The sequence below is a fragment of the Bordetella sp. FB-8 genome, assembly GCF_000382185.1.
Lineage (GTDB): Bacteria > Pseudomonadota > Gammaproteobacteria > Burkholderiales > Burkholderiaceae_B > Bordetella.
Genome location: NZ_KB907784.1, coordinates 2,017,026 through 2,130,756, shown reverse-complemented (window position 1 = coordinate 2,130,756; position 113,731 = coordinate 2,017,026). Strand labels below are relative to the sequence as shown.

At 65.7% G+C, this 113,731-nt stretch carries 108 protein-coding genes, 1 pseudogene and 1 riboswitch (2 of these 110 only partly in view); of the genes and pseudogenes, 56 read left to right on the top strand and 53 right to left on the bottom strand.

From position 1 onward, the window contains the following. From glyA to tyrS, 3 genes are all read right to left on the bottom strand, one after another. Positions 1-638: the 5' portion of a serine hydroxymethyltransferase gene (glyA, locus tag H143_RS0110200; protein WP_019938146.1), read on the bottom strand. The gene continues 610 nt to the left of window position 1, outside the view; 638 of the gene's 1,248 nt are visible here — the first part of the coding sequence; the start codon lies at positions 636-638; its stop codon lies beyond the left edge, outside the window. A gap of 67 nt (positions 639-705) precedes the next feature. Further along, positions 706-828, bottom strand: a riboswitch (ZMP/ZTP riboswitch). 75 nt (positions 829-903) lie between these two features. Continuing rightward, on the bottom strand, positions 904-1,560 hold the full coding sequence (locus H143_RS0110195; protein ID WP_019938145.1) for a YbhB/YbcL family Raf kinase inhibitor-like protein: 657 nt from the start codon (positions 1,558-1,560) through the stop codon (positions 904-906). Between the two features lie 115 nt (positions 1,561-1,675). Continuing rightward, a complete protein-coding gene (tyrS, locus tag H143_RS0110190; RefSeq protein WP_019938144.1) occupies positions 1,676-2,929 on the bottom strand; it encodes a tyrosine--tRNA ligase in 1,254 nt (417 codons plus the stop codon). Positions 2,930-3,164: 235 nt separating this feature from the next. Between tyrS and H143_RS0110185 the strand changes: the two genes are divergently transcribed. Further along, positions 3,165-4,547: a M23 family metallopeptidase gene (locus H143_RS0110185; protein WP_019938143.1), complete on the top strand. Its 1,383-nt coding sequence runs from the start codon at positions 3,165-3,167 to the stop codon at positions 4,545-4,547. Between the two features lie 223 nt (positions 4,548-4,770). Here H143_RS0110185 and H143_RS0110180 read toward each other — a convergent pair whose 3' ends face one another. After that, positions 4,771-5,109: a CzcE family metal-binding protein gene (locus H143_RS0110180; RefSeq protein ID WP_019938142.1), complete on the bottom strand. Its 339-nt coding sequence runs from the start codon at positions 5,107-5,109 to the stop codon at positions 4,771-4,773. Between the two features lie 139 nt (positions 5,110-5,248). On the opposite strand from H143_RS0110180, the gene H143_RS0110175 reads away from it, so the two are divergent. From H143_RS0110175 to H143_RS0110135, 9 genes are all read left to right on the top strand, one after another. Beyond that, positions 5,249-6,175, top strand: coding sequence for a LysR family transcriptional regulator (locus tag H143_RS0110175; protein WP_019938141.1), 927 nt, complete (start codon positions 5,249-5,251; stop codon positions 6,173-6,175). A 119-nt stretch (positions 6,176-6,294) separates the two neighbouring features. Then, positions 6,295-7,476, top strand: coding sequence for an anhydro-N-acetylmuramic acid kinase (locus tag H143_RS0110170; protein ID WP_019938140.1), 1,182 nt, complete (start codon positions 6,295-6,297; stop codon positions 7,474-7,476). A gap of 197 nt (positions 7,477-7,673) precedes the next feature. Further along, positions 7,674-8,615 carry a dihydrodipicolinate synthase family protein gene (locus H143_RS0110165; RefSeq protein ID WP_019938139.1) on the top strand — a complete coding sequence of 314 codons (942 nt, stop codon included), beginning with the start codon at positions 7,674-7,676 and terminating at the stop codon, positions 8,613-8,615. 64 nt (positions 8,616-8,679) lie between these two features. Then, positions 8,680-9,357: a GntR family transcriptional regulator gene (locus H143_RS0110160; protein ID WP_019938138.1), complete on the top strand. Its 678-nt coding sequence runs from the start codon at positions 8,680-8,682 to the stop codon at positions 9,355-9,357. 120 nt (positions 9,358-9,477) lie between these two features. Next, positions 9,478-10,431 carry a 4-hydroxyproline epimerase gene (locus H143_RS0110155; protein ID WP_019938137.1) on the top strand — a complete coding sequence of 318 codons (954 nt, stop codon included), beginning with the start codon at positions 9,478-9,480 and terminating at the stop codon, positions 10,429-10,431. After that, entirely contained in the window at positions 10,428-11,585 is a 1,158-nt protein-coding gene (locus H143_RS0110150; RefSeq protein ID WP_019938136.1) for an FAD-binding oxidoreductase, read from the top strand. Before H143_RS0110155 ends, H143_RS0110150 begins: the two co-directional genes overlap by 4 nt. Next, positions 11,578-11,862 (top strand): (2Fe-2S)-binding protein, encoded by a 285-nt coding sequence (locus H143_RS0110145; RefSeq protein WP_019938135.1) that lies wholly within the window; start codon positions 11,578-11,580, stop codon positions 11,860-11,862. The genes H143_RS0110150 and H143_RS0110145 overlap by 8 nt, the downstream gene beginning before the upstream one ends. Then, complete coding sequence (locus H143_RS0110140; RefSeq protein WP_019938134.1) at positions 11,862-13,151, top strand: FAD-dependent oxidoreductase; 1,290 nt, start codon at positions 11,862-11,864, stop codon at positions 13,149-13,151. Before H143_RS0110145 ends, H143_RS0110140 begins: the two co-directional genes overlap by 1 nt. A gap of 27 nt (positions 13,152-13,178) precedes the next feature. After that, complete coding sequence (locus tag H143_RS0110135; RefSeq protein ID WP_019938133.1) at positions 13,179-13,952, top strand: AraC family transcriptional regulator; 774 nt, start codon at positions 13,179-13,181, stop codon at positions 13,950-13,952. A 194-nt stretch (positions 13,953-14,146) separates the two neighbouring features. Here the strand turns inward: H143_RS0110135 and H143_RS0110130 are convergent, their stop codons facing one another. From H143_RS0110130 to pmbA, 11 genes are all read right to left on the bottom strand, one after another. Further along, on the bottom strand, positions 14,147-14,860 hold the full coding sequence (locus tag H143_RS0110130) for an ABC transporter ATP-binding protein (RefSeq protein ID WP_019938132.1): 714 nt from the start codon (positions 14,858-14,860) through the stop codon (positions 14,147-14,149). Further along, the gene (locus H143_RS0110125; protein ID WP_019938131.1) at positions 14,857-15,684 is read right to left on the bottom strand and encodes an ABC transporter ATP-binding protein; all 828 of its coding nucleotides are present in this window, start codon (positions 15,682-15,684) and stop codon (positions 14,857-14,859) included. Before H143_RS0110125 ends, H143_RS0110130 begins: the two co-directional genes overlap by 4 nt. A 5-nt stretch (positions 15,685-15,689) precedes the next feature. Continuing rightward, positions 15,690-16,670 carry a branched-chain amino acid ABC transporter permease gene (locus H143_RS0110120; RefSeq protein WP_019938130.1) on the bottom strand — a complete coding sequence of 327 codons (981 nt, stop codon included), beginning with the start codon at positions 16,668-16,670 and terminating at the stop codon, positions 15,690-15,692. 10 nt (positions 16,671-16,680) lie between these two features. After that, positions 16,681-17,583: a branched-chain amino acid ABC transporter permease gene (locus tag H143_RS0110115; protein ID WP_019938129.1), complete on the bottom strand. Its 903-nt coding sequence runs from the start codon at positions 17,581-17,583 to the stop codon at positions 16,681-16,683. 102 nt (positions 17,584-17,685) lie between these two features. Further along, positions 17,686-18,828 (bottom strand): branched-chain amino acid ABC transporter substrate-binding protein, encoded by a 1,143-nt coding sequence (locus H143_RS0110110; RefSeq protein WP_019938128.1) that lies wholly within the window; start codon positions 18,826-18,828, stop codon positions 17,686-17,688. 457 nt (positions 18,829-19,285) lie between these two features. Next, a complete protein-coding gene (erpA, locus tag H143_RS0110105; protein WP_026349908.1) occupies positions 19,286-19,657 on the bottom strand; it encodes an iron-sulfur cluster insertion protein ErpA in 372 nt (123 codons plus the stop codon). 122 nt (positions 19,658-19,779) lie between these two features. Further along, entirely contained in the window at positions 19,780-20,844 is a 1,065-nt protein-coding gene (gene argC, locus H143_RS0110100; RefSeq protein ID WP_019938126.1) for an N-acetyl-gamma-glutamyl-phosphate reductase, read from the bottom strand. A gap of 240 nt (positions 20,845-21,084) precedes the next feature. Then, positions 21,085-21,477 (bottom strand): 30S ribosomal protein S9, encoded by a 393-nt coding sequence (gene rpsI / locus H143_RS0110095; protein WP_019938125.1) that lies wholly within the window; start codon positions 21,475-21,477, stop codon positions 21,085-21,087. A 9-nt stretch (positions 21,478-21,486) separates the two neighbouring features. After that, the gene (rplM, locus tag H143_RS0110090; protein ID WP_019938124.1) at positions 21,487-21,915 is read right to left on the bottom strand and encodes a 50S ribosomal protein L13; all 429 of its coding nucleotides are present in this window, start codon (positions 21,913-21,915) and stop codon (positions 21,487-21,489) included. Between the two features lie 195 nt (positions 21,916-22,110). Then, positions 22,111-23,214, bottom strand: coding sequence for a TRAP transporter substrate-binding protein (locus H143_RS0110085; RefSeq protein ID WP_019938123.1), 1,104 nt, complete (start codon positions 23,212-23,214; stop codon positions 22,111-22,113). A 59-nt stretch (positions 23,215-23,273) separates the two neighbouring features. Continuing rightward, positions 23,274-24,638: a metalloprotease PmbA gene (gene pmbA / locus H143_RS0110080; protein ID WP_019938122.1), complete on the bottom strand. Its 1,365-nt coding sequence runs from the start codon at positions 24,636-24,638 to the stop codon at positions 23,274-23,276. Between the two features lie 55 nt (positions 24,639-24,693). Here pmbA and yjgA point away from each other — a divergent pair, with 55 nt between their 5' ends. Both yjgA and H143_RS0110070 read left to right on the top strand, forming a co-directional pair. After that, positions 24,694-25,251, top strand: coding sequence for a ribosome biogenesis factor YjgA (gene yjgA, locus H143_RS0110075; protein WP_019938121.1), 558 nt, complete (start codon positions 24,694-24,696; stop codon positions 25,249-25,251). 102 nt (positions 25,252-25,353) lie between these two features. Beyond that, positions 25,354-26,025: an alpha/beta hydrolase gene (locus H143_RS0110070; RefSeq protein WP_019938120.1), complete on the top strand. Its 672-nt coding sequence runs from the start codon at positions 25,354-25,356 to the stop codon at positions 26,023-26,025. Here H143_RS0110070 and H143_RS0110065 read toward each other — a convergent pair. Next, complete coding sequence (locus tag H143_RS0110065; RefSeq protein WP_019938119.1) at positions 26,015-28,468, bottom strand: GNAT family N-acetyltransferase; 2,454 nt, start codon at positions 28,466-28,468, stop codon at positions 26,015-26,017. The genes H143_RS0110070 and H143_RS0110065 overlap by 11 nt on opposite strands. A gap of 134 nt (positions 28,469-28,602) precedes the next feature. On the opposite strand from H143_RS0110065, the gene gltX reads away from it, so the two are divergent. Beyond that, positions 28,603-30,009 (top strand): glutamate--tRNA ligase, encoded by a 1,407-nt coding sequence (gltX, locus tag H143_RS0110060; RefSeq protein ID WP_026349906.1) that lies wholly within the window; start codon positions 28,603-28,605, stop codon positions 30,007-30,009. A 54-nt stretch (positions 30,010-30,063) separates the two neighbouring features. Here gltX and H143_RS0110055 read toward each other — a convergent pair whose 3' ends face one another. Beyond that, the gene (locus tag H143_RS0110055; RefSeq protein WP_026349905.1) at positions 30,064-30,567 is read right to left on the bottom strand and encodes a hypothetical protein; all 504 of its coding nucleotides are present in this window, start codon (positions 30,565-30,567) and stop codon (positions 30,064-30,066) included. Positions 30,568-30,740: 173 nt separating this feature from the next. Continuing rightward, on the bottom strand, positions 30,741-31,193 hold the full coding sequence (locus H143_RS0110050; protein WP_026349904.1) for an Lrp/AsnC family transcriptional regulator: 453 nt from the start codon (positions 31,191-31,193) through the stop codon (positions 30,741-30,743). 131 nt (positions 31,194-31,324) lie between these two features. Between H143_RS0110050 and H143_RS0110045 the strand changes: the two genes are divergently transcribed. From H143_RS0110045 to H143_RS0110025, 5 genes are all read left to right on the top strand, one after another. Then, complete coding sequence (locus tag H143_RS0110045) at positions 31,325-34,819, top strand: indolepyruvate ferredoxin oxidoreductase family protein (protein WP_026349903.1); 3,495 nt, start codon at positions 31,325-31,327, stop codon at positions 34,817-34,819. 277 nt (positions 34,820-35,096) lie between these two features. Then, on the top strand, positions 35,097-38,018 hold the full coding sequence (locus H143_RS0110040) for a ribonucleoside-diphosphate reductase subunit alpha (protein WP_019938114.1): 2,922 nt from the start codon (positions 35,097-35,099) through the stop codon (positions 38,016-38,018). An 18-nt stretch (positions 38,019-38,036) separates the two neighbouring features. Next, positions 38,037-39,206, top strand: a complete 1,170-nt coding sequence (locus H143_RS0110035) for a ribonucleotide-diphosphate reductase subunit beta (RefSeq protein ID WP_019938113.1) — start codon at positions 38,037-38,039, stop codon at positions 39,204-39,206. 317 nt (positions 39,207-39,523) lie between these two features. Then, complete coding sequence (locus H143_RS0110030) at positions 39,524-39,994, top strand: histone H1-like repetitive region-containing protein (RefSeq protein WP_019938112.1); 471 nt, start codon at positions 39,524-39,526, stop codon at positions 39,992-39,994. A 145-nt stretch (positions 39,995-40,139) separates the two neighbouring features. Beyond that, positions 40,140-40,703: a YggT family protein gene (locus H143_RS0110025; protein WP_019938111.1), complete on the top strand. Its 564-nt coding sequence runs from the start codon at positions 40,140-40,142 to the stop codon at positions 40,701-40,703. A gap of 96 nt (positions 40,704-40,799) precedes the next feature. Here H143_RS0110025 and H143_RS0110020 read toward each other — a convergent pair whose 3' ends face one another. The 8 genes from H143_RS0110020 to H143_RS0109985 form a co-directional block, all read right to left on the bottom strand. Further along, complete coding sequence (locus H143_RS0110020; RefSeq protein ID WP_019938110.1) at positions 40,800-41,300, bottom strand: glycine zipper 2TM domain-containing protein; 501 nt, start codon at positions 41,298-41,300, stop codon at positions 40,800-40,802. Between the two features lie 137 nt (positions 41,301-41,437). Then, positions 41,438-42,382 (bottom strand): carbohydrate kinase family protein, encoded by a 945-nt coding sequence (locus tag H143_RS0110015; RefSeq protein WP_026349902.1) that lies wholly within the window; start codon positions 42,380-42,382, stop codon positions 41,438-41,440. 20 nt (positions 42,383-42,402) lie between these two features. Then, a complete protein-coding gene (locus H143_RS0110010; protein ID WP_026349901.1) occupies positions 42,403-43,794 on the bottom strand; it encodes a DUF3426 domain-containing protein in 1,392 nt (463 codons plus the stop codon). A gap of 34 nt (positions 43,795-43,828) precedes the next feature. Next, complete coding sequence (locus H143_RS0110005; RefSeq protein WP_019938107.1) at positions 43,829-44,794, bottom strand: 50S ribosomal protein L11 methyltransferase; 966 nt, start codon at positions 44,792-44,794, stop codon at positions 43,829-43,831. Between the two features lie 199 nt (positions 44,795-44,993). Further along, a complete protein-coding gene (gene accC, locus H143_RS0110000; protein WP_019938106.1) occupies positions 44,994-46,343 on the bottom strand; it encodes an acetyl-CoA carboxylase biotin carboxylase subunit in 1,350 nt (449 codons plus the stop codon). 12 nt (positions 46,344-46,355) lie between these two features. Next, on the bottom strand, positions 46,356-46,793 hold the full coding sequence (accB, locus tag H143_RS0109995) for an acetyl-CoA carboxylase biotin carboxyl carrier protein (protein WP_019938105.1): 438 nt from the start codon (positions 46,791-46,793) through the stop codon (positions 46,356-46,358). A gap of 81 nt (positions 46,794-46,874) precedes the next feature. Continuing rightward, a complete protein-coding gene (gene aroQ, locus H143_RS0109990) occupies positions 46,875-47,309 on the bottom strand; it encodes a type II 3-dehydroquinate dehydratase (protein WP_019938104.1) in 435 nt (144 codons plus the stop codon). A gap of 85 nt (positions 47,310-47,394) precedes the next feature. Continuing rightward, a complete protein-coding gene (locus H143_RS0109985) occupies positions 47,395-47,925 on the bottom strand; it encodes a TlpA disulfide reductase family protein (RefSeq protein WP_019938103.1) in 531 nt (176 codons plus the stop codon). Between the two features lie 76 nt (positions 47,926-48,001). Between H143_RS0109985 and mpl the strand changes: the two genes are divergently transcribed. From mpl to mtgA, 6 genes are all read left to right on the top strand, one after another. Then, positions 48,002-49,372: a UDP-N-acetylmuramate:L-alanyl-gamma-D-glutamyl-meso-diaminopimelate ligase gene (gene mpl, locus H143_RS0109980; RefSeq protein ID WP_019938102.1), complete on the top strand. Its 1,371-nt coding sequence runs from the start codon at positions 48,002-48,004 to the stop codon at positions 49,370-49,372. Positions 49,373-49,577: 205 nt separating this feature from the next. Next, complete coding sequence (locus tag H143_RS0109975; protein WP_019938101.1) at positions 49,578-50,183, top strand: YqiA/YcfP family alpha/beta fold hydrolase; 606 nt, start codon at positions 49,578-49,580, stop codon at positions 50,181-50,183. An 11-nt stretch (positions 50,184-50,194) separates the two neighbouring features. After that, the gene (locus H143_RS0109970) at positions 50,195-52,078 is read left to right on the top strand and encodes a ribonuclease catalytic domain-containing protein (protein WP_019938100.1); all 1,884 of its coding nucleotides are present in this window, start codon (positions 50,195-50,197) and stop codon (positions 52,076-52,078) included. A 4-nt stretch (positions 52,079-52,082) separates the two neighbouring features. Next, complete coding sequence (locus tag H143_RS0109965) at positions 52,083-52,928, top strand: energy transducer TonB (RefSeq protein WP_019938099.1); 846 nt, start codon at positions 52,083-52,085, stop codon at positions 52,926-52,928. Beyond that, positions 52,925-53,779, top strand: coding sequence for a shikimate dehydrogenase (gene aroE / locus H143_RS0109960; protein ID WP_019938098.1), 855 nt, complete (start codon positions 52,925-52,927; stop codon positions 53,777-53,779). Before H143_RS0109965 ends, aroE begins: the two co-directional genes overlap by 4 nt. Before the next feature lie 6 nt (positions 53,780-53,785). Then, a complete protein-coding gene (gene mtgA, locus H143_RS0109955; RefSeq protein ID WP_019938097.1) occupies positions 53,786-54,505 on the top strand; it encodes a monofunctional biosynthetic peptidoglycan transglycosylase in 720 nt (239 codons plus the stop codon). A 22-nt stretch (positions 54,506-54,527) separates the two neighbouring features. Here mtgA and H143_RS0109950 read toward each other — a convergent pair whose 3' ends face one another. After that, positions 54,528-55,247, bottom strand: a complete 720-nt coding sequence (locus H143_RS0109950; RefSeq protein WP_026349900.1) for a GntR family transcriptional regulator — start codon at positions 55,245-55,247, stop codon at positions 54,528-54,530. Positions 55,248-55,392: 145 nt separating this feature from the next. On the opposite strand from H143_RS0109950, the gene H143_RS0109945 reads away from it, so the two are divergent. The 7 genes from H143_RS0109945 (at position 55,393) to H143_RS0109915 (ending at position 64,362) form a co-directional block, all read left to right on the top strand. Further along, entirely contained in the window at positions 55,393-56,910 is a 1,518-nt protein-coding gene (locus tag H143_RS0109945) for a mannitol dehydrogenase family protein (RefSeq protein WP_019938095.1), read from the top strand. Between the two features lie 27 nt (positions 56,911-56,937). After that, positions 56,938-57,954, top strand: a complete 1,017-nt coding sequence (locus tag H143_RS0109940) for a TRAP transporter substrate-binding protein (protein WP_019938094.1) — start codon at positions 56,938-56,940, stop codon at positions 57,952-57,954. 90 nt (positions 57,955-58,044) lie between these two features. Beyond that, the gene (locus H143_RS0109935) at positions 58,045-59,829 is read left to right on the top strand and encodes a TRAP transporter large permease subunit (protein ID WP_019938093.1); all 1,785 of its coding nucleotides are present in this window, start codon (positions 58,045-58,047) and stop codon (positions 59,827-59,829) included. A 32-nt stretch (positions 59,830-59,861) separates the two neighbouring features. Continuing rightward, positions 59,862-61,070: a D-mannonate dehydratase ManD gene (gene manD, locus H143_RS0109930; protein ID WP_019938092.1), complete on the top strand. Its 1,209-nt coding sequence runs from the start codon at positions 59,862-59,864 to the stop codon at positions 61,068-61,070. A 30-nt stretch (positions 61,071-61,100) separates the two neighbouring features. Then, positions 61,101-62,132, top strand: coding sequence for a Zn-dependent oxidoreductase (locus tag H143_RS0109925; protein ID WP_019938091.1), 1,032 nt, complete (start codon positions 61,101-61,103; stop codon positions 62,130-62,132). A gap of 171 nt (positions 62,133-62,303) precedes the next feature. Further along, positions 62,304-63,488, top strand: a complete 1,185-nt coding sequence (gene lptG, locus H143_RS0109920; RefSeq protein ID WP_019938090.1) for an LPS export ABC transporter permease LptG — start codon at positions 62,304-62,306, stop codon at positions 63,486-63,488. Positions 63,489-63,531: 43 nt separating this feature from the next. After that, entirely contained in the window at positions 63,532-64,362 is an 831-nt protein-coding gene (locus tag H143_RS0109915; RefSeq protein ID WP_019938089.1) for a symmetrical bis(5'-nucleosyl)-tetraphosphatase, read from the top strand. Between the two features lie 47 nt (positions 64,363-64,409). Here the strand turns inward: H143_RS0109915 and H143_RS0109910 are convergent, their stop codons facing one another. The 5 genes from H143_RS0109910 to H143_RS0109890 all read right to left on the bottom strand — a co-directional run bounded on the left by H143_RS0109910 (position 64,410) and on the right by H143_RS0109890 (position 67,549). Then, a complete protein-coding gene (locus H143_RS0109910) occupies positions 64,410-65,447 on the bottom strand; it encodes an IS630 family transposase (RefSeq protein WP_019937388.1) in 1,038 nt (345 codons plus the stop codon). A 49-nt stretch (positions 65,448-65,496) separates the two neighbouring features. Further along, on the bottom strand, positions 65,497-66,252 hold the full coding sequence (locus H143_RS0109905; protein ID WP_019938088.1) for a 1-acyl-sn-glycerol-3-phosphate acyltransferase: 756 nt from the start codon (positions 66,250-66,252) through the stop codon (positions 65,497-65,499). A 62-nt stretch (positions 66,253-66,314) separates the two neighbouring features. Beyond that, positions 66,315-66,710: a Holliday junction resolvase RuvX gene (gene ruvX, locus H143_RS0109900; RefSeq protein ID WP_019938087.1), complete on the bottom strand. Its 396-nt coding sequence runs from the start codon at positions 66,708-66,710 to the stop codon at positions 66,315-66,317. A gap of 8 nt (positions 66,711-66,718) precedes the next feature. Further along, complete coding sequence (locus H143_RS0109895; protein WP_019938086.1) at positions 66,719-67,330, bottom strand: YqgE/AlgH family protein; 612 nt, start codon at positions 67,328-67,330, stop codon at positions 66,719-66,721. Between the two features lie 54 nt (positions 67,331-67,384). After that, positions 67,385-67,549, bottom strand: a complete 165-nt coding sequence (locus H143_RS0109890) for a rubredoxin (protein WP_026349898.1) — start codon at positions 67,547-67,549, stop codon at positions 67,385-67,387. Between the two features lie 119 nt (positions 67,550-67,668). On the opposite strand from H143_RS0109890, the gene H143_RS0109885 reads away from it, so the two are divergent. The 6 genes from H143_RS0109885 (at position 67,669) to H143_RS20385 (ending at position 74,546) form a co-directional block, all read left to right on the top strand. After that, the gene (locus H143_RS0109885; protein ID WP_019938084.1) at positions 67,669-68,484 is read left to right on the top strand and encodes a bifunctional hydroxymethylpyrimidine kinase/phosphomethylpyrimidine kinase; all 816 of its coding nucleotides are present in this window, start codon (positions 67,669-67,671) and stop codon (positions 68,482-68,484) included. A gap of 28 nt (positions 68,485-68,512) precedes the next feature. Next, complete coding sequence (gene thiE / locus H143_RS0109880) at positions 68,513-69,205, top strand: thiamine phosphate synthase (RefSeq protein WP_019938083.1); 693 nt, start codon at positions 68,513-68,515, stop codon at positions 69,203-69,205. 2 nt (positions 69,206-69,207) lie between these two features. Next, positions 69,208-70,491 carry a glutamate-1-semialdehyde 2,1-aminomutase gene (gene hemL, locus H143_RS0109875; protein WP_019938082.1) on the top strand — a complete coding sequence of 428 codons (1,284 nt, stop codon included), beginning with the start codon at positions 69,208-69,210 and terminating at the stop codon, positions 70,489-70,491. A 7-nt stretch (positions 70,492-70,498) separates the two neighbouring features. After that, a complete protein-coding gene (locus H143_RS20395; RefSeq protein ID WP_019938081.1) occupies positions 70,499-71,101 on the top strand; it encodes an alpha/beta hydrolase in 603 nt (200 codons plus the stop codon). A 277-nt stretch (positions 71,102-71,378) separates the two neighbouring features. Further along, complete coding sequence (locus tag H143_RS20390; RefSeq protein ID WP_019938080.1) at positions 71,379-72,890, top strand: DUF342 domain-containing protein; 1,512 nt, start codon at positions 71,379-71,381, stop codon at positions 72,888-72,890. Positions 72,891-73,070: 180 nt separating this feature from the next. After that, on the top strand, positions 73,071-74,546 hold the full coding sequence (locus H143_RS20385; protein WP_019938079.1) for a DUF342 domain-containing protein: 1,476 nt from the start codon (positions 73,071-73,073) through the stop codon (positions 74,544-74,546). Between the two features lie 4 nt (positions 74,547-74,550). Here H143_RS20385 and H143_RS0109855 read toward each other — a convergent pair whose 3' ends face one another. From H143_RS0109855 to H143_RS0109825, 7 genes are all read right to left on the bottom strand, one after another. Next, entirely contained in the window at positions 74,551-74,961 is a 411-nt protein-coding gene (locus H143_RS0109855; RefSeq protein ID WP_019938078.1) for a RidA family protein, read from the bottom strand. 28 nt (positions 74,962-74,989) lie between these two features. Then, positions 74,990-75,439: a thioesterase family protein gene (locus tag H143_RS0109850; RefSeq protein ID WP_019938077.1), complete on the bottom strand. Its 450-nt coding sequence runs from the start codon at positions 75,437-75,439 to the stop codon at positions 74,990-74,992. Between the two features lie 13 nt (positions 75,440-75,452). Further along, a complete protein-coding gene (locus tag H143_RS0109845; RefSeq protein WP_019938076.1) occupies positions 75,453-77,099 on the bottom strand; it encodes an AMP-binding protein in 1,647 nt (548 codons plus the stop codon). 53 nt (positions 77,100-77,152) lie between these two features. Beyond that, positions 77,153-78,322 (bottom strand): acyl-CoA dehydrogenase family protein, encoded by a 1,170-nt coding sequence (locus H143_RS0109840; RefSeq protein WP_019938075.1) that lies wholly within the window; start codon positions 78,320-78,322, stop codon positions 77,153-77,155. A gap of 80 nt (positions 78,323-78,402) precedes the next feature. After that, positions 78,403-79,254 (bottom strand): enoyl-CoA hydratase family protein, encoded by an 852-nt coding sequence (locus H143_RS0109835; RefSeq protein ID WP_019938074.1) that lies wholly within the window; start codon positions 79,252-79,254, stop codon positions 78,403-78,405. 159 nt (positions 79,255-79,413) lie between these two features. Then, the gene (locus H143_RS0109830) at positions 79,414-80,223 is read right to left on the bottom strand and encodes an SDR family NAD(P)-dependent oxidoreductase (RefSeq protein WP_019938073.1); all 810 of its coding nucleotides are present in this window, start codon (positions 80,221-80,223) and stop codon (positions 79,414-79,416) included. After that, on the bottom strand, positions 80,220-82,568 hold the full coding sequence (locus H143_RS0109825; protein WP_026349897.1) for a bifunctional salicylyl-CoA 5-hydroxylase/oxidoreductase: 2,349 nt from the start codon (positions 82,566-82,568) through the stop codon (positions 80,220-80,222). Before H143_RS0109825 ends, H143_RS0109830 begins: the two co-directional genes overlap by 4 nt. A gap of 190 nt (positions 82,569-82,758) precedes the next feature. On the opposite strand from H143_RS0109825, the gene H143_RS0109820 reads away from it, so the two are divergent. From H143_RS0109820 to H143_RS20380, 6 genes are all read left to right on the top strand, one after another. Further along, on the top strand, positions 82,759-83,247 hold the full coding sequence (locus H143_RS0109820; protein WP_019938071.1) for a MarR family winged helix-turn-helix transcriptional regulator: 489 nt from the start codon (positions 82,759-82,761) through the stop codon (positions 83,245-83,247). Between the two features lie 57 nt (positions 83,248-83,304). Continuing rightward, positions 83,305-84,312 (top strand): hypothetical protein, encoded by a 1,008-nt coding sequence (locus H143_RS0109815; protein ID WP_019938070.1) that lies wholly within the window; start codon positions 83,305-83,307, stop codon positions 84,310-84,312. Positions 84,313-84,387: 75 nt separating this feature from the next. Next, positions 84,388-85,614, top strand: a complete 1,227-nt coding sequence (argJ, locus tag H143_RS0109810; protein ID WP_019938069.1) for a bifunctional glutamate N-acetyltransferase/amino-acid acetyltransferase ArgJ — start codon at positions 84,388-84,390, stop codon at positions 85,612-85,614. Positions 85,615-85,714: 100 nt separating this feature from the next. Further along, positions 85,715-86,581 (top strand): ATP-binding protein, encoded by an 867-nt coding sequence (locus H143_RS0109805; protein WP_019938068.1) that lies wholly within the window; start codon positions 85,715-85,717, stop codon positions 86,579-86,581. An 11-nt stretch (positions 86,582-86,592) separates the two neighbouring features. Further along, positions 86,593-87,600: a Nudix family hydrolase gene (locus tag H143_RS0109800; protein ID WP_019938067.1), complete on the top strand. Its 1,008-nt coding sequence runs from the start codon at positions 86,593-86,595 to the stop codon at positions 87,598-87,600. A gap of 3 nt (positions 87,601-87,603) precedes the next feature. Continuing rightward, positions 87,604-88,044: a hemerythrin domain-containing protein gene (locus H143_RS20380; RefSeq protein WP_019938066.1), complete on the top strand. Its 441-nt coding sequence runs from the start codon at positions 87,604-87,606 to the stop codon at positions 88,042-88,044. Between the two features lie 28 nt (positions 88,045-88,072). Here the strand turns inward: H143_RS20380 and zapD are convergent, their stop codons facing one another. The 3 genes from zapD to H143_RS20375 form a co-directional block, all read right to left on the bottom strand. Continuing rightward, positions 88,073-88,825 carry a cell division protein ZapD gene (zapD, locus tag H143_RS0109790; protein ID WP_019938065.1) on the bottom strand — a complete coding sequence of 251 codons (753 nt, stop codon included), beginning with the start codon at positions 88,823-88,825 and terminating at the stop codon, positions 88,073-88,075. Between the two features lie 62 nt (positions 88,826-88,887). Then, complete coding sequence (gene coaE, locus H143_RS0109785; protein WP_019938064.1) at positions 88,888-89,529, bottom strand: dephospho-CoA kinase; 642 nt, start codon at positions 89,527-89,529, stop codon at positions 88,888-88,890. A 22-nt stretch (positions 89,530-89,551) separates the two neighbouring features. Next, positions 89,552-90,310 carry an A24 family peptidase gene (locus tag H143_RS20375; RefSeq protein ID WP_019938063.1) on the bottom strand — a complete coding sequence of 253 codons (759 nt, stop codon included), beginning with the start codon at positions 90,308-90,310 and terminating at the stop codon, positions 89,552-89,554. A gap of 165 nt (positions 90,311-90,475) precedes the next feature. Here H143_RS20375 and H143_RS0109775 point away from each other — a divergent pair, with 165 nt between their 5' ends. Continuing rightward, on the top strand, positions 90,476-91,261 hold the full coding sequence (locus H143_RS0109775; protein WP_155803364.1) for a hypothetical protein: 786 nt from the start codon (positions 90,476-90,478) through the stop codon (positions 91,259-91,261). Positions 91,262-91,265: 4 nt separating this feature from the next. Here the strand turns inward: H143_RS0109775 and H143_RS0109770 are convergent, their stop codons facing one another. The 4 genes from H143_RS0109770 to H143_RS0109755 all read right to left on the bottom strand — a co-directional run bounded on the left by H143_RS0109770 (position 91,266) and on the right by H143_RS0109755 (position 93,682). Next, the gene (locus tag H143_RS0109770; RefSeq protein ID WP_019938061.1) at positions 91,266-91,517 is read right to left on the bottom strand and encodes a LuxR C-terminal-related transcriptional regulator; all 252 of its coding nucleotides are present in this window, start codon (positions 91,515-91,517) and stop codon (positions 91,266-91,268) included. Between the two features lie 159 nt (positions 91,518-91,676). Further along, positions 91,677-92,531, bottom strand: coding sequence for a pantoate--beta-alanine ligase (gene panC / locus H143_RS0109765; protein ID WP_019938060.1), 855 nt, complete (start codon positions 92,529-92,531; stop codon positions 91,677-91,679). A 42-nt stretch (positions 92,532-92,573) separates the two neighbouring features. After that, positions 92,574-93,473: a ScpA family protein gene (locus H143_RS0109760; protein ID WP_019938059.1), complete on the bottom strand. Its 900-nt coding sequence runs from the start codon at positions 93,471-93,473 to the stop codon at positions 92,574-92,576. Between the two features lie 20 nt (positions 93,474-93,493). Continuing rightward, positions 93,494-93,682, bottom strand: a complete 189-nt coding sequence (locus tag H143_RS0109755; RefSeq protein WP_019938058.1) for a DUF3460 family protein — start codon at positions 93,680-93,682, stop codon at positions 93,494-93,496. 149 nt (positions 93,683-93,831) lie between these two features. On the opposite strand from H143_RS0109755, the gene H143_RS0109750 reads away from it, so the two are divergent. Then, on the top strand, positions 93,832-95,286 hold the full coding sequence (locus H143_RS0109750) for a DHA2 family efflux MFS transporter permease subunit (protein WP_019938057.1): 1,455 nt from the start codon (positions 93,832-93,834) through the stop codon (positions 95,284-95,286). Between the two features lie 38 nt (positions 95,287-95,324). Beyond that, entirely contained in the window at positions 95,325-96,842 is a 1,518-nt protein-coding gene (gene glpK, locus H143_RS0109745; protein ID WP_019938056.1) for a glycerol kinase GlpK, read from the top strand. 7 nt (positions 96,843-96,849) lie between these two features. On the opposite strand, the gene H143_RS0109740 is transcribed toward glpK, so the two are convergent. Next, entirely contained in the window at positions 96,850-98,010 is a 1,161-nt protein-coding gene (locus tag H143_RS0109740; protein WP_019938055.1) for a metallophosphoesterase, read from the bottom strand. 235 nt (positions 98,011-98,245) lie between these two features. Here H143_RS0109740 and H143_RS0109735 point away from each other — a divergent pair, with 235 nt between their 5' ends. From H143_RS0109735 to mdoH, 4 genes are all read left to right on the top strand, one after another. Then, positions 98,246-99,313, top strand: coding sequence for a nitronate monooxygenase family protein (locus tag H143_RS0109735; RefSeq protein WP_019938054.1), 1,068 nt, complete (start codon positions 98,246-98,248; stop codon positions 99,311-99,313). A gap of 84 nt (positions 99,314-99,397) precedes the next feature. Further along, a complete protein-coding gene (locus H143_RS21600; protein ID WP_019938053.1) occupies positions 99,398-100,120 on the top strand; it encodes a hypothetical protein in 723 nt (240 codons plus the stop codon). Between the two features lie 140 nt (positions 100,121-100,260). Further along, positions 100,261-102,102, top strand: coding sequence for a glucan biosynthesis protein G (locus tag H143_RS0109725; protein ID WP_019938052.1), 1,842 nt, complete (start codon positions 100,261-100,263; stop codon positions 102,100-102,102). Next, complete coding sequence (gene mdoH, locus H143_RS0109720) at positions 102,083-104,539, top strand: glucans biosynthesis glucosyltransferase MdoH (RefSeq protein ID WP_019938051.1); 2,457 nt, start codon at positions 102,083-102,085, stop codon at positions 104,537-104,539. Before H143_RS0109725 ends, mdoH begins: the two co-directional genes overlap by 20 nt. A 72-nt stretch (positions 104,540-104,611) precedes the next feature. Here the strand turns inward: mdoH and H143_RS0109715 are convergent, their stop codons facing one another. After that, a complete protein-coding gene (locus H143_RS0109715) occupies positions 104,612-105,403 on the bottom strand; it encodes an alpha/beta fold hydrolase (protein WP_019938050.1) in 792 nt (263 codons plus the stop codon). Positions 105,404-105,447: 44 nt separating this feature from the next. Further along, a complete protein-coding gene (locus tag H143_RS0109710; protein WP_019938049.1) occupies positions 105,448-105,849 on the bottom strand; it encodes a hypothetical protein in 402 nt (133 codons plus the stop codon). Between the two features lie 50 nt (positions 105,850-105,899). Between H143_RS0109710 and H143_RS20365 the strand changes: the two genes are divergently transcribed. The 3 genes from H143_RS20365 to pyk all read left to right on the top strand — a co-directional run bounded on the left by H143_RS20365 (position 105,900) and on the right by pyk (position 109,105). After that, entirely contained in the window at positions 105,900-106,832 is a 933-nt protein-coding gene (locus tag H143_RS20365; RefSeq protein ID WP_019938048.1) for a phosphoribosyltransferase family protein, read from the top strand. A gap of 87 nt (positions 106,833-106,919) precedes the next feature. Then, positions 106,920-107,666 carry a YkgJ family cysteine cluster protein gene (locus H143_RS22960; protein ID WP_019938047.1) on the top strand — a complete coding sequence of 249 codons (747 nt, stop codon included), beginning with the start codon at positions 106,920-106,922 and terminating at the stop codon, positions 107,664-107,666. Continuing rightward, positions 107,663-109,105, top strand: a complete 1,443-nt coding sequence (pyk, locus tag H143_RS0109695; RefSeq protein ID WP_019938046.1) for a pyruvate kinase — start codon at positions 107,663-107,665, stop codon at positions 109,103-109,105. Before H143_RS22960 ends, pyk begins: the two co-directional genes overlap by 4 nt. A gap of 13 nt (positions 109,106-109,118) precedes the next feature. Here the strand turns inward: pyk and H143_RS0109690 are convergent, their stop codons facing one another. Together H143_RS0109690 and H143_RS0109685 are read right to left on the bottom strand one after the other, a co-directional pair. Continuing rightward, positions 109,119-109,751, bottom strand: a complete 633-nt coding sequence (locus H143_RS0109690; protein ID WP_019938045.1) for a trimeric intracellular cation channel family protein — start codon at positions 109,749-109,751, stop codon at positions 109,119-109,121. 32 nt (positions 109,752-109,783) lie between these two features. Next, entirely contained in the window at positions 109,784-110,335 is a 552-nt protein-coding gene (locus H143_RS0109685; RefSeq protein WP_019938044.1) for an isochorismatase family protein, read from the bottom strand. Positions 110,336-110,383: 48 nt separating this feature from the next. Here H143_RS0109685 and H143_RS21385 point away from each other — a divergent pair. From H143_RS21385 to H143_RS0109670, 3 genes and pseudogenes are all read left to right on the top strand, one after another. Next, positions 110,384-110,755 (top strand): annotated as a pseudogene (locus H143_RS21385) (isocitrate lyase/phosphoenolpyruvate mutase family protein); the annotation flags it as partial. Between the two features lie 89 nt (positions 110,756-110,844). Then, a complete protein-coding gene (locus tag H143_RS0109675) occupies positions 110,845-112,386 on the top strand; it encodes an AlkA N-terminal domain-containing protein (RefSeq protein WP_019938042.1) in 1,542 nt (513 codons plus the stop codon). Then, positions 112,352-112,864, top strand: a complete 513-nt coding sequence (locus tag H143_RS0109670) for a DUF1697 domain-containing protein (protein ID WP_019938041.1) — start codon at positions 112,352-112,354, stop codon at positions 112,862-112,864. Before H143_RS0109675 ends, H143_RS0109670 begins: the two co-directional genes overlap by 35 nt. 41 nt (positions 112,865-112,905) lie before the next feature. Here the strand turns inward: H143_RS0109670 and H143_RS0109665 are convergent, their stop codons facing one another. Together H143_RS0109665 and H143_RS0109660 are read right to left on the bottom strand one after the other, a co-directional pair. Next, positions 112,906-113,493, bottom strand: coding sequence for a TMEM175 family protein (locus tag H143_RS0109665; RefSeq protein WP_019938040.1), 588 nt, complete (start codon positions 113,491-113,493; stop codon positions 112,906-112,908). 181 nt (positions 113,494-113,674) lie between these two features. Next, positions 113,675-113,731: the 3' portion of an alpha/beta fold hydrolase gene (locus H143_RS0109660; protein ID WP_019938039.1), read on the bottom strand. The gene runs 1,101 nt beyond the window's last position; the window shows 57 of its 1,158 coding nt (coding positions 1,102-1,158); its start codon lies beyond the right edge, outside the window — the gene reads right to left on this strand; it ends in the stop codon at positions 113,675-113,677.

Here is a 113,731-nt window from a genome sequence, read left to right as displayed (position 1 = left end):
TACGCGCCGCCGGCCACCAGGCCGGCGTAATGGGCGATGTCGACCATGAAGAGCGCGCCGTTCTCGTGCGCGATGCGGGCCAGGCGCTCGAAGTCGATGTGCAGCGAGTAGGCCGAGGCGCCGCCCACGATCAGCTTGGGCTTGTGCTCGCGCGCCAGGGCTTCGACTTTGGCGTAGTCGAGCACTTCGTCGGTATCCAGCCCGTACTGGATGAAGTTGTACAGCTTGCCGGACTGATTGACCGAGGCCCCATGCGTAAGATGGCCGCCTTCGGCCAGGCTCATGCCCAGCACGGTGTCGCCCGGCTTGAGCACGGCGTTGTAGACGCCCTGGTTGGCTTGCGAGCCGGAGTTGGGCTGCACATTGGCGGCTTCGGCGCCGAACAGCTTCTTCAGGCGCTCGATGGCCAGAGTCTCGACGATGTCGACGTATTCGCAGCCGCCGTAGTAGCGCTTGCCCGGATAGCCCTCGGCATACTTGTTGGTGAGCTGGGTGCCCTGCGCCTGCATGACAGCGGGGCTGGCGTAGTTCTCGGAGGCGATCAGCTCGATGTGCTGTTCCTGCCGGGTGTTTTCCTGCTGGATGGCGGCCCATACTTCGGGGTCGACTTTGTCGACAGTGAGGTTGCGATCGAACATAGCGTGTGGTCCTTGTCGTTCAGGAAGGTTGATAGGGATCGTTGCTATCGCGACGAAATGCCCCAAAAATATCAGCCCAGGCGAACGGCAGGCGACGAGGCGCAGCACAAATACGTACGCCGCCCCCGGCGCTGAAGAACCCTGTGCTTCCTTGTGGTGACCCACGGATTCGCCAGTTACACAGGGGGAAGGCAATCGACAAGATTTTAACCCATGAAAAAGCCCGCCGGCATGACGGGCCTTGAACAACGGCAACGCCGCTGCGTCAGCTGCTGGCCGAAGCGCCGATGCGCGTGGGCGCCAACTCGGGATTGAGCGTGTAGATGCCCGTGACCGACGCCTGCGCCAGCACGTGCCCCTGCATGGCGCTCAGGACGTCGGCGCCTTTAAAATTGCCCTGCACCGGCAATTCCTCGATATCCAGCGCGTAGAGCGTAAAGACGTAATGGTGCATGAGGGCATCGTTCCAGGGCGGGCACGGACCGTCGTAGCCGAAATAATCGCCGCTCATGTCGCGGTCGGCCGCGAACCAGGCGGTGTAGTCGTTCACGCCCTGGCGCGCATTCATCGGCGCCAGCGGGCCGCCCTTGCCGCGCGGCGTGATGCCATTGGAAAACGCACCTTCGTCGATTTCGCGCAAGTCGTCCGGCAGATCCACCAGCAGCCAGTGGAAGAAGTCGACACGCGGCAGGTCAGCCGGGACGATACGACCCTCCTGGTTGACATCGTCGGGCTTGGAGGGCACGTCGGGGTCGTGGCAGATCAGCACGAACGAGCGCGTGCCGGCCGGAACGTCGTCCCAGGAGAACTGGGGGTTGAAGTTGTCGGCCAGCACGACATGCGACTGCAGATCGATCTTGCAGAAGGCATAGCGTTCCGGGATCCGCTCCTGGTCGGAAAAGGAAAGGCTCGATAGCTTCATGGTGACATCTCCTACTTGCGGGTAACGGGTCGGCGCGGCCCATTGCCGTCCGACCCAGGCCCGGCTCCCCGGATGGGGGAGCCCGCGCGGCACCCTGAGGCTCGCACTAGGCCTGTTAACTCAAAGTAACACGGGTGAATTTACGTTTGCCTACCTGCAATACATAAGAGCCCGCGGACAATTGCAACGATTTGTCTTCGACGCGCGCCCCGTCGATACGCACGCCGCCCTGTTCGATGTTGCGCTGCGCCTCGGCGCCCGAGGCCACCAGGCCGGCTTCGCGCAACAGCTTGAGGATACCGACAGGCGCGCCGGCCACCAAGACCTCGGGCATGTCGTCCGGCATGGCGCCGTCGCGAAAGCGCGCCTCGAAGGCCGCCAGCGCGCCGTCGGCCGCCGCTGCGCTATGAAAGCGCCCCACGATTTCCAGGCCCAGCAGCACCTTGGCATCGCGCGGATTGCGTCCGGCCTCGGTCTGGGCGCGCAGCGCGGCGATTTCGTCAAGCGATCGAAAAGATAGCAGCTCGTAATAGCGCCACATCAGCGTGTCGGAGATCGACATGATCTTGCCGAACATGGTTTCGGGCGCATCGGAAATGCCGATGTAGTTGTTCTTGGACTTGGACATCTTCTCGACGCCGTCCAGGCCCTCGAGCAGCGGCATGGTCAGAATGCACTGCGGCTCCTGGCCGTACTCCTTCTGCAGCTCGCGGCCCACCAGCAGGTTGAACTTCTGGTCGGTGCCGCCCAGCTCCAGGTCGGACTTGAGCGCCACCGAGTCATAGCCCTGCATCAGCGGATAGAGGAACTCATGCACCGAAATGGGCACACCGCCCTTGAAGCGCTTGGTGAAATCGTCGCGCTCCATCATGCGCGCCACGGTATAGCGCGAGGCCAGCTGGATCATGCCGCGCGCGCCCAGCGGGTCGGACCACTCGGAGTTGTAGCGGATCTCGGTGCGCTCGGGATCGAGCACCAGGCTGGCCTGGGCGTAGTAGGTTTTGGCGTTGGACTCGATTTGCTCGCGCGTGAGCGGCGGGCGCGTGGTGTTGCGGCCGCTGGGGTCGCCGATCATCGAGGTGAAGTCGCCGATCAGAAAGATGACGGTGTGGCCCAGATCCTGCAGCTGGCGCATCTTGTTGAGCACCACCGTGTGGCCCAGGTGAATGTCCGGCGCGGTGGGGTCCAGCCCCAGCTTGATGCGCAGCGGCACGCCCGTGGCGCGGCTGCGCGCCAGCTTGCGGGCGAATTCGGTTTCGACCAGCAGCTCGTCGCAGCCGCGCTTGGCCACGCGCATATCGGCTTGGACTTCGGAAGTGATGGCGTAGGCGGTTGCGCCGGTCGATTCAGGGACTTGGGATTGGGACATGAAATGCGAGCAGACCGAGAAATAGATGAAGGGAAGGCAATAAAAATTGTAACGACAACGCCCGCGATGACCCGGCCAGTGACGTCTGAATGTCCCGGCGGTCGAAATTTTCCGGCAATTCGTTTAGCATGCAGCGCTTGAAAAGCACAATAGAAATGATCCAGCACCCTCCAGATCGCGTTCACAATTGTAGCAATTTCACAACAAACCAAACATCCCAATACGCAGACCGCCCGTGATTCGACGCTTTTTTGCCGCCCCACAGACTAACAGCCGCGGCGCCACGCTGATCCGCCGAACCCTGATCGCCTGCGCCGTCGGCTTCTTCGCCGCCGCGGCAGCGCTGGGCATGGTTCCCCGCTCCGAGCCGGCCGCTCCGGTGCAGGATCTGATCACCCGCCCCCTGCCGCTCAAGCCCGCCGACATCCATGTCGGCAGCGCCGGTTCCGCCCCTTTCGTCAGCGAAACCCGCATACGCCGGGGCGATACGCTGGCCGCCGTGCTGCAGCGGCTGGATGCCTACGATCCCAAGCTGCTGGCCTTCCTCACGCAGGACGCCCGCGCGCGCAGCATCTACAAGCTCTATCCCGGCCGCACAGTGCGGGCCGCCACCGACGATTCGGGCGACCTGGCCTGGCTGCGCTATGTGCATACGCCCGACGCCAAGGACGCGGATCCGGCCCAGTCAGGCACCGCCCGCGTGCTGGTCGTCGAGTCGGACGGCCAGGGCGGCTATACCGCCCGCGAAAGCGACGAAAACACGACGACGCGAACCAATCTAGCGGTGGGCGTAATCCGATCGTCGCTCTTCGCGGCCACGGACCAGGCCGGCATTCCCGATGCCGTCACGCTGCAGATCGCGGACATCCTGGGCGCCAAGATCGACTTCCTGCACGACCTGCGGCAAGGCGACCGGTTCCGCGTGGTTTACGAAACGCGGCAGCACGAAGGCCGCTACGCCGGCGCAGGCCGCGTGCTGGCCGTGGAGTTCGTCAACGACGGCAAGTCCTACGATGCCGCATGGTTCAACCCCAACCCCGGCTCCGCGTCAGGCGCCTATTACGACTTCGACGGCACCAGCCTGCGCGGCGCCTTTCTTCGCACCGCGCTCAAGTTCACCCGCATCAGCTCGACCTTCGGCATGCGCATGCACCCGCTGCACAAGATCTGGACGAACCACACGGGGGTGGATTACGCCGCGCCCGCGGGCACTCCCATCCATGCCACCGCTGACGGCGTGGTCGAATTTGCGGGCTGGCAGAACGGATACGGCAACGTGGTCATCATCAAGCACTACGGCAAGTACTCCACCGTCTATGCCCATCAAAGCCGTATTGCCGACGGCCTGCGCAAGGGCGACACGGTGTCGCAGGACCAGGTCATCGGCTATGTCGGCGCCACCGGCTGGGCCACCGGCCCGCACCTGCATTATGAATTGCGCGTGGATAACCGGCCCGTGGACCCGCTGTCGGTCGATCTGCCGGTGGCTCGCGCCCTGGATCCCGGCGAGCGTACGGCCTTCATGCACGCGCTGGCCCCCTATCGCGAGCAGATTCGCATGTTGGCCCAGATGCCCGACCAGCGCGCCCCCGCAAACGATCACGTCGCCTCGCTCTAGGAACTGTTGACGCTGACAGGCGTCGCGCAAAGAATGGTTCGCTCGCGCTTGGGCGATGCGGCAGAAAAAATCCCCACTCGGCCGTAGCCTCGTGGGGATCGCCTGCCGCGCTCATCGACCCTGGGCGGGTCACCCGCCCTGCCGTTCGAGGGTGCAGATCGGGCAAGCCTGCCAGGTCGCTTGCCTCATCGCCTGCGGCCGGCGCAGAAAAGCCATGCCCGAATCACGCGCCAAGCTTGCTGAGACCGCCGCGCACATAGACATCGACAGGGCGGTTCAGAGCGGCGGCGGGAACCAGATCCTGCAGGTTGAAGGCGCTGCGCACACCGTCGAACTTGACGGTGAATTTCTGGCCGTTGGCGGCCAGGAAATTGACCGTTTCACCCCAATTGACGAGAACTTTGCTGGTGCCGCCGGTCAGAGAGACAGTGCGGTCGGCTTGGGCCGAAGGCGCGACAGCGCCCAACAGCTTGTCGGATTCGGCGGCCAAGGCGCCGGTCGAGACGCTCGCCAGACCCAGGGCGGCCGAAATAGTGAGGGCGGAAAGGAATTGGGTTTTCATGTTGAGGTTCCTAGTAAATATTAGAAAACAAGGGTTAACGATTAAGGGTTAACGCTTAAACCTTGCTTGGATGAATAGTGCGCCCGCCCAATCTATAATTCAAATCGATTTCATATATTCTTAATATAAGATTTAGATTATGGATAATCGCCTCGACCTCAATCTGCTCCTGACTCTGGAAACCCTGTTGTCTGAACGCAGCGTGACGCGCGCAGCCGCCAAGCTGCGCAGCAGCCAGCCGGCGGTTTCCGCACAACTGGCGCGACTGCGCCGCATGTTCGACGACCCTTTGCTGATACCGGGTGCGCGCGCCATGACACCCACTCCACGGGCGCTGGGGATCGCTCCCAGGCTGTCGGAACTGGTCGACGGCTTTCGCGCCATCGTGCAGCGCGAAGACTTCGATCTGTCCACGGCCCAGGCCGTCGTCATGATCAGCGCCAGCGATGCCGTCCAATGCCGCATAGGGAAATGGTTCGCGACCCTGGCCGATACCGCGCCGGGTCTGCAGCTGGGATTCGTGCCGGGCACCCGCGCCATGATCCCGGCCCTGGATAGCCATATGGCGTCCGGCCAGGTGGACCTTCTTGTCGGGTGCAGCGCGCTGATCCATCATGATCGCCTGCACATGCGCCAGCTCTATCAGGAACATCTGGTGTGCGTCATGCGGCGCGACCATCCGTACCGCGGCGACTCCCTCGCGCCGGAGGTGTTTTCATCGATGAAGCATTTGATCGTGTCGCCGCTGGGCGGGGATTTTTCCGGAGTCACCGACGGCGTGCTGCACAAACTGAATCTTTCGCGCCGCGGCACGATATCGGTGCCCAGCTTTTTGGCGGCCGAGCAAATTCTGTGCGATACCGATCTGGTTGCGGTTTTCCCAGCGACGCTGGCGCGCGAACGGGCTCCCGCGCTCAAATCCTACCCATTGCCGATCTCCGTCCCGACCATCGAAATCGCCATGGCTTGGCACGAGCGGACTCACCACAGCCCGCTGCATCGCTGGATGCGAGAACAGATCGCAGGCGTGCTGACCGGGTGGACAACGCAACCCCCTCGCGCTTAAAAGCAAAAAATCCACGAAGGCTCTGTATTTGCCCTGCGGCAAAAGCACGGCAGGTCTTTCTTGCTACGATGAATGATCTTTACACGCAATGGGCTGCTCGCAGCCAAGCGAGCCCTCGAATGCCGGAACCATCCCCTCTGCGTCAGGCGCCCCGGAACGCCGGCCGCCGGAGCGCCGGCCGCCGGAACGCCGGCCGCCGGGACGCCGGCCGCCTCTTCATCGGCCTGATGTCCGGGACCAGCATGGACGGGGTAGACGGCGTGCTGATGCGCCTGTCGTCCCAAGGCCGTCCGCAAACCCTGGCCGGCGTGGCGCTGCCCATGCCTGACGCACTGCGGGCGGAATTGCTCGCGCTCAACACCGCGGGGCACGACGAACTGGAACGCGCGGCACGCGCGGCCAACGCGCTGGCAAGACTCTACGCCCAAGCCGTGCAACGCCTGCTGGCCGATACCCGGTTATCCGCCTCGGACGTGAGCGCTGTCGGCGCGCATGGGCAAACCGTGCGGCACCGGCCCGAACAAGGCTACACCGTCCAACTCAACGCGCCCGCGCTCCTGGCCGAGCTGGCCGGTATCGACGTGGTGGCCGATTTCCGCAGCCGGGACGTGGCGGCGGGCGGACAGGGCGCCCCGCTGGTGCCGCCCTTTCATGCGGCCATGTTCGGCTGCGACACGCCCCGCGCTGTCCTCAACCTGGGGGGCATCGCCAATCTGACACTGCTGGCCCCAGGCCAGGCGCCACGCGGCCTGGACACCGGTCCGGCCAATGTACTGCTCGATGCCTGGTGCCAGCGCCATACCGGCCAGGCCTACGATGCCGACGGCCGATGGGCCGCCAGCGGCCGCGTCGACGCGGCGCTGCTGCAGACACTGATCGCCAGCGAGCCCTGGCTGAGGCTGCCACCGCCCAAGTCCACCGGACGCGACCTGTTCAATCCGGCCTGGCTCGACGCCCGCCTGGCCGGCTGGCGGCACAAACAGCCCGCCGACGTGCAAGCCACGCTGCAGCGCTTTACGGCGCAAACGGTAGCCGATGCCCTGGATGCCGCCCTGCCCCAGGCTGCCGAGGTGCTGGTCTGCGGCGGCGGCGCACGCAATGCCGGACTGATGCGCGACCTGGCCGATGTCCTGCGGCGGCCGGCAAGAGCCACGGATGAGGAAGGCGTATCGGCACAATGGATGGAGGCGCTGGCCTTTGCCTGGCTGGCGCAGATGCACGTGGATGGACAGAAAGCGGGCGTGCCCGAAGTGACCGGAGCCCGCGGCCCCAGGGTGCTGGGGGCCCTGTACCCCGCGTAAATACCCAAGGCGCCCGGCATAGGCGCGTTTTTCATCGATTGACCGATGTGAGGCGGGCCAGCCAGGAAGTGGTACGCCCTTCCTTTACATTTTGGATATTGTATAAAATATTCAAATAACAGTATTCTCTGCCCTGAACGTGCCGGCGCCGAGCTGGCTCACGCTCCAAATCCCCCAGCCCGTTTCGAGGAAAGACCATGAGCACTATTTTCAACGGCACCATTCCCGCCCTGATGACGCCGTGCACCGCCGACCGCAAGCCGGACTACGACGCCCTGGTGCGCAAGGGCGGCGAACTGATCGATATCGGCATGAGCGCGGTCGTTTATTGCGGCTCGATGGGCGACTGGCCGCTTCTGACCGAAGCCCAGCGCCAGGAGGGCGTGGCCAGGCTGGCCGGCGCCGGCATCCCGACCATCGTGGGCACCGGTGCCGTGAACACCCGGGAAGCGGTATCGCACGCCGCCCACGCCGCCAAGGTGGGCGCCCAGGGCCTGATGGTCATCCCGCGCGTCCTATCCCGCGGCTCGTCCGCCGCTGCCCAGAAGGCCCACTTCACGGCCATTCTCCAAGCGGCGCCCGAGCTGCCCGCCGTCATCTACAACAGCCCCTACTATGGCTTTGCGACGCGCGCCGATCTGTTCTTCGAACTGCGCGCCCAGCACCCGAACCTGGTCGGCTTCAAGGAATTCGGCGGTGCGGCGGATATGCGCTATGCCGCCGAGCACATCACATCCAAGGACGACAGCGTCACCTTGATGGCCGGCGTCGATACCCAGGTATTCCACGGCTTCGTGAACTGCGGCGCGACCGGCGCCATTACCGGTATCGGCAATGCCCTGCCGCGCCAAGTGCTGCACCTGGTTGATCTGTGCACCAAGGCCTGCAAGGGCGATGCCCTCGCCCGCCACCAGGCGCAGGAACTGGAAAGCGCTCTGGCCGTGCTGTCCTCCTTCGACGAAGGCACCGACCTGGTCCTGTACTATAAATATCTGATGGTGCTCAACGGCGACAAGGAATACACGCTGCATTTCAACGAAACGGACGCACTGAGCGACTCGCAGCGCCGCTACGCCGAAACGCAGTACGCCCTGTTCCGCAGCTGGTACGCCAACTGGTCGAAGAACATCCAGAAATAACATCCCCACTCGGATCTCGAGGCTCAAGACGCAGCGCAGTTTTTTCCTTTCGAGCGACAAAAAAATGAATACGACGCGCTCTGCACTGGGCCACGCGACACGGGCGCAAGCGGCTGCCGACGAACTGCGGCGCAGGATCATCGAAGGCGAGCTGGCCGAAGGCTTTCAACTGCGCCAGGATGCCCTGGCAGCCGAGTTCGGCATCAGCCGCATCCCCTTGCGGGAAGCCTTCGTACAGCTGGAAAGCGAGGGACTGATCCAGATCCTCCCGCACAAAGGCGCGATCGTCTCGGAGCTGTCGCTAGCCGAGATCGAGGAACTGTTCGAGCTGCGCGGCCTGCTCGAACCCATGCTGCTGCAAAAATCGGCGCCCCGACTGACCGAACCGGACTTCATCGAGCTGGACCGGATCCTGGCGGAATACAGCGAAGAACTGCACGCCAATTCCCCGGCGCGCTGGGGCGAACTGAACACGCGGCTGCATCAGCGCCTGATGTCGCGGGCCGACCAGCCCAAGACCGCGAGCATCGTCAACTCCCTGCTGCTGCAGACGGACCGCTACACGCGCCTGCAACTGTCGCTGTCGCGGCAAAGCGCCGCGCAGGCCGAAGAAGAACACGCGGAGCTGGTGGCCCTGTGCCGTAAAGGTAGCGCCCGGGAAGCGGCCGCGCTTTTGCAGCGCCACATCGGGCACGTCAGCGACCAATTGCGGGACTTTCTCACGTCCCGGCGCAAAGCCTGATCCGCCCACGCGGCGCAGGCGAACCGGCGCGAAGGCCCATGGCCATTGTGCAAAAATCGTCATGCATGCCGCGCCAGTTGCGCAAGACGCGATAGCCGTGGCCGACTTACGATTGTCCTCATGAAAACCGTACACATCATCGACTCCCACACCGGCGGCGAACCGACCCGCCTGGTGACCGAAGGCGGCCCGGATCTGGGAAAAGGCCCGCTGAGCGAGCGCCTGGCGCTGTTCAAGCGCGACCACGACGACCTGCGCGCCGGCATCGTCAACGAACCGCGCGGCTCCGACGTGCTGGTCGGCGCGCTGCTGTGCGAGCCGTCGGACCCGACCTGCTCGGCCGGCGTGATCTTCTTCAACAATGTCGGCTTTCTTGGCATGTGCGGCCACGGCACCATCGGCCTGGTTGCTTCGCTTGCCTATATGGGCCGCATCGAACCCGGCCGGCATCGGATCGAAACCCCGGTCGGCGTGGTTCAGGCCGAACTGCACGCCGACGCCAGCGTCACCGTGCGCAACGTCCCGGCCTACCGCTACCGGCATGCCGTACCGCTGGACGTTCCCGGCTACGGCCGCGTTCACGGCGACATAGGCTGGGGCGGCAACTGGTTCTTCCTGGTGGCCGACCACGGCCAGCAGCTCGATTTCTCGCACGTCGACGTGCTGACTGAATTCACCTGGGCCATGCGCCGCGCGCTCGACGAGCAAGGCATCACCGGCAAGGACGGCGCCCAGATCGACCATATCGAGCTGTTTGCCGATTCGCCCAAGCCCGGGATCGACAGCCGCAACTTCGTGCTGTGTCCCGGCAAGGCCTACGACCGCTCGCCCTGCGGCACCGGCACCAGCGCCAAGGTGGCCTGCCTGGCCGCCGCCGGGGAACTGGAACCGGGCAAGGTGTGGCGCCAGGAAAGCATCGTCGGCAGTGTGTTCGAGGCCCGCTACGAAAGCGACGACACCCTGCCGGCCGGCCAGGTGGTACCCACCCTGCGCGGCCGGGCCTATGTAAGTGGGCAAGGCACGCTACTGTTCGACGACAATGACCCGTTTGCCCGGGGACTGCGGGCGCTATGACGCAAGGCGCCCTGCCGGATGTCGTCGTGATCGGTGCGGGCATCGTCGGCGCGGCCTGCGCGCACGAGCTGGCCGCGCATGGCCTGTCGGTGCAGGTCGTCGACCGTGCCGGCATCGGCACCGGCACGACGGCGGCGGGCATGGGCCATCTGGTGGTCATGGACGACACGCCTGCCGAGTTCGCCCTGAGCGCCTGGTCGCGGCAACTGTGGCTGGCACTGGCCCCCAGGCTCCTAGCCAAACACGCCTTCGTGCGCTGCGGCACGGTATGGGCGGCGGCCGACGAAGAAGAAATGGCGGCGGCACGCGTGCGCCAGCACGCGTTGCAAGTCCAGGGCATCGCCTGCTCGATGCTGGACGCGGCGCAATTGCACGAGGCCGAGCCGGCTTTGCGCGAGGGCCTGGCAGGCGGCATGATCGTGCCTGACGACGCCGTGGTCTATGCCCCGAGCGCGGCGGCCTGGCTGCTTGCCCAGCCGGTGGCCGGACGCATCGAAATGCGCGCCGATGCCCAAGCGGTCGCGATCGAGCGCCACGGCGTACGGCTCGCCGACGGCACCACCGTGGCCGCCGGCGCTGTCCTGGTGGCCAACGGCCTGGATGCAACGGCCTTGCTGGCGGGCCTGCCGCTGGTTCCCAAGAAGGGCCACCTGCTGATCACCGATCGCTACCCGGGTCTCGTGCGGCACCAGATTCTCGAGCTGGGCTACATCAAGAGCGCGCACCAATCCAGCGGCACCTCGGTGGCCTTCAATGTGCAGCCTCGCCCGACTGGCCAACTGCTGATCGGCTCCTCGCGCCAGTTCGACACGACCGATCCGGCCGTCGAGCCGGCCGTGCTGGCGCGCATGCTGCGCCGTGCCAGCCAGTTCATGCCCGGTCTGCCCGCCTTGAACGCGCTGCGCGCATGGACCGGCTTTCGACCCGCGACCCAGGACGGCCTGCCGTTGATCGGCCCGGCACTGCCCGGCAGTTCGTCGCATCGGTCCACCTGGCTGGCCGTGGGACACGAAGGCCTGGGCGTCACCACGGCGCTGGGCACCGCCAGGCTGATCGCGGCACAGATGCTGGGTCAGGCCGCGCCCATTGATGCCGCGCCCTATCTGCCGGCACGCTTAGGGTCCCTTGATAATGAAAGCGCCCCCCATGGCTGAACATATCGAACTGGACATCGACGGGCGCCGCGTCGCCGTGCCGACCGGCGTCACCGTGGCTGCCGCAATCGCGCACGCCATGGTCGACACCCTGGGCAGCGGTGTGATCACGCGGCGCTCGGTATCCGGGGCCCTGCGCGGGCCGCTGTGCGGCATGGGCGTATGCCAGGAATGCCGCGTGACCATAAACGGACGCGCGCACCGTCTGGCCTGCCAAACGCCGATCGCGGCGGGCATGCGTATCGAAACGGCAACAGACTGCGGAGCACCGACCTGATGCGCGCGGCCCCTAAGCAATTTGACATCCTGATCATCGGCGCCGGGCCGGCCGGGCTGTCCGCGGCGCACGTGGCCGCGCAGTCCGGTGCGCGCGTGGGCATCGTCGACGACAACATCCACCCAGGAGGCCAGATCTGGCGGCAAGGACCGGCCCATCCTCCCTCGGGTCCGGCGCGCGCGCTGCTCGATGCCCTGGCACGACACCCGAACCTGACGCGCCTGTGCGGCACGCGCGTGGTTCAACCTCTGCCGGACAAGCGCCTGCAGGTTGAGGATGCACAGCGCGCACAGGTGCTCAATTACGGCCGACTGATCCTTGCCACCGGCGCGCGCGAACGTTTTCTGCCCTTTCCCGGCTGGACTCTGCCCGGCGTGACCGGAGCAGGCGGCCTGCAGGCGCTCGTCAAGGGCGGCACGCCGGTGACGGACCAGCGCATCGTGGTGGCTGGCAGCGGACCGCTGCTGTGGGCAGCCGCCAGGACGGCGCAAGCGCAGGGCGCACACATCGTGGCGATCGTCGAGCAAGCGGCCCCCCGGTCCGTGGCACGTTTCGCCCGCGCGCTGGCTTTCACGCCGGCCAAGCTCGCGCAGGCGATCCGACTGCGGCTGGACTTGTGGCGCACGCCCTACTGGCGTGGCGCACACGTCGTCGCGGCGCATGGCGACGACCGCCTGCGCGGCGTTAGCGTGCAACGCCCTGGCGGCAACATCGAGCTGTCGTGCGAGCGGCTCGCCTGCGCCTATGGCCTCTTGCCGAACCTCGAGCTATCCACGGCGCTGGGCTGCGCGTCGATCTCTTACGCCGACGCGATGGCGGTCCAGGTCGATGCCTGGCAGCGCACTTCGCAAACCGATATCTACGCCGCGGGCGAGTGCACGGGTGTGGGCGGCATGGAGCTGTCGACGCTGGAAGGCCGCATCGCCGCGCACGCCGCGCTGGGGCGGCAGGACGCCGCGCGCCGGCTCTTTGCGGCGCGCGAACGTTATCGGAATTTCTCCAGGCGCCTGCATGCGGCGTTCGCGTTGAATCCATGCCTGCGCGCACTGTCCAAGGACGACACGGTATTTTGCCGCTGCGAGGATGTCGCCTATGGCGAGATCGCCGAGCACGATTCGTGGCGCATGGCCAAGCTGCATACGCGCTGCGGCATGGGACCCTGCCAGGGCCGCATCTGCGGCGGCGCGGCGGCATTCTGCTTCGGCTGGCAGAGCGCGAATACCCGCCCCCCCCTGTCCCCCACGCGGATCGGCACGCTGGCCGGCCTTGCCGATACGGATGCTGCTTAAGACGCGGCCCGTCCGCAGGAGCGCGGCATGAATCCAACCGACCTCGCCTGGACGGCAAGCATTGCTTCGGGCGAGCTGGCCGGCATAGTCGCGCATTTTTCCCTGCTTGAACCGGTGTTCGACACCCTGCCCGACGTGGTGTTCTTCGTAAAAGACAACCAAGCGCGCTATGTGCTGGCCAACCGCACGCTGGCCGCGCGCTGCGGTTTGAAGGAACCGCGCGTGTTATTGGGCAAGACGGCAGAGCAGGTCTTTCCGACCCGCTTCGGCCGCATCTATACGGCACAGGACAAGGCCGTGCTGGCGAGCGGCAACAAGCTGATCGAGCAACTCGAGCTGCACCTTTATCCGGGGCGCCAGCCCGGCTGGTGCATGACCACCAAGCTGCCGCTGCGCGATGCGCAAGGCGAGGTCATCGGCGTGGCCGGCATCTCGCGCGATCTGCGGGCCCCCGAAGGCAGCCACCCGGCCTATCAGCGCCTGGCGGCGGTCGCCCGCCACATCCAGGAACACTACGCCAGACCGCTGCAATTGCCGCAGCTTGCCAAACAGGCGCATATGTCGGTGGCGCAGATCGAGCGCTATTTCCACAAGATCTTTCATCTGACGCCGCGGCAGATGCTGATCAAGGCGCGGCTGGATGCGGCATCGGGGCTGCTGGCGGGGGATGCCAGCATCACCGACATCGCCACCTTGTGCGGCTACAACGATCACAGCGCTTTCACGCGGCAGTTCAAGGCTACGGTGGGGATGACGCCCAGCCAATATCGGATGTTGCTGCTGTCTTCTTCGCGTTCTTGAGACGCTTTTCAAAACCGTATTTGAGTCCTTAATACGTCCTGCGGCGGGCTCATGCCCCGGAGCTCCGAAGTAGCGGGTTTGGGCGCCGCCTTAGGCACCCAAAGTCCGCTACGCGGACTGCCCCGCCACCTAAGTCGCCTCAGGGCATGAGCCCGCCGCAGGACTGCCGACTCTCGGATTGTGATATCGACGCGTTAACCGTGGCCCAGGTAAGCAGCCTGGATTTCCGGCGAAGCCAGCAGCTCGCGTGCAGGACCTTCGTGACTCATGCGGCCGACTTCCAGCACATAGCCGCGGTCGGCCAACTTGAGCGCCATGCGCGCATTCTGCTCGACGAGCAGGATGGTCACGCCGGTGTCGCGCACCTCCCCCAGCACCTGGAAGATGTTGCGAATGATGATGGGCGCCAGGCCCAGACTGGGCTCGTCCAGCAGCAACAGCTTGGGCTTGGTGACCAGCGCGCGGCCGATCGCCAGCATCTGCTGCTCGCCGCCAGACAGAGTCCCGGCCAATTGCGTGCGCCGCTCGTAGAGCCGCGGGAAAATCTTGTAGACGTATTCGCAGCTCTGGCCGATTTCGGCGGTCGGGCGCGTGAAACCGCCCAGCCTCAGATTCTCGGCGACCGAAAGAGTGCCGAAAACGCGCCGGCCTTCGGGCGACTGCCCGATGCCCAGGCGCACGATCCTGTCGGCGCCAAGCTTGGTGGTTTCCTGGCCGTTGAAACGGATGGCGCCGCTATGGGGCGCGATCAGGCCGCTCAAGGTGCGCATGAGCGTGGTCTTGCCGGCACCGTTGGCACCCAGGATGGCCACGACTTCGCCTTCCTTGACGTTGAGCGAAATGCCTTTGAGCGCCTGGATATGGCCGTAGTTGACGCGCAGGTCTTGGACTTCGAGCAGGGGATTCATGAGTTTGCCTGTCCTTCGCGCTCCAGCGCCTCGTCCTCGTCGTCCTGGCCCAGGTAAGCCTCGATCACGAGCGGGTTGCTCCGGATTGCCTGCGGATTGCCTTCGGCGATTTTCTTGCCGAAGTTGATCACGACAATGTTGTCGGCCACGTTCATCACCACGCTCATATCGTGCTCGACGAGAATGACGGTGACGCCGCTGTCGCGGATGGCGCGGATAGTATCGTTCAGTTCGGCCGATTCGTTTTCGTTCAGGCCGGCGGCCGGCTCGTCGAGGATGATCAGCTCCGGATCGGCCACCAGGCAGCGCGCCAGCTCCACGCGACGCTGCACGCCGTAGGCCAGCGAGGTAGCCTCTTCATGGGCGACATCGGCCAGGTCCAGGCGTTCGAGCACCGCCATCGCCTTGTCCACCAGTGCCTTCTCTTCACGGCGCTGCGCCGGCGTGTTCAGCAGCCCTTGCCACCAGCGCTGGCGAATCTGCAGATGCTGACCAGCGATCACGTTCTCGAGCACCGTCATGTCGGAAAACAGGCGAATGGTCTGGAACGTGCGCCGTATGCCCAGCTGGGCAATGCGATGCGGAGGCAGGCCCGTCACGTCGCGTCCGCGCCAGCTGACTTGACCGTCGGTCGGCCGGTACACGCCCGTGATCAGGTTGAACACCGTCGTCTTGCCGGCGCCGTTGGGACCGATCAAGGCCACGATCTGACCTCGCTCGATGCGAAAACCCAGCTGGTCGACCGCGCGCAAGCCGCCGAAGCTGATGCCCACGTTATTCAGTTCCAGCAGCGTCTGGGCAGCCGTTTGATTGTTATTTTCCATGCGAATCAGCCCCCCTTTCGTGCGGGCCAGATGCCTTGCGGCCGCAGGACCATGATCACGATCATGGCGATGCCGAAGACGAAGTAGCGATATTGCGCCAGGTCGGAGAAGACCTGGGGCACCACGAACATCAGGGCAGTGCCCAGCAGCACGCCGGGAACCGAGGCCTGTCCGCCGACCAGCACGATGGCGAACAGCGTGACCGAATCGGCGAACGTGAACGAGCCGGGACTCACCGCCGACAGCTGCATCGCGAACAGCGACCCGCCCAGTCCGGCAACCGCGGCGGCCAGCGCGAAGACGACCACTTTGTAGCGGCGCGAGTTCACGCCCAGCGTGGTGGCGGCCAGTTCGTCGTATTTGATATAGCGGAAGGTGCGGCCCAGGGCCGACCGGTTCAGGTTGCGCATGAGCCAGAGCACAAGGGCCAGCGCCACCCAGTTCAAGTAGAACAGGTCGTTTTGGCTGCCCAGGTCGTGGCCGAACACGGACGGCCCGGCCACGCCGAACAGGCCATCGGGGCCGCCGGTCAGGCCGAAGATGTCGTTCTTCATGGCCAGCAGAAAGATCGCGTTAAAGCCTATGGTGACCACCAACAGGTAGTCGCCGCGCAGCTTGACGATGGGCGCGGACAGGATGGCGCCGAGGAACGCGGCCGCCACGATGCCGACCGGAATGGTCCACAGCACGGGCCAGCCGAAGCTCAAGGACAGGATGGCCGTGACGTAGGCGCCGACACCGAAGTAGACGGCATGGCCCATGTCGTAGATGCCGGCGCGGCCCAGCACGATGTCCTGAGACAGGGCGACGATGGCGTAGATGGCGAAGACGCCGCCTATCGTCACCCAGGCCGGGGACAAGGCCACGGGCAGCAGCAGGCCAGCCAGCCACAGCACGATGCCGATCCAGGCCATGGACCGCGCACCGCCGCGTGCGGACTCGCCGGCACGCGGCGCGGATGCCGCGTCGATAACTTGCTTGTTCATGTTCGAGTCCTCACACCTTTTCCGCAACGCGCTCGCCGAGCAGGCCCGACGGCCGCACCAGCAGGATTGCGATCAAGAGTCCAAACGTGATCGCGTCCTGCCACGAGCTCGACACATAGCCCACGGCAAAGACGTTGAACAGGCCCAGCAGCAGGCCGCCCAGCATCGCGCCAGGGATGTTGCCGATGCCGCCGATGATGGCCGCGATGAAGGCGTTCAAGCCATAAGACCAGCCCATGGTGAAATAGGCCTGGCGGTAATAAAGCCCGATGAACAGGCCGCCCACCGCGCCGAGCGCGGGGCCGATCACGAACACCATGGCGATCACGCGGTTGACGTTGATGCCCATCAGCCGCGCGGCGTCCTGGTCGATCGCCGAGGCCCGGATGGCCGTGCCCACGCGAGTGTGATGCACGAAGAAATACAGCGCGACCATCAGCACCAGGGCGCCGATCATGATCAGCAGCTGCACGAAACTGAGATACGCGCCGCCGATATGCCAGGTCGTATTGGGCAGCAGGTTGCTGGGGAACACGCGCACGTTCGGCCCCCAGATCAGCATGATGCCGTTCTCGATCATCATGGAGGCGCCCAGTGCAGAGACCATCGGGGACAGGCGGTGCGCGCGGCGCAGCGGCTTATACGCGACGCGATCTAGCAGGGTGCCGGTCACGGCAACGGCGATGACGGCGATCACGAAAGCCAGGGCCATCAGCACCGGCGTCGGCAGGCCGGCGAACACGCCGGTCGTCAGGGTGGTCAAGCCGATGAAGGCGCCCAGGATGCACAGGTCGCCATGGGCGAAATTGATCAGCTTGAGCACGCCGTAGACCATCGTGTAGCCCAACGCGATCAGCGCGTAGATGCCTCCGATCGTCAAACCATTAATAAGTTGTTGCAGGATGGAGCTCATCTTGCCTATTCCGTGGATAAAAACAGCATCGCGTCCGGCCAAGCCGGGTCCGCGTCCGGACAATGCCGGACGCGGCTGCGACGCTTTATCGGGTTTCCGGCCTTAGTGGGTCGGGTACACGGTCTTGTAGGAACCGTCGGCTTGCACTTCGAAAGCCGTGAAGGGACTGCCTACGCGCTCACCTTTGGCATCCCACGTGAAGGGGCCGGTCAGGCCGTTGTAGCCCTTCATATTGTGCAGGTAGGCAATCAGCTTGGCCGGTTTGATGGACTTGGTGGCCTGGGCTGCCTGAAACACGGCGCGCAGGCCGTCTGCATTGGTGAAGGTGTAGATGCTCGGGGGCTGGGAGCCGTAGGCCTTCACGTAGTCGGCCAGAAACTGCTTGGCTTCAGGATAGGGAAGGTTGTCCGGCGAGGGGATGTTGACGATGATCGCGCCTTGGGCCGCGGGGCCGGCGATCTTGGCGAAGGCTTCGTTCTGGTTGGCGTCGCCACCCACGAAAGCCGCCTTGATGCCCAGTTGTTCCATCTGCGCGCGGATCAGGCCGCCGTCGGTGTAGTAGCCCGAGAAGTAGATCGCGTCGGGGTTTTCAGACTTGATCTTGGTCAGCACGGCGCTGTAGTCCTGGGTGCCAGCGGTGATGAAGTCCTTGGCCACCACATTGCCGCCGTCGGCCTTGATCGAGGCGACCACGCTGTCGGCCAGGCCGGTCGCGTAGCTGGAGTGGTCGGTCAGGACGACGATACGCTTGTATTGCTTGGCCTTGACCAGGTACTGGGCGGTGAACACGGCTTCGGCGCTGTTGGGCGGCGCATTGCGAAAGAAGGTCTTCCAACCCTTCTGGGTCAGCTCGTCGCTGGTACCGTCCGAGGTCTGGATCACGTTGGCGGCCGAGTAGATGGGTGCGGCGGCCAGGGCGGCGCCGCTGGTGTAGGTGCCGATCACGGCGATGACGCCGTCGTTGACCAGCTTGCGGGCGCAGATGGCGGCGGTCGAAGGCTTGCCTTCGTCGTCGCACGCCACCACTTCGACCTTATGGCCCAGCAGGCCGCCCTTGGCGTTCTGCTGCTCGACCAGCAGCTTGACGCCGTTCTGGATACCCTGTCCTTCGGCCGCATAATCCCCGGTGATGGGCGCTTGCACGCCGATCTTGACCGGTTTTTCAGCCGCTTGCGCGCCGGACGCAATCGCCCCCGCCGTGAGCGAGAAAGCGGAAATCACGGCAATTTTCGTAAATCGGTTCATTCTCTTATCTCCTGATTGGACATGCGTAGTGCACTACAAGCTCGAGTTCCCTTCGCACCGGGAAAGCGGTGCGCCCCATCGAAAGTTTACCCATGGTAGATCGATGGTTTACCCAAAACCGGTCGCCGGTTTCACCCGAGACAGGGCGAAAGTTTACCTACGATGGGGTTTTTTCTGCATAGGTAAAAACGATGAGTCCATCTTAATCCCGCGCCCCATCCGGGTGCTGGAATTTCACGCCCTTGCCGGGGTACGAACCCGTCTGGCGCGTGACGCGGGGCTTTCAAGTATAGGAATGCGGCGCCTGGGCGTCTTGTCGCTTTGAAACGACGCGAATGCGCATTTCTGCATAGTGCGAAGCCATTGAGGGCATCCCCTTCTGCGGGCCACGCCCCAAAAAAAACCCGCGCGGATGCGCGGGGCTTTCTTGCTTGCCTTGTAGGCGCTTTCGGGCGCCTTAGACCGAGAACGACGAGCCGCAGCCGCAGGTGGTGGTGGCATTCGGGTTGCGGATGACGAACTGGGAGCCTTCGATGTCTTCCTTGTAGTCGATCTCGGCGCCGACCAGGTACTGAAAGCTCATGGGATCGACCAGCAACTGCACGCCTTCCTTGTCCAGGACGGTATCGTCTTCGTTGACGGTTTCGTCGAAGGTGAAGCCGTACTGGAAGCCCGAGCAGCCCCCGCCCTGCACGAACACGCGCAGCTTCAATTCGGCGTTGCCTTCTTCGAGCAGCAGGTCCTTGACCTTGGCTGCGGCCGAATCGGTGAAAATGAGGGGGGCCGGCGGCGGGGCCTGCAAGTCGACGGTTTCGGTAACGGCGTTCATGATGCGCTCCTGGCCGGGCGTCATGCGTCTCGGCGCAATACTGTGCGGTAAAAACAGGCGGACGAATCGCCCGGGATGGTTTCACTATAACCCAGGCCCCCGGGCCCGGACGGTGATAACCCTTACGGCAAAATAGCGACCTGGTCCAGGCCGGTCGATTCGGGCAGGCCGAACATGAGGTTCATGTTCTGCACGGCCTGACCGGCGGCGCCCTTGACCAGGTTGTCCTGCACAACCAGGATGATGAGCTGGTCGCCGGGCCGGCCGCCCTGCTCAGGGCGCTGCACCGCGATGCGCAGCGTGTTGGACGCGCGCACCGAACGGGTTTCGGGCAGGCTGCCGGCCGGCATGACATCGATGAAATGCTCGTTGGCGTAGCGCTCTTCGAACAGCTTCTGGAAATCGGTGTCGCGCGCCTCGGGCAGAATGCGGGCGTAGAGGGTCGAGAACATGCCCCGGATCATGGGCACCAGGTGCGGCACGAAGGTCAGGGGCACCGGGCCGCCGGCCAGCTTTTCGAGTTGGGCGAGAATTTCGGGCGAATGCCGATGGCCGGCTACGCCGTAGGCCTTAAAGTTGTCGGAAGCCTCGGAAAAGAGCGAGCCCACTTCGGCCTTGCGGCCGGCGCCGGAGACGCCGGACTTGCAGTCGGCGATCAGGGTCCGGGTGTCGACCAGCTTCTTGCCGCCTTCGATAAGCGGGGCCAGGCCCAGGATGACCGTGGTGGGATAGCAGCCGGGGTTACCGATGACGCGGGCCCGGGCGACGGCATCGCGGTTGAGTTCGACCAGACCGTAGGCGGCTTCGGCCAGGATGTCCGGGCAGCTGTGCGGCATCTTGTACCAGCGCTCGAAGACTGCCGTGTCCTGCAGGCGAAAGTCGGCGGCCAGGTCGATGATCCGGGTGGCGGCAGCCAGCAGTTCCTTGGCCTGGGCCATGGCCACGCCATGCGGGGTAGCGAAGAAGACGACATCGCAATCGGCCAGCCTGGCCTTCTCGGGCGTGGAAAAGGCCAGCCCGACGCGGCCGCGCAGATTGGGATACATGTCGGCGACCGGCATGCCGTCTTCCTTGCGGGAGGTGATGGCGGTGAGTTCGACCTGCGCGTGCTGCGACAGCAGGCGCAGCAGCTCCACCCCGGTGTAGCCGGTGCCGCCGACGATGCCGACTTTGATCTTCGATGCCATGGTGTGTTCTATGAAAAAAAGGGGTTCAGCCAGCGATCCAGGGCCTGCCGACACTAAAAGGCCCCGTACCAGTACCGCGCAAAACGCTATTTTATCGCCCCAAGCCTTCGAACGGCGGCGTGACCGATTTGGGTTGCGCACACACGCCCCCAGCCTTGTTTGAGGCCGGCGTTCGCGGCAGACCCGAAAAAAAAGCCGCCCCTGCGCGAGCAGGGCGGCTTTTTTGGAGTACGCAGGCGATTAGCGCTTGCTGAACTGCTTGCGACGGCGGGCCTTGCGCAGACCGACCTTCTTGCGCTCGACTTCGCGGGCATCGCGGGTGACGAAGCCGGCTTGCGACAGCGAGGGCTTGAGCGCCGCGTCGTAGTCGATCAGGGCGCGGGTGATCCCGTGGCGAATGGCGCCGGCCTGGCCGGTTTCACCGCCGCCGCGCACATTGACCTTGATGTCGAACGATTCGACGTGGCCGGTCAGTTCGAGCGGCTGGCGCACGATCATACGGCCGGTTTCACGGGCGAAGAATTCGTCGACGGGCTTGCCGTTGACAATGATGTTGCCCGTGCCCTTCTTGATGAAAACGCGAGCCACCGAGGTCTTGCGACGGCCGGTTCCGTAGTTCCAGTTACCGATCATGGCGTGTCCTTAGATTTCCAGCGGCTTGGGCTGCTGCGCGGTATGCGGATGCTCGGCACCAGCGTACACCTTCAGCTTCTTGATCATCGCGTAGCCCAGGGGACCCTTGGGCAGCATGCCCTTGACGGCCTTCTGGATGGCGCGGCCAGGAAAACGCTCTTGCATCTTCCGGAAATTGGTTTCGCGGATACCGCCCGGATACGTGGTGTGACGGAAGTACTTCTTGTCTTCCGACTTGTTGCCGGTAACGACGATATCGGCAGCGTTGACGATGATGATGTAATCACCGGTGTCAACGTGCGGCGTGAATTCGGGTTTGTGCTTGCCACGCAGGCGGCGTGCGACTTCGCTGGCCACACGACCGAGGACTTTGCCCTTGGCGTCGATCACAAACCAGTCACGTTGGACTTCATGCGGCTTGGCCACAAAGGTCTTCATGATGGTTCCTAATTTTCATTGTTCCGACAGGCAGAACGGCCTGCTCGCCGGGTTCTCTCTCGATCCGCAGCCTAAGCGTTGTTACCCGCCCGTGCTTAAAAATGGGAAAGAGCCCAAAACTATAGCATCTGGGCAATTTTTGCGCAAGCCAGCCGTCCGAAAGGACCCGAGACCGACTCGATCGGGCTGCAAGCCTCAGCTTTGTTTGAACACCAGTGTCGAGGCCAGGTACTGCTCGTAGGCTCCCTCGGCCACCTTGAACCAGGACACCATGTCGCCCCGCGTGGCCATGCAACTGTCGTAAAGCACCTTGAACTTCGAATCCTTGCCCGACATATCGGCATACCAGGTCGATGACGCGTCCCAGGCGGCATCCAGCACCGAGCGCGGGAAGGCGCGCAACTGGGCGCCACCCGCCACCAGGCGGCGCAGGGCCACCGCATTGCGGGCATCGTAGCGCGCGGTCACGTCCAGGTGCACCGCGCAACTGGCCGCCTTGACCACCGCCTGATAGGGCCTGGGCAGACTGTCCCAGGCCTTGGCGCCGATATACAGCGAGGCCTGCGTGCCGCCCGCCCACCAGCCGGGGTAGTAGTAGAAACCGGCTGACTTGGGTGCGCCCTGCTTGTCGTCGTCGTACGGCGTGCCGGCGCCCGGCACGGCATCCAGCTTGCCGGCGTCGAGCGCGGCCGGCACATCGGCCGCCGCCAGGGACTGCGGCGATGCGCCCATGGCCGCCAGCAAGGTTCCAAGCAGGCCCGTTGCCTGGATCTTCAGGCCCTTGAACGCCTCGATGGACTTGATCTCGTTCCTGTACCAGCCGCCCATGTGCGCGCCGGTATTGCCCAGGGGGAAATTGACGATGCCATGGTCTTTGAACAAGTCGCGCGTGAGCGCAAGCCCGTCGCCCTCGAACATCCAGGCGTTCATCTGCCGGGTCGTCAGGCCGAAGGGGACGGCCGCATCGAAACAGAACGCCGGACTGATGCCCTGGTACAAGGAGGACACGGCATGGCCCATTTCAGCTTGGCCCTTCTGCACGGCCTCGAGCACGCCCGAGGCCGGCGCCTTCTCGCTGGCCGACGCGGGCCTGATGACGAAGCGGCCGTCCGTGGCATCGGAGACGTAGTCGGCAAACACGCCGGCGGCCTCGAACAGCACGTTCTGCCTGTCGGTGAAGGCCGAAGCCAGACGCCATTTGAAGGACGGCGCATCGGCGGCCAGCGCCGGGACGGCAAGGGCGGCACCGCCCGCCGCGGCACCCAGGCCAGCCCCCTTCAAGAAGGATCGACGTTGCATGCTTTTGATCTCCCGAAGCGCGTTGCTGGACGGCCCGAGGGCCGAATGACGGACAGAGGTCAGGTCCCCGCGATCGACATTTGCTCGATCAGGATGGAGCCGGTGGTCTTGGTGCCGCGGGTGATCGTGTCCGCACCCACCGCGACGATGCCGCGGAACATATCGGCCAGATTGCCGGCGATGGTGATTTCCTGCACGGCATGCTGGATGCGGCCATTCTCGACCCAATAGCCGAAGGCGCCGCGCGAATAGTCGCCCGTGACGTAGTTCACGCCCTGGCCGATCAGCTCGGTAACCAGCAGCCCCGTGCCCAGCTTGCGCAGCATGGCCTCGAAATCGTCGCCCTTGCGGGTGAGCCTGGAGGTAAGCGACAGATTATGCGAGCCGCCCGCGTTGCCGGTGGTGACCATGCCCAGCTTGCGCGCCGTGTAGGTGGAAAGGAAATAGCCTTCCAGCGTGCCGCCAGCGACTACCTGGCGGGCCTGCGTGCGCACGCCTTCGTCGTCGAAGGGCGAGCTGCCCAGGCCACCCGGCACGTGCGGATCCTCGGCCACGTCGATGTGGCTGGCAAACACCGGCTTGCCCAGCGCGTCGACCAGGAAGCTGGCCTTGCGATAAAGCGCGCCGCCGCTGGCGGCTTGGGTGAACGCGCCCAGCAGGCCCAGGGCCAGTGGGGCTTCGAACAGCACCGGCACCTTGCCGGTGGCGATGCGGCGGGCCGACAGGCGCGACAAGGTGCGCTCGGCGGCGTAGCGTCCGATGGCCTCGGGCGAGGCCAGCAGCGCCGCGTCGCGCTCGGACGTGTACCAGTAGTCGCGCTGCATGCCGTTGCCGCGCCCGGCGATGGGCGCAACCGATAGACTGTGACGCGAATACGGATAGCCGCCCAGGAAGCCGCGCGTATTGCCCATGACGAACTGGCCTTCGAAGGCGCCCACCGAAGCGCCGTCGGTATTGGTGATACGCGAATCGATCGCGCGCGAAGCGCGCTCGGCGCGCAGCGCCAGCTCGGCGGCCTCTTCGGTGCCGATGGGCCAGGCATAGTGCAGAGCCAGGTCGCGGTGATCGGTAGCCAGCATCTGGGCATCCGGCAAGCCGGCGGCCGGGTCGGCCGCGGTATGGCGGGCGATGTGCCAGGCCGCCTCGACCGTCTGGCGCAAGGCTTCGTCGGAAAAATCGGAGGTAGAAGCCGAGCCGCGGCTCTGCCCCGCGTAGACGGTGAGATCGAGCGAGCGGTCCCGCGTCTGCTCGACGGTCTCGATATCGTTGTTGCGCACCGAGACCGACAGCCCCAGGCTTTCGGAAACCTCGGCCACGGCGTCGCTGGCGCCCGCCTTGCGCGCGTAAGCCAGCACCTTCTCGACGAGTTCACTAAAGCGCGCCTGATTGGCGGCCACCGGCAGGGAAGAAGAGGAATTGACCATTGCTGTCCACTTTGCTGAGGCGGTTATCATAGCCCTTTCATCTTTCCGACTTGCCATGCACGCCGAGCGCCCCCACGAGTCCGACCTTCCCGCCGGAATTGAAGACGAAGACTACGACGACCGGCCGCCCAGCAAGTCTCAAGTCAAGCGGGACATGCACGCCCTGCTCGACCTGGGCAAGGAGCTGGTGGAACTCTCGCCCGAACGTCTCAAGCAGCTGCCGCTGGCCGAGCGACTGTACGAGGCCATACGCCAAGCGCAGCGCATCACCAGCCACGGCGGCCGCCGTCGCCAGGTGCATTTCGTCGGCAAGCTGATGCGCCACGCCCCCGCCGAAGAAATCCGCGCCCAGCTGGACGTATGGAAGAACGGCTCGCGCGAGGCCACCGCCGCCATGCACCGCCTGGAAACCCTGCGGGACCGCCTGCTCGTGGACGACGATGCGCTGACCGAACTGCTGCAGGACCACCCCGGCGCCGACATCCAGCACCTGCGCGCCCTCATCCGCGCCGCGCGAAAGGAAGCCCAGGCCAACGCCGCCCTGCAGCAGGGCCAGGATCCGCAACGCAAGCAATACCGCGCGCTCTTTCAGGCGCTGAAAGACCTGGCGTGACGCCGCTCATGAAAAAGGTTCGATGCAAGCCAAAAATGTGCATCACCGGGTGCCGGTGTCGACTAAAGAACCCTTGAAAATCCGAAACGCGAAACAGCCCACATGACCGCCTCCCTTCTAGACTGTCTGGAAATCGAAACCGCGCCGAACTCCACACACGCCGTCATCTGGCTGCACGGCCTGGGTGCCGACGCCAACGACTTCGCCCCCATCGCCCCTGAAGTCGCCCAAGGTTTGAAAAAGGCCACCCGCTTCGTCTTCCCCAACGCCCCCGTGCAGCCCGTGACCATCAATGGCGGCATGGCCATGCGATCCTGGTACGACATCCTGGTCATGGACCTGGTGCGCCGCGAAGATGCCCAGGGCATCCGCGCCAGCGAGCAGGCCATACGTGCCCTGATTTCCCGCGAAAACACGCGCGGCATCCCCACCTCGAACATCGTGCTCGCCGGCTTCTCGCAGGGCTGCGCCATGACCCTGCACACGGGCCTGCGTCTGCCGGAAAAACTGGCCGGCATGATGGGCCTGTCGGGCTACCTGCCGCTCATCGATCTGGCCCAGGCAGAACGCCATCCGGCCAACGCCAGCACGCCGATCTTCCTGGCCCATGGCATCTTCGATCCGGTCGTGGTCCTACCCCGCGCCGAAGCCTCGCGCGACACGCTGCAGGCGCTGGGATACGACGTGCGCTGGCATACCTACCCCATGCCGCACGCGGTCTGCCCGCAGGAAATCGACGATATCCGCGGCTTCCTGCAAGCGGTCATCGGCTGATAGCGTCCGGCGCGGCGGCCCGCTTCAAGTCCAGCCAAACCCGGCGCATCGTCGGGTCTTCCGGGTCGGCGTCGTTGACAAAGCCCAGACGCGTCATGAGCGTCAACATGGGCCGGTTCGCCGACAGGATCAGGCCTTCGATGTATTCCAGCCCCTGATCCCGGGCCTCGGCGATCAAGGCCTGCATCAATTGACCGCCCAGATGCCGCTTTTGCCAATCGTCGCCGATCACCAGCGCATACTCCGCACCGCGGCCGTCGGGATTGCGCAGGTAGTGCACGAACCCGATGATGACCTCGCGCGGGTGGCCGCGATGCTCCGGATTGGGCACCAGCGTGCACGCCACCAGCGCCAGTTCGCGGTGGTAGTCGATCTGCGTGTAGCGCGTCAGCATGCGCGGCGTCAGTTCGCGCATCATGGACACAAAGCGCATATAGCGCGAGCGCTCCGACAGCCCCCGGATAAAGGCCTGCAGCGATTCGCCATCCTCCGGGCGTATGGGCCGGATGACCCAGGGCATGCCGTCGTCCATGCGCCGCACCTGAACCAGGCGCGTGGGATACGGATGGATGGCCATGTGCAGATAGCCGCTCAGCTGCGGCGAGCCGGCCGCCTCGCGCGTAATCCGCATGCGCAAGCCGCCTGCGTGCAAATGCGTCGCGCCGATATAGAGCGGATCGATCTGCAGCATCTCAATGTCGGGCAGCTCGCAGATCAGCTCGGACACCTGCACCAGCGCATGCTGCAGCGCCTCGATGACGCCGACTTCCACTTCGGGGGCGATCACGCTGCGCCACAGGCGGCTGCGCTCGAGCATCTGGCGCGCCAGATAGCCGTTGAGCGGCGGCAATTCCATGCTGCCACCCCAGTCCGGCAAATCGGCCTCGGGGCCGCTCGCACCGAAGCGCACCACGGGTCCGAACCGGCTGTCGCGCGTCACGCGCACCGACACCGGACGAGACTCGGCCGCAGCACGCGCCACATCGCCGGACAGAACCGGCAGCGGCACCTGGAAGGCATCGAGCAGCCACTGCGCCTGAGCCGCGCTCAACTCCAGCCGGCCGTCCGCCCTGGCGTCCGCGATCACGGCGCGCGCGCCGGCGATGTCGGGCGGCAGCGCGGGCGACTCCAGGGGCTGGGTCTGTTGCAGCAGTTGCTGGTTGTAGTTGTAGGAGGCCAGCACGCCGAAGGCATCCATTGCCGTCTCGGGCGTGCGAAAGGCCGGCGTGCCGGCGTCGTCGAGCATGCGCCGTAGCGGCCGCATCGCCGCATCGCCCATCAGGCAGGTAATCACGGGCTTGCGCGCCTTGGGCGCAATTTGCGCCAGATGCTCGGCCACCGCGTGCATGTCGGTCAGCGGGTCCGGCGCCAGCAGGGCCAATACACCGTCCACGCCGGCATCGGCCAGCAGGCCGTCGAGCATGCCCTGGATGCGTTCGGGCGTCAGGGGCGCATAACTGATGACGGGATTGTCCAAGGCTGCGCCGGGTTCGAGCAGACCCTGCAAGGCACGGCGCGTGCCCGGCGCAAGTCCGGCGCAGCGGGTCGAGCCGTCCGCGCCGATCAGGTCCATGGCCAATTGCGGCGGGCCGTTGCCGTTGGACAGCAGGGCCACGCGCCCGCCTTTGGGGCGGCGCACATGGCCCAGCACCTTCATCGCAGAGAACAGCTGCATGAAATAGCGTACGCGCACCGCACCGGCGCGCCGCAGCGCGGTATCGAACACGGCGTCGCCGTGGCCGGCCTTGAGTACGATGACGGGCTTGACGCTGGCCGCGGCGCGCAGGGCGCTCATGAACTCGCGCGCAAGGCCTGGGTTTTCCAGGTAGAGCACGATGCTATCGCTGCGCGCATCGCCGGCCAGGAAATCCAGCGTCTGCGATAGATCGACACCGGCTTCGCCGCCCAGCGACACCACCGTGGAAAAGCCGATGTGCGCGTCCTCGGCCCAATCCATGACGGCAGCGGCGATTGAGCGCGACTGCGCCACCAACGCCACGCGCCCGGCCAGCGCCAGCGTTGGATACTGGCTGAGATTGAGCCAGCTGTGCGGGCGCTGCACACCGAAAGAATGCGGACCGAGCAGCGCGCAATCATGCTGCCTGGCCCAGGCCGCGCACAGGGCGCGCGTCTCGGCGGGCTGGGCATCGGGCAGTTCGTGAGGCAGGACGATGGCGCTGCGCGGGGCCAGCAAGGCCAGGCGCCGCAGGGTTTCAGGCAAGACCCGGGGCGCGACGCAGACCAGCGCAAGATCGGGCCGCTCGCCCGCCGCCAGGCCCTGGCAGGACTCGGGCAACGCCGGCACCTGGCCAAACGCGCATGCCGCGACCGTGACGCGCGTGCGCCGCTCGGCCAGCAGCACGGCCAGGACGGGCAGGTCACGGTCGGCCGCGATGACCAGGGATTGCGGTTCGAACAGAGGCGCTAGAGCGTGTCGCAGCATGGTGACGCGAAAGTGCGGACGGTACTCATTTAAAATAGCGTGGACCCGTTCATCGTAACGTAACAACAAGATTGCGGCCTGGCTATCCATGGCCGCACATCAGTTTCTTGCCGCGCATCTGCCGCCGCCTCGCCATGACCCGCCAAACGCCTTCCGTCGTCCGCACCCGCTTCGCGCCCTCGCCCACCGGTTTCCTGCACCTGGGCGGCGCGCGCACCGCGCTGTTCTCCTGGGCCTACGCCCGTCACCATCGAGGCGTGTTCGTGCTGCGCATCGAAGACACCGACGTGGAGCGCTCCAGCCAGCAGGCCGTGGACGCCATCATCGACAGCATGGCCTGGCTGGGCATGCAGCCCGACGAAGGTCCCTTCTACCAGATGCAGCGCATGGACCGCTATCGCGCGGTGCTGGCTGGCATGCTGCAGGCCGGCACGGCCTATCACTGCTACTGCTCGCCCGAGGAAGTCGAGGCCATGCGCGAAGCCGCCCGGGCGCGGGGCGACAAGCCGCGCTACGACGGCACCTGGCGCCCCGAGCCCGGCAAAGTGCTCCCGCCCATACCCGAGGGCCGCAAGCCGGTGATCCGCTTCAAGAACCCGCAGGGCGGCGCGACCGCGTGGAACGATCTCATCAAAGGCCCCATCAGCTTTGACAACACCGAGCTGGACGATCTCATCATCGCGCGGCCCGACGGCACGCCCACCTACAACTTCTGCGTGGTGGTCGACGACATGGACATGCGCATCACCCACGTGCTGCGCGGCGACGACCACGTCAACAACACGCCGCGCCAGATCAACATCCTGCGCGCGCTGGGGGCCACGCTGCCCGAATACGGCCATGTGCCCATGATCCTCGGCCCCGACGGGCAGAAACTGTCCAAGCGCCACGGCGCGGTCAACGTCATGGAATACGACAAGCAAGGCTATCTGCCCGAGGCCATGGTCAACTACCTGGCCCGCCTGGGCTGGAGTCACGGCGACGACGAACTCTTCACCCGCGAGCAGCTGGTGCAGTGGTTCGACGCCGACCACCTGTCCAAGTCCGCCTCGCAGTGGGACCCGAAGAAACTGAACTGGGTCAACGCGCACTACATCCGGCAGATGCCCGAGACCGAACTGGCCGAGCGCGTCGCCCCGCGCATCGCCGCCCGCGGCGGCAACCCGCAGGCCGTGGATCTGCCCGCCGCCTTGGCCCTGTTGAAGGATCGCGCCGAAACGCTGGAGCAATTGGCCGACGGCGCCATGCTGTTCTGCGCCCCCTATCAAAGCGCGTCCGCAGAGCTGGCCGAACAGCATCTGACGCCCGCCGCGCGCGAAGTGCTGGCCGCCTTTGCCGCCCAGGCCCAGAACACCGAATGGACCAAGGAAGGCATCGCCGCCCTCATCAAGACCGTACTGGCCGAGCGCGGCCTGAAGATGCCGCAGCTGGCCATCCCCCTGCGCGTGGCCGTCACCGGCCGCGCCCAGACGCCGGCGGTCGATGCCGTGCTTGCGCTGCTGGGCAAGCAGGCCGTCCTCGCGCGCCTGGAGGCCATCTGACCCGCTGCCTTGGCGCACATGCCGGTGGGTTGTACGCCCCCGCGCCAAGCCGCGTCAGTCCGGCAGATGGTATCCGGGCGGCATGCGCCGCTCGACCAGCCTGCGCCCGTCGCTCAGACTGCGCAAGATAAGCCGGCCGCGGTTCAGCCTTTCGACGCGATAGCGGTTGGCATAGATCGGATCGGTGGTATCGACGTCCTCTCCGTGAGAGGACGTGGTTTGCATGGTGAGCATGCCGTCGGCCACCTGCCAGCAGCCCTTCTCATCCAGAGCCGGACGCACTTGGCGGCCAAACCTGAGCTGGGATGCGTAGCTCATATGGCCGTCTGCGGAGAGAATCTTCAAGGACCGGTAGTTGCCCGCCACGCCCTTGGGACGGGAGGTCGAATACCAGGTGCCTACCATCGGATCGCCCGGCTGGGCCGGGACGCACACCACGCCGGGCGGCTTGGGCGGGACCTCGGGAGCCGGGGGGGGATTGTTCCTGGCGCAGCCGGCCAGAACCGCGAGCGCGGCGCACGCCGCGCCGGCCATCGACATTGAATACGAACGAAGCATGATTCCGTGGGTTTTCGGCCCGTCAATCTCAAACCCGCGCCTCGCGGCACGGCAGCTCGACACACAGTCGCCACTCTAAAGACCGCGGCCCGGCAAGGCAATCAACCGACGCGCGCGACGCCCGGCCAGGCCGCCGTCTGATGCCATTGCACAACACTACAGCCGGCGCGGCGCTACAAAGGCAGCCTGACCTCGTGCTTGATCTCGCGCAGCGCCACGATGGTGCGGGTCTGGCGTATGCCCGGCAAATTGAAGAGAAAGCGGTGCAGGAACTGGTCGTAGGCTTGCGGGCTTTCCACCAGGATCTTGAGCAGGAAATCCGAGTCGCCCGTGACGGCATAGCATTCGAGTATCTCGGGCGCATCGCGCACCGAGCGCTCAAAGTTCTCGACGGTGCTGGCAATGTGCCGCTCCAGGCTGATCTGCACGAACATGCAGCTTTGCAGCCCCACCTTGCCGCGGTCGACCTGGGCGTAATAGCCCTGAATGACGCCCTCGGCCTCCAGCGCCTTGACCCGACGCCATACCGGGGCGGTCGACAGTCCGACCTGGTCGGACAACTGCTGGGCCGACGCCCGGCCGTCCTGCTGCAGGGCGCGCAAGATGCCAATATCGGTCTTATCCATTTTCATTGCAAAAAAACCATGATGACGAAACGTTTATTTCGCATTTTAGGGAATATCCGTGCCAAGTACGCAATAAATGCATAGCCAGGTTTGCCTATCATGACCTCAATATCATGGAGAACAAGCCCATCATGGACGGCACACCCGCCTCGCCGGCCGCACCCGCCGCGCCTATCGCTCTGGACTACCGGCTCGACGACAACCTCACCCGCACCCAGGGCCGCGTGTTTCTCACCGGCACCCAGGCTTTGGTGCGCACACTGCTCACCCAGGGCCGGCTGGACCGCGAGCGCGGCCTGAACACGGCGGGTTTCGTCTCGGGCTACCGCGGCTCGCCGCTGGCCGGGGTGGACCTGACCCTTTGGAAGGCGCAGGCTCTGCTGCAGGCCAACAGCGTGCGCTTCCTGCCCGGCATCAACGAAGACCTGGCCGCGACCGCCGTCATGGGCACCCAGCAGGCCGGCATGCGTGCCGACCGCAAGGTCGATGGCGTCTATGCCATGTGGTACGGCAAGGGACCGGGACTGGACCGCGCCGGCGATGCCTTGCACCACGGCAATGCGGCAGGCGCTTCGCGCCACGGCGGCGTGCTGATGGTAGTAGGCGATGACCACGCCGCCGTGTCCTCGTCCATTCCGCACGCCAGCGAAGCCTCGCTGATGGGCTGGATGGTGCCCATCGTCAACCCGGCCTCGGTATCCGAGTACGAAACCTTCGCGCTATGGGGCTGGGCACTGTCGCGCCACGCAGGCACCTGGGTGGCCTTCAAGGCAATTTCGGAAACGGTGGAAAGCGGTCAGTCCTTCGAACTGGCGCCCACGCCGCACTACACCATGCCCGACGATCCGCTGCTGCCGCGCGAGTCGACCGAATATGACACGCGCGGCTTTCTCAGCCTGGCCATCGAAGAGCGCATGCTGCGGCGCCTGGACGCGGTCAAGGCCTTCGCGCGGCGCCATGGCATAGACCGGCTGGCCTGGCCCGCGCCGCGCGCCCGGGTCGGCATCGTCGCCGCGGGCAAAGCGTATCTGGACACACTGGAAGCGCTGCAGCGCCTGAACGTAACGCAGGATGCCGTGCGCCTCTACAAGCCCGGCCTGACCTGGCCTATGGATGCCGGGCGCCTGCTCGAATTCGCCGACGGCCTCTCCCACATTCTGGTAATCGAAGAAAAGGGCACGGTGGTCGAGAGCCAGGTCAAGGACTTGCTCTTTAATCTGCCGCAACACCCTTCGGTATGTGGTCGCCTCGACCTGGACGGCAAGGCGATGATTCCCCCGGCCGGCCAGCTGCGGCCATCGCTGCTGGCCGCGCCGCTGGCCGGTTGGCTGCAGCGCTCGGCCGGCATCGCGGCGACCGTCGAGGCGGGCCTGCAATGCCCGCCCCCCCTGTCGAACGAGGCCGACGGCATGCGCCGCCGGCCCTACTTCTGCTCGGGCTGCCCGCACAGCACCTCGACCAAGGTGCCTGAAGGCAGCCATGCGCTGGGCGGCGTGGGCTGCCATTACATGGCCACTTGGATGGACCGAGACACCAGCGGCCTGACGCAGATGGGCGGCGAAGGCGCGGACTGGGTCGGATTGGCGCCTTACGTCGATATGCCCCACGTGTTCCAGAACATGGGCGAGGGCACCTACTACCATTCGGGCTATCTGGCCATCCGCCAGGCCATTGCTGCGCGCGCCAACATCACCTATAAAATCCTCTTTAACGACGCCACGGCCATGACCGGCGGGCAGCCGGTGGACGGCCCGATCTCGGTGCCGCAGATCTGCCAGCAACTGCGCGGCGAGAACGTGGCGCGCATCGTGGTCACGACCGACGAACCCGAGAAATACCGCGGCGTGGACCTGGGCGGCGTGGCCGTGCATCACCGCCGCGAACTGGACGCGCTGCAGCGCGAACTGCGCGCCATAGCCGGTGTGACGGTGCTGATCCACGATCAGACCTGCGCCGCCGAGAAGCGCCGCCGCCGCAAGAAAAAGCAGTTCCCCGACCCGCCGCGCCGCCTGCTGATCAACAGCGCCGTGTGCGAAGGCTGCGGCGACTGCGGCGTGCAGTCCAACTGCCTTTCGATCGCACCGCTCGAGACGCCTTACGGCCGCAAGCGCGCCATCGACCAGTCCAGTTGCAACAAAGACTATTCCTGCGCCGAAGGTTTTTGCCCCAGCTTCGTCTCGGTACTGGGCGGCAAGCCGCGCCGCCAGGCAAGCAGCGCCGACCGCGCGACATGGCGCGCGCGCATCCCCAGCCTGCCCGAGCCCGCGATCGCCGCGCCCGTCCAGCCCTACCGGCTAATCGTGGCTGGCATCGGCGGCACCGGCGTCGTCACCATCGGCGCCCTGGTTTCCATGGCCGCGCATCTGCAGGGCCTGTCGGCCTGCACGCTCGACCTGACCGGTCTGGCGCAGAAAGGCGGCACGGTACTCAGCCACATCCGCATCGCGCCCGCGGACGCGCCGGCCGGTCCGGCGCGATTGGATTGGCAGCAGGCGGACGCGGCCATTCTCTGCGACGCGGTCGCGGCCATCGCACCCGACGCGCTGGGGGCTCTGCGTGCGGGCCACACGCGCGTCACGCTCAATACCCATGTCGCGGCGTCCTCGGACTTCACCCGCAGCCCGGATGCGCCACTGCATGCCCAGGCGCTGCAGGCCAAGATCGGCCATGCGGCCGGCCCCGCTCAGGTCGCGGCGCTAGACGCCCATGCCGCCGCGCTGACGTTATTCGGCGACAGCATCCTGTCGAACATCTTCCTGCTGGGCTATGCCTGGCAGCGCGGCGACATTCCGCTCTCGCTGCCGGCCCTGGCCCGCGCCATCGAATTGAACGGCGTGGCGGTGGACACCAATCGCGCCGCCTTCGATGCCGGCCGGCTGGCCGCGCACGAGCCGCAAGCCATCCAGGCCGCGCTCGCGCCGCGCACCCAGGTTGTGCAGTTGCAGATGCCCGAGTCCTTCGACCAGGCGGTGGCGCGGCGCGAACGCGACCTGACCGCCTACCAGAACGCCGCCTACGCGCAGCAGTACCGCGAACTGGTCGAGCGCGTGGCGGCCCGCGAGCGCGCGATCGCTCCGACCGCGCGCTCGCCGCGCCTGGCCCTGGCCGTGGCCCGCAGCCTCTTCAAGCTGATGGCCTACAAGGACGAGTACGAAGTCGCACGCCTATACAGCGACGGCACTTTCCGCGCCATGGTGCAGGACCAGTTCGAGGGCGAGGTGCGGCTGCGCTTTCACATGGCGCCGCCGCTGCTGGCGCGCAAGGATCCACGCACCGGCGTCCCGCGCAAGGTCGCGCTGGGTCCGTGGGCCGAGTACGGCATGCATGCGCTGCGCCGCCTCAAGGGCTTGCGCGGCACCTGGCTGGACCCATTCGGCCATACCGCCGAACGCCGTATGGAACGCGCACTGATCGCCGAATACCGCCGGCTGGTCGAGACGCTGCTGGCGCAGCTGAGTCCCGCGAAGCTGGATCAGGCTGTGCGGATCGCAGCCCTGGCCGAGACCATCCGCGGCTATGGTCACATCAAGATGGCCAGTGCGGCCGCCTATCGCACCGCGCTGGAGCGCGCCCTTCAGGGCTATGCGCAAGCCTGCGCAGACGCCCCCCTGCAGATGACCGCCTGACGCGCCGGCGAAGTAAGCACTTCGGAGCCTGGGCTTGTGCCGACAAGCCCAGGCAGATTCCCTGACAAACACTAACCATTTAATGGGAAAACCGTGCTTGTCCTGTCACGCCCGTCCTACTAGAATTAGTAGAGATGGATGGGGTGATACACTAGATATAGTAGAAACACCGCCGCACCACAAGCTGTTCCGCCCGCGGCACTCCCCCCCTCCGACATCCACATTTCAGGCAAGACCGGCCCGGTCTTGCCGCCTTGTTTTTTGCACAGGAGCTTCCATGCAGACTTCGATCGCCTCTGTGACCCGGCCCTCCGCCGTGCCGCCCGCGACAGCCCCAGCCGACGCCTCCGGCGGCCAATGGGCCGGATACCAGATCATCCGCCGCAACGGCTCGGTGGTCGGCTTCGAGCCCAGCAAGATCGCCATCGCCATGACCAAAGCCTTCCTGGCCGTCAACGGCGGCCAGGGCGCGGCCTCGGCCCGCGTGCGCGAGTTGGTCGAACAACTCACCGCCCAGGCAGTCAGCGCGCTGGTGCGCAACCGCCCCGGCGGCGGCACCTTCCATATCGAAGATGTGCAGGACCAGGTCGAGCTGGCCCTGATGCGCTCCGGCGAACACGACGTGGCCCGCGCCTACGTGCTCTACCGCGAGAAGCGCGCCCAGGAACGCGCAGCGGCCGCCCACGCTCCGGGAGCCGAGATCGCGGCGTCTTCCAGTGAAACGGAGCTGCATGTCACCGAGAACGGCGCGCGCCGCCCGCTCGACATGACCGCCCTGCGCACCACCATCGAAGCTGCGGGCGAAGGCTTGACGCAGTACATCGACACCGAGGCCATCCTCAAGGAAACCGTCAAGAACCTATATGACGGCGTGCCAGTTGACGAGGTCTACAAGTCGGCCATCCTGGCCGCGCGCGCTCTGGTCGAGAAGGACCCGGCCTACACCAAGGTCACCGCCCGCCTGCTGCTGCACACGGTGCGCAAAGAAGTGCTGGGCAAAGAAGTCTCACAGTCCGGCATGGCCACCCGCTACGCCGAGTATTTCCCCACCTTCATTGCCCGCGGCATCGAAGGCGGCCTGCTTTCGCCCGAGCTGGCCAAGTTCGACCTGCCTCGCGTGGCCGCAGCGCTGGACGCGAGCCGCGACCTGCAATTCGACTACCTCGGCCTGCAGACCCTGTACGACCGCTACTTCCTGCACATCCGCGGCACCCGCATCGAATTGCCGCAAGTGTTCTTCATGCGCGTGGCCATGGGCCTGGCGCTGCGCGAGGCCGACCGCGAAGCGCGTGCCATCGAGTTCTACGAGATACTGTCCTCGTTCGATTTCATGAGTTCGACGCCCACGCTGTTCAACGCCGGAACCCTGCATTCGCAGCTGTCCTCGTGCTACCTCACCACCGTCTCCGACGACCTGGAAGGCATCTACGACGCCATCAAGGAAAACGCGCTGCTGGCCAAGTATGCCGGCGGCCTGGGCAACGACTGGACGCCCGTGCGCGCGCTGCGCAGCCACATCAAGGGCACCAACGGCGAAAGCCAGGGCGTCGTGCCTTTCCTGAAGGTCGTCAACGACACCGCCGTGGCGGTGAACCAGGGTGGCAAGCGCAAGGGCGCGGTCTGCACCTACCTCGAAACCTGGCACCTGGACATCGAGGAATTCCTCGAACTGCGCAAGAACACCGGCGACGAACGCCGCCGCACGCACGACATGAACACGGCGAACTGGATTCCCGACCTGTTCATGAAGCGCGTCATGGAAAACGGCGAATGGACGCTGCTCTCGCCCTCGACCTGCCCCGACCTGCACGACAAGGTCGGCCGCGAATTCGAGACGGCCTACCTGGGCTACGAAGCCCGCGTTGCCAGCGGCGAAATCACGCTCTTCAAGAAAATGCCGGCCCTCTCGCTGTGGCGCAAGATGCTGTCCATGCTGTTTGAAACCGGCCACCCCTGGATCACCTTCAAGGATCCTTGCAACATCCGCTCGCCGCAGCAGCACGTGGGCGTGGTGCACAGCTCCAACCTTTGCACCGAGATCACGCTCAACACGAACGAATCGGAAATCGCGGTTTGCAACCTGGGCTCGGTGAACCTTCCCGCCCACATGAAGCGTGCTGCCGACGGCAGCTACGAACTCGACCACGACAAGCTCAGGCACACCGTCGGCATCGCCATGCGCATGCTCGACAACGTGATCGACATCAACTATTACGCCGTCGACAAGGCGCGCAACTCCAACGCCAAGCACCGCCCGGTGGGCATGGGCATCATGGGCTTCCAGGACTGCCTGCACATGATGCGCGTGCCGTACGCCTCGCAAGCCGCGGTGCAATTCGCCGACCGATCGATGGAAGCTGTGTGCTACCAGGCGTACTGGGCCTCGAGCGTGCTGGCCCAAGAGCGCGGCCGCTATCAATCTTACGAAGGCTCCTTGTGGTCGCGCGGCATCCTGCCGCAAGACACCCTTGCGATGCTGCGCGATGAACGCGGCGGTTTCGTCGATGTCGATACATCGAGCACGCTCGATTGGGATGCGTTGCGCGCGCGCATCAAATCGCATGGCATGCGCAACTCCAACTGCATCGCAATCGCGCCAACCGCGACGATTTCCAATATCATTGGCGTGTCTGCGTGCATCGAACCCACTTACCAAAACTTGTACGTCAAATCGAATCTTTCTGGCGAGTTCACGGTTGTCAACGATCACCTCGTTCGTGACTTGAAGAAACTCGGCCTGTGGGACGAAGTCATGGTCGCCGATCTCAAGTACTTCGACGGCAGCCTGTCCCGCATTGATCGCGTTCCCGCCGAACTGCGCCAACTCTACGCCACCGCGTTTGAAGTCGAACCGAGTTGGTTGGTCGAGTGCGCATCGCGCCGCCAGAAGTGGATCGACCAGGCCCAATCGCTGAACATCTACATGGCCGGCGCGTCGGGCAAAAAGCTGGACGACACCTACAAGCTCGCATGGCAGCGTGGCCTGAAGACTACCTACTACCTGCGCACGCTGGGCGCCACCAGCGCCGAGAAATCCACTGGCCGCGGCGGCGAACTGAATGCCGTCAGCCTCACACCCGCCCCCACCGCCACGGCTTCGGCCCTGGCTTCCAACCTGCCCGAACCCGAAATCGTCGGCGCAGTCTGCACCATGAGGCCGGGTGACCCCGGCTTCGAAGAGTGCGAAGCCTGCCAATAACGTTTCGGAGAATTCGACATGCTCAACTGGGAAGACAACGCCACCCGACAAGCGGCACCTGCCGCGGGTGGCACCGCCGCCGACACGGGCCTGCGCCCTGCTTCGGACGCGTTCGCCGACGCGGCCATCGCAACGCCTGCTGCCGTCACGGCCTTGCAGGGCGATGCGTCGGGCCGCGTGAAAGTGTCCGACAAGCGCATCATCAACGGCCATACCGACGTCAATCAGCTGGTGCCGTTCAAATACAAGTGGGCCTGGGAAAAATACCTCGCCACCTGCGCCAACCACTGGATGCCGCAGGAAATCAATATGTCGCGCGACATCGCGCTGTGGAAGAATCCCAACGGGCTGACCGACGACGAGCGCCGCCTCGTCAAGCGCAATCTGGGCTTCTTCGTCACGGCCGACTCGCTCGCCGCCAACAACATCACGCTGGGTACCTACCGCCACATCACGGCGCCCGAGTGCCGCCAGTTCCTGCTGCGTCAGGCATTCGAAGAAGCGATCCACACCCACGCCTACCAGTACATCGTGGAAAGCCTGGATCTGGACGAATCCGAGATCTTCAACGCCTACAACGAAGTGCCGTCCATCCGGGCAAAGGACCAGTTCCTCATCCCCTTCATCGACGCCATCTCCGATCCCAGCTTCAAGACGGGCACGCCCGAAGCCGACCAGACGCTGCTCAAGTCGCTGATCGTGTTCGCCTGCCTGATGGAAGGCCTGTTCTTTTACGTGGGCTTCACGCAGATCCTGGCGCTGGGCCGGCAGAACAAGATGACCGGCGCCGCCGAGCAGTACATGTACATCCTGCGCGATGAATCCATGCACTGCAATTTCGGCATCGATCTGATCAACACCATCAAGCTCGAGAACCCGCACCTCTGGACGCCCGAATTCCGCGAGGATATCCGCGGCCTGTTCAAAAAGGCGGTCGATCTCGAATACGCCTACGCCGAGGACACGATGCCGCGCGGCGTACTGGGCCTGAACGCGCCCATGTTCAAATCGTATCTGCGCTTCATCGCCAACCGGCGTTGTCAGCAGATCGGCATCGAACCGCTGTTCCCGCAGGAAGAAAACCCCTTCCCGTGGATGGCGGAAATGATCGACCTGAAGAAGGAACGCAATTTTTTCGAAACCCGCGTGATCGAATACCAAACCGGTGGCACGCTGAACTGGGAATAAGTCGAAACACACCGCGGGTCTTGACAACCCAGCGGTGTTTCCTCTTCCCACTCCTTGGCTCTCGGTGTAGCATTCGCCACGCAAGACTTACGGTAGACAGCGTGATCGTCTGCCGGCGCCATTTGAAATGGCTCGCGCGAAAAGCGCGGGGGCCATATCAAATGGCCGTGCTGAATTCATTAGCGCAAGCCGTTGCAACACGTCCGCTTGTACGGGGTCGTGGCATGCGCCGATGAATAGCCCGAGTGCGGTTCGCCATCCGGCGGAACGTGACACGGGTTTATGTTCTGGGACCCCTGAACCTAAGGAGCATGACCATGGCAACTGCCAAGAAAGCCGCCAAGAAAGCGGTAAAGAAGCCCGCGGCCACCAAGGCCGTCAAGAAGGTCGTCAAGAAAGCCGCCGTCAAGAAGGCCGTGGTGAAGAAGGCTGCCGTCAAGAAGGTCGCGGTCAAGAAAGTAGCGAAGAAGGCCGTCGTCAAGAAAGTCGCCGCCAAGAAAGTCGCCGCTAAGAAACCCGCGGTCAAGAAAGTCGCTGCCAAGAAAGTCGCCAAGAAGGCCGTCAAGAAAGTAGCGAAGAAGGCCGTCAAGAAGGTTGCCAAGAAGGCCGCCAAGAAAGCTGCCAAGAAACCTGCCGCCAAAAAGCCTGCTGCCAAAAAGCCTGCTGCGGCCAAGAAAGCTGCGCCCAAGAAGCCCGCCATGCCGCCCTCGACGGCTGCTGCCCCGGGTGCCAAGACGGCGCTCAATCCTGCCGCTTCCTGGCCTTTCCCGACCGGCGGCCGTCCCTAAGCAGACGACGCTGCGTTGAGCAGTCAAGCCGCCTGGCCCAGCCAGGCGGCTTTTCTTTTGCCCGCCCGAAGCGAACGCCGAAGGGAGGCGGTGTGCGACAATGAACCCGTCAACTTAATGCAAGGCTAAGGTCACAGCTCATATCATGTTCGGCGAAATCGCGCGCTTCCTGCTCGACATCATTTTCACCCTTTTCGGCGCGGCACTCATCCTGCGTATCTGGATGCACGCGGTGCGCCTGCACCCGCTCAATCCCGTGACGCGAGGCGTCCAGCAGGCCAGCAATTGGCTGGTTCTGCCGTTGCGCAAACTCATTCCCGCCACGGGCGCGGTCGACTGGACCAGCCTGGTGGCTCTATGGCTGGCCGCGCTGGTCTACCTGGTGCTGGCCTGGCTGCTGAGCGTGGGCGCCCTGATCCCGCCCGCGCTGCTGCCTTCCCTGTTGGCCGCGGCGCTGCTGATGGCCCTGAAATGGGCACTGAACCTGATCGTCTGGATGACCCTGGCCCAGGCCGTGCTGTCGTGGGTCAATCCTCTCTCGCCCCTGATGCCCATATTGCACACGCTGACACGCCCTCTGCTCGACCCCATCCGGCAAATCCTGCCGCGCACGGGTGGCATCGATTTCGCCCCTCTGCTGCTGCTGGTGATCGCGCAGGTGCTATTGATGGTGCTGACCCGCGCGGGCTATGGCATTTTGGGTATCTAGGGCCTGTTCACAGGCCCTGGCCGCACAGTATCGCTCTGCCCTAAAACGAAAAACCCCCGGCGTACTACCGGGGGTTTGCTTTCAGGCGCACGCGCTTTACATCGGCGCCACACGCGTGGGGCCCGCGCCGCTGATGACCTGAACGCGCTGACCGACGCTCAGGGGCTGGTCGGCCGACTGCGCGATGACGCGGGTCTCGCCGTTATCCAGGCGCACCGTGATTTCGTAGCCTGATGTTTTGCCCATATGGCCTTCGATTGCATTGCCCGCCAAGGCACCTATGACGGCACCGCCCACGGCCGCCAGCGCGTTGCCCATGCCGCGGCCCACACCCGCCCCCGCAACACCGCCCACCAAGCCGCCGGCAACCGCGCCGGCGCCGGACGTGCCGCTTTTTTCGATGGTGATCGGACGCATGCTGGTGATGGTGCCAGTGCGCACGATCTGTTCACGCTGGGCCTGACCGTAGGTATAGACGCTGCTGGAAGCGCTAGGCGTGGCACACCCGGCCAGCACCGACAGGGACAGCCCCAGAGCAGCGACGGCCGTCCAACGGCCGGCTCGCGAAAAAGTAGAAAGCGTCACTTGCGTCGTCATGTCAAAAGCTCCAGATCGGAACGTTTCCCGGCGCCGCTCACGGCCGCCGGGAAAGCAAAATCATTTTAGTCCTGCCGGCAACCGCCCCGGCGGCCCGATGAAACCGGGCGCAACCGCTGCAGCAGGTCCACCGCGTCTCAAGCAGGCAAACCGATGCCGTAGGAGGCGCGCAGCAGGCCGTCGATCTCGCCGCGGGTCGGCTGGTGGTTCTGCGCCCCGCGTGCGGCGATCTTAATGGAACCCATCACGTTGGCCAGGCGGCAGCTGTCCAGCCAGTTCCAGCCCTGGGTCAGCCCATAGACCAGGCCGGCGCGATGCGCATCGCCGCAGCCGGTGGGATCGACCACGGCCGCCGCCTGGACGGGCGGCACTTCGATGGTCTGCCCGTCCGCCATGAGCGTCGCGCCCTCGCCGCCGCGCGTCACGATGACGGCCTGCATGGTCTTGGCGATGTCGGCGATTTGGCGGCCGGTGCGCTGCTCGATGACACTGGCCTCGTAGTCGTTGGCGGTGAGCACCTGCGCCAGCCTGATCATGCGCTCGATATCCGCGCCCTCAAAGAGCGGCATGGCCTGTCCCAGGTCGAAGATAAAGGGAATGCCGAGTTTGTTCATGCGCTCGGCGTGGACAAACATGCCTTCTTTCGCGTCGGGCGAGACCACGCCCCACACAGCCCCGGTATGCGCGCCGAAATCATTCTGCGCGGACATGCCCATGGCGCCCGGGTGAAAGGCCGTGATCTGGTTGTCGTCCAGATCGGTCGTGATCCAGCATTGCGCGGTCAGCGTGCCAGGCACGACCTTGACGTGCGCCGTGCTGATACCCAGCTCCTTCAGGCGCTGCAGATAGCCTGTGGCATCCTCGCCCACGCTGGCTACGGGCAGGGGCGTGCCGCCCAGCAGCTTCAGGTTGTAGGCCACGTTGCCGGCACAGCCGCCGAACTCGCGGCGCAGCGTGGGCACCAGGAAGGACACGGATAGCGTGCGGATGCGCTCGGGCAGTATGTGATCGCCGAAATGTCCTTCGAACAGGGCGATGGCATCGAAAGCCATCGAACCGCAAACCAGTACTGGAGCCGTCATGAAATTACCTTAAAAGGGATTCAGGGAAAAAACACCTTGAGGCCGAAGCCGTTGATCTGCAGCCCATTGACGACGATAGGCACGGAGATCGTCACCTCCGCGCCCGCCGCCATGGGACCCGTAGTGCCCGGCGGCAGGTAGTTCTGGGGCAGAATGACCTTCTCGGCCACGACGGTATCGGACTTGTCGCGCAGCTTGAGATCCAGCGCGGGCCACTCCTGATCTGCCTCGTAGCGATTGCGCAGCACCGCGCCGAGGATCATGCGGGCAGTGCCGTCCGCCGCCGGCGAGCCGCTTTGCACGCTGGCGCCCGACGCAGCGGCGCCCGACGCAACGGCGCCCGACGCAACGGCGCCCGACACATCCCCCGCCGGCTGCGCGCTGTTGGGCGGCGTCATGCGCAGCGACGAAGACTCGATCCAGATGCGCTCGATGCGCCGGGCGTAGCTGACCTTGCACCCCAGGGCCTTGCATACGCCGACGAACGCTGGCCGCAGCCCCGGCATCGAGATAGTGATGGGTGTTCGATAGACGTAGAGCAGTTGCCCGCAGAGCGCCAGACAACCGAGCAGGCAGAGCCAGGCCCATGCGCGGCGCCGGGTGTGATGGCTCTTGATCAGGTCCTGGTCGAGGAACTGCGGCGGTGCGCGGCCCACGTCGGTAGTGCTGGAATAGCGGGTCCGGACCTCACCATAGACGCCCTCGCCCAGTGCGTCTTCGTCGGCAGCGTCCTGCCGGATGCCGCCAACCGTGAACTCGGGTTCGACCTGATCGGAGGGGAGGTCGTCGGGATCGTAGGCGCGCAGGGGAAAATGCGCGCCATCGTCTTCAGGCAGGCCGTGGGCCGCGTGCACATCGCGGACAGCGATCATGCCGCCCGGCGCCGCGGCGGGAATGAAGCCTTCCCGGCCGTCGAAGGGATCGTGCGCATGCATGCCGATCGATGCGCGCCCGTCGTCGCGTGCGCGGATTTCGTCGGGTTCGGGATCGGGATCGGGGACTTGCCCGACCGGCGGCACGTCACGATTGCGGCCACGCAGCACGGCAGGCGGATCGACGGAGGAAAACGGCGAGCGGGCCGGCACAGCCGACAGCTCGGGCGCGCGGTCGAGCAGAGAGTCCGCCTGCGAATGTGCCGGGTAAGAAGGAAGCGGCGGTGGATCGGCCGGCGGCATCGGAACGGCCGGGGCGATGGCCGTAACCGGAGCGAACGGCACAACCGGCGGCACGACAACCGGCGCCAGCGGCCGTGGCGCGAATGCCAAAGCGGCGTCAGCGCCTTCCAGGCAGGCACGCCCATCGAAAACCGTGCCGCAGGAACCGCAGCGCACCAGTCCGTTGCGCACGCGTAATTGATCCGCCACGACCTTGAAGGCCGTACGGCAATTCGGACAACGAGTAGTGAGCGCCATGCGCTATTTTAGTGTGAACCGTGTGAACCGCAGATTAATTCCGCCGGCCGTGCAGGCAGACCCAGCCCTCGCGCGCACGCCAGACCGACATGGCGATCCAGGGCGCATAGGCGGCGGCGACTTCCTGCGCCTGGCGCTCCAGCACGCCCGACAGAACCAGATGGCCGCCCGGCGCCACTCGACCGGCCAGCATAGGCGCGAGCACCTTGAGCGGGTTGGACAGGATGTTGGCCACCACCACCTGAAAGCCGCCCTCGGGCAGGCCGCCGGGCAGCATGGCCGACAGCTCAACCCGGTTGGCCGAGGCGTTGTCGACGGTGGATTGCACCGCCTGCGGGTCGATGTCGACGGCCAGCGTGGCCCCGGCGCCCAGCTTGCGCGCGGCAATGGCCAGGATGCCCGAGCCGCAGCCATAGTCCAGCAAAGTGGCGTCGGCCGGCATTTCGGCTTCGAGCCAGGCCAGGCATAAATGCGTGGTGGGATGGCTGCCAGTGCCGAAGGCCAACCCCGGATCGAGTTCGATGCGCACGACGCCCGGCGCCATATAGGCCGGCCCGGCCTCGGGTCCTGCCTCATCGGCAGGCGGCAGTCCGTCGGGCACGGCGCCCGGATCGGCGACCTTGTGCCAGCTCGGGATGATCCAGAGTTTCTCGGAAATTTCGATGGGACCGAATTGTGACTGCGTCAGCCGCACCCAATCGGCATCGGGCACTTCGCGCAGGGACCACGCCTGTCCCATCGGTGCATCCAGACCGCAATCGGCCAGCGCGGCTTCGATCAGTTGCGCCGGATCGGCGCCGTCCGGCAGCAAGGCCACCACCCGATTGCGGTCCCAGGCCTGCACATCAGGTTCGGAGCCCGGCTCGCCGAACAGCGGCCGCTCGCCCGCCGTACCTTCATCGGCGTCCTCAACGGACACCGACAGCGCGCCGACCTCGAGCAGCGCGTCGGAAAAGGCCTCAACCTGGGCTTCACGGCAGTGGATAACGAGTTCGCGCATCCTCAGTCTCCGCATGGCCGCCAGCAGGCGTTGATTCTCTTTCGGAGGACAACGCCCTTGGCGTGAATGGACGAAAATTCCGCCCCCTTGGGGGATGAGCCAGAACGCCGCACAGCCCCTGCGGACTGTGCGGTCCCAGGAGAATCCAGGCAGCATGCAGGCCCAAAGGGGGGCAGCGAACGATCGTGGGCGTCGTTCATTACTTGGGACGCTGTTCCAGCTTGTGCTCCAGGTAATGAATGCTGGTGCCGCCTTCCATGAAGCGGGCATCCTGCATCAGATCGCGGTGCAGCGGGATATTGGTCTGAATGCCCTCGACCACCATCTCGGACAGGGCGATGCGCATGCGCGCCATGGCCTGCTCGCGGGTTTCGCCGTAGGTGATGATCTTGGCGATCATCGAGTCGTAATTGGGCGGCACGAAATAGCCGTTGAAGACGTGGGAATCGATGCGCACGCCCGGTCCGCCCGGCACATGCCAATTGGTGATGCGTCCGGGGCTGGGCGTGAAGCGGAAGGGGTCTTCCGCGTTGATGCGGCATTCGATGGCATGGCCCTTGAGGATAACGTCGCGCTGGCGCAAGACGAATTTCTCGCCGGCGGCGATCAGGATCTGCTGCTGCACGATGTCCACGCCGGTGATGAGTTCAGTGACCGGGTGCTCGACCTGCACGCGCGTGTTCATCTCGATGAAGTAGAACTCGCCGTTCTCGTACAGGAACTCGAAGGTGCCGGCGCCGCGGTAGCCCATCTTGCGGCACGCATCGGCGCAGCGTTCGCCCACGCGCTCGATAACGCGGCGTGCGATGCCCGGGGCCGGCGCCTCTTCGATGACCTTCTGGTGGCGGCGCTGCATGGAGCAGTCGCGCTCGCCCAGCCACACGGCGTTGCGCCCGCCGTCGGCCAGCACCTGAATTTCCACGTGGCGCGGATTTTCCAGAAATTTTTCGAGGTAGACCTCGGGATTGTTGAAGGCCGCGCCGGCCTCCGTGCGCGTCATGTTGACGGCGTTGATCAGCGCCGCCTCGGTGTACACCACGCGCATGCCGCGCCCGCCACCACCGCCCGCGGCCTTGATGATCACCGGATAGCCCACTTCCCGGGCGGTACGCATGATTTCCTGCGGGTCTTCGGGCAGCGCGCCTTCGGAGCCGGGCACCACCGGCACGCCAGCTTCGATCATGGCGCGCTTGGCGCTCACCTTATCGCCCATCAAGCGGATGGTTTCGGGACGCGGGCCGATGAAGACGAAACCGCTCTTTTCAACGCGCTCGGCGAAGTCGGCGTTTTCGGACAGGAAGCCGTAGCCCGGGTGAATGGCCTCGGCGTCGGTTACCTCGGCGGCCGAAATAATGGCCGGCATATTGAGATAGCTCTCGCGCGAAGGCGCGGGTCCGATGCAGACCGACTCATCGGCCAGGCGCACATACTTGGCCTCGCGGTCGGCCTCGGAGTGTACGACCACGGTTTTGATGCCCAGCTCGCGACAGGCGCGCTGAATGCGCAGGGCGATCTCGCCGCGATTGGCGATCAGGATTTTTTCGAACATGGGATTGGACTATCAGCCAATGACAAACAGGGGTTGGCCGTACTCGACCGGCTCGCCGTTCTCGACCAGGATTTCTTTGACGACGCCGGACTTGTCGGCCTCGATCTCATTGAGCAGCTTCATGGCCTCGATGATGCACAGCGGATCGCCTTCCTTGACGGCCTGGCCCACCTGGACAAAGGGCGAAGCGCCCGGGTTGGGCGAGCGGTAGAAAGTGCCGACCATGGGCGCCTTGACCGCATGCCCCTGGACGGCTGCCGGCGCGGCGGCTTCGGCCGCGGGCGCGGCGGCCATCGCGCCCGGAGCGGCCGCCGGCTGGTAGGCCACGGGTTGGACGGTCTGCGAGAATTTGACGATGCGAACCTTGCCTTCGCCTTCGGTGATTTCGAGTTCGGCGATACCGGACTCGGCCACCAGGTCGATCAGGGTCTTGAGTTTACGGAGGTCCATAGAAGGCTGATTCCCGAGTGATTGTTTGTGATTGGACGGCCTTGCCGCCCTGCCTGAATGAAGAGCAAAAAGCGCAACCGATCAGTGGCCTGCCGCATAGCGCAGCGCGGCTTCGTAGCCGTCGGCGCCCAGGCCGCTCACCAGCCCCACGGCGGTGTCGGACAGGTAGGAATGGTGCCGAAACGGCTCGCGCTTATAGATATTGGACAAATGTACTTCAATGAAAGGGATGCCCACCCCGGCCAGCGCGTCGCGTATCGCTACGCTGGTGTGCGTATAGGCGGCTGCGTTGATGATGATGAAATCGGTGCCGTCGCCAGCGGCAGCCTGTATGCGTTCGACCAATTCGCCTTCGTGATTGCTTTGCCAGGCCGCCAGCTCCACGCCCAGCTCGCCCGCCAACTTGGCCAGCCCCGCATCGATCTGCGCCAGGGTGCGGCTACCGTAGATGCCGGGTTCGCGCGTACCGAGCAGATTCAGGTTGGGGCCATGCAGGACGAGTACGCTATGCGCCATGAACGTCGTCGAAAAATAAGCAACAAACCGCCTTTTTACGCCAGATTGGGCCAGATTGTCCAACTAACAAAACCATGTGGCGTAATCAGATCAGGCTCGCCAGGGTATTGCGAACATCTTCAGGCTGAATTTTGCCAAGTATGGATCTTTTCACGCTGCCATCTGTAGCCAAAATCAGGGTAAAGGGCAGGCCTGCCGCTGTGTCACCCAAATCGCGCAGCGTATCGATGCCGGAGGCCCCCAAGGCCAGCAAGGGATAGGAAACCGGCACCTTGAGAAGGAATTTGCGTATCTTGGCTACAGTATCAATACCGATGCCGATGAACTGGATTTGCGGGAATTGCTTTTGCAGCGCATCAAGCTGAGGCATCTCGCGGGCGCAGGGCGTACACCAGCTCGCCCAAAAATTGAGCAGCATAGGCCGGCCCTGCCATTCGGACAGACGGCGGGCGGTACCTTGCAGGTCGGCCATAGGGCGGGCACGCAGCGCCGCCAGGGCGGCAGCCGTGGTCGGCTGCACGGCGGGCACAGCGGCCCAACTTGCCGTGCCCGCCGCCCCGCCGGCCAGCGCGGCGGCCAGGGCAGCGCCGGTACGAAGCAAAAGACGACGATCCATGGCGCGATCATACCCTCCCGCGCGGCCATGGAACACCCGGCCTGCCTCTACAATGCGAACAGGAGACTGGACCTTCATGCACCTGCACATTCTTGGCGTCTGCGGCACTTTCATGGGCGGGCTGGCGCTGATCGCGCGCTCGGCCGGCCACAAGGTCACCGGCTGCGACGCCGGCGTATACCCCCCGATGAGCGCCCAGCTGGCCGAGCAGGGCATCGACCTGATCGAAGGCTGGGATCCGGCCCAGATGGCCCTCAAGCCCGACCTGTACGTCATCGGCAATGTGGTCACCCGGGGGAATCCGCTAATGGAGGCCATCCTGAACGCGGGCGTGCCCTATGTCTCCGGCCCCCAATGGCTGGGCGACCATGTCCTGCCGGGCCAGCATGTGCTGGCCGTGGCCGGTACCCACGGCAAGACCACCACCAGCTCCTTGCTGGCCTGGATACTGGAATGCGCCGGTCGCCGGCCCAATTTCCTGATCGGCGGCGTGGCGCCGGACCTGCAGGTATCGGCCCGGTATGCCCCCGATGCACGGCATTTCGTCATCGAAGCCGACGAATACGACACCGCATTTTTCGACAAACGCTCCAAATTCGTCCACTACCGCTCGCGCACGCTCATCCTGAACAACCTCGAATACGACCACGCCGACATCTTCCCCGACCTGGCCGCCATCGAGACCCAGTTCCATCATCTGGTGCGCACGATTCCTACCCAAGGTCGCATCGTGGCGCCCGCCCGTGACGAGGCGCTGGCACGCGTACTCGAGCGCGGCTGCTGGTCGGAGCTGGTCCGGTTCGGCCCGGAGGGGGCCTGGACGGCAGGCGAGCCGCAGGAGGACGGCGCCTTTGCCGTATTGCGCGAGGGCGGGGATCTGGGTTCGGTGCGCTGGACTTTGACCGGCGAGCACAACCGCCGCAATGCCCTGGCCGCCCTGGCCGCGGCCGAACACGCCGGCGTACCGGCTCTTGAGGGTATCGCCGCCCTGTCGCGTTTTGGCGGCGTGAAGCGCCGCATGGAACTGCGCGGCACGGCGCGCGGCATCAGGGTGTATGACGATTTCGCCCACCACCCCACGGCCATCGCCACAACCCTGGCCGGCCTGCGCCGCCAAATCGGCGGCGCGCGCATCCTGGCCGTGCTGGAACCGCGCTCGAACACCATGAAACTGGGATCCATGGCGGCCCGCCTGCCCGAATCCCTGACCGACGCCGACATGGCCTTCATTTATGGCGAACGCGAAGGCAAGCATGCGCTGGGCTGGAACCCGGCCGAAGTCCTGGCTCCGCTGGGCGGCAAGGCCGGCAGCTACGGCGACCTGGATGACCTGGTCGCCGCCGTGACGCGCGCCGCCAAAGAAGGCGATCATGTGGTCGTCATGAGCAACGGCGGGTTTGGCGGGATGCATCAGAAATTGCTGGATGCTTTGGCCGCGAAAGCGTGAGGCGCAAGCGAGGCCTCCAACGCACTTGAGATATGGGGAGTCGGTCGGGTCGCGCCAGGGCCGGTGGGCTGCGGCCTGTCGGAGGCCGCCGAGGGCTTCCGAAGGAAGGGCGGGGGCCGAGCCAGCCGACCAGGCCGCAGCCCTCCCGCCCCGGCGCGATCCGACCGACGCGTTAAAAACTCAGACACAACATACGAGCCACCGCATGAAAAACCGCATCCTCTACCTGCACGGCTTTCGCTCATCGCCCGCCTCGTTCAAAGGCAAGATGATGGCGCAAACCCTGGCCGAACGCGGCCTGTCGCCCATCTGGGCCGCGCCGCAACTGCCCGCCAGCCCCAAGGCCGCCGTCGAGCTGGCCCTGGGCCTGGCGCAAGGCCAACTGAGCGAAAGCAACGACGGCCCCGACAACGACCCATCCAAGCTGACCGTCATCGGCTCCTCCCTGGGCGGCTATTACGCCACCTGGATCGCCGAGAGGCTGGGCTGCAGAGCCGTCCTGCTGAACCCGGCCGTCCATGCGGCGCGGGACCTCGCCCCCGCGGTCGGCCAGCATCGCATGTATCATTCGGACGCACCGTTCACCTTCCTGCCCGAATACCTGGACGAACTGGCCGCGCTGAACGTGGATACGCCCACCCGATTGCAACGGTACTTTCTCATCGCCGCCACCGGCGACCAAGTGCTGGATTGGCGCGAAATGCACGAACGCTATGCCGGCTGCCGGGAACGCATCGTGCAAGGCAGCGACCACGGGCTATCGAACTTCGCCGAACTGCTCCCCGAAGTCCTTGCATTTGCCCTGGAATAGTTTCCCCCACCATGTACGTGTATTACGAAGACGACGGCAATTTCAAGGCCGCCCATACCCTGTCCGAAGCGGACGCCACCCTGCAGGTGGAGTCCGAATCGGGCAAACGCAGCAAGATCAAGCGCACCGCCGTGCTGTTCTCGTTCGACGCGCCCGTGCCCGCCGAATTGATGTCGGCCGCGACCGAACTGGCCCAGGACATCGATCTGCAGTTCCTGTGGGAATGCGCGCCGCAGGAGGAATTCGCCGCCACCGCGCTGGCCGCCGACTACTTCGGCCACGCCCCTTCGCCCGTCGAACAAGCCGCGCTGATGCAACGGCTGCACGGCGCACCGGCCTATTTTCACCGTCGCGGCGCGGGCCGCTACCGGCCCGCGCCGCCCGACGTCCTAGCCGCCGCGCTCGCCGCCTTGGAAAAGAAACGCCTGCAGGCCGAGCAGCAGCAGCAATGGGTGGACGAGATGGCCGCCGGCAAACTGCCCGACCCCGTCGCCCAGGCGGCCGAGTCCCTGCTCGTCAAGCCCGACAAGAATTCCCAGGTCTGGAAAGCCTTCGACGCCGCCTGCGCCACGCTGCAAAAGACGCCCGAGCGTCTGCTGCTGGAACTGGGCGCCTGGCCGCATGCGCTGGCCCTGCACAAGCGCCGCTTCCTGGCCACGCACTTTCCTCGCGGCTCCGGCTTTCCCGAGATGGCCGTGCCGCCGATCGAGCGCGAGCTGCCGCTGGCCGATGCCGAGATCTATTCCGTCGACGATGTCACCACCACCGAGATCGACGACGCCCTGTCGGTAACCGTGCTGCCTGACGGCCGTCTGCGCGCCGGCGTGCACATCGCCGCGCCGGGCCTGGCCGTGACCCGCGGCAGTGAGCTGGATAAGCTGGCGCGCGCGCGTCTGTCCACGGTGTACATGCCGGGCGACAAGATCCCGATGCAGCCCGACTCGGTCATCGCGGCCTTTTCGCTGGATGCCGGACGCGAAGTGCCGGCACTGTCGCTGTACGTGACGGCCGATCCGGCAACGGGCGAGATATTCGAGAGCGAGACACGCCTGGAACGCATCGTGGTGCGCGAGAACCTGCGCCACAACCTGCTGGACGGCCGCATCACCGAGGAAAGTCTGGCCAATCCCCAGTCCGACCTGCCTTACGGCCACTGGCTGCGGCCGCTCTGGCAGCTGGCGCAGGCGCTGTCCGCCAAACGCGAGCAGGTGCGCGGCAAGCCCGAGAACAACTCGCGGGTGGAGTACAGCTTCTACCTGGACGGCAACCCGGACGACCCCGACACGCCGGTGCGGCTGGTGCCGCGCCAGCGCAACGCGCCGCTGGACCGCATGGTGGCCGAATACATGATCCTGGCCAACAATCTGTGGGGCGGCCTGTTGGCGCAGCACGGGGTGCCGGGCATCTACCGTTCGCAACAGGCCGGCCGCGTGCGCATGAGCACCCAGGCGCTGCCGCATGAGGCCATCGGCGTGCCGCAATATGCGTGGAGCACCTCGCCGCTGCGCCGCTATGTCGATCTGGTCAATCAATGGCAGCTGATCTGCACCGTCGACAACGGCGTGGGTGCCCGGCTGGTGGCGCCATTCAAACCCAAGGATGCGGACCTCTTCGCCATCATCGGCGCCTTCGATGCGCAATATGCCGCCTGGTCCGAATTCCAGGGCAATATGGAGCGCTACTGGTGCCTGCGCTGGCTGGCGCAAAACGGCATCGCGCGCAGCACTGCAAGCGTGCTGCGCGACGATCTGGTGCGATTGGCGCATGCTCCGCTGGTCACGCGCGTGGGCGGCCTACCCGAACTCGAACGCGGCACCGCCGTTGAAATAGAAATCCTGGGCCGCGACGAATTGGCCCTGGAGCTCGATTGCCGTTACCTGGGGCCGGCGGAGTAGCCCCATGACACGGCGCCGCAACGATTACCTGCTGATCGGGCTGGCCATTTCACTGCTCCTGCACGCGGGCGTGCTGGCCTGGCATTGGGCGCAGCGCCTGCCACGGCCGCCCGCGCCCGCCCTGGAGGTGGTACTGGTCAACGCGCGCAGCGACACCGCACCGGCTCGCGCGCAAGCCCTGGCGCAGCAAAATCTCGAAGGCGGCGGCGAGGATAAGCAGGGACTGGCCCGCTCGCCCCTGCCGCGCACCGGCCAGGCCGCCGACACCATCGTGCTGCAGGCCATGCGCAAGCGCCAGCAGCAGCTCGAAAAAGAACAGGCGCGCCTGCTGACTAGGCTGCAGGCATCGCGCAAGACCGCAGCCCCTCACCCGGCAACGCATCCGGACGCGACCGCGACCGACCCCGGACAGGACCCCGAAGACCAGCAAGGCGTCATCCAGAACGCCCAAATCGCCGCGCTGTCGCAGCGCGTAGAGGCTTATAACAAACAACCGCGCCGCGCCTTCGTGGGTCCGTCCGCCGAGGCGTCGCGCTATGCGGCCTATCTCGACGGTTGGGCGCGGCGCGTCGAGTCCATCGGCACGCAGCATTATCCCGCAGCCGCCCGCGGCCACCTCTACGGCTCGCTACGCGTGACCATTACCGTACGCAAGGACGGCAGCCTCGCCGGTTTCGAAATCGACCAGCCTTCGCAATACGCCGTGCTCAACCAGGCCGCGCGGCGCATCATTGAAATGGCCGCGCCCTTTGCGCCTTTCCCGCCCGATATTGCCCGCAATATCGATGAACTTGTCATCACCCGCACCTGGCACTTCGTCAACGATTCGCTCAAGACATCCGGCCCATGAGTACACTGCCCCGCTACGCCGTGATCGGCAATCCCGTCGAACACAGCCGCTCGCCGCGCATCCATGCGCTGTTCGGCCAGCAGACCGGCATCGCGCTGCGCTATGAGCGCCTGGCCGCGCCACGGGACGGCTTCGAGCACGCTGCGCGGACTTTCGCGGCCGAAGGCGGCCGCGGGCTGAACGTGACGGTGCCCTTCAAACAGCAGGCCTTCGCGCTTGCACGCGACCACCTTTCGGCGCGCGCCCGGATGGCCGGAGCCGTCAATACGCTGACCTGGAAGGAACAGGCCTGGCACGGCTGCAACACCGACGGCGTGGGCCTGGTGGACGACCTGACCCGCCTGGGCGCGCGCCTGGACGGCGCGCGGGTCCTGCTGGTGGGCGCGGGCGGCGCCGCGCGGGGCGTGCTGCAGCCTCTGGCCCAGGCCGGGTGTGCGCAGCTACGCATCGTCAACCGCACGCCCGAACGTGCCGCCGAGTTGGCGCAAAACTGGCAGTCCGCATGTGCCGGCCTGGCTGTGCAGGTTAGCGCCGGCAGGCTGGCGGATGCGGCCGTCGCAGGCGGCTGGGACATCGTCGTCAATGCCACGGCCAGCAGCCTGCACGGCGCGGCGCCCGATTTGCCCGCCGGTTTGTATGCCAAGGGCGCGCTGGCCTATGACATGTTGTATGCCGCCCAGCCGACGCCTTTCATGAGGCAGGCGGTCCAGGACGGCGCGGCCCATTGCGCCGACGGGCTGGGCATGCTGGTGGGCCAGGCCGCGGAAAGCTTCTTCATCTGGCACGGCGTGCGGCCCGATCCGGTGCCGGTGCTCGGCGTACTGCGCGCCGAGCTGCGGACCCAATACTAAGGCATTATGACCAGGCGCAAGAGCCGCCGCATGCATGGGCTGAGCAAGCTGATCCTGATCCTGGTCGGCCTGTTCCTGCTCTACCAGGTGTGGCTGCTGGGCCAGGTGCTCTGGTACGCACACCACAATCCGGCCGCCAGCGCAGTGATGCGCGAAGAAATGGCCGCCCTGCGCAAGACCGATCCGCGCATCGCGCTGCAGCAGACCTGGGTGCCTTATGCGCGCATCAGCGACGCGCTCAAGCGCGCCGTGGTCGCCTCCGAAGACTCCAATTTCCTGGACAACAACGGCGTCGAATGGAATGCCATACGCGATGCCTGGGAATACAACCAGCACCAAGAAGAACTGGGCCGCAAAGCCCGCCGCGGCGGCTCGACCATAACCCAGCAGCTAGCCAAGAACCTGCTGCTGTCGAACTCGCGCAATTACCTGCGCAAGGGCGAAGAATTGCTGGTGACTTTCATGATCGACCGGTTCATGAGCAAGCGCCGCATCCTGGAGATCTACCTGAATATCGCGGAATGGGGCACGGGCGTCTTCGGCGCCCAGGCCGCGGCGCGGCACTACTACCAGATCGACGCCTCCCAGCTGAGCGCCTACCAGGCCGCGAAACTGGCCGCCATGCTGCCCAGCCCTCGCTACTACGACCGGCACCGCGACACGCGCTATCTCGACGGCCGCGCCGGCATTCTCCTCAGGCGCATGCGGCTGGTGGACATACCCTGATCCGGACTTGCCGGGAACCGGCTCAATCCGAAAAGTAGCTGGCCGGCGCCTGCCGCCGCAATGCCTGCAAGTGTGCGGTAATGTGATTGACGTGGGACAGGACGCTGGTGCGCAGCCCTTTGGCATCGCGGGCGGCGAACTGGGCCAGTATCTGTTCGTGCTCGCGCAACGCGCGGTCGGAATGGCCCGCCACATGTCCCAGAAGCAGCCATCGCACCCGGTCGAACTGGCGCTTGATGGGTTCGAGCATGGTCCAGACATGACCGCGCCCCGCGCACTCGAAGAACTGCCGGTGCATCAGTTCGTCCAATTCTGAGAAACGGTCGATCTGCCCACCCGCGACCGCATCGCGCTGGCGCTGGACAATGCGTTCCAGCTCGGCCATCTGCGCGGGCGTGATCGTCTTGGCCAACTCAACATGGTTGGCGCATTCGAGGGTACCGCGCACGAATCGCCCCTCCTCGAGCAACTGGATGCTGATCGGCGCAACGAGGGTCCCCACTTGGCGGTAGATCAGCACCAATTGCTCATCGGCCAGTTGCGCCAGCGCCTCGCGCACGGGGGTGCGGCTGACATTGATCATCTTGGCGATCGTGGCTTCCGACAGTGCCGTGCGCGGCGGCAGCGTGCCGCGCACAATAGCGCGCAGCAGCAGGCTATGTACCTGATTTGTATACGAATGCGCCGGGTCCAGCTGGAAGTCGGACAGCGCCGCCGCCAGGGACTCTTCGGTCGGAATCATGGATTTTTGCGGATCGGCGGCAACGGCGTTGCGCTTTGTCTGTTCCAGGCGAGGCATTCCACCATGGTAGTACGTATTGGAAAAAAAACCTTGGCCCGAGGGTTATCCCTAGATTTTCGTAGGGGAGATTATCCTTAGACTTCCGATGTTGGTCGACTACCATGGTACTGTGGTGCAAAAAATCCTTCAAAACCCTCCTTCGCAGGGCGCGTTGTCGTCTGTCACGGCAGGCTGCGTCGGTGCGCAGGCCATTTGCCCGGCCTACGATCGCCGCCAACTGGCCGCGGGTATCGTGCACCTGGGCCTGGGCGCCTTTCACCGGGCCCATCAGGCGGTCTATACGGAGCAAACCGTCGCAAGCGGCGACTTGCGCTGGGGCATCATCGGCGTCAGCCTGCGCGATGCGCGGGTGCCGCAAACCCTGGCCGCGCAGGACTGCTTGTACTCGGTAACGGAACGGCATGGCGACCAGGCCCGCACGCGTGTGGTGGGCGTGCTGCGGGCCGCGCTGCATGCGCCCACGCAACTGGAGCCGGTGCTGGCGGCGCTGGGCCGCCGATCAACGGCGGTGGTGACCATCACGGTCACCGAAAAAGGCTACAGCCAGAACCCCTCCAGCGGCGAGCTCGACCTGAACGATGCGGCTGTGCGGCACGACCTGACCCAGCCGCGCATGCCGCGCTCCACGCTGGGCGTGCTGGCCGAAGGCATACGCCGTCGGCCGAGCGGGGCGCCGCTTACGGTGATGTGCTGCGACAATATGGCAGCCAACGGCGACACCCTGCGCACGCTGCTGGCGCAATATGCGCGGGAAACGGACGCATCGCTGGCGCGCCGCATCGAATCGGACATTGCTTTTCCCAACAGCATGGTTGACCGCATCGTGCCTGCGGCTACCGCCGAATCACTGGAATACGCCGCCGAGCGCCTGGGACTGCGCGATGCCGCCGCCATCGTCTGCGAACCCTTCACCCAGTGGGTGATCGAAGACCGCTTCGCCGGGCCGCGCCCCGCCTGGGAAGACACCGGCGCCCTGCTGACCGGCGACGTGCGTCCCTACCAGGCCATGAAGCTGCGCCTGCTCAACGGAGCGCATTCCGCCATCGCCTATGCCGGACAGCTGTGCGGCCTGGAAAGCGTTTCCGATGCCATGGCGGACTCGCTGGTAGGCCCGTTCGTGCGCCGGCTGATGCTGGAAGACCTGTGCGCAACCGTGGCGCCGCCTCCCGGCTACGACGTACAGGCCTACTGCCGCGACCTGCTCAGGCGCTTCGAGAACCCGGCGCTGGCGCATCGCACGCAGCAGATCGCCATGGATGGCACACAGAAAGTACCGGTGCGCTGGCTTCCCGCGCTGCGCGAAAGCCTGGCCGCCGGCATCGAGCGGCCGCTGCTCGAACGCGCGCTGGCCGCATGGCTGCACTACCTGGAACGCGAACGCAGCGACGCGGGCAACGCGCTGCATATCAGCGACCCCGGTGCCGCCGCGCTGGCCGAGCGCCTGCGCCAGGCGCCGTCGCCGCAACGGGCCGCCGCGGCGGCCTTGGCCCACGCACCGGTATTCGGCGCCGAGCCTTACCCGCCGGCCTTTGCCGCGCGCATTGCACGGCACCTGACAAGACTTCGGGAGGGAGGCATGGCCGCCCTCCTTGCCCACGATTAATCCAAAATTATTCCAAAGGAGACACGCATGACCTTCACCCCCACCCGCCGCCAGTTCACCCAGGCCGTCATCGCCGCCGGCGCCGCCGCCGCGCTGCCGCGCTTCGCATTCGCGCAAGGCGTCATCAAGCTCAAGTACGGCACCGCGTTCCCGGCCGACCATCCCGGCACGCTGCGCATCCAGGAAGCCGCCAGGCAGATCAGCCAGGACACGGGCGGCAAGGTAGACCTGCAGGTCTACCCCAACAGCCAGCTCGGCAGCGAACCCGACATGATCTCGCAGACCCGCTCGGGTGCGATCGACATCATGTCCACCGCCGGCACCAACCTGCAGACGCTGGTCCCCACCGCGGGCATCAACGGCGTGGCGTTCGCCTTCAAAGACTACGCCACGGTCTGGGCCGCCATGGACGGCGACCTAGGCAACTACGTGCGCGCCGCGCTGGCCAAGGTCAATCTGCATGCCTACGACAAGGTCCTGGACAACGGCTACCGCAACATCACCACGTCCACCAAGCCCATCGACACGCCCGCGGATCTCAAGGGCTTCAAGATTCGCGTGCCCGGCATCCCGATGTGGATCTCGATGTTCAAGGCGCTGGGCGCGTCTCCCACCGCCATCGATTTCGGCCAGCTGTATTCCGCGCTGCAGACCAAGGTGGTCGACGGCCAGGAGAATCCGCTGACGCTGATCCAGAGCGCCAAGCTCTACGAGGTGCAGAAATACTGCTCGCTCACCGGCCACACCTGGGACGGGCATTTCATTTTCGGCAACGCCAAAATACTGCAGGCGCTACCCAAAGAAGTGCAGGAATCGCTGACCCGCAACCTGGACGCGGCCGCGCTCAAGCAGCGCCAGGACATCGCCCGGCTCAACGGCGAAGCCCAGGCTCAGCTCACCAAGCTGGGCATCGTGTTCAACCGGCCCGATCCCACCCCCTTCCGAACGATGCTGAGCAGCGCGGGCTTCTACGCCGAATGGAAGAAAAAGTACGGCGAGCAGGTATGGGCCAAGCTGGAAAAGTATTCCGGCAAGCTGGCTTGACGCACCAACAGGCGCACCATGCATTCCCTTACTGATTCCCGGGGTGCCGCCCCATCCCTGGCGCGCCGGCTCGACCGGCCGCTGGGCTGGATGACCGAAGTGCCGGCCGCCATACTCGTCGTGGCGGAAATCCTGATCCTGGGCAGCGGCACCTTCTCGCGCTACGTGCTGGACGCGCCGCTGGTCTGGACCGACGAGCTGGCCGGCATCCTGTTCCTGTGGCTGGCCATGCTGGGCGCATGCATCGCCCTGCGGCGCGGCGCGCACATGCAGCTGACCACTTTCATCAAGGACCTCCCTCCCGGCACGCGCGCCTGGCTGCAAGCGCTGGGCATGAGTCTGGTGGTGGCCTTTCTGGCCATGCTGTGTCTGCCCGCATGGGAGCACTGGCAGGAAGACTTCGGCGTGACGACGCCGGTGCTGGGCCTGAGCGAAGGCTGGCGCAGCGGCGCCGTGCTGGTCGGCACGGTGCTGATGCTGGTGACGGCCGCTACCCGTTGGATTGAACAGTCCAGCGGCAGACAGGTGGCCGCAACTGGCACCGCGATGGTCGTGTGCGGCGCCTGCCTGTGGGCATTGACGCCGGTTCTGTCAGACCTGGGCAACATCAATTTGGTCTTCTTCTTCCTGGGACTGCTGGTGTCCTGCATCGTGATCGGCGTGCCCATCGGCTTTTCCTTCGGCCTGTCCACCATGTGCTACCTGGCCTTCTCGACCCAGACGCCAATGTCGATCGTGCCCAGCCGCATGGAAGAAGGCATGTCCAACCTGATCCTGCTGGCGGTGCCGCTGTTCGTGTTTCTGGGCTCGTTGATCGAGATGGCCGGACTGGCCCGCGCGATGATCGGCTTTCTCGTCGGCCTGATCGGCCACGTGCGCGGCGGCCTGCAATATGTTTTGCTGGGTGCCATGTACATCGTCTCGGGCATTTCGGGCGCCAAGGCGGCCGACATGGCCGCGGTGGCGCCGGCGCTCTTTCCCGAGATGAAGCGGCGCGGCAGCAACGAAGGCGACCTGATCGGGCTGCTGTCAGCGTCCGGGGCAATGTCCGAGACCATTCCGCCCAGCATCGTACTGATCACCGTCGGTTCCGTCACGGGCGTGTCCATCACGTCGCTCTTCATTGGCGGCCTGATGCCGGCCGCGGTGGGCGCGCTGCTGATGGCGGCCGTGGTGTGGTGGCAGACGCGCCGCGAAGACATGAGCGGCGTGCGCAGAACGCCGCGCAAGGACATCGGCCGCCTGCTGCTCAAGGCGCTGCCCGCGCTGGTGCTGCCGCTGATCATACGCACGGCGGTGGTCGAGGGCGTCGCCACCGCCACCGAAGTGTCCACCATCGGCATCTTCTACACCGTGCTGGTGGGCATCGTCGTCTACCGCCAGTTCGACTGGCGGCGCATCTATCCCATGCTGCTGGACACGGCTTCGCTGTCGGGTGCGATCTTGCTGATCGTGGGCTGCGCGACGACCATGGCCTGGGCGCTGACGCAATCGGGCTTCGCGCAGGAACTGGTCACGGTCATGACGGCTGTACCGGGCGGCAAGCTGGGCTTTCTGGTGATATCGGCGCTGGCCTTCGTCGTGCTGGGCAGCCTGCTGGAGGGCATTCCGGCCATCGTGCTCTTCGGCCCCCTCCTGTTTCCGATCGCCAGGCTGGTCGGCCTGAACGAAGTCCACTACGCGATGGTGGCGGTCTTCGCCATGGGCTTGGGCCTGTTCGCCCCGCCCTTTGGCGTGGGCTTCTATGCGGCCTGCGCCATCGGGCGCGTATCGCCCGATGTAGCCATGTCGCGGGTGTGGCCGCACATGGGCGCGCTGCTCATCGCGCTGCTGCTGCTGGTTTTCGTGCCCTGGCTCTCGACCGGCTTTCTCTGATCCGCACTCTCCCTGTCCCACTCTCATCTGCCATGAAGATCGAACGCATCGACATCATCGTGACCTGCCCCGGCCGCAATTTCGTCACCGTCAAGGTGGTCACCAGCGACGGCGTGCACGGGCTCGGCGATGCCACGCTCAATGGCCGCGAACTGGCGGTCCACGCATACCTGCAGGAGCATGTGGTCCCCTGCCTGATCGGACGCGATCCGCGCAACATCGAGGACATCTGGCAATACCTGTACCGCGGCGCCTACTGGCGGCGCGGTCCGGTGACGATGACCGCCATCGCCGCCATCGACATGGCGCTGTGGGACATCAAGGGCAAGCTGGCCGATATGCCCGTCTACCAGCTCCTGGGCGGCAAGAGCCGCGACGGGTTGATGGTGTACGGCCACGCCAACGGCCGCGATCACGCCGAGGCGGTCGATGCGGTGCTCAAGCACCAGGAAGAAGGCTACAAGGCCATACGCGTGCAGTCGGGCGTACCCGGCCTGGAGAAGACCTACGGCGTCGGCAAGACCCAGGGCTACTACGAACCGGCCGAGAAAGGCCTGCCGCCCGAAGAACCGTGGGACACCGCGCTATACCTGCGCCACACGCCCGAGTTGTTCCGCAAGGTGCGCGAGGCCGTCGGACCCGATGCGCACCTGCTGCACGATGCCCATCACCGCCTCACGCCCATCGAAGCCGCGCAACTGGGAAAGTCCCTGGAACCCTATCGCCTGTTCTGGATCGAGGACGCCACGCCGGCCGAGAACCAGGAATCCTTCCGGCTGATCCGTCAGCACACCACCACGCCGCTGGCCGTGGGCGAGGTGTTCAACGCGATCTGGGACTGCAATCAACTGATCCGCGAACAGTTGGTCGACTACATCCGCGCCACCATCGTCCACGCCGGCGGCATCACCCATGTGCGCCGCATCGCCGACTACGCGGCGATGTACCAGGTACGCACCGGCTTTCACGGTGCGACCGACCTGTCGCCGGTGTGCATGGCGGCGGCCGTCAACTTCGGGCTGTGGGTGCCCAATTTCGGCATCCAGGAGCTGATGCCGCACAGCCCGCTCACCGACGCGGTGTTCCCGCACAACTACCGCTTCGAGCAAGGCTACCTGGTCATGGACGAAGTGCCGGGCCTGGGCGTCGAGATCGACGAAACCCTGGCCGCCCAATACCCCTACGAACGCGCCTACCTGCCCGTGGCGCGCCTGCGCGACGGCTCGATGTGGAACTGGTAAGCGCTAGAACCTACCTAAGGAACCTTGAACATGCTCAGCGTCGTCGTCGACCAACCTCAACACATGGCCCTGCAGGAACGGCCGATGCCCGAGCCGCGGGACGGCGAAGTGCGCATCCGCGTGCGCTATGCCGGCATCTGCGGCTCGGACCTGCACATCTTCCACGGATACAACCCGTTCGTATCGTATCCACGGGTCATCGGGCATGAGTTCGTCGGCCGCATCGTATCCGTCGGCCCCGGGGTCGACGCGGCGCGCATCGGCCAGACCGTGGTGGTGGATCCGGTGATCAGCTGCGGCCGCTGCCACGCCTGCCTGATCGGCCGACGCAATGTGTGCAGCCACCTGCAGGTCATCGGCGTGCACCGTGACGGCGGTTTCAGCCAGTATGCCTGCGTGCCGCAGGACAATGCTTACGTCGTGCCCAAAGGCCTGTCCGACTCGAGCGCCTCGGTGATCGAGCCTTTCGCGGTGGCGGCCAACGTCACCGGCCGCACCGGCGTTTTTCCCAGCGATGTGGCATTGATCTACGGCGCCGGCCCAGTGGGGCTGAACCTGATGCAAGTGCTCAAGCGGGTGTACGGCATCCGCGCCTTCATCACCGATCATTTCGACGAGCGCCTGGCCCTGGCGCTGCAGATGGGCGCTGCCGAGGACGAAATCATCAACACCGCGCGCGAACCGCTGGAACAAGCCCTGGCCAAACGCGGCGTGCAGGGCGGCCCAACGCTGATCTACGACGCCGTATGCCACCCCTCCATCCTGGAGGAGGCGGTACGCCTGTCCGCGCCGGCCGGCCGTATCGGCATACTGGGTTTTTCCAATACGCCGTCGGCCATTGCACAGCAAGAACTGACCAAGAAGGAGCTCACGCTGTATGCATCGCGCCTGAACTGCGCAATGTTCCCCCAGGTGATCGAATGGGTCGAAAAAGGGCTGGTCGATCCGGGCCGCATCATCAGCCACAAAGTGGACTTTCGCGATGTGCAGGGCGCATTCGATCTGGCTGAGCGCAATCCTCGTCTGAGCTGCAAGGTGCTGCTGGATTTCGGCGCTTCGTAAGCCTCGCTCCCCGGCCAAGCCGTGGCCAGCGGCATCCTCGGATACCCGGTCGCCTGAAACGCGGTTTTCACCGCGGGGGACAGCTTGGGCCCGAGGATTTGTTAACCTTGCACATTGCGCCGCAGTTTGCGTGCCGATTTCCGTCTTTGCGTCTTACAAGCCCCGACCTCCATGCGCACCGCCCGCCGCTACCTGGCCCTAGAGATCTATCGCTCCTGCGCGGTCGTGCTGCTGGCCCTGCTCGGGCTGTTCACCTTCTTTGCCCTGGTGGACGACCTGGACGGCGTGGGCAAGAGGTTCACCATCCTGGCCATGTTCTATATGCAGGCCCTGGAAACCCCCGCGCGGCTCTACGACCTGCTGCCCATCGGCCTGCTGATCGGCGCCATCCTGGCCCTGGCAAGCCTGGCCCAGCGCAATGAGCTGGTGATCCTGCGCGTCTCGGGGGTAAGCGGCATGCGCCTTCTGGCCACGCTCTGGCTGATCACCGTGCCGCTGATGGCGGGCGCGCTGCTGCTGTCCGAATACATCACGCCCAAGGCCGAGACCCGCTACAGCGAGGTCAGCCTGGCGCTGCGCGGTCAGTCCAGCGACGGCCGGCTGCAAAGCGGCTACTGGTTCAAGGAGCCATCGCCCGACAAGAAGGGCACGCGCATCATCAACATCAAGGACCTGATGGGCAGCGGCGCGGTAAGCGGCGTGACGGTCTACGAGCTCGCGCCCGACCTGGAGCTGCGCATGGTGGCCCAGGCCGCCTCGGGCACGCTGACCGGCAACGGCGAGCTGACCTTGAGCCAGGTCACCGAAACGCGCATTGACCCCGACGCCTCGCAGGCGCTGGCCGATGCCCGCGCACCGGGGCGTGCGCCCGCCACCGTGGCGACCGAACCGCAGCTGGTGCTGCATACCACGCTCAACCCCGAGCGGCTGCTGGCCCGCGTGCTGACGCCCGAGCGCATGTCCATCGCGTCGCTGGTCGACTACATTAACTACCTGCACCATAATCAGCTGCAGGCCGACCGACAGATCGTCGCCCTGTGGCGCAAGGCGGTCTACCCGTTCACGCTGCTGGTCATGATCACCATCGCCGCGCCCATCAGCTTCATGCAGACGCGGCGCGGCGGCGTGGGCGCCAAGGTGTTCATCGGCATTTTGCTGGGCGTGGGGTTTTTCATGCTCAATCAGTTGGCGCTCAATATCGGCATGCTCAGCCACTGGCCGGCCTGGCTGACGGCGCTCGGACCCAATATCGGCGCCATGGCGATGGCGCTGGCTGCGCTGTCCATCATGGAATACCGGATGATCCTGAGCAACCTGACGACATGCCGTTGGCCCTGGAAGAAGTCGCCAGCATGAAGAACCCTCGCGTTCTCGATGTCCGTAGACGGGTAGCAACGGCATGAGCAGCATCTGGATGATCGGCGATGTGCAGGGCTGTTGCCAGCCCCTGGAGCAGTTGCTCGCGCACCCCGAAATCACCGCCGACCCGGATTCGCTCTTCTGGTTCGCGGGCGATCTGGTCAACCGCGGGCCGCAGTCGCTGGCCACGCTGCGCCGGCTCATCTCGCTGGAATCGCGCAGCGTGGCCGTGCTGGGCAACCACGATCTGCACCTGTTGGCCGCGGCAGCCGGCGTGCGCAAGCCCTCCAAGTCGGACACGCTGGACGAAATCCTCAACGCACCCGATGCCCAGGAACTGATCGACTGGCTGCGCTGCCGGCCCCTGGCCCACTTCGAGCACGGCCACCTGATGGTGCACGCTGGCGTGCTGGCCAAATGGGACGTAGCCAAGACGCTGTCGGTGGCCAAGGAGGTGCAAGCCGTGCTGCGCGGGCCGAACTGGCAGAAAGCCCTACAGAAGATGTACGGCAACCTGCCTGCGCAGTGGACGGACGATCATCGGGGCGGCAAACGCCTGCGGGTGATCATCAACGCGCTCACGCGCATCCGGCTGTGCTCGCCGCAGGGGCATATGGATTTCAGCGCCAAGGTGGCGCCCGATGCCTGGCCGCCCGGATTGATCCCCTGGTTCGACGTACCCGAGCGGGCCACGCGCGGGGTGACCATCGTGTTCGGACATTGGTCCACGCTGGGCTTGTACCAGCGCGAGGACGTGATCTGCCTGGACTCAGGCTGCGTATGGGGCGGCGCTCTGACCGCCATGCGCATGCAAGACCGCAAGCTGGTTCAGATACGCTGCGCGCAATCGCAGGCGCCGGGCCAGGAATAGGCGTCCCTGGAGCTTGTCAACCCTATTGATTCGGCCCTTAAACAGTATCAAGCAGCGTACTTGACGCGAGGATCGCGAAAGTAGGCTTTGACGCGTTCCGGCTCGCTGCCGATCACGGCCATATGTGCTTCGGTGGCGGCGCGAAGTTTGGCCTTGGTGCGTGCCGGTACCTTGCGACGGATAACGTGTTTGAGATCGGCGTTGAGACGTTCCTCCGGATTGAGTTCGGGGCTGTAGCTGGGTAGATAGAACACCTCCATCTGATCGACATGCTCGGCCAGCCACTGCTTGACCGGCTTGCAGTGATGCACGCCCAGGTTGTCCAGGATCAGAAACACCTTGCGCTCGGTGTCCGCGACCAGGGCCTCGAAAAACTCGATTAGCTTCTCGTGATTGAAATTGCCGTCGATGATCATCCAGCGCGCCTTGCCCTGGTTGGTCACGCTGGCCAGCATGGACAGCTTCTGGCGCGTGCCACCCACTGCCATCGCTACCGGCGTCTTGCCTTTGGGGGCGTAACTGCGGCCACGCACATCGGTGTTCACCAGCGCTGTCTCATCACCCCAGTGAATCTCCGCACCCTCTGATTTGGCGCGTTCGGCGATGCCAGGATAGGTTTCATCCAGCCACGTGCGCACGGCTTCGGGCGACTGTTCATAGGCGCGCTTGATGGGCTTCTGCGGCGTGAAGCCCCAGCGCGCCAGATACTTTCCAACCGAGCGCAGGTGCAAGGTGATCTGGTAGTCGCGCTCGATCAGCTCCTTCACGGCGGCACGGCTCCACAAGGCGAACTCCATCTTCAGCTGCTCCGGACGGTTGTCGCAGATCGTCTGACGGATCGTGGCTTCTTGCTCGACGGTCAGTGCGCGTTTGTCGCCAGCGCTGCGGCCACGTTGACCTGGCGCCAGCGCCGCCATGCCCCCAGCGTTATAGCGGTCGATGATCTTGCACGTGGCTGAATAACTCAGTCCCACATCGCGCGCGATCTGCCGCTTGGTGAGCTTGCGCTTGTACGCCCGAATGACCTGGCGGCGGCGCTCGTGTTGTTCGGCCGGGCTGAGCCGGCGGGCGTCTTCGGTTTCCATGCGCTATCTGACCACAGCGCCAGCAATTAGTTCAGACTATTTATGGGCCTTATCTATAGGCCAGTTGTTCGGCTATGGCTTGGCGCGCCGCGTGCGACAGATGCAGCCGCGTGGGCGTCTCGCCGGCTGAGTCCGGCGCCGTGCGCAGGATGGGCAGGAACACGACATCGACCGACAGCCCTGTCGCGCCAAGCACGCGCCACAGATTCGCCACCAAGGTTTCCTCGCCCACGAAGGCAGCGTAGCTGCTGCGCTCGCCATGGCGATAAAAGCGCAGGGCCACAGGCTGGATATCGACGCCGGCCTGGCGCGCGGGCTCGAACAGACTGGCGAAAAAAGGCCGCAGGCCGAAGCCCTGCGTGGTGGTGCCTTCGGGAAAAAGGCCGACGGCCTCGCCGTTGTCGAAACACTTCTGAATCGCGCTGCCCATATCGTGCACGGCGTGGCGCTGGCCGCGGTCGATGAAGAGCGTACCGGCGCCGGCGGCAAGCCAGCCGATGGCGGGCCAGGCCCGGATCTCGGACTTGGCTACGAAGGCCGTGGCGCGCACCGCGTTGACCACGAAGATGTCGATCCACGATACATGGTTGGACACCCACAGGACGGGACCGGACATGCGGGCCTGGCCGATCACGGAAATCCGGATGCCGCACAGGCGCATCAGGCGGCGCGACCACCAGCGATTGATGGCGGCACGGGTCGGCACGGGAGAGATCCAGGGATAGACCACGGCAATGATCACCAGGCCCGAGAGTATCCAAGGTACGACCAGGCAGAGCCGTGCGATGAAACGCAGCAGGTTCAAGTAGCTTTCTCCGAGGCCGCGGACAGGCAGCCGCGCTGCATCATACCCGGCCCCGAGTCACGTTACGGTAATGCGTCGAGGTAGCGCTGCAGGATGACCATCGCGGCCATGGCGTCGTCGGGCGCATTGCTTTGCAGCAGGTCCTGCGCCTGAAGGCTCGACCCGCGTTCGTCGACCAGCATTACGGGCAGGCCGAAGCGGCCGTCGAGCTGGTTGGCAAAGCGCCGGCAGCGCGCCGTGGCGAGCTGCTCGCCGCCATCGCAAGCCAGCGCCAGTCCGACCACCAGACGCTGCGGCTGCCATTGACCAATGAGATTGGCGATGCGCCCGAAGCGGGCTTGGCGCACTTCGGAGAAAATGATTTCGAGCGGACGAGCCTGGCGCGTAAGTGTGTTGCCAAGGGCCACGCCTATTTTCTTTTCGCCGAAGTCAAAGCCAAGCAATGTTTCCTCGATCATGGCTTTACTCAAGCATGACCCGCGCCCCCGGACAGCATGATCGGGTCCACACCCAGCAGTTTGAGCGCTTCGGGATAGCGCTGCTCGGGCGGCACGTCGAAGATGATCCGCGAGTCGGCGCCAACACTGAGCCACGCGTTCTGGCTTATTTCATATTCGAGCTGGCCGGCACCCCAGCCGGCATATCCCAGCGCCACCAGCATGCGCCGCGGCCCATCGCCTTCGGCCACGGCCTGCAAGACGTCGCGCGAGGTGGTGAGCGTGAGCTCGCCTAGCTTGACGCTGGAGTTGTATTCCCCCGCCGGCGCATGCAGCACGAAGCCGCGGTCAGTCTGCACGGGGCCGCCGAAATACACGGTATCGTCGCGCGCCGGAGCGCTCTCGACCTTGATCTCGATGCGATCGAGCAGGGCGGACAGCAAAAGATCGGTGGGCCGGTTGATCATCAGGCCCAGTGCGCCGCGCGTCGTATGCTCGCAGATATAGACCACCGACCCGGCGAAGTTGCCGTCGACCAGGGCAGGCATGGCCAGCAGGAACTGGTTGGAAAAATCCGTGGCCGGCGGCCCGGCCGCCGGACGATGGTCGTCCGGCTCGGTATCGTGCGTGTCTTCGGTCATGATGTCTTTGCCTTTATGCCGCCGTGGCCAGGACAGGCCTGCGCCAGGGCACCATCAGATTTCCATCAGTTCGAAATCTTCTTTGCGCGCACCGCATTCGGGACAGACCCAATTGGGAGGCACGTCGTCCCACTTGGTGCCGGGAGGAATGCCTTCTTCGGGCAAACCGGCCTCCTCGTCATAGACCCAACCGCAAATCAAACACATCCAGGTACGCATGGTTCTCACTATTTCCAGCCCCCGGTATCGCCTTGGCAGCGGGGAGCATCCATTAGAATGAAGGCCGATCTTACCTAAACCCGAGCCAGCACGCTGCGGCATAACGCGGCTGATTACCCGTGAATTCCTCCGCATCCCCTCCCCTGGCGCTCATTTTCGGACCTTTCGATCCGACCGGCGCCGACGGCCTGCCCGCAGACGCCGTCACGTGTGCCAACCTGGGCTGCCACGGCCTGGCCGCCGTGACCGCGCTGACCGTGCAGGACACCGCCGGCCTGGAAGAGGTCCATCCCGTCTCGGCCGAGTTGCTCGACGACCAGGCGCGCTGCCTGCTGGAAGACATGCCCGTACAGGCGATCAAAATCGGCGGCCTGTACAGCACCGAAACCGCCAGCGTGGCCGCGCAGATCGCGGCGGACTACAGCCAGGTGCCCCTGGTGCTGCACCTGGGACTGCGCGGCCCGGCCGGCGACGATGTGTCGGAGCAGGACGACGCCGACGACCTGCTGGCAGCCACGCTGGAGTTGCTGCTGCCGCAGGCGCAGCTGGTCGTGGTCGAGCATCTGCGCCTGGCCCAGTGGCAGGCCGACGGCAGCATCGATATCGGCGGCTCCCCCAGCCCCGCGCACGCGCTGCTGGCGGGCGGTGCGCAATGGGCCCTTGTGCTGGGCGCGCCGATGCGCCCCGGCCACCGGGAAAACCTCCTGCTCGGCCCCGACGGCCGGACCCAGGCCTGGCCCTGGCAGGCGCTCCCTGAGCGCAACAGCGATACGGGAGGCCTGGTGGCCGCCGCCGCGACGGCCTTGCTGGCCCGGGGCCTGGACATCCCGCGCGCCGCCGAGCTGGCGCTGCAGCATGCTGCCCAAGCCATAGCCGCGGCCTTCCTGCCCGGCATGGGCAAGCGCATTGCGAACCGCGTCGGTACTCGCGGCTGAGTCCGGCACCCGACGCAAAGGCCCCTTGATGACTGCTTTGCGATTCCCCCGCGGCCTGTACGGCGTCACGCCCGAATGGGACGACACCGACAGGCTGCTCGATGCCGTGCGCCGGGCTGCGGCCGGCGGCATGAGCGCGCTGCAGCTGCGCCGCAAGACCGCTCCCGAGCAAGCGCGCGCGGCGCAGGCCCGGGCCCTGGCGCCGCTGTGCCGCGAGCTGGGCGTGGTCTTTCTCATCAATGATCACTGGCGCCTGGCGCTGGACATCGGCGCCGACGGCGTGCACCTGGGCCGCGACGACGCCGATCCGGCGCAGGTCCGCAAGGAGGGGGGGCCCGACCTGCTCATCGGCGTATCCTGCTACAACGAGCCGGAGCGCGCACAGCGGCTGCTCGCCGCCGAACCCGACTACATCGCCTTCGGCGCCATGTTCGCCTCGCCCACCAAGCCACAGGCCGTGCGGGCGCCGCTTTCGCTTCTGACGCAGGCCCACGAACTGGTCGAAGGCTGCACCCTGCCGCGTCCGGCGGTGGCGGCCATCGGCGGCATCACGCCGAACCATGCCGCGATCCTCGCCAAGTCGGGCGCCGATTGCGTCGCCGTCATCAGCGCCCTGTTCGAAGCCCCGGACATTACCGCGGCCGCGCAGGCCTGCGCGGCGCCCTTTCTGACCCCGCCCACGCGTTCCTGGCGGACACCCTTCAATTCTTCGGACCAATAAGCATGTCCACCAACGCCGAACTCTTCGATCGCGCCTGCCGCAGCATTCCCGGCGGCGTCAATTCGCCCGTGCGCGCCTTCCGCTCGGTAGGAGGCACGCCGCGCTTCATCAAGCGCGCACAGGGGCCCTACGTATGGGATGCCGAAGGCACGCGCTACATCGACTACATCGGTTCGTGGGGCCCGGCCATCCTGGGCCACGCCCACCCCGAAGTGGTGCGCGCCGTGCAGGAAGCCGCCGTCGGCGGCCTGTCCTTCGGCGCGCCGACCGAGGCCGAGGTCGAGCTGGCCGAGCTCCTGATCCAGCGCATGCCCTCGATGGAACAAGTGCGGCTGGTCAGCTCGGGCACCGAGGCCACCATGTCGGCCATCCGGCTGGCGCGCGGCGCCACCGGCCGCGCCAAGATCGTCAAATTCGAAGGCTGCTATCACGGCCATTCCGACAGCCTGCTGGTCAAGGCCGGCTCGGGCCTGCTCACCTTCGGCAATCCCAGCTCGGCCGGCGTGCCGCCCGAGTTCGTCGCGCACACGCTCACGCTGGAATACAACAACCTGCAGGCCGTACAGGCCGCGTTCGACCAGCACGGAGCACACATCGCCTGCATCATCGTCGAACCCGTGGCCGGCAATATGAACCTGGTCATGCCGCGCCCGGGCTTTCTGCAAGGCCTGCGCGACCTCTGCTCGCGCCACGGCGCCGTACTGATCTTCGACGAAGTGATGACGGGTTTCCGCGTCGGGCCGCAAGGCATGCAGGGACTGACAGGCGTACGCCCCGATCTCACCACGCTGGCCAAGATCATCGGCGGGGGCATGCCGGTGGGCGCCTTCGGCGGGCGCGCCGACCTGATGGCGCACATCGCGCCGCTGGGCGGGGTCTATCAGGCCGGCACGCTGTCGGGCAACCCGGTGGCCGTGGCCGCCGGCCTGGCCACGCTGCGCCTGATAGGCCAGCCTGGTTTTTACGATGCCCTGGGCGAGCGCACGGCGCGCTTGGCCGAAGGCCTGCAGGCGCGCGCCCGCGCTGCCGGCGTGGCCTTCTCGGCTCAGTCCATCGGTGGCATGTTCGGCCTGTATTTCAGCGCCCAAGTACCCGATACCTTCGACGCGGTGTCGGCCTGCGACGCCGCGCTGTTCAAACGCTTCTTCCACGCGATGCTCGATCGCGGCGTGCATTTCGCGCCGTCGGCTTTCGAAGCCGGCTTCGTGTCAGCGACGCACGACCAGGCCGTCTTGCAGGCGACGTTCGACGCGGCGGAGCAGGCGTTCGCTGAACTGGCCCGCTGAGTCTTCGATGCGCGCACTCGCCCTCCTGTGCCTGTGCGCCATTTTGGGTGGCTGCATGCTGGCCGATCCCGCGCCCAATGTGGCGTACCTGGCCCGGCCTTGCCAGTTCACACCGATGGAACTGAACCCGCAATGCGCCGTTCCCTACTGGACGGGCAAGCGCTACGCGCCTGAGGTCATCGCCTCGATGAACGACGCGATCGATCGGCTGGTCGCGCGCGTGCCGGGCCAGCCCGTGAATCTGATCGGGTACTCCGGCGGCGGCGCGGTGGCGGTGTTGATCGCCGCGCGGCGCCATGACGTTGCCACGCTGCGCACCGTGGCGGGCAATCTGGACAGCGAATATGTGAACCGCATCCACGATGTCTCGCCAATGCCGGCATCGCTCGACCCCATAGACGATGCGCGGCGCATCGGCGCGATTGCGCAAATTCACTTCAGCGGTGCGCGCGACAAGGTCGTGCCCACCCGGGTCGCTCAACGATTCGTGGAGCGCGCCGGGTCCGCGTGCGCGCGGGTTTACCTCGTGCCAGGCATGACGCACGGTGGCGACTGGGCGCGCGCGTGGCCCAGGCTGCTTGCAGTCAAGCCCGGCTGCCGATCCAAGTAGCCCCATTTTATATCCGGTTACCGCACGGCGGCCTTACCTGTCGCGACAGGAAAAAAGTCATCTCGCCGCCCAAAAGCCTTCATGCGTGGCTAAAAAACCGATACGGCCCGAGCCGCACTCGCGGTCTTACTTTTCTTGACGCTTGAGTCCGCAAGAAATTGCAAAGCCCGCTCGGAACGATGTTTTAATCGGACGGCCGTGACATGCAGCGCGGCATCAAAATAGAAACTGGCGCCGTCGCATCGTCTCGCGCCAGCCGCCCGACCCAGGAGGATTCATGCCCGCAGATCTGCCTAGGGATCCGTCCGACAGCCTGCCTATCGATAGCCTCGAAGGCCTGCCCGCAGATACGCCGTCGGACGTCCCGCTCGATGGCCGCTTCTATCTGTATATCGACAACGACCACATGGCCGTATCGGTTTCCATCGAACCGCCTCTGAACGGCGGCGCAGCGGTTTCCGAAGAGCAGATACGCGCAGAGATGACCGCCCGAGGCCTGGTGGCCGGCATTCTGGACGATGCGCTACGCCAGACCGCGGAGCTGGGTATCGGCTCTTATGTATGCATAGCCAGGGGCTTGGAGCCCACGCCCGGCCATCCCGCCGCCTTCACCAATTTGATCGAATCCCCGCTCGATCAAATTGGTGAAGCCGTGGAGGACGAAGACGAGGACACCCACGTGCGCATCGACTATCGCGACCTGGGCAACCTGATATTGGTCACGCCCGGCATCCCGCTCATGCGTCGCACACCGGCCGTGCCCAGCATTCCCGGCTTCGATATAACCGGCAAGGTCATCGAGCTGCCGCCAATACAGGACCAGCCCTTCGCCGACCACCTCGCGGGCGTCATGCTCTGCCCGGACGACGCGAACTTGCTGATCGCCGCTATCTCGGGCGCCCCCAAGGTCATGGAGCACGGAGTATCGGTGTTCGCCCTGGTCGAGGTCGATGCGGTCAACCTCGATACCGGCAACATCGATTTCGACGGCTCGCTGAAGGTCAGGGGCGATATCGTCGCGGGCATGAGGGTCCACGTAACGGGCGATATCGCCGTCGCCGGCACTATCGAGGCCGCCGACGTTCATGCGGGCGGCGACATCACGGTCAACGGCGGCATCGTGGGCATGGCCGACACTGTCGCCAACGACGGCCAGGCGCAGTCCCGCGCGGCCCACCTGGTCTGCGACGGCTCGGTCAAGGCGCGCTTCATTTCCCACGCCCATATCGATGCGCGCAAAATTGTGGCGGCCGAACGGGAAATTCGCCAGAGCTTCATTGACGCCGGCGACTGCGTGGTGGTCGGCCCGCCAGGTTCGCAAAAAGGCGCTATCGTCGGTGGACGCATCCGCGCCACGATATCGGTGCACTCGGGCGTACTGGGCTCGATGTCGGCCGTGCGCACCGAAGTTCAGGTAGGCCTGAATCCGCGCACCGACGCCCGGGCCCAGGTCCTGCAACGCAAGCGCAAAGAACTGAACGAGCAGCAGGCCAAGCTGGAAAAGCTGGTTCTGTTCCTGCAGGCCAATCCGCAGAAGGACGTCAACAATGTCGGGGCGCGTGCGCGCGAGACCCTCAGGCAGACGCTGGCCGAGATGAGCGCGCTCACCGCGCAGGAAGCGGAACTGATCCGGGCTCTGGTGCCCCGTGCCGAAGCCTATGTCGCCGTGAAAAAGCGCATCTACAGCGGCGTCAATGCGCGCATAGGCCATAAGGCCCGCGAATTCCGGGAAGACTATCCGGGCGGCAAGCTGCGGCAGGGGGCCAACGGAGAGATCGCAGTCAATTGATGTCCGGAATCTCGCGCGCAACCCTGCGCCGCTTTCACGGCCTTTTTCTTTGTTGACATTTGACCTGGCTCGGAGAGGAAAAATCCGCCTTATCAGCCCCTATGCCGATGCTTTGATTTGGCGGCACAATACTCAAAAGAGCCGGCATCGCCGATGCGCCGACGACCCCAAGGAGACCGCATGTCCGCCGTCCCGCCCGTAGATTCCTCCACGGACGACCTGATCGATGGCAGTTTCGAACTGCATATCGAGGATGACCGCATGAGCGCCACTCTTTTCGTCGAACCGCCGCGCGGCGGCCAGGCCGTCACCGAAGCGCAGGTGCGGGCCGCGCTGGCCGGCCGCGGCGTGGTGGCCGGCATCCTGGACGATGCCCTGCGCCAGGCGGTCGAACGCCACGACGGCCTAAGTACCCGCATTGCGGCAGGACGGAAGCCCGTTGCCGGCAAGTCCGCCTTCTTCACCAGCCTGATCGAATCCCCCCGGCAGCATCACGACGAGGACGACGAGAACGACGAGAACGACGGACAGGACGATGGCACCTATGCCCGCATCGACTATCGCAATATGGGTAGCCTGATCCTGGTCAAGCCGGGTGCACCGCTCATGCGCCGCACGCCAGCCGTACCGGGCACGCCCGGTTTCGACATCACCGGCAAGGTGCTCGACCCTGCAAAAATCGAAGACCCGCCCTTTGCCCTGCCTCTGCCCGGCGCCAAACCGTCCGCGGAAGATCCCGACCTGCTGGTCGCCGAGATTGCCGGCGCTCCCAAGGTCATGCCGCGCGGCGTGTCGGTCGCATCTCTGGTCGAGATCGAGGCGGTCGACCTGAACAGCGGCAATATCGACTTCGACGGCACATTACGGGTCAAAGGCGACATCCTCGCCGGCATGATGGTGCGCGTCACGGGCGACGTCTTCGTCTCGGGCACCATCGAAGCCGCCGAGGTTCATGCCGGGGGCAATATCACGGTCAATGGCGGGATCATCGGCATGACCGAGACCGTCTCCACCGACGGCCAGGAGCAATCCCGCGCGGCCCGCCTGGTAAGCGGCGGCATGGTCAAGGCGCGCTTCATCCTGCACGCCGAGATCGAGGCGGCCCAGATGGTGGCGGCCGAACGCGAAATACGCCAGTGCTTCGTCGATTCCGGAGACAGCGTGGTGGTCGGCCCCCCGGGCGGACAGAACGGCATCATCGTTGGCGGACGCGTCCGCGCCATGACGTCCGTGCAATCAGGCGTCATCGGTTCGACAGGGGCCGTGCAAACCGACATCGAGGTGGGCCTGGACCCGCGCGCGCATGCTCACCTTACCGCATTGCAGCAAAAACGCCAGGGCCTCGCCGAGCAGCAGGCAAAACTGGAAAAGGTGGTGATGTTCCTGCACGCCAACCCGCAGAAGGACGTCGACGGCATCGGTGACCGGGCGCGCAAGACCTACAAGCAGACTTTCACCGACCTGGAGGCCTTGAAGGCCGAAGAGGCCGAACTGATCGCGGCCCTGCAGCCCAAGCCCGATGCCTATGTGGCTGCCAGGAAGACGATCCACAGCGGGGTGCGCATCCGCGTGGGCCACAAGCAGCGTGAATTCCGCGAAGACTACCCCGGCGGCAAAGTCGGGATAGGCCAGGACGGCGAAATCGCCATGAGCTGAGGCGTCAGCCGCCCTGCGGGATCACTGCCGTGACTTCGATCTCGACCTTGGCGCGATCCTCGACCAGATCGGCCACCTCGATCGCCGTCATGGCCGGGAAATTGCGCCCCATCACCTCGCGGTAGTGTTTGCCGACGGCCGGATACGAAGCCACGTATTCCTGCTTGTCCTTGACATACCAGGTCATGCGCACCATATGCTGCGGCCCGCCACCCGCCTCCCTCAGCACGGCAGCGATGTTCTCCAGCGTCTGGCGCACCTGCCCGGCGAAATCGTCGGTCTCGAATTGCTGCTGGCCGTTCCAGCCTATCTGGCCGCCGACCAAGACCAGCCTGGACCCGACGGTCATCTCGACCATGATGCCGTTGGAGTAGCCCTTGGGAGGCAGCCAATCCGGGGGTTGCAGAATATTCATTACTTCGTCCTGTTGAAGGAAATTGAAATCAGGCCGCCGGCGCGGCAGGCACGAGATAGGCAGCCATGCGTTCGCGCAATTCGCGCGGCATGGGCGCGGGGCGAACGCTCTGAACGTCGACGAAGACCAACGTGGCATTGGCGGCCAGGCGCTGACTCGCATCGTCCCTGCCCATGAAGCGCACATCGAAATTGATCGAAGACCCGCCGATGCGTCGCAGCGTCAGCTCCTGGCGCAGCACGTCGTTCCAGCGGCTGGGCGCGGTGAAGTCGCACTGGATCGAGGCCGTGGGAATACCCAGATGCATGTCGGTCAACAGCCTATGAAAGGAGTGTTCCAGCGCCTTGTCGAACCACGCCTCGACAAAGTCGTTGATCATTTCGAAATAACGCGGATAGAACACGATGCCGGCTGGATCGCAGTGCCGGAAGCGTACCTGCGTTTCGCTGAGGTAAGGCTTGCCTGCCTCTTGCTGCATGGATACTCCCTTTTCAGAGCGAGACGCCGCCTTGGCGCAAGGTATAGCGTTTCAACTTGCCGGTTTCGGTGCGCGGCAGCGCAGCCATGAATTCGATCTCGCGCGGATACTTGTAGGGCGCGACCGTGGCCTTGACGAAATCCTGCAGCCGTGCGGCCAATTCGGGCGTGGCTTCGTAGCCCGGCTTGAGCACCACGAAGGCCTTGACCAGCTGGCCGCGCTCGTCGTCGGGTTTGCCCACCACGCCGCACTCGGCCACCGCCTCGTGCCGCATCAGGGCGTCTTCCACCTCAGGACCGGAGATGTTGTAGCCGGCCGAGATGATCATGTCGTCGTTGCGCGCCTGGTAGAAGAAATAGCCGTCCTGGTCCTGCACGAAGGTGTCGCCGGGCAGGTTCCAGCCCTGCTGCACGAACTTGCGCTGGCGCTCGTCGGCCAGGTAGCGGCAGCCTGTGGGTCCCTTGACCGCCAGGCGGCCGGGCGTTCCGTTGGGCACCGGCTGCATATCGTCGCCGACCACCCGGGCGACGTAGCCGGGCACGACCCTGCCGATAGCGCCTTGCCGTACCTGGTCGGGGGGGCTGGAGACAAACACGTGGATCATCTCGGTGCCGCCTATGCCGTCGATCATCTCGATGCCCGTGGCCTGCTTCCACAGCTGCCGCGTGGCATCGGGCAGGGCCTCGCCGGCCGATACGCTCTTGTTCAGGCAGCGGATGTCGTATTTGCCTGCCAGCGCCGCCATCTGGCGATAGAAAGTAGGTGCGGTGAAAACGATGTTGGCGCGAAAATCCTGGATCTCGGCCAACAGCAAATCGGGCGTGAGCCGTTCGGACAGCACGGTGGATGCGCCCACGCGCAGCGGAAAGCACAGCAGGCCGCCCAGGCCGAAAGTGAATGCCAGGGGCGGCGTGCCGCAAAAAATATCGTCGGCCTGCGGCGCGATGACATGGCGCGGGAACAGATCGCACATGGCGAGCACATCGCGATGAAAGTGCATGCAGCCCTTGGGCGCGCCCGTGGTGCCGCTGGTGAAGGCGATCAGGCAGACATCGTCGGCCGCCGTGTCGCAGGCGGTGTAGTCGTCGGACTTATTCGTCGCCAGGGCATCGATCGCGTCGGCCGCGGCGTCGTTGAACACCCCCATTTTTTCCAGCCCGGCGCAGTAGTGCTCGTTGCCGGGATCCATGCAGGCCAGGGCTTCGTCCTTCAGGCGCGCGTCGCACAGCACAGTGCGTATCTCGGCCTTGGATATCGACTGCTTGAGTTCCTTGGCGCGCAACAGCGGCATGGTGGGCACGGTGACCAGGCCCGCCTTGATCGCCGCAAGCCAGGTCGCAGCCATCATGACATTGTTGGGGCCGCGCAGCAGCACGCGGTTGCCCGGCACCAGCTGCAGATCCTCGGTCAGCACATGCGCGATACGGTTGCTCAGGCGTCGCAGCGCGTCATAGGTCATGGACGCGGGTTTGCCGTCCTGGCGCCAGCGCAGGGCCACGCGTTCGCCCATGCCTCGCGCCACGATGGCATCGACCAGCTCGACCGCGCAATTGAAGCGCGCGGGGTAGCGCGTATCCGGACTGTCGAGGATCTCGGGCCATTCCTCGGGCGGCGGCAGGTGGTCGCGGGCAAACGTGTCGATATGTGCGGATCTTTCCATGGCTCGATTCTCCTCCTTGGTGGCCGCTGCGCCGCGGCCGCAGGCGCTTGCGTTCAGGTCTTGAGCAGTTCCCGCGCGATGATGAGCTTTTGCACCTCGGTCGCGCCCTCGTAGATGCGCAGCGCGCGGATCTCGCGGTAGAGCTTCTCGACGGGCACGCCCGACACCACGCCCAGCCCGCCGAACATCTGCAGCGCGCGGTCGATCACCGTCTGCGCCGACTCGGTGGCGGTCATCTTGGCCATGGCGGCCTCGCGCGTGGTCCGCGTGCCCTGGACATCGCGCTGCCAGGCGGCGCGGTAAGTCAACAGCGCCGAAGCGTCGATGGCCGTGTCCATGTCGCCCAGCGCGGCCTGCGTCAACTGCAGGTCGGCCAGGGTCTGGCCGAACAGGGGGCGGCTGCGCGCCCGGCGCAGGCCTTCGTCCAGCGCGCGGCGCGCGAAGCCCAGCGCGGCGGCGGCCACCGAGGCGCGGAAAATATCCAGCGTCATCATGGCCAGCTTGAATCCCTGGCCGGCATCGCCCAGGCGCTGACCGGCGGGAATGCGGCAGTTTTCAAAGTGCAGGCGGCCCAGGGGGTGCGGTGCGATCAGGTCAAAGCGCTCGGCCACGGTAAAACCGGGTGTGCCGGCCTCGACCACGAAGGCGCTGATGCCGCGCGCGCCGGGCGCCTCGCCGGTGCGCGCAAACACGCAGTAGAAATCGGCGATGCCGGCGTTGGATATCCAGGTCTTCTGGCCGTCGAGCACATAGTGGTCGCCATCCAGACGCGCTTGGCACGCCATGGCGGCCACGTCCGAGCCGGCGTCGGGCTCGGACAAGGCAAAGGCGGCGATGGCCTGGCCGCGCGCCACGCGCGGCAGGTAGCGCAGGCGCAGTTCGTCCGATCCCATCAGCGAAATCGCGCCGCTGCCCAGGCCCTGCATGGCAAAGGCGAAGTCGGCCAGTCCCTCAAAGCGCGCCAGGGTTTCACGCAGGATGCAGATCGAGCGCGAATCCACCTGGGGCAATTTGCCGCCCCAGGCCCCGTGCGGGCCGGCGGGCACGGCGTAGCGCAGCCAACCGGCTTCGCCCAGAGCGCGCACCAGGCGCTTGCAGGCGGCATCGGTGTCGTGATGGTCCACATGGACCAGGTTTTTTTCGCACCAGGCGTCCAAATCGTGCGCCAGCGCACGATGCGCGTCGTCGAAAAAAGGCCAGGCCAGCCAGCTAGCGTCGCGCATATCAGCCTCCGCACGGCCGCCCGAAGGAGGCTGAGCCCCCAATGGGGGCGGTAAACGTAGTGAACCTGGGGGTGCTCATCCTAATCTCCCTCGAATATCGGCTTCTGCTTGGCCACGAAGGCCTGGTAGGCGCGATGGAAGTCCTTGGTGGCCATGCAAAGGGCCTGCGCCTGGGCTTCGGCTTCGATGGCCTCGTCCACGCCCATGTTCCATTCCTGGTGCAGCAGCTTCTTGGTTACACCGTGGGCAAAGGTGGGGCCGGCGGCGATCTGCGCGGCCAGCTTGGAGGCGGCGTCGGCCAACTCTTCCGATGCATGCAGGGCATTGAAGAAACCCCAGGCGCTGCCTTGCTCGGCGGACATGGCGCGGCCGGTGTAGAGCAGCTCGCTGGCGCGACCCTGCCCGATCATGCGCGGCAGCAGTGCGCAAGCGCCCATGTCGGCGCCCGCAAGTCCGACGCGCGTGAAGAGAAAAGCGGTCTTGGCCGTGGGGGTGCCCAGGCGCATGTCGCAGGCCAGTGCGATCATGGCGCCGGCGCCGGCGCATACGCCGTCGACCGCGGCGATGATGGGCTGCGGACATGCGCGCATGGCCTTGACCAGGTCGCCGGTCATGCGGGTGAAGGCTAGCAGTTCGGGCATGCTCATTTGGGTGAGCGGGCCGATGATCTCGTGCACGTCGCCACCGGAACAGAAGTTGCCGCCGGCGCCTGCGATCACGACGACCTTGATGTCGGTGGCGTAGACCAGGGAGCGGAAAAGATCGCGCAACTCGGCATAGGAGTCGAAGGTGAGCGGGTTCTTGCGGTCGGGACGGTTCAGGGTAATGGTGGCGACTTTATGGTCGTCGGAGACTTGCCACAGGAAATTGCGGGGCGTGTAGTGCGCCAAGGCGCGCTTGTGGTGCTTCATGGTGTGTTCGGTTTCTGTCATGGTCTTTCCTGTCGTCTCTTCGATTTCGTGCTGCGCTGTCTGTTTGAGTTCTTGAGTCGTCCGCAGGACATCGGATGTGGCCCTCGCGGAACAATTCGGTCGGCTCGGTCCCGGCCCGATACCCCGCAGACTTGCATCATCTCATTGCCCTTGCATTAATCAGCCTGCCATCACCTCGCCGCCGTCCACCGGGATGGCTTGGCCGTTGACGCTGGCGGCGCTGGGCAGCGCAAGCCATGCGACGGCGTCGGCCACTTCGTCGGGCTGCACCAGTCTGCCTTGAGGATTGCGCTCGGCCAGCTTGGCGCGGGCCTGATCCTCGCTCATGCCGGTCTTGCGCACGATGTTGGCGACCGCGTCGCGCACAATGTCGGTCTCGGTGTAGCCGGGGCACACCGCGTTGACGGTGACGCCTTTGCTGGCGACCTCCAAGGCGACCGAGCGGGTCAGGCCGATGACGCCATGTTTGGCTGCGACGTAGGCGCTGACGTAGGCGTAGCCGATCAGGCCCGCGGTGCTGGCGACGTTGATGATGCGGCCCCATCCGGCGGCCAGCATGTCGGGCAGCGCGGCCTGCATGCAATGGAAGGTGCCGTCCAGGTTCACGGCCATCATGTCGCGCCAGAGCCGGGCGTCTGTGCGCGCGAAGGGCTGGCTGGCGGCCTGTCCGGCATTGTTGACCAGGATATGGACCGGGCCGGATTGCTGCGCGGCGTGTTCGAAGGCAGCCTGCACCGAAGCCATGTCTGCGATATCGGCGGACACGAAGCCGACTCGGCCCGGCGCGGTGGACTCGGAGGCGATCAATTCGGCCTGGGCGGCCTGAAGAGACTCGCGACCCCGGCCCAGCAGCGTGACCTTGGCCCCGCGCGCCAGCAGGGCTTTGGCGCAGGCCAGGCCTATGCCGCGTGCGCCGCCCGTGACCAGGGCATGGCGGCCGGCCAGGGCTTGATCCGGGGCCGCGCTCATTTGATGTCCAGCGTGGCGTAGGCCGCGGCGCGCGCGAAATTGGTTTCGAGCTGGCGCTTGGCGGCGAAGTACTGCTTGGGCCAGTTCACGTCGGCATAACCCACGCGGGCGGCCTCGCGCAGCGTCCAGGACGCGTCGGCAAGGTGCGGACGCGCCAGGGCGCACAGGTCGGCGCGGCCCGAAGCAATGATGCCGTTGACATGGTCGGCTTCGAAGATGGCGCCCACGGCGATGGTGGCAATGCCGGCTTCGTTGCGCACACGGTCGGCGAACGGGGTCTGGAACATGCGGCCGTACACGGGTTTTTCTTCGCGGCTCACCTGGCCCGACGAGCAATCGATCATGTCGGCGCCGGCGGTCTTGAAGGCGCGGGCGATCGCGACCGCGTCGTCGGGCGTGATGCCGCCCTCGACCCAGTCGTTGGCCGAGATGCGCACCGACATGGGCAGGTGCTCGGGCCAGACGGCGCGCACTGCATGAAAGACTTCCAGCGGAAAGCGCAGGCGGTTTTCCAGGCTGCCACCGTACTCGTCGGTGCGCAGGTTGGTCAGCGGCGAAATGAAGGTCGACAGCAGGTAGCCGTGGGCGCAGTGCAGTTCGAGCCAATCGAACCCCGCCGCGGCGGCGCGTCTGGCGGCGGCGACAAAGTCTTCGAGCACGCGATCCATGTCGGCGCGCGTGACCGCCCGGGGCACCTGCGAGATGCCCTCGATATACGGCAGGGCCGAGGGCGCGATCAAGGGCCAGTTGTCCGCGGGCAGCGGCTGGTCGATGCCCTCCCAGCCCAGGCGCGTGGAACCCTTGCGGCCGGCGTGGCCCAGCTGTATGCCGATGCGCGCATTGCTGTTGCCGTGCACGAACTCGACGATGCGGCCAAAGGCCTCGGCCTGCGCATCGTTCCACAGTCCGGGGCAGCCCGGGGTGATGCGCGCGTCCGGCGAGACGCAGGTCATTTCCACCATGACCAAGCCTGCTCCACCCATGGCGCGGCTGCCTAGGTGCACCAGGTGAAAATCGCCTGGCACGCCGTCCACGCACGAATACATGGCCATGGGCGACATGATGACGCGGTTGGACAGCGTGACGCCGCGCACTTTGTAGGGCGTGAGCATTGGCAGCGGCGGCCGCTCGGCCTGCTGGGCATCGAGGCCGGCGTGCCTGGCGATCCAGGACTCATAGCCCTCCAGCCAGGCCGCGTCGCGCAGGCGCAGGTTCTCATGCGAGATGCGTTGCGACCGCGTCAGCAGCGAATAGGCGAACTGCTCGGGTTCGAGGCTGGCATAGCGCGCCACGTTCTCGAACCATTCCGTGGAATTGCGCGCCGCGTTCTGGATCTTCAGGACTTCCACGCTGCGCACTTCTTCGTAGTGCGCCAGGCCGGCATGCAGCTCGGGGGCGCGCCGCAGACAGCGGGCCAGCTCGATAGCGTCTTCCAGTGCCAGCTTGGTGCCCGAGCCGATGGAGAAGTGCGCGGTATGGGCGGCGTCGCCCATCAGCACCACGGGGACCTGCCGCATGCCGCGCGGGGTGGCCAGCTCGTTCCATCGCACCCAGCTATTGCAGATGACGCGCGGAAAGCGAATCCAGATGGCCGAGCCGCGCAGGTGCCCGGCATTGCTGATGAGCTTGTGGCCATCGAGCCAGGGCGCGAAGAGTTTTTCACAGTAGGCTATGCCGTCTTCCTGGCTCATGTGTTCCAGGCCGGCGGCCTGCCAGGTTTCATCGGGCGTTTCGACGATAAAGGTCGACAGGCCGTCCTCGAAACGATAGGCGTGGGCCTGGAACCAGCCGTGCTCGGTCTGGACAAAGGCGAAGGTGAAGGCATCGAACACCTTGGTGGTGCCCAGCCACACGAAACGGCAGCGGCGCGTGTCGATGTCGGGCCTGAAGGTATCGGCGTAGCGCTTGCGCACCCCGCTGTTCAGGCCGTCGGACGCGATCACCAGGTCGGCATCGTAGTCGATGGCGACTTTCTGGTCGTCTTCGACCAAACTCTCGAATACCAGCTTGACGCCCACTTCCTCGCAGCGGGCCTGCAGGATGTTGAGCATGTGCTTGCGACCGATGCCGATGAAGCCGTGGCCGCCGCTGCGGATAGTGCGGCCCTTGAAGTGGATGTCGATGTCGTCCCAATGACTGAAGGCATCGACGATGGTCTTGGCCGAAACCGGGTCTGCCTCGGCCAGGTTCTGCATGGTGGCGTCGGAGAACACCACGCCCCAGCCGAAGGTGTCGTAAGGCCGGTTGCGTTCGATTACGGTAACTTCGTTGGCCGGATTCTGCAGCTTCATCAACAGGCCGAAATACAAGCCGGCAGGGCCTCCGCCCAGGCAGACGATTTTCATTGCATACACTCCGTAGACGATGCGCCGCGATTGGCGGCCAGACATCAGGGCCGGAAAATAGTTTAGGTTTCAAATAATATACGCCAAAAACCCAGCCCGCAACAGATTTGCGCCTCACTGGCGCAGGGTACAAGTTTAGATTTAAAGTACCTGTCGAAAAACCCGGGATTTCTCCCCAGCCGATGCCCATATGACGACACCCGCCCCCGATCTGGAAAGCCGCGCCGCCCCTGACGACCACCACGCCCTGCGCCTGTGGCTGAGGCTGTTGACCTGTACCAACCTGATCGAGGGCGACATCCGCGGCCGCCTGCGCACCGAATTCGACACCACGCTGCCCCGCTTCGACCTGATGGCTCAGCTGCAGCGCGCGCCCAAGGGCATGAAGATGGGCGAACTCTCGCGCCACATGATGGTGACCAACGGCAACATCACCAGCATCGCCGACCAGCTTGAAAAAGAAGGGCTGGTCTTGCGCGCCAAGGTCGAGTCCGACCGCCGCAGCTCGGTGCTCAAGCTCACCCCGCAGGGCCGCAAAATCTTCGCCCGCATGGCCCGCGCCCATGAGGAATGGGTCAAGGCCATGTTCGACGGCCTGCCCGAAGCCACCCGTGGCGCGCTTTTCAAGGCGCTGGGCGATCTCAAGCTGCAAGTGGTGTCGCATCGGGACCAAGCCTAGGTCCGGTTGACCGTCAGCCCGCGCACGGCGGCGATTGGCTCATACAATGAGTGCGCCATGATTTCCGTCTTGCTGCCCGGGGGCAACCACTACATCTATCTGGCGATCTCGCTGGCCTGCCTGAGCACGCTGCTGACATGGATCGTCTGGCTGGCCATCGCGCCCATGTCTCGCCTATGGCTGCTCGAGCGCCGTTGGCTGAGCGCGGGGCTGATGGCCGGCCTGGCCGTGGTCGGCGGCATCTATCCCTATCACCTGGCCACGTCGTGGCTGGCCGAGCAGCGCGCGGCGCGCGAGGCCCAGGCCCGCCGCGACGTGCTGCACAAGGAGCAGACCGTGGCCGGTGTCGCCATGCCGGCCGGCACCCTCCTGCATCTGCGCCAACCCGGCAAGCCCGACACCTTCGCGCGGGCCCAATTCCCGCAGGCGGTCAAGGTGGACGGCTTGCAGGTGCGCGAAATACGGCGCCACGTCAGCGCCGACACGCCTGCGCGTGAATCCTGGTCGGTCACGCTCGAGGCCGACCAGACCGTACAAGGCTGGCTCTGCACCCACAGGCATCCGGTGGACCTGGCCATCGGGCACGACGGCAAACCGCGCTTTGCCGACTGCCACCTGGCCGAGGGCAACAAACTGGAAGGCCAGCCCCTGCCCATGGGCACCTGGCTGGCCCGCAGCCGGGACGATCCGCAGAACTGGCTGCTGAGCACCGACGGCAGCGAAGCCGCCAAGATCGCGCATTTCGCCCTGCTCAAAGCCGACGTCGTCGTCGGCCCGCAATTGCGGATCGTCTCGTTCAAGGGCCTGCTGGCCCGGCAGACCAGGCTGGGCGAGGTAAGCTACCCTGCGGGCACCCGGGCCGCCACCGCGCTGAACGTGCCGGGCGCGCAACCGGGCGACCTCCTGTTCACGCCGCCGCGCGGCCGCACGGCGCACTATAAGAACCACAGCGACGTGCAGGCCGGCAGTTCGGTGTTGCAGGCGCCCGACGGCACGGTGCGCCTGATGCTCGATAACCGCCAGGCTGGCATTGTGGATGCCGCTACCATACGCATCGGTCCCTGAACCCGCCGCGAGCCGCCGCCGGGGGTGAGATAATGGGCGCCCCTTTCAACACACCCGCACCGCGAGATTGAGGCCATGGCCGTCAACCTGAAGATTCCCCCCCTGTCCGATATCTTCCCCGTTCCCGGCGTCGAAATCGGCGTCACCGAGGCGGGCATACGCAAGGCCAACCGCCGCGATCTCACCGTATTTCGCCTGTCCGAGGGCAGCACCGTGGCCGGCGTGTTCACGCGCAACCGCTTCTGCGCCGCCCCCGTGCAGATATGCCAGGAGCACCTGGCCGCAGCCGGCCCCATCCGCGCCCTGGTCATCAACACCGGCAACGCCAACGCCGGCACCGGCGTGGAAGGCCTGCACGCGGCGACCCAAACTTGCGAGGCGCTGGGCAAATTGCTGCGCGTACCGGCCGAGCAGGTGCTGCCGTTTTCCACTGGCGTGATCCTCGAACCCCTGCCGGTGGACCGCCTGATCGCCGGCCTGCCCGACGCCATCGCCAGGCTGAGCGCCAAGGGATGGGCCGAAGCCGCGCACGGCATCATGACCACCGACACCCAGCCCAAGATTCACTCACAGCGGCTCGACATCCACGGCAAGATGATCAGCATCACCGGCATCAGCAAGGGCGCCGGCATGATCCGCCCCAACATGGCCACCATGCTCAGCTTTCTGGCCACCGACGCGGGCATTTCCCAGCCGTTGCTGACCAGGCTGGCCAAGCAGATCGCCGACCGGTCCTTCAACCGCATCACCGTCGACGGCGACACCTCGACCAACGACTCGTTCATCATCATGGCCACCGGCCGGTCGGGCCTGTGGATCGAGTCCGAATACGACGCGAACTACGCCGCCCTCTCGCACGCGCTCACCGCGGCCGCACTGGACCTGGCGCAGAAGATCGTGCGCGACGCCGAAGGGGCCACCAAGTTCATCACCATCCACGTCGATGAGGCGGGCGACCAGGACGAAGCGCTCAAGGTGGCCTACTCGGTGGCGCACTCGCCCCTGGTCAAGACCGCCTTCTATGCCTCGGACCCCAATCTGGGCCGCATCCTCGCGGCCATCGGCTACGCCGGCATCGCCGACCTGAGCGCCCACAAGGTCAAACTGTGGCTGGGCGACGAACTGGTGTCCAGCGACGGCGGCCGCGCACCGTCCTACAAGGAAGAAACAGGCCAGCGCATCATGAAGCAGTCCGAGATCTCCATGCGCATTTCGCTGGGCCGCGGCCACGCCAGCGAAACCGTGTACACCTGCGACTTCTCGCACGAGTACGTGAGCATCAACGCCGACTACCGCTCGTAATAGTAAATGGCCCCGCCCACTCACACTTCGTTTTCGCGGCCCGCCAGGGGGCGCTTGTCGCTCACCTTAGGGCGGCCTGGCGCCTCGCTCGGGTAGCACCATGGATTCTTACGACCTCTCTCATCTGCTGGAACGCGCCGAGCGCGTCCTGGCTCAACTCGAGGCCTGGCTGCCCGCCGCGCCGCCCGAGATCGACTGGAACGCGCACGCCTATCGCTGGCGCAAGCGCGGCGTGCGCGGCTGGCTCGATGCCGTGCGCCACGTGGCCCGCATCGAACTGTCCGATCTGCAGCACGTCGAACGCCAGAAAGACATCCTCGACCGAAATACCCGCCAGTTCCTGCAAGGCAGGCCGGCCAACAACGTGCTCATGACCGGCGCGCGCGGCACCGGCAAGAGTTCACTGGTCAAGGCCATGCTGGCCACCTACGGCGGCCAGGGCCTGCGCCTGATCGAGGTGGACAAATCCGACCTGGGCGACCTGTCCGACATCGTCGAATTGGTCGCGGTCCGCCCCGAGCGCTACATCGTCTTTTGCGACGACCTCTCCTTCGAGGAAGGCGAGGCCGGCTACAAGGCGCTCAAGTCGGTACTGGACGGCTCGGTGTCCTCGTCGGGCGAAAATGTGTTGATCTACGCCACGTCCAACCGGCGCCACCTGATGCCGGAATACATGAGCGAGAACCTGCAGGCCACGCACAGCGCCGACGGCGAGATACATCCCGGCGAGACGGTGGAGGAAAAGATTTCCCTGTCCGAGCGCTTCGGCCTGTGGCTGTCCTTCCATCCGTTCCGGCAGGACGACTACCTGGACATCGTCCGTCACTGGCTGGGCGAGCTCGGCTGCCCCGCCGACCAGATCGACGCCTCGCGCACCGAGGCGCTGCAGTGGGCACTGGAGCGCGGCTCGCGCTCGGGCCGCGTGGCCTACCAGTTCGCGCGCGACTGGGCGGCGCGCCACGCCTGATCTCCCCACCCATGACCGACCGCAAGATCATCGACGTCGCCGCCGGCCTTCTCCTGCGCGGCGACGGCTCGCTGCTGCTGGGCCAGCGCCCCGAAGACAAGCCCTGGCCGGGATGGTGGGAGCTGCCCGGCGGCAAGCTCGAGCCCGGCGAAACCGTGCTGCAAGCCCTAGCGCGCGAACTACATGAAGAAATCGGCATCCGCGTCACCCAGGCCTGGCCCTGGGTCACCTACGTTCACCACTACCCCCACAGTACGGTGCGCCTGGCCTTTTGCCAGGTCACGGCCTGGGAAGGCGAGCCGGCCGGTCTGGAAAACCAGCAACTGCGCTGGGTCGAGCCCGCCCAGGCGCTGGCCGACGCGCTGCGCCAGGGCCACGACCTGGATCCGGACAAGCCCGACGGCCGGGTCCTGCCCGCCACCATCCCGCCGCTGCGCTGGCTGCAGCTACCCACAACCTATGGCATCTCGGCCATCGGGTCGCCGTCGTATCTGCCCTCCTTCCTGCAGCGGCTCGACGTGGCCCTGGCCGGCGGCCTGAAGCTGGTGCAACTGCGCGAGCCGAACTGGCCGGAGGGTCCCGGCGCCGAATCGTTGCGCGCCGCGTTCATACAGATGCGCGAACGCTGCCGCATCGCAGGCGCGCGGTTGCTGATCAACAGCACGCACCCCGCATCGTGGTGGCATGAAGCCGATGGCGTGCATCTGCGCAGCGCGGACGCGGTCGTAATGCAAGACCGGCCGGACCTGCCTTCGGACGCGCTGGTGGGCGTCTCTGCCCACACGCAGGGCGACATCACGCATGCGCGCAGGATCGGCGCCGACTTTGCCGTGCTGGGCTCCGTGCTGGCCACGCCTTCGCACCCGGGCGAGCCCGAGCTGAGCTGGGCTGGATTTGCCGAAGGCTTGCGCGATGCGGGGCTGCCGGTGTTCGCCCTGGGTGGCCAGTCCGAGGCAACGCGCGCCATCGCCCGCGCACACGGCGCGCACGGCATCGCCGGTATACGCGCGATAATCTGAACCATGCACGCCGAATCCAACCTCGCCCTGGGCGATCCGCGGCTGGACCAGGACCACGCCGAACTGCACCGCCTGTCGCAGCATCTGGCACAGACGCGCAACCGGCAGGAGGTCGTTGCCGCCCTGGATGCGCTGGCCCGGCACTGCGCAGCCCATTTCGCCGCCGAAGACGAGGATCTGCGCCGCATGCAGGGTAACGACGATGCGGTCTGCCACCTCGACGAACACGCCGCAGTGCTCCAATCCCTGGCCGAGGTCAAAGGCTGGGTGATTGAAAACGACGACGTGGTCGGCATGGCGAACCTGGTGCAGTCGCTCTGCGCCGAACTGGACCGCTGGCTACCCGAGCACGTGCATTACATGGACTCGGCCGTGGCCGCCTATCGCAGCAAGAACCGCTTCGGCGGCGCGCCCATCGCGTTTGCACCGCGCCAGCCCGCCTAGGGCCCGCCGTCGCTCAGCTCAACAGCCCCTAGACGGAGCAGAGCGACATGCTGAAAGGCACGTCGCGCGCCACGGGCTGCGGCTTGAGTTCGCCGTCCTGCGTGGCATAGCGGATCCAGATCATGTATTTGTTGGCGCTGATCTCGGGGAACACGCCCTGTGCCGGATCGACCCAGACGCGCAGCAACTGGTGCTGCTTGCCGCCCAGCATCTGCTGATAGGCGCCTTGCTCGGCCACCGCCTGACTCTTGGCGCCGTTTTCGCGCAGCATCCTCAGCGCCAGGGCCAGCCCCTCGCACAGTCCCATGAGGGAGTCGATCCAGCGCGCCAGGTCGGCACGTCGCACCTCAGTGGGCTTGTGCTGCCAGGCATAAAACGAGGGCATGTCCATCTGAGTAGCCCCGCCGGTCACCGAAAGGCGGCCGCGCAAACTGGTGAGCCATTCGTTTTCGCGCAGAGCCTGGCCGATCTTGCCCTGCGCGGTCAACACGCCGACGACGCGCTCCATGTCGCCCAGCATGCCTTGCAGCACGTCCTGCGCAACGCCGGGATGGTCGCGCAAGGGCGCCAGTGCCGCGCGCTGGCGTTCAAGGTCTTGCAGAATGGCGCCCTTGACGTCCGTGCGCTCGAGCACGTCGAGCACGTCGAACAGCGTCGAAACCGCGATCTGGTGCTCGCGCATGTCGTCGCCGCGAACCAGGAAGAGCAATCTGTCGAACAGAAACTCCAGCCTGAGATAGGCCCGGACACGCTCATTGAAGGGATATTCGTAAAGAGTCACTCGCCGCAAGCCCTTAATGACGGCCGATGGGCCTTGCGCGGTGGCTAGGCGCAGGTCCGGAATTATGAGGCGGACGCCAGCCGGCCGGGGGCAGTACCCAATATCGCGGCCAGAGCGATCCAACGATCATGCATGATCTTGGTCCGCTCGTGCAGCAAGGCGGGAGAAGTGGCGCCGTCATTAAGGATGACGTCGTCCGCCCGTTGCAGCCTGCCTTCACGCGTGGACTGTGCCGCCATGATAGCCCGTATGCCGTCCGGCGTCAGCCCGCTGCGCTGGCCTACCCTGGAAACCTGAGTCTCGGGATCGCAGTCGACCACGCAGATGCGGTCGACTTTGTCGCGCCAGCGCCCGGATTCGACCAGCAGCGGCACGACGAACACCCGGTAGGCTCCCCGGGCACGCTCGCCCTGCTCGCGGGCGCACCGGCTAATCAGGGGATGCAGGATGCCTTCCAGACGCGCCTTCGCTGCGGGATCGCGGAATATCAGCTCGCGCATCCACGCGCGGTTCAAGGCGCCTTCGGCAGTCACGGCCTGTTCGCCGAAAGCCTCGCGCAATGCCGGCACGGCCTGCCCTTGCGGCGCCGTGAGCGCATGTGCGATCGCATCGGTATCGATGATCGCGGCCCCCCACTGCGCCAGCAGATCCGCCACCCGCGACTTACCCGAACCGATGCCGCCGGTCAAACCTATGTTCAACATCCTGGTTTTTTCCATCTCATGCCTATGTCGCGGGGAAATGGCCCACGGGGACCTCACCGAGGAACATCAGGATACCGCTTGCCGCCAGATAAGGGCCGAAAGGCAGCGCTTGCCCACGCTGCAGACGTCCCGCCAAGCGCAGGCACAAGCCAGCCGCCGAGGCAGCCAACGCCGCGCCCAGCAACGGCCAGGGCAGCGCCGCGAGGCCGAACCAGGCACCCAGCGCAGCCATCAGCTTGAAATCGCCATACCCCATTCCGTCCAGGCCAGTGCGCCAGCGCATCAGGTGATAGACCGTCCAAGGGAACAGGTAGCCCGCGGCCGCCCCCAGCACAGCCGAGGGCAGGGAAACCAGAGCGCCGTGCAGATTGACCAGCAGGCCCAGCCAGAGCAAGGGCAGGGTCAGCGCGTCGGGCAGCAACCGGGTCTGGGCATCGATCCAGGCCAGCGAGATCAGCGCCGCGACAAAGACCATGCCGCACAGCGCGGCCGGCGTGACCCCCAGACGCCACACGCAGGCGGCGAACGCCAGGCCCGTCAGCAGGGCCATGGCGCCGCTGCGGGCGTCCAGGCGCCAATCGGCCCGCACGCAGTCCGAGAAGGGCGGCGCATCCGGCGCGGCGCCGTCGGCAGGCTCCTGCCAAGCACGCTCGATCCGGCGCGGCAGCACGCGCGCCAGAGCGCCGAGCGCCCAACCTGCCGGTAGCCCGAAAAGCCCCGCCAGCGCCGCGGCCCAGGCCTGCCCGCCATGAAGGATTTGCCATGCGAAGTAAATCGACATCACGCCATGCCGTCACAAAGACAAACCGGCCCGCAGTCCGCACACCATGACGGCCCCATGCCAAGTGCGTAAAATCCCCATACCGATACACTGCGATCCATCGCTCGGCCTTTGACCGAGCACCCTGGCCGCCCCCACGCCGCCGCGCGCTTTCCGGACTCTTTCATGCCTTTTTCTTCCCTGCCCATCCTGCGCACCCTGATACTCGCGACGGCGTTCAGCGGCGCGCTGCTGACCACCGGCTGCGCCCAAATGCGCAGCCCCGACTATTACGCCCAGCAGTCTGCCAATTCCAGCACCGACGCCACCTACCAGGCGCAGGGCGGCGTCAGCCACTCCATGCTGTCGCAGGCCCCCTCGCAGGTCCAGATTCCCCTGAATTTCACGCCGGACAAGCAACAGCCGGAGGCGGACAACGGCGCGCAGGCCGCCACCGGCGCCGCGCCCGGGGCGGGCACTTCGGTCCCGCCCGTTCCGTCCATACCCGCCGCCGGCGCCAACGCCCGAATGAAGGAGGGCGCGGCCACCGCCCCCGCCCCTCTGGACCACCCGAGCCAGCGCGCCTTCCTGCCGCAAGCCGAAACCTTCGTCGGCACCATTGCCTGCCCATCGCCGTCTGCGCAATGCGCGGCCCAGCGCATCACGCTCACGCTGGGGCCCAATGGCCGCTGGCGCAGCCGCGCCACCTACCTGGCCAACCAGGGGAGCCAGCCCGACGCGCCGCAAGCCCAGCAAGGCTGCTGGAACGTCGCCGGCGACCATCCTGCCCATGTGCTGCTGCTCGATGCGCGGAACAACCCGCAGGCCGAATTGCTGGCTTCGTCCGACAATGTGCTGAGCATCAGGACATTCCAGGGACGTACGCTCACGCTGAACTACACCCTGACCCGCCAGCCTGATCTCGATCCCATCGACGAACTGTCCAAGCAGCCGCTGCCCAACTGCCCGTAAGGCCTCAGGTTTCATCTTCCGGACGGGGGCGGTGCGGACAAATGCAACACGCCAGTTCCAGTGCGCTGCGCACGCCCATCTTGCGAAAGATGCTCGCGCGATGCGCCTCGGCCGTGCGTTCGGAAATCTGAAAATCGATGGCGACCACTTTGTTGGGCAGGCCGCGCGCATAGTGGTAGACAAGCTCGCGCTCGCGCACCGACAGCCTGTCCAGCCGCGGTGAGCAGGCAAGCCCCGCTGCTTTATTGCATGGCATAGCACCCTCCCTTATCGGAAAGGCAAGTGTGGCATGCGCCATGATGGCGGCGCCTGCCGCTGCGCGCGCGCAGCGCGCTTTTCCGACCAAGCGAAGACAAGAAAAAAGCCCGCCCATGCGCGCGTCGGCCTAGGCAGGCTCGCGGGCCGCCCCGTCGGATCAAAACTCCAAATTGTCGATCAGTCGCGTGGCGCCCAGCTTGGCGGCGGCCAGCGCCACCAGCGGCTCGCCGGCCAGGACCTCGGCCGCTGCGGGCCTTTTAAGATCGCGCTGCCGACGCACCGACATATAGTCGACCTTCCATCCGTGCGCCTGCATCAGGTCAAGGGCCTCTTTCTCGATGACCTCCAGATCGCAGACGCCGGCGGCCAACTGAGCGCGCTGCGCTTGGCGCATGGACTGCAAGGTGACATAGAGACGCGGCGCTTCGGCGCGCTCCTGCGGGCGCAGGTAACGGTTGCGCGAGGACAAGGCCAACCCGTCATCGGCGCGCACCGTCTCGTGCGCCAGGATTTCCACCGGAAGCTGGAACTGCTGGCACATGCTGCGCACGATCATCAACTGCTGATAGTCCTTCTTGCCGAACACGGCCACGCGCGGCTGCACGCACGACAGCAGCTTCATCACCACCGTACACACCCCCGAGAAGAAGCCCGGCCGGAACTCCCCTTCGAGTATGTCGCCCAGGTCGTCGGGCGGCTGCACGCGGTAGTTCTGCGGCACGGGATACATCTCGTGCTCATCGGGGGCGAAGGTGATGTAGACGTCGCGACGCTGCTCCATCTTCTCGACATCGTCGCGCAGCGTGCGTGGATAGCGGTCGAAATCCTCGTTGGGTCCGAATTGCAGGCGGTTGACGAAAATGCTGGTCACCACCGGGTCGCCGTGCTGGCGTGCCATTTTCATCAAGGCCAGGTGACCGTCGTGCAGGTTGCCCATGGTGGGCACGAAAGCGACGCGGGTCTGCCCGCGCAGATGATCGCGCAGGTCCTGGATGGTGTGTACGACTTTCAAGGAATCCTCCGGTGCGGACCGTCGGTGAGGGCCGTCGCGGCCTCAGGCCGCGACGGCCCTGGTGTAAGCCAGGCGCACGTAGATGGGCGCGTAGGGTTCGGCCTGGGTAATCTCGAGCAGCGACTCGCGCGCCAGTTCGAGCATGGCAATGAAGTGCACCACGACGACGGCGACAGGCGCGCCTTCGCGCACGCGCTCCAGAAACAGTTCGCCGAATTCGATGAAGCGCACCTCGTTCAGGCGGCGCAGGATGTGGGTCATGTGATCGCGCACCGACAGCTGCTCGCGCGTGATCTGGTGGTGTTGGTTAAGCCGCGCGCGTTTCATGATGTCGGCCCAGGCTGCGCGCAGGTCGACGACGTCGACCTCGGGCATCATGCGCTCGACGCTGATCTCGGCCACCGCCTGGCTGCGCGCGAAATCGCGGCCAATCTGAGGCAGGGCGTCGAGCTTGCGCGCCGCGAGCTTCATTTGCTCGTATTCGAGCAGGCGGCGCACCAGTTCGGCGCGCGGGTCTTCGGGTTCCTCGCCGGTATCGCTCTTTTTGACCGGCAGCAGCATGCGCGACTTGATCTCGATGAGCATCGCGGCCATGAGCAGGTACTCGGCGGCAAGTTCGAGATTGTGCTCGCGGATCTGTTCCACATACGACAGGTACTGCCGCGTGACATCCGCCATGGGAATATCGAGCACATTGAAGTTCTGCTTGCGGATCAGGTAGAGCAGCAGGTCCAGCGGGCCTTCGAAAGCCTCCAGAAAGACCTCGAGCGCATCCGGCGGAATGTACAGGTCGTTGGGCAGTTGAAACAGCGGCTCGCCGTACAGCCGCGCGAAGGCCACCGAGTCGATCACGTCGGGCGTGGTGTCGACCGGCGGCTCGATCAGCGCAGCCAGGTTGTCGCCCGCAATCGCGGCGCTGCCGGGCAGGAGGTTGCCGGACATGGGCGCTTGGAGCGGGCGGCTCAGTCGGCCTGGTACACGTAAGGCTTCTGCGGCACGCGGGCCTGGCGAAAGCCTTCCTGCAGTTCAGCGTCCTGTTCCTTGTCCCACAGACGGGCGCGGCCTTCGAGCTGGCGGCGCTCGGTGTCGGGGTGCTGTACCTTGTAGGCCTTGATGAACTGGGTCGCTTCGGATTCGTAATTTTTGGCCATGGCGGCAATTGCTCTGGTTTGTCGCGGCAGCCCGGGCTGCCAGGGAATCATGAACGAAGTTTACTGCACGGCCGCAAAGAGGGCCCTCAAGACGCACCCGGCGCCAGCGTTACAATCGTGCCCACTCCCGCCAGCCGTTGCTGCTTTCCATGTCCGCCGAGCCCACCACCGCCGTCCTGTCCGCCCGCTCCGACCAGAACGCGGCACGCGCGGCCCGGGCCGCGCGCATGATCCCCTTCATCGTGGGGTGCGCGCTGTTCATGCAGATGCTGGACTCCACCGTAGTCGCCACGGCCCTGCCCGCCATGGCCGCGAGCCTGGGATCCACGCCGGTGCGGCTGAACGTGGCGATCACCTCCTACCTGCTGGCCGTGGCCGTATTCGTGCCTGTCAGCGGCTGGGCCGCCGACCGCTACGGCGCACGCCGGGTGTTTGTCGCGGCCATCGCCCTGTTCACGCTCAGCTCGGTCGCCTGCGCGCTCTCGCAAAACCTGGCGCAGCTGGTGCTGGCGCGCATCGCGCAGGGCATGGCCGGCGCCATGATGGTCCCGGTGGGGCGGATCATCCTCCTGCGCATCGTGCCCAGGGAAAACCTGCTGCGCGCCATGTCCTTCCTGTCCATGCCCGCCCTGCTCGGGCCGGTGATCGGGCCACCCATAGGCGGCTTCATGGTCACCTACATGTCGTGGCACTGGATCTTCCTGATCAACATCCCCTTTGGCATCCTGGGCATCGTCATGGTGTTGCGCTTCATCCAGGAAATCCGCGAAGAACATACCCACAAGCTCGACGGCATTGGCTTCGTCCTGAGCGGCATCAGTCTGGCCACGCTGGTCAGCGCCTTCGAATCGCTGGGCCAGGCCGTGTCGGACTGGTCGCAGCCGAGTCTGCTGCTGGCCGTCGGCCTGACCTGCGGCTGGCTCTACGTGCTGCATGCCCGCCGTGCGCCCCATCCCATCATCGACTTGGCGCTGCTGGACAAGCCCACGTTCGCCATCTCGGTATTGGGCGGCAATCTGTGCCGCTTTGCCGTGGGAGCCATGCCTTTTCTGCTGGCCATGCTGCTGCAGGTGGGCTTCGGGATGACGCCCTTTCAGGCTGGCCTTATTACCTTCGCCAGCGCGGCCGGGTCGCTGCTGATGAAATTCGTCGCCACGCCCATCGTGGAACGCTTCGGCTTTCGCCGCGTGCTGACCGTCAACGCGCTGCTCACCGGCGGTTTCGTGATCGTATGCGCCCTGTTCACGCCGCACATGCCGGCCTGGCTGATGATCCTGATCCTGCTCCTGGGCGGGTTCTTCCGCTCGCTGCAGTTCACCGGCGTCAACACGCTGACCTATGCCGACATCACCCAGGAGCAGATGAGCAGCGCCAGCAGCTTTTCCGCCATGGCTCAGCAGTTGGGCGTGAGCCTGGGTGTGGGCGTAGCCGCCGTCACCCTGCACGCCAGCATGGTGCTGCATAGCCGCACTTCGCTCGCCTCCTCCGACGCCCTGGCCGGTTTCGTCATCATCGGCGTACTGTGCATGGCGTCGTATTTTTCCTTTCTGCGGCTGCCCGCGAGGGCCGGCTCGCATCTGAGCCTGGGCAGAAAGCACGGCTAATCCGACCACGGTCAAATCAACCCAGAAGGCAGGCCGCCATGGTTCAAGGGCAATTCCTCCTCGCGCTGGACCAGGGCACCACCAGCTCCCGGGCTGTCGTCTTTGATCGAGAAGGCCGCATGCGCGGCCTCGACCAGCGCGAGTTCCCTCAGCACTATCCGCAGCCCGGCTGGGTCGAGCATGACGCGATGGAAATCTGGCAGACCCAACTGGCAACCGCGCGCGGGGCTCTGGCCAACGCCGGCGCGCAAGCCTCGGACATCGCGGCCATCGGCATCACCAACCAACGTGAAACGACCGTACTGTGGGAACGCGCCACCGGCCGGCCGGTGGCGCATGCCCTGGTGTGGCAGGATCGCCGTACCGCCGCTTTCTGCGAAAAACTGCGTTTGGACGGCCATGCGGATTGGCTGCAGGAGCGCACCGGCCTGATCGTGGACGCCTATTTCTCGGGCACCAAACTGGCTTGGCTGCTGGACCATGTGCCCGGCGCGCGCGCCGCGGCCGAGCGCGGCGAGCTGGCCTTCGGCACCATCGACACCTGGCTCGCATGGCAGCTGACCGGCGGCGCGGTGCACAGCACCGATGACAGCAATGCATCGCGCACCATGCTCTACGACCTGCGCAAACGCGACTGGGACGACGAGATACTCGCGCTGCTGGATATCCCGCGCAGCGTGCTGCCGCAGATCGCGCCCAGCAGCGGCATCATCGGCCATGCCTTGCCCGCCTTGCTGGGCGGCGCCATCCCGATCGCCGGCGCGGCGGGCGATCAGCAGGCCGCCACGTTCGGACAGGCATGCTTCGAGTCCGGCATGGTCAAGAACACCTACGGCACCGGCTGCTTCATGCTCATGAACGTCGGCGCGCAGCCCGTCGCCTCGCGCAGCCGGCTCCTGTCCACCCTGGGCTGGACGGGTTCGCCCGCGCAGCACGGGCAGGCCACTTACATCCTCGAAGGCAGCGTGTTCATGGGCGGCGCTTCGGTGCAATGGCTGCGCGACGGGCTGGGGATCATTTCCCGTTCCGACGAAGTCGGCGCGCTGGCCGCGCAGGTGGCCGACACCGACGATGTCTTCCTGGTGCCCGCCTTCACCGGCCTGGGCGCACCGCACTGGGACCCCTACGCCCGCGGCACGCTGGTAGGCATGACGCGCGGCACGACGCGCGCGCACATCGCGCGCGCCACGCTGGAATCGATCGCACTGCAAAGCGCGGAGCTGCTGGACTGCATGCAGTCCGACAGCGGCATCGCCCTGTCCGAACTGCGCGCCGATGGCGGCGCGGCGCGCAACGACTTGCTCATGCAGATGCAAGCCGATCTGCTGGGCGTGCCAGTGGTGCGGCCGCGCGTGCTGGAGTCGACTGCGCTGGGCGCCGCAGGCCTGGCCGGATTGGCCGTCGGTTTCTGGTCGTCACAGGACGAACTCGCCGGCCATTGGCAAGCCGAGCGCCGCTTCGAGCCTGCCTGGTCGGCGGACAGGCGTGAGGCGCGCATGGCCCGCTGGAAGCAGGCGGTGGAGCACGCCAAGGGATGGGCAAAGCCCGCACCGTAGCGGGACTTCAAGCCCGCACCAGCCGTATCCGCGTGATCTCCGAAGGCGCCCACAACCGCTTGGGCGGCCCCCAGTACCCCGTTCCGCGGCTCACATACAACCACATCCCCTGGTGCCGGTACAGCCCTGCCGTGAAAGGCTGCTGCATGCGCACGAAAAGCCCCCACGGGAAGAACTGCCCGCCGTGGGTATGACCGGATAGCTGCAGCGTGTAACCCAAGGGAGCTGACGCTATCGCGCTGCGCGGCTGGTGCGCGAGCAGCAACTTGACCGCGGCGCCCGCCGGCGCACCCGCCAGGGCGCGGACCGGATCACTGCGCTGCTGCGCGTCGTGCGAGCCGGCGGTGTAGTCGGTGATCCCGGCCACCACCACATCGTGTCCGTGCGGCCCGACGACCACATGCTCGTTCATCAGCACATGCAAGCCCAGGCGGCGGAATTCCCGTACCCAGGCCGAGGCTCCCGAGTAATACTCATGGTTGCCCGTCACCAGGTACACCCCATGGGGCGCGCTCAGGTCGGCCAGGGGCTGTGTATGCGCCGACAGCATCTCGACGCTGCCGTCGACCACGTCGCCCGTGATCGCGATCATGTCCGGGCGCTCGGCATTCACCGCTTCGACGATGGCGCGCACATAACCCGACTTGATCGTCGGCCCAACATGCACGTCGCTGATCTGCACGATGGTGAAATTCTCCAGCGCATCAGGCAGTCCGGCGATGGGCACACTCACCGTCACCACGCGCGCTAACCTGCGTGCGTTAGCAAACCCTACGACACTACCGAGCAAGGCCAGCGCCGGAACCAGCAAGGCCGACAGGGCGCGCAACTGCGGCATGGGCACATGCGCGCCCAGCAGCGCCGCGACCCAGGCGGCCAGCAGCACGGCATCGCGCAGTACGGTGCAGACGAACAGCGACGAGAAAAACCCCAGCGCCAACAGGCCGATCCAGGCCGCCGCCTCGCCCCAGGGCCGCGGATGCGATGCGCGGCGGCTGAGCATGCCCAGCGGGATCAGCACGCAGGACAGCAGCAGCCACAGCCAGGCACCCGTCGTCGCCGCTGCGCCGACAGGCGCGTCGGGAATCAGGCGCAGGCCGACATACGCATGCCCGACCACACTGAGAATGACAAAACGCAGGAAAAAAGACGAACGACTCAAAGCCATGACATCAGGGCCTGTTGACGCTAAAAGGAGCCGCGCGCTGGCCGGCTAACCCAAAGGGTAGGCATCCCAACGCGCGCCTGGCCGCGTTGCCAATGCTCGCCGCAGTACCGCTACGGCTGCGCTTCGCACCTTGCCAGGTGCGCGTTGGGATGCACATGTGCGACGCCTTTTAGCGTCACCAGGCCCTAGGCTAACCCAACTTGCGCATCCGGGTCCGAGCCGCTAACGTGATTGCATGACCCAGACCACCACATCCCTGACCGCCCGCCTGGGCCTGCGCCAGCCGATCATCCAGGCTCCCATGGCCGGCACGAGCACCCCGGCGCTGGCTGCCGCGGTAAGCAACGCCGGCGGCCTGGGATCGCTGGGCGTGGCCGCGATGAACGCAGCCGCCGCGCGCGAGTCCATCAGGCAAACCCGCGCGCTCACGCAGGGCATCTTCAACGTCAACCTCTTCTGCCACAGGCCGGCCCAGGCCGACGCCGAACGCGAGCGCGCCTGGATCGACTACCTGGCGCCCTGCTTCGCCGAATTCGGCGCGCAGCCGCCGGCGCAACTGCGCGAGATCTACACCAGCTTCGTAGCCGACGAGGACATGCTGCACATGCTGCTCGACGAACGCCCGGCAGTGGTGAGCTTTCATTTCGGTCTGCCCGAGGCCCAGCGCATCGACGCCCTGCATGCGGCCGGCTGCTACCTGATGGCCAGCGCCACCAGCCTGGAGGAGGCCCGCCGCATCGCGGCGGCCGGCATCGATGCCATCGTGGCACAGGGCATCGAGGCCGGCGGCCATCGCGGCATCTTCGAGCCCGACGGCCCCGACGAACAACTTGGCACCCTGGCGCTGACGCGCCTGCTGGCCGCACGCCTGCCTTTGCCGGTGGTCGCAGCCGGGGGCATCATGGACGGCGCGGGCATCACCGCGGCGCGGGCGCTGGGCGCGCAAGCCGCGCAACTAGGCACCGCCTTCGTCTCGTGCCCCGAATCGGGCGCCGATGCCGCCTACCGGCAGGCCCTGCTGGCGCAGGACAGTTCCCGGACCACCGTGATGACGCGGTCGATTTCCGGACGCCCCGCGCGCGGCTTTGCCAACCGGCTCACCGCCTTGGGCGCGGCCCCCGGGTGCCCAACCCTGCCCGACTATCCCATCGTCTACGACGCGGGCAAGGCCCTGCACGCAGCCGCCAAGGCCCGGGGCAGCGCCGACTTCGCCGCGCAATGGGCCGGCCAGGGCTTTCGCCTGTCGCGCGCCCTGCCTGCCGCAGACCTGATGCGACGGCTGTGCGCAGAGATGTCGGCCTAACGCCTGCCAATACCCAGAGGGGCCGTCCGCGCAATGTGCTAAGGTCATGCCGCCCGCCGCCCCTTGCAGGCGACTCAGAGTTCCATGCTGCTGTTTCTCACCCGCTTTCTCTTTGGCTTTGCGCTGTCGCTGGCCGGCGCCGCCTTGTTGGCCACGGCGACTTGGCTGAGCCTGAAGATACTCGCTCTGGTCATGCTGATGCCCATTAGCCGGCGCGCCCAGGATGCGGCCAGCGCCGTGACGGTGCTGGCCGTGATCGCCGCCGCATTAGCCGCCCTTTACGGGCTGGGCCACGCGCTCTACGGCCACCTGGGCGCCTGGCCGGGCTTGGGCCAAACATCGGGCTGGCTTGCCGGCCCGCGTCCGATCTCGCCCGAAGCCCTGCTGGGAGCCCTGGCCGGCTTCGGTAGCCTGGCCGCCGCGCCGGGACTTTGGCAGGGCTTGGTCCGTCTGGCCTCGCCGCGCCCGGCCGAACCCAAGGCCAAATCGCGCGCTGCCGGCAAAGCTGACAATCCGGCCAAGGCGGCCAAGGCCGCCCCGGCGCGCGCCGCCCCCTCCCCCGGCCGCGCGACCGTCCCGCAGTTGGGTTGGATGGCGCTGTTCCTGCTTGCCATCGGCGGCATCCTGCTGGCTTTTGCCATCATCGTGGCCCCCATCGCCCTGAAAGGCAGTCTAGCGGCCACCTTGCAAGGCGCCGGCCGCCTGCTGCCCATCTATGCCGGCGCGCTGGCCCTGCTCGGCTGCGGCCTGCTGTGTCTGTTGCTCTGGCGCGTCTGGCGCCGGGCGCCGGGCGCCACTTCGCGCTGATCCCGGAGCGGAGTATCATCCCGGGGCAGCACGGCGGGCGCCCCGGCAAACCTGCGTCCAGGGCCTTGCCGCACCTGTAGCCGCCGTCTGTGCAAAAATCCCACCTTGCTTATTTTGTTTTTCGCAAAAGGCTCCACGCCGTGACCTTTTCCATTGCCCGCCGCATCCGCGGCAGTATTCCGATCGCCAGTCTTGTTTTCGCCGCCCTGCTGACCGGAACGGCCTACGCGCAATCGCAAGCTGCGCAGCCTCCCATGCCGCACGTTGATACCACCAATGCGCAGGTCATCCGCATCGAGGTCCCGCCCGAACCGGCCAAGCCGGCGGTCAAGCCCGAGTCGCCCAAGCCCAGACCCAGGCCGGTCGAGGCTAAGCGGACAGAGACCAAGCCCGCCCAGGCCAAGCCGCACCCCCAGACCGAGCACAAACCCGCAACCAAGCCCGCTGCGCGCAAGGCTGAATCGGAAGCCGCCAAACCCGCCGTCCACTTCGCCTTTTCCGAAGTGGAGAACATGGCCCACCACCTTGCCTCGGAACGCTACAGGCAGCCCACGCCCAACCTGCCCGAAAAACTGCAGGACCTGAAGTACGCCAATTACCAGAACGTGCAGTTCCGCGAAGACCGCTCGCACTGGCGTGACGACGATTCGCCCTTTCACCTCGGTTTCTACCCCGAGGGCATGCATTTCAATGTGCCCGTCCAGATCAACGAAGTCGACGAGCACGGCGCCGTGCATCCGATCAAGTTCGATCCGGACGATTTCAACTATGGCGACCTGAAGATCGACCCCAAGCTGCTCAAGGGCCTGGGTTTTGCCGGCTTCAAGATCCTGTACCCGGTCAACAGCGCGCTCAAGCCCAATGACGAGATGGCCTCGTTCCTGGGCGCCAGCTATTTCCGCGTGATCGGCCGCGGCATGACCTACGGCCTGTCGGCCCGCGGCCTGGCCATCGACACGGCGCTGCCTTCCGGCGAGGAATTTCCGGCATTTCGCAAGTTCTGGATCGTCAAGCCCGCCAAGAACGCCTCCGACATCATCGTCTACGCGCTGCTCGATTCGCCGCGCGCCAGCGGCGCCTATCGCTTCACCTTCCACCCTGGCATCGACACCGTGGTGGACGTGAAGGCGCGCATCTATCTGCGCGAACATGTCGGCCGCCTGGGCATCGCGCCGCTGACCAGCATGTTCCTGTACGGCTCCAACCAGCCGTCGCCCACGGTCAACTACCGGCCCGAGATGCACGATTCGGACGGGCTGGCCATGCATACGGGCAACGGCGAATGGCTGTGGCGTCCGCTGAACAATCCGAAGCGGCTGGCCGTCAGCGCCTTCGCCATGGAAAATCCGCGCGGCTTCGGCCTACTGCAGCGCGCGCGCAACTTCCACAACTACGAAGACCTCGACGACCACTACGAAAAACGTCCCAGCCTGTGGATCCAGCCCGTCGGCGACTGGGGCAAGGGCAGCGTGCAGCTGGTCGAGATCCCCACGCCCGACGAGACCAACGACAATATCGTGGCCTTCTGGGTGCCGGATGCGCAGCCCAAGCCCGGCGTGCCGCTGGACGTGCGCTACCGCATGACCTGGACGCTGAACAACCAGCGCATCCACGACACGCCGCTGGCCTGGGTCATGCAGACGCGCCGCTCGCGCGACGAAGTCAAGGGTCCGGACCTGATCCGCCGCAGCGACGGCAGCACGACCTTCATCGTCGACTTCGTCGGCCCCTCGCTGGAGAACCTGCCGGCCGACGCGACGGTCACCGCCAACGTCTGGTCCAACGAAAACGGCCAGATCGTCGAAAATTCGGTGCGCCCCAACCCCATTACGGGCGGGCGCAGGCTGACCCTGCGTGTGAACGTCAAGGATCCGGCCAAGCCGGTCGAAATGCGCGCCTCGCTCACCAGCGGCCAGACCACCCTGTCGGAAACCTGGTCCTATCAAATGCCGCCCAGCAGAAATGAGCCTGAAGCCAAGTGAGGCCGATCGCGGCCTGATCCACGGCTACATCCAGCACCTGCCCCTGCCCGAGGCCCAGCGCCAGGTACTGGAACGCCAGATCGAACAGGCCGTCTGCCGGGGCGAAGACCCCTGGACGGCGCTGCATGAAGCCATAGGCCAGCACGGCACGGTCACCGAACCGTCCATGGCCTCGGAAGGCCAGCGGCTCATGCTGGGCGTAGGCGCAGGCCCGCTGGCTGCGGGCGTCATGCACAGCGATGCCTCGGGTGCCGAGATCGCGGCCATGCCGCCGCACGCGCGCTCGTCCCTGGCGCCCGTGCCCTGGGTGACCAATCCGCTGGTGCGCATGTGGCGGCGCCTGCGCAACGGCCCGCCGCCCGCCCCGCCCATCACCCGCGCCATCTTGCGCGACGACGACGGCGCGCCCTGGCGCCGCGCCGGCAGCCGGCGCCGCCTGGTGCTGCTCGCGGGCGTGACCGCGCAGACCGCCGTGGCCACCTGGTATATGAAGGGCGTGCTGCCCTACCAGGGCGGCAATCTGCTGGAAATCCTGATCCTCATTCTTTTCGCGCTGCTGTTCGGCTGGGTCTCTTCCGGCTTCTGGACGGCCATGATGGGCTTTCTGCAGCTCATGATCGGCCGTGACCGCTACAGCATCTGCGCGCGCGGCCTGTCCGACGCGCCGCTGCCGGAGAAAGGCGCGCGCTGCGCCCTGGTCATGCCTATCTGCAACGAAGACGTCGCGCGCGTCTTCGCCGGCCTGCGCGCCACCTACGAATCGCTCGCCCGCACCGATTCGCTCAGCAATTTCGACGTCTTCGTGCTGTCGGACAGCTACAAAGCAGATATCTGCATCCAGGAGCAGAAGGCCTGGCTGCAACTGTGCAAGACAGTGGGCGGCTTCGGCCGCATTTTCTACCGCCGCCGCCGCCGCCGCGTCAAGCGCAAGAGCGGCAACATCGACGACTTCTGCCGCCGCTGGGGCGCGCACTATCAGTACATGGTGGTGCTGGACGCCGACAGCGTCATGACCGGCGAATGCCTCAAGTCGCTGGTGCAGCTGATGGAAGCCAACCCCACGGCCGGCATCATCCAGAGCGCGCCGCAAGCCAGCGGCATGGATACCCTCTACACGCGCATCCAGCAGTTCGCCACGCGCGTCTACGGCCCCCTGTTCACTGCGGGCATGCACTATTGGCAGTTGGGCGAGTCGCACTACTGGGGACACAACGCCATCATCCGCCTGGCGCCTTTCATGGAGCATTGCATTCTTGCGCCGCTGCCGGGCAAGGGTTCGTTCGCCGGCGCCATCCTGTCGCACGACTTCGTCGAGGCCGCGTTGATGCGCCGCGCCGGCTGGGGCGTCTGGATCGCCTACGATATGCCGGGCAGCTACGAAGAACTGCCGCCCAACCTGCTCGACGAGCTGCAGCGCGACCAGCGCTGGTGCCACGGCAACCTGATGAACTTCCGGCTGTTCCTGATCGACGGCTTTCACCCGGTGCACCGCGCGGTGTTTCTTACCGGGGTGATGTCGTACCTGTCAGCACCGCTGTGGTTCCTCTTCATGGTGCTGTCCACCGCGCTGCTGGCGGTGCACACGCTGACCGAGCCGCAATATTTCATCGAGCCGCGCCAGCTGTTCCCGATCTGGCCGCAATGGCATCCGGACAAGGCCATCGCACTGTTTTCCACCACGTTCGTGCTGCTTTTCCTGCCCAAGGTGCTGGCCCTGCTGCGGATCTGGTTCCGCGATCCGCAGGACTACGGCGGCCGCATCAAGGCGCTGCAGAGCATGCTGCTCGAAGTCGTGTTCTCGATGCTGCTCGCGCCCGTACGCATGATCTTTCACACCCGCTTCGTGGTGGCGGCCTACCTGGGCCTGAAGGCCAAGTGGGTCTCGCCCCACCGCGACGCGCAGGACACGCCCTGGGGCGAATCCATCCGCCGGCATGCCTCGCAGACCTTGCTGGGCATTGCCTGGGCCTCGCTGGTAGCCTGGCTCAACCCGATCTTCCTGACGTGGATGATTCCCATCCTGGCGGCCTGGCTGCTCATCATCCCGCTGTCGGTGTACTCCAGCCGGCTCGCTCCCGGCCTCAAGAGCATCCGGCACAACCTGTTTCGCATACCCGAAGAAACCCGCCCACCCCGGGAGCTGCAGGACACGCACCTGTACACGCATGCCGCGCGCGACCATCGCAACGAGGATCCCACCTTCGGCGACGCCGTTTGCGACCCGGTGGTCAATGCCATGGCCTGCGCCATGGGCACCGCCCGCCACCGTCCCGTTCCGGCCAACCTGGCCGCGCGCCGCGCGCTGGTCTACCAGGCCGCCGAGTATCTGGACGGCCTGTCGGAACCGCAGCGCCTGAAGCTGCTGGATGACCCCATCGCCATGGCGCAGTTGCATCGCCTGGCATGGATCAAGGGCGGGCCCGATGCAGCCCCCTGACCGCCGGCAGTCGCGCTAAGCAGGCAGCGAGGCCGGGCAGACCGGCCCCGCTGTTTTTGTGAAAACGGATTCCTACGCGAACGCCAGCAGTTTATCGGCCAGCTCCGCGGGGGCGCTGAGCATGGCGTCGTGCCCGGTCGCGATCTGGTCCCATGCCCAATCCTTACGTGTCCTGACGAAGTCGCGGCTGTCCTGCAGCGGCGCATAAATGGGATCGACACACTGGATGTAAACCTTGGGCAGCGTGCCGCCTGGCGGCCCCTGCAAGACCATGGGATCGGTAAAGGTCTTGAACGGATGCGGGGTGCAATGGCGCTCGATCAATGCCACCTGTTCGGGATCGAACACACCGAAGGCGCGCGCCGGGGGCACCGGCACCGTCAGCCCGTTGCTGGTTTCCATCGCCAGCCTGGTGCGTTTGGCGACGACGTCGGCGGGCAGGCCCGAGAAAGCCGACTCGCCGTTGGACAGCACCATCGCATCCAGGAAAACCAGCTGGCGTATACGCTGCGGCACGCGGTCGGCGGCACCGATGAGGGACAGTCCGCCGAAGCTGTGCCCCACGAGAATCGCATTGGACACGTCGTTGTGATCGAGCACGTCGACGAGGTCCTGAATGAATGTCTGAAGACCGGTCTGGGGCGTAAGCAGGTGGGCTCGCTCGCCGAGCCCGGTCAGTGTCGGCGTGAACACCCGATGGCCGTGCGTGCGCAATATCCGCGCGACAACATCCCAGCACCATCCGCCGTGCCAGGCGCCGTGAACGAGCACGTAGGTGCCGGATTTCGCGTCGGGCGTCGCTACGTCGGGCGTCGCTACCTCGGGCGCCGCGGCGCTGGCCGGATTGTTTGCTTGGTCGGACATTGCGAATCTCCTTTTCCGGGGCGCGTCGCGCAGCGCGGCAATCCTCAGGCATCGGCCAGCAGATCACGCTCGTTCAGCAACGCGTAGGCGATCTCGGGTCGGCGTTGCAGGCCGCGCCGTATGGCCGCCGGGATGGCCTGGCGCGTCTTGCTGCACAGCCCCGGCATGTCCTCGATGCGGATCTCGAAGCCGCGCATCGTGTGCACTTCGTTGGGACCCGGCGCGATACGCACCACCAGGCCCAAAAGGTCCTGCATCCTGACCTGCATACGCCGCAGTTCAGCCAGGGTTTCGACGCTTTCCAGACGCTCTACCAATTTGTTTTCTTCCGCCTTGGTCAACAGCAATACGCGCTGGTCCGCCCGCGGATCGGCCAGCAGCGTTTCGCGGCCGCAGGCGCAGGCGCCGGGCGGGCAGGCAGTACGTATAGGAAGACTAGAATGCATGGCTACGTGCACGAAAGACCAACATCGTAATCCAAACCGCATACCAGGCCATGCATCCCGCCCCCCACTTTCCCATCGGCACGCTCGTGGACCTCGGCGGCGAACGGCGCCGCTGGTTCTCGTACCAGGACATTGAGAACATCGCGCTGCACCATCGACGCGAAGTCATGGCCTGCCGCTACGACGCCATTGTCGGCCTGGCGCGCGGCGGTCTATACCTGGCCACCATGCTCAGCCAGATGACCGGCATCGCGCATGGCACAGCCTACTATGACAGAGCCGCCGGCACGGTGCGCTTGCACAACCTGCCGCCGCACCGCACCGCGCGCCTGCTGCTGGTGGAAGACGTGGCCGGCAAGGGCCATACGCTAGAGCGCGTCCGACATGCGCTGCAAGAGCGCGGCGCCCACGTGGATCTCATGGTGGTTTGCTGGGACGACCTGAGCCGGCACGTGCCCGACTATTACGGTGCCAAGCTGCAGGCAGGCGAGCGCTATCTCTTTGCCTGGGAGCGTTCGCAACTGGCCCCCACCTCGCCCGACCGTACCGGCCACGACGACCTGGCCTGCTGGCTCACCGCCTTCGACCTGGACGGGGTGTTCCTGGAAGACGTACCGGCGGCCTTGTACACCAGCGACCTGCAGGCCGCGCTGGCCGCGCGCGACCGCCTGCCGGCCCTGGCGCCGCATCCCGACTGGCGCAGCGGCGATCTCATCGTTTCAGGCCGGCTGGAAAAAGACCGCGACCGTACCGAAGCCTGGCTGGCCCGCCACGGACTGGCGCCGTCCCGCCTGCTGCTGCGGCCGTCACTGGACATCCCGGCAGCCGAATTCAAGCGCCGCGCGCTGGTCGAGCTGGGCATCACCGAATACATTGAAAGCGAGTTGGCGCAAGCCGAGCACATCGCCGGCCTGCCACACGTGGTGGTATGGCACTACGATTGCCATGCGCGGCGCAACCGGCGCATCTGCACTCCGGCCTGATCCGGCACGGGTACACCCTTGATGCAGTCAGCCGTGGCTTGACCCTAGAATGTGCCCCTGGTCTTCCGCCCCCACTCACGAGAAACCATGCAAGAACCGGTATTGACGATCGCACAGATCGAAAAGATTTTTGCCGCGAATCGTGAACAATCCGACGCGAAGGTCGCGCAAAGCGCATCCATCCTGCCCGAAGCGCTGCGTAAAGCTTATGAACAGGCCCTTGCCTATGCCCCCGGACAGGTGGAAAAAGTCCGGCAGCGGTTGGCTGAGGACCGCTCGACCCTGTCCGTACTGGTCAAGGCCACGCAGGACGAAAACCTGCCGCGCGAAACCCGCATGGCCTGGCTGCGCGAACTGACAGAGCGGCTGAACCAGATCGCGCAGCCCCTGTCTGCCTGCATGACCAGCCACTGTTCGCACTGCTGCTATACGCCCGTGACCATCACCCGCGTCGAAGCCGAACTGATCGGCAAGGCCATTGGCGTCGCTCCGGAAACGCCGCCGTCCCAGGTCAGCCCCGGACGCAACGAGACATCGGCCGCTTCGACCCGGCCCGATATGGGACACAGCTACGCCTGGCCCTGCCCGTTTCTCGCCGCGGAACCCAGCCTGCCTCCCGGCAAAGGCGGCAAATGCGCGATCTACGCGCATCGCCCCATGGTGTGCCGCAGTTGCCTGAGCATGGCCCCTTCCGACAAACTCTGCGAGCTCCAGCCCGACCACCTGGTTCCCATCCCGCTGTTCGACGCGCGCGTGCCGCATCTTCTGGCCGCGCAGATCGGTGAAATGGATGTCGCCGATATCCGCGATTTCTTCCCCAAAGGATTGTCATGACCGTACTGCGCCGTACCAAAATCGTCGCCACGCTGGGCCCGGCAACCTCGTCGCCTGAACGCATCGAAGCGCTGGTTCGCGCGGGCATGGATGTGGCCCGCCTGAACTTCTCGCACGGCAGCGCCGACGACCATCGCGAGCGCGCGCAGCGGGTGCGCGAAGCCGCCGCCAAATATGGACGTTTCGTGGCATTGATGGGCGATCTGCAAGGGCCGAAGATACGCATCGCGCGCTTTGCCCAGGACAAGGTAACGCTCAAGGTCGGCGCGGCCTTCACCTTGTCCAACAGCCACCCCCACGATGCGGGCAACGCCGATATCGTGGGCATCGAATACCCGGAACTGGTGCATGACTGCCGTCCCGGCGACGAGCTGCTGCTGGACGATGGCCGCGTGGTGCTGCGCGTGGACAGCGTGGGCGCGGACTGCGTGCACACCACCGTCACGATCGGCGGACCGCTGTCTAACAACAAAGGCATCAACCGCCGCGGCGGCGGCCTGTCGGCGCCCAGCCTGACCGACAAGGACCGCGCCGACATCAAGATCGTCGCCGATCTGCAGCTGGACTACGTGGCCGTGTCCTTTCCGCGCTACGGCTCGGATATCGACCAAGCGCGGGCGCTGGTGCGCGCCGCGGGCAGCCAGGCCTGGATCATCGCCAAGATCGAGCGAGCCGAAGCCGTAGCCGACGACGAGGCGCTGGACTCGCTGATACGCGCCAGCGACGGCGTCATGGTGGCACGCGGCGACCTGGGCGTCGAAGTGGGCGACGCGGAGCTGGTCGGCATCCAGAAGCGCATCATCCAGCACGCCCGCACCCTGGACAAGATGGTCATCACCGCCACGCAGATGATGGAGTCGATGATCTCCAGCCCCCTGCCCACGCGCGCCGAAGTTTCCGACGTGGCCAACGCGGTGCTGGACTACACCGACGCCGTCATGCTCTCGGCCGAAAGCGCTTCCGGGCAATACCCCATCGAGGCCGTCGAGGCCATGGCCCGCGTCTGCCTGGGCGCCGAGAAGAACCCCTCGACCACGCATTCGCACCATCGGCTGGAGGAAACCTTCTCGCGCTGCGATGAGACCATCGCACTGGCCGCGATGTACGCGGCCAATCACTTTCGCAGCGTCAAGGCCGTCATCGCCATGACCGAAAGCGGCCATACGCCGCTCATCATGTCGCGCATACGTTCGGGCATACCCATCTACTGCTACAGCCCGCACCCCGCCACGCAGAACCGCGTCGCGCTCTTTCGCGGGGTGTACACCGTGCCCTTCGATCCGGCCGCCTACGATCCGGCGCAACTGAGCGATGCGGCGATCGAGGAACTGAAGCAGCGCGGGCTGGTGCAAGCCGGCGATTGGGTCATACTGACCAAAGGGGACGTCTACCGGGACAGCGGCGGCACCAACGGCATGAAGATCCTGCCAGTGCAATGAGCCAGCCGGCGGGTCACCGCTTTGCGCCGTCTGCGAACACCGGCAGGCGCCAGCCGAAATACAGCGATGCGAGCCGCACCACGACGCACACGGCCGTGGCGAACCACGGCGTCCACCAGTCTATCCAGCCTACATAGATGAACCCCACCTGCACCGCCGCGCCCAGCAGCGCGGCCAGGGCGTAGATATCACGTTCAAGGATGGCGGGAACGCGCGAAAGAACCACGTCGCGCATCACGCCGCCGCCGACCGCACTCACCGTGCCCAGCAGAATTGCGAGTTCGACGCTCTGCCCGTACACCAGCGACTTCTCGGCGCCCGATACGGCAAACAGACCCAGCCCGATGGCATCGAAGAAAAGCACCGGCTGGCGCAGGCGCCGCACCTGCGGATAGGCAATGATCGTGAGCGCCGACGCCACCAGCGAAACCGCCAGGTAGTGCCAGTTCGAAAGCCCGACCGGGGGCGTCGCGCCGATACAGACATCGCGCACGATGCCCCCGCCGCAGGCCACCATGAACGCGACCGTCGCGATGCCGAACAGATCAAGCCGCCTCTGCCGCGCGGCGACCGCGCCGCTGACGGCAAACGCGAAGGTTCCGGTCAGGTCGAGAAAAGCATAGACCGCGTGGACATGGGGATGCACGATGCACTTCCTTTTACGCGCAAACCGGCGCGCTACTCGAAATCGACGTCCGCACTCTGGATCACCCCGCCCGAGCGCCCCGGCGCCCTTTGATTGCTCCAGTACAAATTGGTGTGATTGATCACCCCCTGCGGGTCGGGCACGCCTTCCTGCGTCCTGTCTATCGTCGTATGCGCATCGCCGACCAGGATGGCATCGTAGCCGCGCACAAGCGCGCCGTGCAGGGTCGAGCGCACGCACATGTCCGTCTCGGCGCCGGCCACGAAGAGCTTGCCCACGCCCAGCCTGGAGAACACCTGTTCAAGATCGGTGCCTTCGAATGCATCGCGGTAGCGCTTCTCGACGATCACCTCGTCCGGCGCGGGGGCCAGTTCGGCTGCGATCTCCCACGCCCGGCTGCCCGCTTTCAAATCCTCGTCGCCATGGCGGATCCAGACAACCGGCGCGCGCGCGCGCCGCGCGCGCTGGACCAGCGCGTTGACCGTGCCCAGCACCTGGTCGCGCCGATAGGCGTGTGCCACGACGCCGTTCTGAAGATCGATCACGACAAGCGCGGTATTGAGACGATCGATCTGCGTAGTCATGGCTGCAAGCCTGAAAGTTCGGGTCCCGGAATTTTAGTGTGAAATAGCGGATGGGCCGAGAACTTCGTGGCCGGCGTTCCCGATCTGGACGATGCGCTGACGCGCTTGAAGGCCTACGCGCACGCCGGGGCCGACTGCCTGTATGCGCCAGGGATCCAGACCCGTGAACAGATCGAGGCCGTGGTCGGGGCCGTGTCCCCCAAGCCGGTCAACGTCCTGGTCGGGAGCGTCTCGCCCTTTACGCTCGATGATCTCGCCGCCCTGGGCGTGCGCCGCGTCAGCGTCGGGGGAGGACTGGCGCGTTCGGCCTGGGGCGGCTTCATGGCCGCCGCGCAGGCTTTGGCCCAAGGCCGTTTCGACGGCTTTGCCAACGCGGCCTCGGGGGTCCACTTGAACGCGCTCTTGCTGGGCGATGCGTAAGGCTGTTTCCCCCATGCGCCCTCATGTCCGAAAATGGCGGGAAAAATGCGCGCATGACCGATAGAGTCCAGCCTATGGAGAAAACATCGATGGCCGACGACAATCGCGATGCCTGGTATGCCGCACTCAAGGCAAAGGATGCGAGATTCGACGGACGGTTCTTCGTCGCCGTGTCGTCGACGGGCATCTACTGCCGCCCGGTCTGCAGCGCAAAAGTCCCCAAGTTCGAGAACTGCTCGTTCCACCGGACGGCCGCGGCGGCAGAGCAGGCAGGCTACCGGCCCTGCCTGCTCTGCCGTCCGGAGCTGGCCCCGGGCAATGCGCCGATCGACGCTTCGGCATCGCTTGCCAGGCGCGCGGCCAGGCTGCTGGAGGACAACTGCGGCAGCGATAGCTCGCTGGAAGAACTTGCGCGCCGGCTCGGTTGCACCGACCGGCACCTGCGCCGGGTGTTCGCCGCCGAGTTCAGCGTCACGCCCATCCAGTACACGCAGACCTGCCGGCTGCTTCTGGCCAAGAACCTGCTGACCGACACCGAGCTGTCCGTCGTCGATGTGGCCATGGCCGCGGGTTTCGGCAGCCTCAGACGCTTTAACGCCCTATTCAAGCGCCAGTATCGGCTCGTGCCCTCGGCCCTACGCCGCCGCAAAGAAAAGCAGGTGGAATCGGCGGCGCAGATCAACCTGACGCTGAGCTACCGGCCTCCCTACCAATGGGACGCCATGCTTGCATTTCTGGCGTTGCGCGCCATACCTGGGGTGGAAGTCATCCAGGACGGCGCCTACGCCAGGGCCGTCGCCCTTGCCGGGCATGACGGCAAATCGCATTCGGGCTGGATCCGTGTGAAGCATCTGCCCAAAAAAAGAGCCCTGGACCTCGAGGTATCGGTGTCGCTGCTTCCCGTGCTTGCGCCGGTGCTGGCGCGCGTGCGGCACCTGTTCGACCTGGGCTGCGACCCCGCGGCCGTGCACGAGGGACTGAGCGCGATGAACAGCCTGGCGCCAGGCCTGCAGGTGCTCGGAACGCGGCTGCCCGGCAGCTTCGACCCCTTCGAAATGGCAGTCCGGGCGGTGCTCGGCCAGCAAATCACCGTCGGGGCCGCCCGCACTCTGACCGCCCGGGTCGTGGACCGCTACGGCACGCCCGTGCAGACCGCCATCCCAGGCCTGTCCCATGTATTCCCCTCCCCCGAGCGCATCCTCGCCCTGAACGGCGACATCGAGAGCCACATGGGCCCGCTGGGCATCATCAGAACGCGCGCGCGGACCCTACGCGCGCTGGCCCAGGCGTTGGCCGCGCAAGAGATCGGCTTCGGACCCGGCTCGCAGCCCGAACGCGAAATGCAGAAGCTGCTGGAACTACCGGGCATAGGCCCCTGGACCGCCCAGTACATCGCCCTGCGCGCAATGGCCTGGCCCGACGCCTTCCTGCCGACGGACATCGGGATTAAAAAAGCCCTGGCGCCCCGCACTCCCAAGCAAATCAGCACACTGGCCCAGACATGGAGCCCGTGGCGCAGCTACGCCACGATCAATCTATGGAACTGCCTGCATCAGCCACTTGCTGCGACCCACGCGCCAAGAAAGGAAAAACACCATGACCGCCTATGTCGCCCTGCTGCGCGCCGTTAACGTCGGCGGAACGGGCAAGCTGCCCATGAGCGAACTCAAGGCTCAGTGCGAAGCCCTGGGTTTTTCCAACGTCCGCACCTACATCGCCAGCGGCAATGTGGTCTTTCACGCCCAGGCCAGCGCCGACGCGATCAAGGCGGCGCTGGCTGCGGCCCTGCACGACTATGCCGGCAAACCGGTCGGCGTCGTGGTGCGCACTGCCGCGGAAATGGCCGCGGTGCTCGATGCCAATCCGTTCGCGCGCGAGGCGCCCAACCGCACCGTTGCCATCTTCCTGGACAAGGCGCCGCCCGAGGACCTGATCGAGAGCATCTCGGGCCGCAACGACGAGAAGGTCGCCCCCGGCAAGCGCGAGATCTATGTCCACTACGGCCAAGGCATGGCGAATTCGAAGCTGAAGATACCCGCCGCGCGCGACGGCACGGCCCGCAACATCAACACCATCGCCACGCTGGCGCAGTGGGCGGCGCAGACGTAGCGGCACAGCGGCGAGCCTGGGCAAAGCGGCCAGGCGCGCGTTCAGTTGCGCTCGAACGTCCTGAGAAAACGTTCGACCCGGCGGTCGGGAATGATCCACAGCGCGGCCACCAGGGCATACAGCAGATAGGACACCATCGGCGCCACAAAGGCCAGCGCAATGCCGGCCAGGTAGAGCAAGGGCGAGACCTTGCTCTTGCAGTCGGCACCCAAGGCCTGCTTCATCACTGACGCCTCGCCCTGCGCACGCATGATGGTGGCCTGGAACACGTTCCAGGCGAGCGCGGTAGCCAATAGCGAGGCGCCGTACAGCGCCGTGGGCAGCGGCGCAAAGCCGTGCTCTCCAGCCCATGCCGTGGTGAACGGCACCAACGACAGAAAGAACAGCAGGCCGAGATTGGCCCAGAGGATGCCGCCCGTGACCTCGCGGATCAGGTGGGCGAAGTGATGGTGGTTGTTCCAGTAGATACCGACGTAGATATAGCTCAGAACATAGGACATGAAGACCGGCCACAGCGCGAACAAGGCCTGAAACGTCACGTCATGCGGAGGATGCATTTCCAGCACCATGATGGTGATGATGACCGCCACGACGCCGTCGGTAAATGCCTGCAGTCTTTCCGATTTCATACCTGGAATTCCTGGAAAACCTCGTTGCAGATCATCGCATATTCATGGAGAAACAATAAACATGCGCTGATCCATTCCATGCCCGAGTCACGTCAATCGCGATTCCGCACTTTTCTCCCCACGCGGATCGGTTGGAGCGCATTACATTTTTGGGCTGCAAGGCCCGATAGCCGAGGAACAATTACCGCGCAATCCATCGAGCGATGTCGGGCCAATATTCTTTGAGCGTACGCGCGCC

Coding starts and splice junctions, on each gene's coding strand:
- H143_RS0110195 (WP_019938145.1), bottom strand. CDS start 1,560: ATGAAGCTATCGAGCCTTTCCTTTTCCGACCAGGAGCGGATCCCGGAA.
- tyrS (WP_019938144.1), bottom strand. CDS start 2,929: ATGTCCCAATCCCAAGTCCCTGAATCGACCGGCGCAACCGCCTACGCC.
- H143_RS0110180 (WP_019938142.1), bottom strand. CDS start 5,109: ATGAAAACCCAATTCCTTTCCGCCCTCACTATTTCGGCCGCCCTGGGT.
- H143_RS0110175 (WP_019938141.1), top strand. CDS start 5,249: ATGGATAATCGCCTCGACCTCAATCTGCTCCTGACTCTGGAAACCCTG.
- H143_RS0110170 (WP_019938140.1), top strand. CDS start 6,295: ATGCCGGAACCATCCCCTCTGCGTCAGGCGCCCCGGAACGCCGGCCGC.
- H143_RS0110165 (WP_019938139.1), top strand. CDS start 7,674: ATGAGCACTATTTTCAACGGCACCATTCCCGCCCTGATGACGCCGTGC.
- H143_RS0110160 (WP_019938138.1), top strand. CDS start 8,680: ATGAATACGACGCGCTCTGCACTGGGCCACGCGACACGGGCGCAAGCG.
- H143_RS0110155 (WP_019938137.1), top strand. CDS start 9,478: ATGAAAACCGTACACATCATCGACTCCCACACCGGCGGCGAACCGACC.
- H143_RS0110150 (WP_019938136.1), top strand. CDS start 10,428: ATGACGCAAGGCGCCCTGCCGGATGTCGTCGTGATCGGTGCGGGCATC.
- H143_RS0110145 (WP_019938135.1), top strand. CDS start 11,578: ATGGCTGAACATATCGAACTGGACATCGACGGGCGCCGCGTCGCCGTG.
- H143_RS0110140 (WP_019938134.1), top strand. CDS start 11,862: ATGCGCGCGGCCCCTAAGCAATTTGACATCCTGATCATCGGCGCCGGG.
- H143_RS0110135 (WP_019938133.1), top strand. CDS start 13,179: ATGAATCCAACCGACCTCGCCTGGACGGCAAGCATTGCTTCGGGCGAG.
- H143_RS0110130 (WP_019938132.1), bottom strand. CDS start 14,860: ATGAATCCCCTGCTCGAAGTCCAAGACCTGCGCGTCAACTACGGCCAT.
- H143_RS0110125 (WP_019938131.1), bottom strand. CDS start 15,684: ATGGAAAATAACAATCAAACGGCTGCCCAGACGCTGCTGGAACTGAAT.
- H143_RS0110120 (WP_019938130.1), bottom strand. CDS start 16,670: ATGAACAAGCAAGTTATCGACGCGGCATCCGCGCCGCGTGCCGGCGAG.
- H143_RS0110115 (WP_019938129.1), bottom strand. CDS start 17,583: ATGAGCTCCATCCTGCAACAACTTATTAATGGTTTGACGATCGGAGGC.
- H143_RS0110110 (WP_019938128.1), bottom strand. CDS start 18,828: ATGAACCGATTTACGAAAATTGCCGTGATTTCCGCTTTCTCGCTCACG.
- erpA (WP_026349908.1), bottom strand. CDS start 19,657: ATGAACGCCGTTACCGAAACCGTCGACTTGCAGGCCCCGCCGCCGGCC.
- argC (WP_019938126.1), bottom strand. CDS start 20,844: ATGGCATCGAAGATCAAAGTCGGCATCGTCGGCGGCACCGGCTACACC.
- rpsI (WP_019938125.1), bottom strand. CDS start 21,477: ATGATCGGTAACTGGAACTACGGAACCGGCCGTCGCAAGACCTCGGTG.
- rplM (WP_019938124.1), bottom strand. CDS start 21,915: ATGAAGACCTTTGTGGCCAAGCCGCATGAAGTCCAACGTGACTGGTTT.
- H143_RS0110085 (WP_019938123.1), bottom strand. CDS start 23,214: ATGCAACGTCGATCCTTCTTGAAGGGGGCTGGCCTGGGTGCCGCGGCG.
- pmbA (WP_019938122.1), bottom strand. CDS start 24,638: ATGGTCAATTCCTCTTCTTCCCTGCCGGTGGCCGCCAATCAGGCGCGC.
- yjgA (WP_019938121.1), top strand. CDS start 24,694: ATGCACGCCGAGCGCCCCCACGAGTCCGACCTTCCCGCCGGAATTGAA.
- H143_RS0110070 (WP_019938120.1), top strand. CDS start 25,354: ATGACCGCCTCCCTTCTAGACTGTCTGGAAATCGAAACCGCGCCGAAC.
- H143_RS0110065 (WP_019938119.1), bottom strand. CDS start 28,468: ATGCTGCGACACGCTCTAGCGCCTCTGTTCGAACCGCAATCCCTGGTC.
- gltX (WP_026349906.1), top strand. CDS start 28,603: ATGACCCGCCAAACGCCTTCCGTCGTCCGCACCCGCTTCGCGCCCTCG.
- H143_RS0110055 (WP_026349905.1), bottom strand. CDS start 30,567: ATGCTTCGTTCGTATTCAATGTCGATGGCCGGCGCGGCGTGCGCCGCG.
- H143_RS0110050 (WP_026349904.1), bottom strand. CDS start 31,193: ATGGATAAGACCGATATTGGCATCTTGCGCGCCCTGCAGCAGGACGGC.
- H143_RS0110045 (WP_026349903.1), top strand. CDS start 31,325: ATGGACGGCACACCCGCCTCGCCGGCCGCACCCGCCGCGCCTATCGCT.
- H143_RS0110040 (WP_019938114.1), top strand. CDS start 35,097: ATGCAGACTTCGATCGCCTCTGTGACCCGGCCCTCCGCCGTGCCGCCC.
- H143_RS0110035 (WP_019938113.1), top strand. CDS start 38,037: ATGCTCAACTGGGAAGACAACGCCACCCGACAAGCGGCACCTGCCGCG.
- H143_RS0110030 (WP_019938112.1), top strand. CDS start 39,524: ATGGCAACTGCCAAGAAAGCCGCCAAGAAAGCGGTAAAGAAGCCCGCG.
- H143_RS0110025 (WP_019938111.1), top strand. CDS start 40,140: ATGTTCGGCGAAATCGCGCGCTTCCTGCTCGACATCATTTTCACCCTT.
- H143_RS0110020 (WP_019938110.1), bottom strand. CDS start 41,300: ATGACGACGCAAGTGACGCTTTCTACTTTTTCGCGAGCCGGCCGTTGG.
- H143_RS0110015 (WP_026349902.1), bottom strand. CDS start 42,382: ATGACGGCTCCAGTACTGGTTTGCGGTTCGATGGCTTTCGATGCCATC.
- H143_RS0110010 (WP_026349901.1), bottom strand. CDS start 43,794: ATGGCGCTCACTACTCGTTGTCCGAATTGCCGTACGGCCTTCAAGGTC.
- H143_RS0110005 (WP_019938107.1), bottom strand. CDS start 44,794: ATGCGCGAACTCGTTATCCACTGCCGTGAAGCCCAGGTTGAGGCCTTT.
- accC (WP_019938106.1), bottom strand. CDS start 46,343: ATGTTCGAAAAAATCCTGATCGCCAATCGCGGCGAGATCGCCCTGCGC.
- accB (WP_019938105.1), bottom strand. CDS start 46,793: ATGGACCTCCGTAAACTCAAGACCCTGATCGACCTGGTGGCCGAGTCC.
- aroQ (WP_019938104.1), bottom strand. CDS start 47,309: ATGGCGCATAGCGTACTCGTCCTGCATGGCCCCAACCTGAATCTGCTC.
- H143_RS0109985 (WP_019938103.1), bottom strand. CDS start 47,925: ATGGATCGTCGTCTTTTGCTTCGTACCGGCGCTGCCCTGGCCGCCGCG.
- mpl (WP_019938102.1), top strand. CDS start 48,002: ATGCACCTGCACATTCTTGGCGTCTGCGGCACTTTCATGGGCGGGCTG.
- H143_RS0109975 (WP_019938101.1), top strand. CDS start 49,578: ATGAAAAACCGCATCCTCTACCTGCACGGCTTTCGCTCATCGCCCGCC.
- H143_RS0109970 (WP_019938100.1), top strand. CDS start 50,195: ATGTACGTGTATTACGAAGACGACGGCAATTTCAAGGCCGCCCATACC.
- H143_RS0109965 (WP_019938099.1), top strand. CDS start 52,083: ATGACACGGCGCCGCAACGATTACCTGCTGATCGGGCTGGCCATTTCA.
- aroE (WP_019938098.1), top strand. CDS start 52,925: ATGAGTACACTGCCCCGCTACGCCGTGATCGGCAATCCCGTCGAACAC.
- mtgA (WP_019938097.1), top strand. CDS start 53,786: ATGACCAGGCGCAAGAGCCGCCGCATGCATGGGCTGAGCAAGCTGATC.
- H143_RS0109950 (WP_026349900.1), bottom strand. CDS start 55,247: ATGATTCCGACCGAAGAGTCCCTGGCGGCGGCGCTGTCCGACTTCCAG.
- H143_RS0109945 (WP_019938095.1), top strand. CDS start 55,393: ATGTTGGTCGACTACCATGGTACTGTGGTGCAAAAAATCCTTCAAAAC.
- H143_RS0109940 (WP_019938094.1), top strand. CDS start 56,938: ATGACCTTCACCCCCACCCGCCGCCAGTTCACCCAGGCCGTCATCGCC.
- H143_RS0109935 (WP_019938093.1), top strand. CDS start 58,045: ATGACCGAAGTGCCGGCCGCCATACTCGTCGTGGCGGAAATCCTGATC.
- manD (WP_019938092.1), top strand. CDS start 59,862: ATGAAGATCGAACGCATCGACATCATCGTGACCTGCCCCGGCCGCAAT.
- H143_RS0109925 (WP_019938091.1), top strand. CDS start 61,101: ATGCTCAGCGTCGTCGTCGACCAACCTCAACACATGGCCCTGCAGGAA.
- lptG (WP_019938090.1), top strand. CDS start 62,304: ATGCGCACCGCCCGCCGCTACCTGGCCCTAGAGATCTATCGCTCCTGC.
- H143_RS0109915 (WP_019938089.1), top strand. CDS start 63,532: ATGAGCAGCATCTGGATGATCGGCGATGTGCAGGGCTGTTGCCAGCCC.
- H143_RS0109910 (WP_019937388.1), bottom strand. CDS start 65,447: ATGGAAACCGAAGACGCCCGCCGGCTCAGCCCGGCCGAACAACACGAG.
- ruvX (WP_019938087.1), bottom strand. CDS start 66,710: ATGATCGAGGAAACATTGCTTGGCTTTGACTTCGGCGAAAAGAAAATA.
- H143_RS0109895 (WP_019938086.1), bottom strand. CDS start 67,330: ATGACCGAAGACACGCACGATACCGAGCCGGACGACCATCGTCCGGCG.
- H143_RS0109890 (WP_026349898.1), bottom strand. CDS start 67,549: ATGCGTACCTGGATGTGTTTGATTTGCGGTTGGGTCTATGACGAGGAG.
- thiE (WP_019938083.1), top strand. CDS start 68,513: ATGACTGCTTTGCGATTCCCCCGCGGCCTGTACGGCGTCACGCCCGAA.
- hemL (WP_019938082.1), top strand. CDS start 69,208: ATGTCCACCAACGCCGAACTCTTCGATCGCGCCTGCCGCAGCATTCCC.
- H143_RS20395 (WP_019938081.1), top strand. CDS start 70,499: ATGCGCGCACTCGCCCTCCTGTGCCTGTGCGCCATTTTGGGTGGCTGC.
- H143_RS20390 (WP_019938080.1), top strand. CDS start 71,379: ATGCCCGCAGATCTGCCTAGGGATCCGTCCGACAGCCTGCCTATCGAT.
- H143_RS20385 (WP_019938079.1), top strand. CDS start 73,071: ATGTCCGCCGTCCCGCCCGTAGATTCCTCCACGGACGACCTGATCGAT.
- H143_RS0109855 (WP_019938078.1), bottom strand. CDS start 74,961: ATGAATATTCTGCAACCCCCGGATTGGCTGCCTCCCAAGGGCTACTCC.
- H143_RS0109850 (WP_019938077.1), bottom strand. CDS start 75,439: ATGCAGCAAGAGGCAGGCAAGCCTTACCTCAGCGAAACGCAGGTACGC.
- H143_RS0109845 (WP_019938076.1), bottom strand. CDS start 77,099: ATGGAAAGATCCGCACATATCGACACGTTTGCCCGCGACCACCTGCCG.
- H143_RS0109840 (WP_019938075.1), bottom strand. CDS start 78,322: ATGCGCGACGCTAGCTGGCTGGCCTGGCCTTTTTTCGACGACGCGCAT.
- H143_RS0109835 (WP_019938074.1), bottom strand. CDS start 79,254: ATGACAGAAACCGAACACACCATGAAGCACCACAAGCGCGCCTTGGCG.
- H143_RS0109830 (WP_019938073.1), bottom strand. CDS start 80,223: ATGAGCGCGGCCCCGGATCAAGCCCTGGCCGGCCGCCATGCCCTGGTC.
- H143_RS0109825 (WP_026349897.1), bottom strand. CDS start 82,568: ATGAAAATCGTCTGCCTGGGCGGAGGCCCTGCCGGCTTGTATTTCGGC.
- H143_RS0109820 (WP_019938071.1), top strand. CDS start 82,759: ATGACGACACCCGCCCCCGATCTGGAAAGCCGCGCCGCCCCTGACGAC.
- H143_RS0109815 (WP_019938070.1), top strand. CDS start 83,305: ATGATTTCCGTCTTGCTGCCCGGGGGCAACCACTACATCTATCTGGCG.
- argJ (WP_019938069.1), top strand. CDS start 84,388: ATGGCCGTCAACCTGAAGATTCCCCCCCTGTCCGATATCTTCCCCGTT.
- H143_RS0109805 (WP_019938068.1), top strand. CDS start 85,715: ATGGATTCTTACGACCTCTCTCATCTGCTGGAACGCGCCGAGCGCGTC.
- H143_RS0109800 (WP_019938067.1), top strand. CDS start 86,593: ATGACCGACCGCAAGATCATCGACGTCGCCGCCGGCCTTCTCCTGCGC.
- H143_RS20380 (WP_019938066.1), top strand. CDS start 87,604: ATGCACGCCGAATCCAACCTCGCCCTGGGCGATCCGCGGCTGGACCAG.
- coaE (WP_019938064.1), bottom strand. CDS start 89,529: ATGTTGAACATAGGTTTGACCGGCGGCATCGGTTCGGGTAAGTCGCGG.
- H143_RS20375 (WP_019938063.1), bottom strand. CDS start 90,310: ATGTCGATTTACTTCGCATGGCAAATCCTTCATGGCGGGCAGGCCTGG.
- H143_RS0109775 (WP_155803364.1), top strand. CDS start 90,476: ATGCCTTTTTCTTCCCTGCCCATCCTGCGCACCCTGATACTCGCGACG.
- H143_RS0109770 (WP_019938061.1), bottom strand. CDS start 91,517: ATGCCATGCAATAAAGCAGCGGGGCTTGCCTGCTCACCGCGGCTGGAC.
- H143_RS0109760 (WP_019938059.1), bottom strand. CDS start 93,473: ATGTCCGGCAACCTCCTGCCCGGCAGCGCCGCGATTGCGGGCGACAAC.
- H143_RS0109755 (WP_019938058.1), bottom strand. CDS start 93,682: ATGGCCAAAAATTACGAATCCGAAGCGACCCAGTTCATCAAGGCCTAC.
- H143_RS0109750 (WP_019938057.1), top strand. CDS start 93,832: ATGTCCGCCGAGCCCACCACCGCCGTCCTGTCCGCCCGCTCCGACCAG.
- glpK (WP_019938056.1), top strand. CDS start 95,325: ATGGTTCAAGGGCAATTCCTCCTCGCGCTGGACCAGGGCACCACCAGC.
- H143_RS0109740 (WP_019938055.1), bottom strand. CDS start 98,010: ATGGCTTTGAGTCGTTCGTCTTTTTTCCTGCGTTTTGTCATTCTCAGT.
- H143_RS0109735 (WP_019938054.1), top strand. CDS start 98,246: ATGACCCAGACCACCACATCCCTGACCGCCCGCCTGGGCCTGCGCCAG.
- H143_RS21600 (WP_019938053.1), top strand. CDS start 99,398: ATGCTGCTGTTTCTCACCCGCTTTCTCTTTGGCTTTGCGCTGTCGCTG.
- mdoH (WP_019938051.1), top strand. CDS start 102,083: ATGAGCCTGAAGCCAAGTGAGGCCGATCGCGGCCTGATCCACGGCTAC.
- H143_RS0109715 (WP_019938050.1), bottom strand. CDS start 105,403: ATGTCCGACCAAGCAAACAATCCGGCCAGCGCCGCGGCGCCCGAGGTA.
- H143_RS0109710 (WP_019938049.1), bottom strand. CDS start 105,849: ATGCATTCTAGTCTTCCTATACGTACTGCCTGCCCGCCCGGCGCCTGC.
- H143_RS20365 (WP_019938048.1), top strand. CDS start 105,900: ATGCATCCCGCCCCCCACTTTCCCATCGGCACGCTCGTGGACCTCGGC.
- H143_RS22960 (WP_019938047.1), top strand. CDS start 106,920: ATGCAAGAACCGGTATTGACGATCGCACAGATCGAAAAGATTTTTGCC.
- pyk (WP_019938046.1), top strand. CDS start 107,663: ATGACCGTACTGCGCCGTACCAAAATCGTCGCCACGCTGGGCCCGGCA.
- H143_RS0109685 (WP_019938044.1), bottom strand. CDS start 110,335: ATGACTACGCAGATCGATCGTCTCAATACCGCGCTTGTCGTGATCGAT.
- H143_RS0109675 (WP_019938042.1), top strand. CDS start 110,845: ATGGCCGACGACAATCGCGATGCCTGGTATGCCGCACTCAAGGCAAAG.
- H143_RS0109670 (WP_019938041.1), top strand. CDS start 112,352: ATGACCGCCTATGTCGCCCTGCTGCGCGCCGTTAACGTCGGCGGAACG.
- H143_RS0109665 (WP_019938040.1), bottom strand. CDS start 113,493: ATGAAATCGGAAAGACTGCAGGCATTTACCGACGGCGTCGTGGCGGTC.